The sequence below is a fragment of the Streptococcus halotolerans genome (assembly GCF_001598035.1).
GTDB classification, from domain to species: Bacteria; Bacillota; Bacilli; order Lactobacillales; family Streptococcaceae; genus Streptococcus; species Streptococcus halotolerans.
On the sequence record NZ_CP014835.1, the window covers coordinates 749,729 to 865,071 of the forward strand.

104 protein-coding genes, 3 pseudogenes and 2 other annotated features (2 of these 109 running past the window's edge) are annotated in these 115,343 nt (G+C 38.3%); of the genes and pseudogenes, 13 read left to right on the forward strand and 94 right to left on the reverse strand.

Annotated elements, in window-relative coordinates; translation table 11 throughout:
• On the reverse strand, positions 1 to 436 hold the start of the coding sequence (miaA, locus tag A2G56_RS03340) for a tRNA (adenosine(37)-N6)-dimethylallyltransferase MiaA (RefSeq protein WP_062709010.1). 452 nt of this gene lie to the left of the window's left edge; only the first 436 of its 888 coding nucleotides appear in the window; its start codon is at positions 434 to 436; its stop codon lies beyond the left edge, outside the window.
• A 109-nt stretch (positions 437 to 545) separates the two neighbouring features.
• Between miaA and A2G56_RS10140 the strand changes: the two genes are divergently transcribed.
• The gene (locus A2G56_RS10140; RefSeq protein WP_082785098.1) at positions 546 to 722 is read left to right on the forward strand and encodes a DUF3042 family protein; all 177 of its coding nucleotides are present in this window, start codon (positions 546 to 548) and stop codon (positions 720 to 722) included.
• A gap of 47 nt (positions 723 to 769) precedes the next feature.
• On the opposite strand, the gene A2G56_RS03345 is transcribed toward A2G56_RS10140, so the two are convergent.
• Entirely contained in the window at positions 770 to 1,684 is a 915-nt protein-coding gene (locus A2G56_RS03345) for a TDT family transporter (protein ID WP_062709014.1), read from the reverse strand.
• A gap of 466 nt (positions 1,685 to 2,150) precedes the next feature.
• On the opposite strand from A2G56_RS03345, the pseudogene A2G56_RS10910 reads away from it, so the two are divergent.
• Positions 2,151 to 2,261: pseudogene (locus A2G56_RS10910) on the forward strand (IS630 family transposase); the annotation flags it as partial.
• A gap of 112 nt (positions 2,262 to 2,373) precedes the next feature.
• Here A2G56_RS10910 and trhO read toward each other — a convergent pair.
• A complete protein-coding gene (gene trhO / locus A2G56_RS03350) occupies positions 2,374 to 3,360 on the reverse strand; it encodes an oxygen-dependent tRNA uridine(34) hydroxylase TrhO (protein ID WP_062709017.1) in 987 nt (328 codons plus the stop codon).
• A 149-nt stretch (positions 3,361 to 3,509) separates the two neighbouring features.
• On the opposite strand from trhO, the gene A2G56_RS03355 reads away from it, so the two are divergent.
• From A2G56_RS03355 to A2G56_RS10150, 3 genes and pseudogenes are all read left to right on the forward strand, one after another.
• Positions 3,510 to 3,815, forward strand: coding sequence for a hypothetical protein (locus A2G56_RS03355; RefSeq protein ID WP_062709020.1), 306 nt, complete (start codon positions 3,510 to 3,512; stop codon positions 3,813 to 3,815).
• Between the two features lie 222 nt (positions 3,816 to 4,037).
• Positions 4,038 to 4,181 (forward strand): hypothetical protein, encoded by a 144-nt coding sequence (locus A2G56_RS10610; protein WP_157761191.1) that lies wholly within the window; start codon positions 4,038 to 4,040, stop codon positions 4,179 to 4,181.
• A gap of 661 nt (positions 4,182 to 4,842) precedes the next feature.
• Positions 4,843 to 5,695 (forward strand): annotated as a pseudogene (locus tag A2G56_RS10150) (IS630 family transposase); the annotation flags it as partial.
• A 227-nt stretch (positions 5,696 to 5,922) separates the two neighbouring features.
• Here A2G56_RS10150 and A2G56_RS03370 read toward each other — a convergent pair.
• The 7 genes from A2G56_RS03370 to A2G56_RS03400 all read right to left on the reverse strand — a co-directional run bounded on the left by A2G56_RS03370 (position 5,923) and on the right by A2G56_RS03400 (position 12,497).
• Entirely contained in the window at positions 5,923 to 6,576 is a 654-nt protein-coding gene (locus tag A2G56_RS03370; RefSeq protein WP_062709026.1) for a TIGR01906 family membrane protein, read from the reverse strand.
• Between the two features lie 93 nt (positions 6,577 to 6,669).
• Positions 6,670 to 7,443, reverse strand: coding sequence for a TIGR01457 family HAD-type hydrolase (locus A2G56_RS03375; protein ID WP_062709029.1), 774 nt, complete (start codon positions 7,441 to 7,443; stop codon positions 6,670 to 6,672).
• 23 nt (positions 7,444 to 7,466) lie between these two features.
• Positions 7,467 to 8,084 carry an NUDIX hydrolase gene (locus A2G56_RS03380; protein WP_062709032.1) on the reverse strand — a complete coding sequence of 206 codons (618 nt, stop codon included), beginning with the start codon at positions 8,082 to 8,084 and terminating at the stop codon, positions 7,467 to 7,469.
• Between the two features lies 1 nt (position 8,085).
• The gene (locus A2G56_RS03385; RefSeq protein ID WP_062709035.1) at positions 8,086 to 8,826 is read right to left on the reverse strand and encodes an acyl-ACP thioesterase domain-containing protein; all 741 of its coding nucleotides are present in this window, start codon (positions 8,824 to 8,826) and stop codon (positions 8,086 to 8,088) included.
• 35 nt (positions 8,827 to 8,861) lie between these two features.
• Positions 8,862 to 10,013 carry a radical SAM family heme chaperone HemW gene (gene hemW / locus A2G56_RS03390; RefSeq protein WP_062709038.1) on the reverse strand — a complete coding sequence of 384 codons (1,152 nt, stop codon included), beginning with the start codon at positions 10,011 to 10,013 and terminating at the stop codon, positions 8,862 to 8,864.
• Positions 10,014 to 10,119: 106 nt separating this feature from the next.
• Positions 10,120 to 11,340: a tRNA uracil 4-sulfurtransferase ThiI gene (thiI, locus tag A2G56_RS03395; RefSeq protein ID WP_062709041.1), complete on the reverse strand. Its 1,221-nt coding sequence runs from the start codon at positions 11,338 to 11,340 to the stop codon at positions 10,120 to 10,122.
• Between the two features lie 14 nt (positions 11,341 to 11,354).
• Positions 11,355 to 12,497 carry a cysteine desulfurase family protein gene (locus A2G56_RS03400; protein WP_062709044.1) on the reverse strand — a complete coding sequence of 381 codons (1,143 nt, stop codon included), beginning with the start codon at positions 12,495 to 12,497 and terminating at the stop codon, positions 11,355 to 11,357.
• A 228-nt stretch (positions 12,498 to 12,725) separates the two neighbouring features.
• On the opposite strand from A2G56_RS03400, the gene A2G56_RS03405 reads away from it, so the two are divergent.
• Positions 12,726 to 13,175, forward strand: coding sequence for a DUF6556 family protein (locus A2G56_RS03405; RefSeq protein ID WP_062709047.1), 450 nt, complete (start codon positions 12,726 to 12,728; stop codon positions 13,173 to 13,175).
• A 58-nt stretch (positions 13,176 to 13,233) separates the two neighbouring features.
• Here A2G56_RS03405 and msrB read toward each other — a convergent pair whose 3' ends face one another.
• The 10 genes from msrB to A2G56_RS03455 all read right to left on the reverse strand — a co-directional run bounded on the left by msrB (position 13,234) and on the right by A2G56_RS03455 (position 25,286).
• Complete coding sequence (gene msrB, locus A2G56_RS03410; RefSeq protein WP_062712419.1) at positions 13,234 to 13,668, reverse strand: peptide-methionine (R)-S-oxide reductase MsrB; 435 nt, start codon at positions 13,666 to 13,668, stop codon at positions 13,234 to 13,236.
• 315 nt (positions 13,669 to 13,983) lie between these two features.
• Entirely contained in the window at positions 13,984 to 15,336 is a 1,353-nt protein-coding gene (gorA, locus tag A2G56_RS03415; protein ID WP_062709050.1) for a glutathione-disulfide reductase, read from the reverse strand.
• Positions 15,337 to 15,956: 620 nt separating this feature from the next.
• Positions 15,957 to 19,136, reverse strand: coding sequence for a carbamoyl-phosphate synthase large subunit (gene carB, locus A2G56_RS03420; RefSeq protein ID WP_062709053.1), 3,180 nt, complete (start codon positions 19,134 to 19,136; stop codon positions 15,957 to 15,959).
• A gap of 312 nt (positions 19,137 to 19,448) precedes the next feature.
• Positions 19,449 to 20,534, reverse strand: a complete 1,086-nt coding sequence (locus tag A2G56_RS03425; protein WP_062709056.1) for a carbamoyl phosphate synthase small subunit — start codon at positions 20,532 to 20,534, stop codon at positions 19,449 to 19,451.
• Positions 20,535 to 20,568: 34 nt separating this feature from the next.
• Complete coding sequence (locus tag A2G56_RS03430) at positions 20,569 to 21,486, reverse strand: aspartate carbamoyltransferase catalytic subunit (RefSeq protein WP_062709058.1); 918 nt, start codon at positions 21,484 to 21,486, stop codon at positions 20,569 to 20,571.
• Between the two features lie 169 nt (positions 21,487 to 21,655).
• On the reverse strand, positions 21,656 to 22,177 hold the full coding sequence (pyrR, locus tag A2G56_RS03435) for a bifunctional pyr operon transcriptional regulator/uracil phosphoribosyltransferase PyrR (protein WP_062709060.1): 522 nt from the start codon (positions 22,175 to 22,177) through the stop codon (positions 21,656 to 21,658).
• A 187-nt stretch (positions 22,178 to 22,364) separates the two neighbouring features.
• Positions 22,365 to 23,261: an RluA family pseudouridine synthase gene (locus tag A2G56_RS03440; protein ID WP_062709064.1), complete on the reverse strand. Its 897-nt coding sequence runs from the start codon at positions 23,259 to 23,261 to the stop codon at positions 22,365 to 22,367.
• Complete coding sequence (gene lspA, locus A2G56_RS03445; RefSeq protein ID WP_062709067.1) at positions 23,221 to 23,706, reverse strand: signal peptidase II; 486 nt, start codon at positions 23,704 to 23,706, stop codon at positions 23,221 to 23,223. Before lspA ends, A2G56_RS03440 begins: the two co-directional genes overlap by 41 nt.
• A gap of 11 nt (positions 23,707 to 23,717) precedes the next feature.
• Positions 23,718 to 24,623: a LysR family transcriptional regulator gene (locus A2G56_RS03450; protein WP_062709069.1), complete on the reverse strand. Its 906-nt coding sequence runs from the start codon at positions 24,621 to 24,623 to the stop codon at positions 23,718 to 23,720.
• Between the two features lie 78 nt (positions 24,624 to 24,701).
• Positions 24,702 to 25,286 carry an MptD family putative ECF transporter S component gene (locus A2G56_RS03455; RefSeq protein ID WP_062709073.1) on the reverse strand — a complete coding sequence of 195 codons (585 nt, stop codon included), beginning with the start codon at positions 25,284 to 25,286 and terminating at the stop codon, positions 24,702 to 24,704.
• Between the two features lie 561 nt (positions 25,287 to 25,847).
• On the opposite strand from A2G56_RS03455, the gene A2G56_RS10615 reads away from it, so the two are divergent.
• Positions 25,848 to 26,009: a hypothetical protein gene (locus A2G56_RS10615; protein WP_157761192.1), complete on the forward strand. Its 162-nt coding sequence runs from the start codon at positions 25,848 to 25,850 to the stop codon at positions 26,007 to 26,009.
• Positions 26,010 to 26,082: 73 nt separating this feature from the next.
• Here A2G56_RS10615 and tnpA (A2G56_RS03460) read toward each other — a convergent pair whose 3' ends face one another.
• From tnpA (A2G56_RS03460) to cps2T, 40 genes are all read right to left on the reverse strand, one after another.
• Positions 26,083 to 26,547, reverse strand: coding sequence for an IS200/IS605 family transposase (tnpA, locus tag A2G56_RS03460; RefSeq protein ID WP_062709076.1), 465 nt, complete (start codon positions 26,545 to 26,547; stop codon positions 26,083 to 26,085).
• Positions 26,548 to 26,769: 222 nt separating this feature from the next.
• The gene (rpmA, locus tag A2G56_RS03465) at positions 26,770 to 27,063 is read right to left on the reverse strand and encodes a 50S ribosomal protein L27 (protein WP_062709080.1); all 294 of its coding nucleotides are present in this window, start codon (positions 27,061 to 27,063) and stop codon (positions 26,770 to 26,772) included.
• 20 nt (positions 27,064 to 27,083) lie between these two features.
• Positions 27,084 to 27,419, reverse strand: a complete 336-nt coding sequence (locus tag A2G56_RS03470) for a ribosomal-processing cysteine protease Prp (protein WP_062709083.1) — start codon at positions 27,417 to 27,419, stop codon at positions 27,084 to 27,086.
• Between the two features lie 5 nt (positions 27,420 to 27,424).
• Positions 27,425 to 27,739, reverse strand: a complete 315-nt coding sequence (gene rplU, locus A2G56_RS03475) for a 50S ribosomal protein L21 (protein WP_062709086.1) — start codon at positions 27,737 to 27,739, stop codon at positions 27,425 to 27,427.
• A 35-nt stretch (positions 27,740 to 27,774) separates the two neighbouring features.
• Positions 27,775 to 27,848, reverse strand: a sequence feature (ribosomal protein L21 leader region).
• Positions 27,849 to 28,742: 894 nt separating this feature from the next.
• The gene (locus A2G56_RS03480; RefSeq protein WP_099091456.1) at positions 28,743 to 29,918 is read right to left on the reverse strand and encodes a CapA family protein; all 1,176 of its coding nucleotides are present in this window, start codon (positions 29,916 to 29,918) and stop codon (positions 28,743 to 28,745) included.
• A 394-nt stretch (positions 29,919 to 30,312) separates the two neighbouring features.
• On the reverse strand, positions 30,313 to 30,489 hold the full coding sequence (gene rpsU / locus A2G56_RS03485) for a 30S ribosomal protein S21 (RefSeq protein ID WP_002884573.1): 177 nt from the start codon (positions 30,487 to 30,489) through the stop codon (positions 30,313 to 30,315).
• Positions 30,490 to 30,572: 83 nt separating this feature from the next.
• Positions 30,573 to 31,145 (reverse strand): uracil-DNA glycosylase family protein, encoded by a 573-nt coding sequence (locus A2G56_RS03490; protein WP_062712422.1) that lies wholly within the window; start codon positions 31,143 to 31,145, stop codon positions 30,573 to 30,575.
• A gap of 218 nt (positions 31,146 to 31,363) precedes the next feature.
• Positions 31,364 to 32,095 (reverse strand): GDSL-type esterase/lipase family protein, encoded by a 732-nt coding sequence (locus A2G56_RS03495; RefSeq protein WP_062709092.1) that lies wholly within the window; start codon positions 32,093 to 32,095, stop codon positions 31,364 to 31,366.
• Positions 32,096 to 32,138: 43 nt separating this feature from the next.
• Complete coding sequence (locus tag A2G56_RS11060) at positions 32,139 to 32,267, reverse strand: hypothetical protein (RefSeq protein ID WP_257721920.1); 129 nt, start codon at positions 32,265 to 32,267, stop codon at positions 32,139 to 32,141.
• A gap of 303 nt (positions 32,268 to 32,570) precedes the next feature.
• Entirely contained in the window at positions 32,571 to 34,319 is a 1,749-nt protein-coding gene (locus A2G56_RS03500; RefSeq protein ID WP_062709095.1) for an ABC transporter ATP-binding protein, read from the reverse strand.
• Entirely contained in the window at positions 34,309 to 36,069 is a 1,761-nt protein-coding gene (locus tag A2G56_RS03505) for an ABC transporter ATP-binding protein (protein WP_062712424.1), read from the reverse strand. The genes A2G56_RS03500 and A2G56_RS03505 overlap by 11 nt, the downstream gene beginning before the upstream one ends.
• Positions 36,070 to 36,110: 41 nt before the next feature.
• A complete protein-coding gene (locus A2G56_RS03510; RefSeq protein ID WP_062709098.1) occupies positions 36,111 to 36,554 on the reverse strand; it encodes a MarR family winged helix-turn-helix transcriptional regulator in 444 nt (147 codons plus the stop codon).
• An 897-nt stretch (positions 36,555 to 37,451) separates the two neighbouring features.
• Positions 37,452 to 38,660: a DegT/DnrJ/EryC1/StrS family aminotransferase gene (locus tag A2G56_RS03515; protein ID WP_237334436.1), complete on the reverse strand. Its 1,209-nt coding sequence runs from the start codon at positions 38,658 to 38,660 to the stop codon at positions 37,452 to 37,454.
• A 1,531-nt stretch (positions 38,661 to 40,191) separates the two neighbouring features.
• A complete protein-coding gene (locus A2G56_RS03520; protein WP_062709103.1) occupies positions 40,192 to 40,908 on the reverse strand; it encodes an SDR family NAD(P)-dependent oxidoreductase in 717 nt (238 codons plus the stop codon).
• A gap of 11 nt (positions 40,909 to 40,919) precedes the next feature.
• Positions 40,920 to 41,312: a PaaI family thioesterase gene (locus tag A2G56_RS03525; protein ID WP_062709106.1), complete on the reverse strand. Its 393-nt coding sequence runs from the start codon at positions 41,310 to 41,312 to the stop codon at positions 40,920 to 40,922.
• A 453-nt stretch (positions 41,313 to 41,765) separates the two neighbouring features.
• Positions 41,766 to 42,428 carry an ABC transporter permease gene (locus tag A2G56_RS03530; RefSeq protein ID WP_062709109.1) on the reverse strand — a complete coding sequence of 221 codons (663 nt, stop codon included), beginning with the start codon at positions 42,426 to 42,428 and terminating at the stop codon, positions 41,766 to 41,768.
• 1 nt (position 42,429) lies between these two features.
• Entirely contained in the window at positions 42,430 to 43,344 is a 915-nt protein-coding gene (locus A2G56_RS03535; RefSeq protein ID WP_062712428.1) for an osmoprotectant ABC transporter substrate-binding protein, read from the reverse strand.
• A 6-nt stretch (positions 43,345 to 43,350) separates the two neighbouring features.
• Entirely contained in the window at positions 43,351 to 43,986 is a 636-nt protein-coding gene (locus A2G56_RS03540; RefSeq protein WP_099091496.1) for an ABC transporter permease, read from the reverse strand.
• Between the two features lies 1 nt (position 43,987).
• Positions 43,988 to 45,142 (reverse strand): betaine/proline/choline family ABC transporter ATP-binding protein, encoded by a 1,155-nt coding sequence (locus A2G56_RS03545; RefSeq protein ID WP_062709115.1) that lies wholly within the window; start codon positions 45,140 to 45,142, stop codon positions 43,988 to 43,990.
• A 738-nt stretch (positions 45,143 to 45,880) separates the two neighbouring features.
• Positions 45,881 to 46,162, reverse strand: a complete 282-nt coding sequence (locus A2G56_RS03550; RefSeq protein WP_062709118.1) for a GNAT family N-acetyltransferase — start codon at positions 46,160 to 46,162, stop codon at positions 45,881 to 45,883.
• A gap of 100 nt (positions 46,163 to 46,262) precedes the next feature.
• Positions 46,263 to 46,868: a TVP38/TMEM64 family protein gene (locus A2G56_RS03555; RefSeq protein ID WP_062709121.1), complete on the reverse strand. Its 606-nt coding sequence runs from the start codon at positions 46,866 to 46,868 to the stop codon at positions 46,263 to 46,265.
• A complete protein-coding gene (locus A2G56_RS03560; RefSeq protein ID WP_062709124.1) occupies positions 46,861 to 48,075 on the reverse strand; it encodes an ABC transporter permease in 1,215 nt (404 codons plus the stop codon). Before A2G56_RS03560 ends, A2G56_RS03555 begins: the two co-directional genes overlap by 8 nt.
• Positions 48,076 to 48,084: 9 nt before the next feature.
• Positions 48,085 to 48,792 carry an ABC transporter ATP-binding protein gene (locus A2G56_RS03565; RefSeq protein WP_062709126.1) on the reverse strand — a complete coding sequence of 236 codons (708 nt, stop codon included), beginning with the start codon at positions 48,790 to 48,792 and terminating at the stop codon, positions 48,085 to 48,087.
• 2 nt (positions 48,793 to 48,794) lie between these two features.
• A complete protein-coding gene (locus A2G56_RS03570) occupies positions 48,795 to 50,027 on the reverse strand; it encodes an efflux RND transporter periplasmic adaptor subunit (protein WP_062709129.1) in 1,233 nt (410 codons plus the stop codon).
• Between the two features lie 137 nt (positions 50,028 to 50,164).
• The gene (locus A2G56_RS03575; RefSeq protein ID WP_062709132.1) at positions 50,165 to 50,575 is read right to left on the reverse strand and encodes a serine hydrolase family protein; all 411 of its coding nucleotides are present in this window, start codon (positions 50,573 to 50,575) and stop codon (positions 50,165 to 50,167) included.
• Between the two features lie 307 nt (positions 50,576 to 50,882).
• Entirely contained in the window at positions 50,883 to 52,178 is a 1,296-nt protein-coding gene (locus A2G56_RS03580; RefSeq protein WP_062709135.1) for a glucosyltransferase domain-containing protein, read from the reverse strand.
• Between the two features lie 65 nt (positions 52,179 to 52,243).
• A complete protein-coding gene (locus A2G56_RS03585; protein ID WP_062709137.1) occupies positions 52,244 to 53,386 on the reverse strand; it encodes a glycosyltransferase family 4 protein in 1,143 nt (380 codons plus the stop codon).
• Entirely contained in the window at positions 53,373 to 54,209 is an 837-nt protein-coding gene (locus A2G56_RS03590; RefSeq protein WP_062709140.1) for a glycosyltransferase, read from the reverse strand. The genes A2G56_RS03585 and A2G56_RS03590 overlap by 14 nt, the downstream gene beginning before the upstream one ends.
• Positions 54,206 to 55,627, reverse strand: a complete 1,422-nt coding sequence (locus A2G56_RS03595; RefSeq protein ID WP_062709144.1) for an oligosaccharide flippase family protein — start codon at positions 55,625 to 55,627, stop codon at positions 54,206 to 54,208. The genes A2G56_RS03590 and A2G56_RS03595 overlap by 4 nt, the downstream gene beginning before the upstream one ends.
• A 2-nt stretch (positions 55,628 to 55,629) precedes the next feature.
• A complete protein-coding gene (locus tag A2G56_RS03600; protein WP_062709146.1) occupies positions 55,630 to 56,982 on the reverse strand; it encodes a DUF2142 domain-containing protein in 1,353 nt (450 codons plus the stop codon).
• Positions 56,983 to 56,997: 15 nt separating this feature from the next.
• A complete protein-coding gene (locus A2G56_RS03605; RefSeq protein WP_062709149.1) occupies positions 56,998 to 57,936 on the reverse strand; it encodes a glycosyltransferase in 939 nt (312 codons plus the stop codon).
• Between the two features lie 7 nt (positions 57,937 to 57,943).
• Entirely contained in the window at positions 57,944 to 58,888 is a 945-nt protein-coding gene (locus A2G56_RS03610; protein ID WP_062709152.1) for a glycosyltransferase, read from the reverse strand.
• A 3-nt stretch (positions 58,889 to 58,891) separates the two neighbouring features.
• Complete coding sequence (locus A2G56_RS03615) at positions 58,892 to 59,947, reverse strand: NAD-dependent epimerase/dehydratase family protein (RefSeq protein WP_062709155.1); 1,056 nt, start codon at positions 59,945 to 59,947, stop codon at positions 58,892 to 58,894.
• 2 nt (positions 59,948 to 59,949) lie between these two features.
• Positions 59,950 to 60,672 carry an IspD/TarI family cytidylyltransferase gene (locus A2G56_RS03620; protein WP_062709158.1) on the reverse strand — a complete coding sequence of 241 codons (723 nt, stop codon included), beginning with the start codon at positions 60,670 to 60,672 and terminating at the stop codon, positions 59,950 to 59,952.
• A 2-nt stretch (positions 60,673 to 60,674) separates the two neighbouring features.
• On the reverse strand, positions 60,675 to 61,499 hold the full coding sequence (locus A2G56_RS03625; protein WP_062709161.1) for a LicD family protein: 825 nt from the start codon (positions 61,497 to 61,499) through the stop codon (positions 60,675 to 60,677).
• Positions 61,500 to 61,515: 16 nt separating this feature from the next.
• Entirely contained in the window at positions 61,516 to 63,279 is a 1,764-nt protein-coding gene (locus A2G56_RS03630) for a hypothetical protein (RefSeq protein ID WP_062709164.1), read from the reverse strand.
• Positions 63,279 to 63,623 (reverse strand): DUF2304 domain-containing protein, encoded by a 345-nt coding sequence (locus A2G56_RS03635; RefSeq protein ID WP_062709166.1) that lies wholly within the window; start codon positions 63,621 to 63,623, stop codon positions 63,279 to 63,281. Before A2G56_RS03635 ends, A2G56_RS03630 begins: the two co-directional genes overlap by 1 nt.
• Positions 63,623 to 64,348 (reverse strand): glycosyltransferase family 2 protein, encoded by a 726-nt coding sequence (locus A2G56_RS03640; RefSeq protein WP_062709169.1) that lies wholly within the window; start codon positions 64,346 to 64,348, stop codon positions 63,623 to 63,625. Before A2G56_RS03640 ends, A2G56_RS03635 begins: the two co-directional genes overlap by 1 nt.
• Positions 64,314 to 65,288, reverse strand: coding sequence for a glycosyltransferase family 2 protein (locus tag A2G56_RS03645; RefSeq protein ID WP_062709172.1), 975 nt, complete (start codon positions 65,286 to 65,288; stop codon positions 64,314 to 64,316). Before A2G56_RS03645 ends, A2G56_RS03640 begins: the two co-directional genes overlap by 35 nt.
• Complete coding sequence (gene cps2T / locus A2G56_RS03650) at positions 65,278 to 66,429, reverse strand: beta 1-4 rhamnosyltransferase Cps2T (RefSeq protein WP_062709176.1); 1,152 nt, start codon at positions 66,427 to 66,429, stop codon at positions 65,278 to 65,280. The genes A2G56_RS03645 and cps2T overlap by 11 nt, the downstream gene beginning before the upstream one ends.
• A 172-nt stretch (positions 66,430 to 66,601) precedes the next feature.
• On the opposite strand from cps2T, the gene A2G56_RS03655 reads away from it, so the two are divergent.
• The 3 genes from A2G56_RS03655 (at position 66,602) to tnpB (ending at position 70,589) form a co-directional block, all read left to right on the forward strand.
• On the forward strand, positions 66,602 to 67,609 hold the full coding sequence (locus A2G56_RS03655) for an IS30 family transposase (protein WP_172793781.1): 1,008 nt from the start codon (positions 66,602 to 66,604) through the stop codon (positions 67,607 to 67,609).
• Positions 67,610 to 67,830: 221 nt separating this feature from the next.
• The gene (locus A2G56_RS03660; RefSeq protein ID WP_062709183.1) at positions 67,831 to 70,254 is read left to right on the forward strand and encodes an LTA synthase family protein; all 2,424 of its coding nucleotides are present in this window, start codon (positions 67,831 to 67,833) and stop codon (positions 70,252 to 70,254) included.
• Between the two features lie 230 nt (positions 70,255 to 70,484).
• Positions 70,485 to 70,589 (forward strand): IS66 family insertion sequence element accessory protein TnpB, encoded by a 105-nt coding sequence (gene tnpB / locus A2G56_RS11035; RefSeq protein WP_250636776.1) that lies wholly within the window; start codon positions 70,485 to 70,487, stop codon positions 70,587 to 70,589.
• 288 nt (positions 70,590 to 70,877) lie between these two features.
• Here tnpB and rfbD read toward each other — a convergent pair whose 3' ends face one another.
• The 5 genes from rfbD to dnaG all read right to left on the reverse strand — a co-directional run bounded on the left by rfbD (position 70,878) and on the right by dnaG (position 76,416).
• Entirely contained in the window at positions 70,878 to 71,729 is an 852-nt protein-coding gene (gene rfbD / locus A2G56_RS03665) for a dTDP-4-dehydrorhamnose reductase (protein ID WP_062709197.1), read from the reverse strand.
• Between the two features lie 56 nt (positions 71,730 to 71,785).
• On the reverse strand, positions 71,786 to 72,712 hold the full coding sequence (locus A2G56_RS03670) for a glycosyltransferase family 2 protein (protein ID WP_062709200.1): 927 nt from the start codon (positions 72,710 to 72,712) through the stop codon (positions 71,786 to 71,788).
• Positions 72,713 to 72,728: 16 nt separating this feature from the next.
• A complete protein-coding gene (locus tag A2G56_RS03675) occupies positions 72,729 to 73,067 on the reverse strand; it encodes a metal-sulfur cluster assembly factor (protein WP_062709203.1) in 339 nt (112 codons plus the stop codon).
• A gap of 452 nt (positions 73,068 to 73,519) precedes the next feature.
• The gene (rpoD, locus tag A2G56_RS03680; protein ID WP_062709204.1) at positions 73,520 to 74,632 is read right to left on the reverse strand and encodes an RNA polymerase sigma factor RpoD; all 1,113 of its coding nucleotides are present in this window, start codon (positions 74,630 to 74,632) and stop codon (positions 73,520 to 73,522) included.
• A gap of 8 nt (positions 74,633 to 74,640) precedes the next feature.
• Positions 74,641 to 76,416 (reverse strand): DNA primase, encoded by a 1,776-nt coding sequence (gene dnaG, locus A2G56_RS03685; protein WP_062709206.1) that lies wholly within the window; start codon positions 76,414 to 76,416, stop codon positions 74,641 to 74,643.
• A 143-nt stretch (positions 76,417 to 76,559) separates the two neighbouring features.
• Between dnaG and mscL the strand changes: the two genes are divergently transcribed.
• Positions 76,560 to 76,931, forward strand: a complete 372-nt coding sequence (mscL, locus tag A2G56_RS03690) for a large conductance mechanosensitive channel protein MscL (protein ID WP_062709208.1) — start codon at positions 76,560 to 76,562, stop codon at positions 76,929 to 76,931.
• A gap of 407 nt (positions 76,932 to 77,338) precedes the next feature.
• On the opposite strand, the gene tnpA (A2G56_RS03695) is transcribed toward mscL, so the two are convergent.
• The 7 genes from tnpA (A2G56_RS03695) to A2G56_RS03725 all read right to left on the reverse strand — a co-directional run bounded on the left by tnpA (A2G56_RS03695) (position 77,339) and on the right by A2G56_RS03725 (position 82,788).
• Positions 77,339 to 77,803 carry an IS200/IS605 family transposase gene (gene tnpA, locus A2G56_RS03695; protein ID WP_062709210.1) on the reverse strand — a complete coding sequence of 155 codons (465 nt, stop codon included), beginning with the start codon at positions 77,801 to 77,803 and terminating at the stop codon, positions 77,339 to 77,341.
• Positions 77,804 to 77,991: 188 nt separating this feature from the next.
• Positions 77,992 to 79,824 (reverse strand): translation elongation factor 4, encoded by a 1,833-nt coding sequence (lepA, locus tag A2G56_RS03700; protein ID WP_062709213.1) that lies wholly within the window; start codon positions 79,822 to 79,824, stop codon positions 77,992 to 77,994.
• Between the two features lie 288 nt (positions 79,825 to 80,112).
• Positions 80,113 to 80,472 carry a 50S ribosomal protein L20 gene (gene rplT / locus A2G56_RS03705; RefSeq protein WP_000124839.1) on the reverse strand — a complete coding sequence of 120 codons (360 nt, stop codon included), beginning with the start codon at positions 80,470 to 80,472 and terminating at the stop codon, positions 80,113 to 80,115.
• Between the two features lie 54 nt (positions 80,473 to 80,526).
• A complete protein-coding gene (gene rpmI / locus A2G56_RS03710) occupies positions 80,527 to 80,727 on the reverse strand; it encodes a 50S ribosomal protein L35 (RefSeq protein ID WP_018380793.1) in 201 nt (66 codons plus the stop codon).
• Between the two features lie 35 nt (positions 80,728 to 80,762).
• On the reverse strand, positions 80,763 to 81,293 hold the full coding sequence (infC, locus tag A2G56_RS03715) for a translation initiation factor IF-3 (protein ID WP_018380792.1): 531 nt from the start codon (positions 81,291 to 81,293) through the stop codon (positions 80,763 to 80,765).
• Positions 81,294 to 81,306: 13 nt separating this feature from the next.
• Positions 81,307 to 81,432: a sequence feature (ribosomal protein L20 leader region), on the reverse strand.
• A 23-nt stretch (positions 81,433 to 81,455) separates the two neighbouring features.
• Positions 81,456 to 82,136 carry a (d)CMP kinase gene (gene cmk, locus A2G56_RS03720; RefSeq protein WP_062709216.1) on the reverse strand — a complete coding sequence of 227 codons (681 nt, stop codon included), beginning with the start codon at positions 82,134 to 82,136 and terminating at the stop codon, positions 81,456 to 81,458.
• 19 nt (positions 82,137 to 82,155) lie between these two features.
• Positions 82,156 to 82,788, reverse strand: a complete 633-nt coding sequence (locus A2G56_RS03725) for an SAG1386/EF1546 family surface-associated protein (protein WP_062709217.1) — start codon at positions 82,786 to 82,788, stop codon at positions 82,156 to 82,158.
• A 45-nt stretch (positions 82,789 to 82,833) separates the two neighbouring features.
• Here A2G56_RS03725 and A2G56_RS10160 point away from each other — a divergent pair, with 45 nt between their 5' ends.
• Entirely contained in the window at positions 82,834 to 83,028 is a 195-nt protein-coding gene (locus A2G56_RS10160) for a ferredoxin (protein WP_082785100.1), read from the forward strand.
• Here the strand turns inward: A2G56_RS10160 and A2G56_RS03730 are convergent.
• The 11 genes from A2G56_RS03730 to A2G56_RS03780 form a co-directional block, all read right to left on the reverse strand.
• Complete coding sequence (locus A2G56_RS03730; protein WP_062709220.1) at positions 83,009 to 83,506, reverse strand: EbsA family protein; 498 nt, start codon at positions 83,504 to 83,506, stop codon at positions 83,009 to 83,011. The genes A2G56_RS10160 and A2G56_RS03730 overlap by 20 nt on opposite strands.
• Positions 83,507 to 83,559: 53 nt before the next feature.
• Positions 83,560 to 84,786 (reverse strand): peptidase T, encoded by a 1,227-nt coding sequence (pepT, locus tag A2G56_RS03735; RefSeq protein WP_062709222.1) that lies wholly within the window; start codon positions 84,784 to 84,786, stop codon positions 83,560 to 83,562.
• A 76-nt stretch (positions 84,787 to 84,862) separates the two neighbouring features.
• On the reverse strand, positions 84,863 to 86,869 hold the full coding sequence (locus A2G56_RS03740; protein WP_062709225.1) for an N-acetylmuramoyl-L-alanine amidase: 2,007 nt from the start codon (positions 86,867 to 86,869) through the stop codon (positions 84,863 to 84,865).
• 463 nt (positions 86,870 to 87,332) lie between these two features.
• On the reverse strand, positions 87,333 to 94,763 hold the full coding sequence (locus tag A2G56_RS11090) for a collagen-flanked surface repeat-containing protein (RefSeq protein ID WP_062709229.1): 7,431 nt from the start codon (positions 94,761 to 94,763) through the stop codon (positions 87,333 to 87,335).
• Between the two features lie 1,014 nt (positions 94,764 to 95,777).
• A complete protein-coding gene (locus tag A2G56_RS03750; protein WP_062709232.1) occupies positions 95,778 to 96,152 on the reverse strand; it encodes an iron chaperone in 375 nt (124 codons plus the stop codon).
• 137 nt (positions 96,153 to 96,289) lie between these two features.
• Complete coding sequence (gene rlmD, locus A2G56_RS03755; RefSeq protein WP_062709235.1) at positions 96,290 to 97,648, reverse strand: 23S rRNA (uracil(1939)-C(5))-methyltransferase RlmD; 1,359 nt, start codon at positions 97,646 to 97,648, stop codon at positions 96,290 to 96,292.
• An 82-nt stretch (positions 97,649 to 97,730) separates the two neighbouring features.
• On the reverse strand, positions 97,731 to 99,167 hold the full coding sequence (locus A2G56_RS03760; RefSeq protein WP_062709238.1) for an LCP family protein: 1,437 nt from the start codon (positions 99,165 to 99,167) through the stop codon (positions 97,731 to 97,733).
• Positions 99,168 to 99,354: 187 nt separating this feature from the next.
• On the reverse strand, positions 99,355 to 100,275 hold the full coding sequence (locus A2G56_RS03765; RefSeq protein ID WP_062709240.1) for an L-lactate dehydrogenase: 921 nt from the start codon (positions 100,273 to 100,275) through the stop codon (positions 99,355 to 99,357).
• Positions 100,276 to 100,312: 37 nt separating this feature from the next.
• A complete protein-coding gene (locus A2G56_RS03770) occupies positions 100,313 to 100,657 on the reverse strand; it encodes a YlbF/YmcA family competence regulator (protein WP_062709243.1) in 345 nt (114 codons plus the stop codon).
• 555 nt (positions 100,658 to 101,212) lie between these two features.
• On the reverse strand, positions 101,213 to 101,896 hold the full coding sequence (locus A2G56_RS03775; RefSeq protein ID WP_062709246.1) for a type I 3-dehydroquinate dehydratase: 684 nt from the start codon (positions 101,894 to 101,896) through the stop codon (positions 101,213 to 101,215).
• Complete coding sequence (locus tag A2G56_RS03780) at positions 101,896 to 103,056, reverse strand: class I SAM-dependent rRNA methyltransferase (RefSeq protein ID WP_062709249.1); 1,161 nt, start codon at positions 103,054 to 103,056, stop codon at positions 101,896 to 101,898. The genes A2G56_RS03775 and A2G56_RS03780 overlap by 1 nt, the downstream gene beginning before the upstream one ends.
• A 136-nt stretch (positions 103,057 to 103,192) precedes the next feature.
• On the opposite strand from A2G56_RS03780, the gene A2G56_RS03785 reads away from it, so the two are divergent.
• A complete protein-coding gene (locus tag A2G56_RS03785) occupies positions 103,193 to 105,370 on the forward strand; it encodes an LTA synthase family protein (RefSeq protein ID WP_062709252.1) in 2,178 nt (725 codons plus the stop codon).
• A 198-nt stretch (positions 105,371 to 105,568) separates the two neighbouring features.
• Here the strand turns inward: A2G56_RS03785 and A2G56_RS03790 are convergent, their stop codons facing one another.
• From A2G56_RS03790 to atpD, 11 genes and pseudogenes are all read right to left on the reverse strand, one after another.
• Positions 105,569 to 105,952 carry a peroxiredoxin gene (locus A2G56_RS03790; RefSeq protein ID WP_062709255.1) on the reverse strand — a complete coding sequence of 128 codons (384 nt, stop codon included), beginning with the start codon at positions 105,950 to 105,952 and terminating at the stop codon, positions 105,569 to 105,571.
• Position 105,953: 1 nt separating this feature from the next.
• The gene (locus tag A2G56_RS03795; RefSeq protein ID WP_062712431.1) at positions 105,954 to 106,400 is read right to left on the reverse strand and encodes a cytidine deaminase family protein; all 447 of its coding nucleotides are present in this window, start codon (positions 106,398 to 106,400) and stop codon (positions 105,954 to 105,956) included.
• A gap of 60 nt (positions 106,401 to 106,460) precedes the next feature.
• Positions 106,461 to 108,866: a phenylalanine--tRNA ligase subunit beta gene (pheT, locus tag A2G56_RS03800; protein WP_062709258.1), complete on the reverse strand. Its 2,406-nt coding sequence runs from the start codon at positions 108,864 to 108,866 to the stop codon at positions 106,461 to 106,463.
• 225 nt (positions 108,867 to 109,091) lie between these two features.
• Positions 109,092 to 109,379 (reverse strand): annotated as a pseudogene (locus A2G56_RS11150) (GNAT family N-acetyltransferase); the annotation flags it as partial.
• Between the two features lie 312 nt (positions 109,380 to 109,691).
• Entirely contained in the window at positions 109,692 to 110,738 is a 1,047-nt protein-coding gene (gene pheS / locus A2G56_RS03810) for a phenylalanine--tRNA ligase subunit alpha (RefSeq protein WP_062709261.1), read from the reverse strand.
• 526 nt (positions 110,739 to 111,264) lie between these two features.
• Positions 111,265 to 112,158, reverse strand: coding sequence for a DNA/RNA non-specific endonuclease (locus tag A2G56_RS03815; protein ID WP_062709264.1), 894 nt, complete (start codon positions 112,156 to 112,158; stop codon positions 111,265 to 111,267).
• Positions 112,159 to 112,191: 33 nt separating this feature from the next.
• Entirely contained in the window at positions 112,192 to 112,380 is a 189-nt protein-coding gene (locus tag A2G56_RS03820; RefSeq protein WP_062709268.1) for a DNA-directed RNA polymerase subunit beta, read from the reverse strand.
• Position 112,381: 1 nt separating this feature from the next.
• The gene (gene murA, locus A2G56_RS03825; RefSeq protein WP_062709271.1) at positions 112,382 to 113,650 is read right to left on the reverse strand and encodes a UDP-N-acetylglucosamine 1-carboxyvinyltransferase; all 1,269 of its coding nucleotides are present in this window, start codon (positions 113,648 to 113,650) and stop codon (positions 112,382 to 112,384) included.
• A gap of 42 nt (positions 113,651 to 113,692) precedes the next feature.
• Positions 113,693 to 113,929: a DUF1146 family protein gene (locus A2G56_RS03830; RefSeq protein ID WP_157761193.1), complete on the reverse strand. Its 237-nt coding sequence runs from the start codon at positions 113,927 to 113,929 to the stop codon at positions 113,693 to 113,695.
• 481 nt (positions 113,930 to 114,410) lie between these two features.
• Positions 114,411 to 114,830: a F0F1 ATP synthase subunit epsilon gene (locus tag A2G56_RS03835; protein WP_062709277.1), complete on the reverse strand. Its 420-nt coding sequence runs from the start codon at positions 114,828 to 114,830 to the stop codon at positions 114,411 to 114,413.
• A 12-nt stretch (positions 114,831 to 114,842) separates the two neighbouring features.
• On the reverse strand, positions 114,843 to 115,343 hold the final stretch of the coding sequence (gene atpD / locus A2G56_RS03840) for a F0F1 ATP synthase subunit beta (protein WP_062709279.1). 906 nt of this gene lie beyond the right edge of the window; 501 of the gene's 1,407 nt are visible here — the last part of the coding sequence; the start codon falls outside the window, past its right edge; it ends in the stop codon at positions 114,843 to 114,845.

Genomic DNA, 115,343 nt, shown 5'->3' on the forward strand with positions numbered 1-115,343 from the left:
CAAGCGCCTCAACTCTCTCAAAAAGCACCTGATTGTCCTCTTGTTCTAGTTCCTTGCGATAGGCCAGTAGCGCCTCCTGATCAAGATTCCCACCCAAATGATACCCTTCTAAAAGACTTTGCAGGTAGAGCCCTGTGCCGCCAACAACAATGGGTAATTTGCCTCGATGGATGATATCGTCAATGGCCTCATGAGCCTCTGTCACAAAGTCAAAAGCCGAGTAGGACTCTGTTACTTGACGCACATCAATCAAATGATGCACCGCCGCTGCCTGTTCTTCTGGGCTTGCTTTGGCTGTCCCAATATCTAATGCTTGATAAACCTGCTGGCTATCTCCTGAAATGATTTCGCCATTGAATCTCTGGGCTAGTTCAATGCCAAGAGCTGTTTTTCCAACTGCCGTTGGTCCTGCCACAACGATAATTTTTTTCTTCATAACGTTTTTTACTTGCTATTCTCTTCTATTTTTAAGATAATAATACTATTATATCATACTGAAAATCAAGGCTTTCTAGCTTTGTTTTCATAGAAATAGGAGAACTCTCATGTCAAAAAAATTCGCTTTTGCTAAAGGTTTAGCCACAGGTGTTATTGCGACTGCTGCTACAGTTGCAGGTGCTGTCTTCGCTGTTAAGAAGACGGTTATCGAACCAGAAGAAAAAAAAGAGGCTTTCATCGAAGAAAATCGTAAAAAAGCGGCTCGTCGTCGTGTATCACACTAAAAAGAGGCTGGGATTTAAGATCCCAGCTTCTTTTTATGGTGCTATTGTTATTGTTTTGTGAGAAAAAATGTAATGTAACCGATCAAAACGCCAATCACTATCACGCTAGCTAATAACATTTCGCCAACTAAAAGCCAATTCCAAACACCTGCAAGCCCTAAGACCGCCATGCCGTTTTTTAAGGCAGTTGCAGAGATAACTAAGGGAAAAGTAAAGGCTGAAAAGACTGGCGAGAAGGGTCTATTTAGTAACGCTGGCAATTGTAAAACAATATAAAAATAAAAGAGTTGAGCTAGAGTTAAGAGCATGCTCATCACCAAGGGATTAGGCTGGGGAAAAGCTAGGGCATAGGCAGCTGTTACCAAAGAAAACGGTGCACAAATGGTCGCTGTATTGGGCTTAACAACAGACGGTAAAGGCGATTGTTTTAGACGCTTAAAGATAACTGGTAAGACCAAACAAGTTGCCACAAAACCATACATGATGGTGATTTTTCCAATTCCAAACCATCCACTAACAGGAGACGTCAAACCGGCAATGGCAACGCCAATATAAAGGACGGTCCACGATGGAAAGACTGAATCTAGCGAAAAATCCCTTAAATACTTAGTCGAAAAGATCAGCATATGACAAACGATACCAATAAAACAAAAAATCCAAAGTGGTCCAATCAGCGAGTCAACAAAGCTAATCCCACCAAAGAATAGCTTTAAATAGGCTATCCCTAAAAATCCTGACATGAAAAATGTTGTAAAAACAGAGGATACTAAGGGATTCTGCATCTGCTCTTTGACACTCTTAGGGTCAATAATCATACTGTACAACAGATACAACCAAATCAAAAGCGCTAAAAGGCCACATGTACCAGTAAAAATCATGGATAAGTCCTTTAAAAGATTTCCCAAACCCAGCAATCCTAAAACAAGCCCTGCCGTTGCTAACGGCGCCTTTTGCAATGTCATACACAACCTCCGATTTGTTATATCATTCACTAATTATACCATGATCTCTGATCACAAGAAATAGCTAGCCACGAGACAGTGGAATCATCTAACCGCTTTTTCTGAGTTTGTGTTTAATTGTCTAAAACAACCAAATCTTCTCTGACATTTTGACATCGATAATTGAGACATTAATGAGTAAAGTTTTTTTACTTGCTTAATGCCATAAGCAGCCGACACTCTTTCTTCATCTGAGCTCCTTAAGAAATCTTTGAGGCATCTGCTTGCCTTATGAGAGTAGCTAACGACCTCATAACAATGATCTATCTCTCCTTGAGCACAAGCATGACCTTTAACGGAGAAGGCTGTCACTGAATTTAAGATATAGTCTTTTGAATTAAGGTCGAGACATTGTCGCTTTCGCCTTGCCCTACTCAAGTACTGCCTGCATCTCAGTTCTTTGTCTCAAAGTTAATTCATTTTACTATACAATCCCATCAAGAAAACATGGGTTGACATCAAAAAACACCTCAGAAAAGTATTGCCAAATAGCCATACTTTCATTGAGGTATTTTCATCCTATTCTTGTTTCAATTAACTATAATTCCTAAGTCTCAATTGGACAAAGAAAAAAGATTGACGCAAATGCCCCAAATGAACAGTTGCATCAACCTGTAGAGATAAGGAAATTACTTTCCTATTTGATCATCTTAAGCGTTAACGTATTCTGGTAAGCTTTCGCCAATTGCTTCCAAGCGTGCTTGCCATTCGTCACGACTCAAGCCATTTTCTTGAACGTAACGGTTACGCTCATGTGCACGACATTCTGCTGAACAACCACGAACGTACTTCGCTTCGTTTTCTTCTGAAGCGAAAATTTGTTTGTTACAGAAAGGATTGGCACAATTAACATAACGCTCACATGGTGTACCATCAAAATGATCTTTAGAAATCACTGTTGGATTAACGCGGTTGATAGGCACTGAAATACGCTCATCAAAGACGTACATTGCCCCTTCCCAGAGATCTCCTTGCACTTCTGGATCTTTACCATAAGTGGCAATACCGCCATGAAGTTGACCGACATCCTTGAATCCTTCACGGACCATCCAACCAGAGAATTTCTCACAACGAACCCCACCAGTACAGTATACAACAACACGTTTTTCCATGAATTTCTCTTTGTTGTCGCGTACCCACTGTGGTAGTTCACGGAAGTTACGGATGTCTGGACGAACGGCACCTTTGAAGTGACCAAGGTCGTACTCGTAATCATTACGTGTGTCCAAAACGATAGTATCTTCGTCAAGAAGTGCTTCTTTAAATTGTTTCGGATTGAGGTATTCTCCTGTCAACTCAAGCGGGTTGACGTCCTCATCTTTGTAGTCTGTTTCAAGACCAAGATGAACGATTTCTTTTTTGTAACGAACAAACATTTTACGGAAAGCTTGTTCTTCTTCTTCATCAATCTTGAACCATAGGTCAGCAAAACGTTCATCACTGTGTACCCAGTCCATGTATTTTTGAGTTGTTTCGTAGTCACCAGAAACAGTACCATTGATTCCTTCATCGGCAATCAAAATACGCCCTTTAAGACCGATTGATTTACAAAATTCCAAGTGTTTTTTAGCATATTCTTCTGCATTTTCAATTGGAACATATTTGTAGTACAACAAAACTCTGATTTTTTCTGACATAATAGTCTCCTTTAATCGCCTTTGCAATAGGCGTTGTTACTTACTATTCTAACGCTCTTTTAAAGGATTTTCAAAAGATATGCCTTCCAAAACACCAAGACTGACAAGGAAAACCTGATTTTGTTAAACTAGTAGAAAGGAGATTGCTAATGACATACGAATTTTGCTTAGAATATGGGACCTATCCTTTAAAGAATATCTGTACTGGGCTTGAAGGGGAAAATGAGGCACCTGATTTTATCAAGGACAATCAAGCCCTAATGGAAAAACTAGAACGTCTCAATGACCACTTCCACCAACTATTTCTCGTTATCGAATCCCAATTTTTCTTTGTTGGATATGACAAACCAGACATCCTGAACTTAGTCAAAAAAGAACACGAGCAAATCATCACTATCTTAACTAAAGACTACCCTGATGAGGATATTAGAATCGAAAAATGCTATTGGGAGTAATCGATGCCTTAGAGATAAGAACTGTTTTTCAGCTATTCCAAAATCGGCAAAAGAAGAACTGTTTTGTCCTTTCACTTCCTAAAATAGAGTAGAACATTAAGAACACCTCGAATCAGTAAAGTAAAAGCCACGCAATCACTACATCCTGTCACTTACTCATAACAAGCAGAAAATGGTTGGTGTGTCTAGCTTCAACTTGAGACAAGGACTCAAGAGATTGTAATGGGCAGAAATGGTCAAAACAACACTGAAGCCCTTGTTAAGATTGAAAAGGCAGCTTTTTTAGATGAGGTAATCTCTTTTATCTCATTCAACAGCACCAAGAATCAACTGTTGCATTTTTCAAGTGATGATATCTCACAATAGCCACAGTAATTTTTGATTTAAAAGAGACTCACATTTAAGCATCATCCTAAACTATAGTTATACTACGACTTCAGAACCGCACTGACATATTTTTCTTTTATAAGTGACTATTGGTGACCTACTCAATTTTTCTATCTAAAGTTATCTAACGCTTCTTAAATTTATCAGTCTATGCCAACTAGCAAAGACAGTTGGGACAACTGTAATCATGTATTTTTCTCGCGATAGGCCACTTAATATCCATGGCTCACTTGGTAACATTAAGCTATACTAATCTTCAATTCTAGCAAATGAAGATTAGATATTTCAAAAACACCTTGACTTTGCTATTAGCACAATAATGACAAGGTATCTTAGGATTGACAAAAAGCCAATCATCAAAAATGACGTTTGGCTAAAGACTGAAGTTGGGGCGCACGGTCCCAACTTTTTTATACTCAACAAAAATCAAAAAACAACTTATAATAGGACTATGAAACTATCGACAACACAAATTAATGAATTAAAAACTTACTTAAAAGATCAAGCGTTCTCACCATTCCATAGACGCCTTCAATTGGTGCTATTTAGGGCAAAAGGTCTCACTTATAAAGAAATCACCACTCTTATTGGCTTTTCAAAGTATGCTATTTGGAGCTTAACGCGTAAATACGAAGCAGAAGGTATCTCAGCTCTCCTTAAAGAAACACGTGGTGGTCGATATCACCAGTATCTGACTCATGAGGAAGAGGAAGCTTTTTTAAACGAGCAGCTAACAGCGTCATTAACTGGTGACTCCGTGACAATCAACTCTCTTTATCAAGCTTATCAAGAGCGTGTTGGGAAACAGACAACACGAGAGGGGTTCTATGCCCTATTGAAGCGCCATGGTTGGCGTAAAGTAACCCCAAGACCAGAACATCCTAAAAAAGCAGATGCTAAAACTATTTTAGCGTCTAAAAATAAAATCTTCATTCAAGAAGGCGAGAAAGCGCTTTAAAGACAGTCGTCGTTACAACAAAGTAAGACTAATGTATCAAGACGAAGCTGGTTTTGGTCGTATCAGTAAAATCGGGAAGGCATGGGCTCCGAAAGGGGCTCGCCCACATGTCCACAGCCACTATATTCGAGAATATCGCTATTGTTATGGTGCTGTCGATGCCCATACAGGAGACTCTTTCTTCATCATTGCTGGGGGCTGTAACACAAACTGGATGAACGGGTTCCTTAAGCAATTATCAGCAGCTTATCCTCATGATTATATTTTACTCGTCATGGATAACGCCTTTTGGCACAAATCAAGGACGTTAGAGAAACCTGCCAACATTGGCTTTGAGTTCATTCCCCCTTATACACCTGAGATGAATCCTATTGAGCAAGTCTGGGCTGAGATTCGCAAGAGAGGCTTTAAGAATAAAGCATTTAAAACACTTGATGACGTGGTGAACAGGCTACAAGAAGTGATTCAAGGATTAGAACAGTCAATTTTAAAAAATATCGTCAACAGACAATGGTTACAGAAAGTTAGTTTTTGATTTTGGTTGAGTATTATTTACCGTGGACGGAAAGTATTCAAAACAACTGTAAAATAGAAAACATTCCAGAGTCAGTCCAGACTTTGGAATGTTTTTCAATATACCTCGTTATTGGGCGCTTACGGACAAATGATTGTAAAATAAGTTCCTTAAACCATAAAAAAAATAGAACAAAGGTCGCTCCTATCGCGTTAGCAACCCTTGCTCCATTATTGGTACTATTTGATTTATGATGATAACGTTCTTAATTTCAGTGTTTTTCGGCTAATCACAACAAACAGTAACATCAGCAACTCGTACAAACCAAAAAAGACTATAAAACAGTGCCTAAAGAAAGACTCGGGCAGGACATTGATAATGGGATCTGTGTAGGGATTAAAAAGCCAACTACTATCGCCAGGAAAGAGCATTTGATGAAAGAGCGTAAAAAACTCATTAAATCCTACTGCTATGCCCAATAATCCAATAAAAATAGGGAAAATAGCTGCTATTAGATAGAGTTTCTGATAAATAAACAGTGATTTATGTCGCCACGATTTAATCAAAAAATAAACTGTCGGCAAACTTGTTATTAAGAAAACCAATTGAGCCAAATGAAATAAGCCTTTGACATCTGAAAAATGCTTGAGCCCGTCTTTTGATGATGGGAAATCCGGCATATCTAGAACGTGATGGAAAGGATTGGTCAAGTAGCTCAAGAGATGATTGTAATTATCCAATAGATCCTCTTTAGAAAGCTTGACCATGTCTAAAAGGTTAAGTCTGTCAATTTCTAAGGGATAAGCCAACCAAGCTAGATAAATTGTTAAAAGAATGGCTAAAGCAAGAAGCCAAATAATACTAAGCAACGCTAACAATCGCTGACTAAGAATAGTTTTCATGAATACCTCAACTAATGTCTGTTATTAAAACGAGATGAGATGGTACTTCTCTTCTACCATTTGATAGCTTATCACGACATTCTTAAGGTAAACTTATTTATCTTCAAAGGACCATTCTGCCAAAGAATCCAAAACATGTGTCGGTTGGATAGGCAAAGAAGTGACTTCTTCCTTTTTGGTAAAGCCCGTCAAAACCAAAAGCGTGTCGATGTCATTTTTAATACCTGCCGTGATATCGGTCAAGTAATTATCCCCAACCATAATAGCTTCTTCGCGTTTGACACCAAGGCGTTCCAAAGCCTTGTTCATGATAATAGCTTCAGGTTTTCCGATAATAACTGGAGTGATACGCGTCGCAGCTTCTAAGAGTGCTAGAAGTGATCCTGCTCCTGGCATCAGACCACGTTCGGTCGGAATATTTAAGTCAGGATTGGTTCCGATGAAAAAAGCACCTTTTTGAATAGCCAACGTTGCCACTGCTAGCTGCTCGTAGGTTACCTGAGAATCCAGACCAACTACAACGTAGGCTGGATTTTCCTCATCATGGATATATCCTGCTATCTCAATAGCTGTTTTCAAGCCTTTTTCACCAATGACATAAGCTGATTTACCACGATTCATGTCGTTCATATAATCGACAGTTGCTAATGTGGCTGTGTAGATTGTCTCAAGTGGCGTATTGACATTGAACTTGCTAGAAAGCATTTCTTGAACCATCTCAGGTGTTCTAGTCGTATTATTGGTTACCAACAAATACGGAATGTCACGCTTCTGCAAATCAATAATGAACTGCTCCCCTGCAGGAATGCGCTCGTTTCCTTTATAAATAGTACCGTCTAAATCTATTAAATAGCCTTTATAAGCCATAATGTCCTCTCATATTTATCGTATCAATCAAAAACCGTCTCCCAGTGCTTAGCTCGATAAGCCTCATAGCACAGACGAATTTGTTTAGCAGTTGTTTTATTTTGTGACAATTCAGGGAGTTGATCTAAGTCAAAATATTTGGCATCAAGTGTTTCTGAATTAGCTTGAAAAGATCCCCTGATATAGTGGCAAAGCACAAAATGCTTGATAACCCTGACTGCCGTATTAGATTGATTGTTTTTGCGCTTATCCTGTACTGCCACCAAACGTGTAGCCTCGACTTCAAAGCCAGTTTCTTCTTTAACTTCTTTGATGGTATTTGACAAGATAGATTCTTGAACATCACACCACCCTCCAGGAAGCGCCCATAGCCCATTAGCTTCTTGGACTAATAGAACCTTATCCTCCTCAAAAATAGCTGCTCTAGTGTCAATTTTAGGCGTCTGATAACCATCTTCGCTAGCAAATAGTTCTGTCACTGTTGAGTGGGGAATGCCTGAAACATCACTCAACATTTGGCTAGCTATGTCCCGGATCTCCTCATAACGCTCACGATCAAAAACCTCTGGATCATAAGCCAAACCATTTTGGGCCAGAGCTTGCAACCGCACTGCCCATTCTAACCAAGCCTCTTCTTTCATGCTAAACCTCCTCCGGGACAAGGCCCCACTCGAGGATCGCTTGGGCATTGACTTGTCCATCTGTTGTGATTTGGTGGCGACTAATGTTATCTTCTAAAAGCACTTCTGAAACGATATCACGCCCATAATGGATTTCTTTGATATACTTGAAGGCAATATGTTTAGGGTAATGGCTTCTAAGAAACGCAAGGGGCATGACATCATAAATCCAATCAAAATACTTACTATTATTGACATGACCATTCATATCCAAGTCAAAATAGCGAACATGGTAGTCCGTTTTGTCAGCATTTTCTAAGAGGGGATACTTGGGACCTCGTCTCACTTTTTTGACAAATTCAGAATCAAAAACCTTGATTAAGTCCACTGGAACAGGAGCGACTTTTCGTGTCTTAAAATCAATCAAGACAAAGCTTGCAGCGATGGTCATAATTTTCTGACCATCTTGTCCCAGGATATCAAAATCGCGATAACAAAAGAGTTTATTATACGATTTGGCTTCTGTTTCAATGGTAATGGTTTCCGAAAACTTGGGTAACCTTTCAATGTGAATGTCATAATCGGTGATAACCCAAACTAACCCATAAGTATCCAAAACATACTGATCAGACACACCTAAGGCTGCTGATTGCAGACCAGAGACCTGTAAGGCTGCTGACAATAAATATGGTAGTTTGGCACAGTGATTGACATCTGTTTCGTAAAATGGAATCTCGTAACTAGTACTATATCGCTTTCCCATGCTTGTCCTTCTTTCTATCATTATCCCAATAGGAACTAATCCTTATCATCAGACACATCAATGATGAATTTCTCAGCGACTGTGTCTCCTAGAAAGAGCCCCTTTTTGGTCATACGAATTGTGTCCTCTTCAAGAATCAACAGACCATCCTTGACCAAATCAGCTACGATTTGACCATAGCGCTCTTCAAACCCAACACCAAATTTTTCTTCAAAATGACTAATAGAAACACCAGATTTTTTGCGCAGTCCGAGAAAAAATTCCTCTTCCATCATTTCTTCTTTGCTAAGGATATCTTCGCCTAGGCGAGAATGCCCATGCTCTTTAATGGCTTTAAGATAATGTTGAATAGGACCACGGTTGCGGTAGCGTATGCCATCAAGATATCCAGAGGCCCCTGCGCCGACACCGTAATACTCCACATTATCCCAGTACATGAGATTGTGTCGGCTTTCAAAACCTGGCTTGGTGAAATTGGAAATTTCATAATGCTCAAAACCATTTTTTTCCAATTCATTGATGATATAAGTAAACATATCTGCTTCAATATCTTCATTTGGCAGGTGCAGACGTCCTCGGCGCTGCTTGTTCATAAAAACGGTGTGATTTTCTAAAATCAAACTATAAAGGCTAAGATGGGGAATATCCAAAGCTAAAGCCTTGCGAACATTCTCTTCTACTTGCTCCATTGTCTGATTTGGCAGTGCATAGATCAAGTCTATCGAAATATTGGTTAAGCCAGCAGCCTTGAGCGCATTGATACTTTCATAAATCTGAGCTTCATTATGACTACGACCAATCTGCTTGAGCTGCTTGTCAAAGAAAGTCTGAACTCCTAGAGAAACACGATTGACAGCTGATTTTTTTAAAACAGCAATCTTCTCTGGTGTCAAATCCCCTGGATTAGCTTCAATAGTGAATTCTTCAAGCATCTCTAGGTTAATATTTTTCTCTAAATGAGTTAGCAAATAATCCAACTGCTCAGCTGTGATAGCTGTTGGCGTTCCCCCGCCGATGTAAAGCGTCTTTAAGTCATGAATATCATAAAACTCGAATTCACGAATAAGAGCCTGAAGATACTCATCCACAGGTTGATTTTTAATAAATACTTTTGAAAAATCACAATAATAGCAAATTTGTGTGCAAAAAGGAATGTGTACGTAAGCTGAAGTTGGTTTATTAAACATATTAATATTTTAGCATTTTTATGAGGTCTTGGCACGACTGGAAAATAGAAAAAGAGGTATAACACTCTACCTCTCAAAATTATCGGCTAGCATTTCTAACCTTATCCTATAAAAGCTCATCAATGAGATCATCCACCGCATCAGCTGTTTCATTAGGTGTGATTTCAGTGACCATGATGCCTGCTACGGCACGCTCAACAAGTCCTTCAACGTCAAGGCGGGCTTCATATTGCTCAACATTTTTTATCTTAGGATTTGTCTTAGGACGGTCTGGAGCAAAAATCGTACAGCAATCTTCAAATGGTTGAATAGAGATGTTAAACGTATCAATCTGTTCAGCTAAAGCAATAATTTCCAATTTATCCATAGTCACCACTGGACGGATGACTGGTGTACTAGTGACTGCATTAATCGCCTGCATTGACTCTAGAGTCTGACTAGCGACCTGCCCAAGACTTTCACCATTGATAATCACGCGTCCATCACGTTTTTCACGAATGCGATCTGTGATACGCATCATAAAACGGCGTGTTAAGGTCATCAAGTAGGCTTCAGGAGCTTTTTCCTTAATTTCCTCTTGAATTTCAGTGAAAGGTACTTCGATAAATTGAATGTTCCCACCAAATTTTGTCAATTTACGGGTTAAATCTTGGGCTTTTTTTAGAGCACCTGGACTAGTATACGGAGGGCTGGCAAAGTGAACCGCTTCAATATCAACACCACGTTTAAGAGCCAAGTAGCCTGCAACTGGCGAATCAATTCCTCCAGATAACATAAGCATTCCTTTTCCAGCCGTACCTACTGGAAGCCCGCCAGCACCTCTAATCTCTTCGTGTGAAATATAAGCTGCTTCGTCACGAATTTCAACCTTAAGATTAACATCTGGCTTTTTCATTTGAGCTTTGATATTTGGAAGAACCTCAAATACCGCTCCTCCAAGGGTATGATTCAATTGTGTCGAATCCAACTCAAACTGATGGTCGCTACGTTTACTTGACACTTTAAACGTCAAACCTTCCTGATACAAGTCGGTCATAATGGTTTGAACGGCTTTCGTTAAAACAGTGACATCTTTTTCGACACGGTAAACAGGATTGAACGCTTGAATACCAAAGATTTGCTTTAGAGACTCGGCCACAGGTTCATAATCTGCACCATTTAAGAAAACATGACAACGATCACGGTCTGCTGTTACCTTTACTTCAGGATAGATTGACAAAACGTCCTGAATATTTCGGCGTAGCTTGTTGATGAAACGCATGCGATTCTTTCCTTTGGTTGACAGTTCACCGTAGCGAACCATGATTTCTGAATATTGTAGGTTCATTATTATACTTTCTATTATCTTACTTTTTGGGTTTTGGCATAAACTTGTTTAAAGATGGTCAAAAATTGCTCGACCTGCCCCATATCATTGTCATCATCCAAACTAACACGGACAGCAGTTTGAGCATCCTTGCTTGGAACACCCATAGAAATCAGGGTTCCCGCAGGTTTCCCAGCTTTTGAGGAACAAGCTGATGTGGTCGAGATGAAAATATCATGTTCTTCGAAAGCATGGACAATCACTTCGCCTCGAACGCCCTTGATACCAAAAGTAATTATATTTGGGGCAAATTCATCCCGTCCTGAAAAGATAAGAATATCCTCATATTTAGCCAATTCATCCAAGATGATGTCCTTCATTTTGGCCAGTTTAGGCAGTGCCACGTCCTCCTTATCTTTGACAAGACGGAGCGCCTTTGCCATAGAAGCAATACCAGCCACATTCTCAGTTGTTGAACGGAGATCTTTCTCTTGACCACCACCTGTTAAAAGAGGGCTTATTTTCTTGCCTATTTTTTTATAGAGAAATCCTACGCCACGAACAGCGTGGAACTTATGACCAGAGAAAGACGCCAAATCAACTCGATCTGTTAAATAAAGTTCCTTTGGAATTTTTCCAATAGCCTGAACCGCATCCACATGGAAGGTTAGGTTGGGACGCTCAGCCAACAGTTTTGAGATTTCTTGAATAGGCTGAATGGCCCCAACTTCGTTATTGACCGCCATAACTGATACTAAAATCGTGTCTGGGCGCAGCAAGCCTTTCAGAGCTTCTATGTCCACAAAACCACGACTATCTACTGGTGCATAAGAAACATCAAACCCCTGCTGACTCAACCATTTGGCAGATTCTTTGACTGCAGGATGTTCAATGGCCGAGACGATGATATGCTTACCAAAAGCCCGCTTTTCAAAGGCTATCCCCTTAATGGCCCAATTATCACTTTCCGTTCCACCTGAAGTAAAGAAAATTTCAGCTGGCTCTTTTCCTAATAGATCCGCAATTTGCTTGCGAGAAGCTTCCAAAATACGAGTTGACTGATTTCCCAAGCGGTGCAAACTGGATGGATTCCCCCAAATCTTAGTTGTTACCTCTTGGTAAGTTCTAAGGGCTTCAGGATAAGTTTGTGTAGTGCTTGCATTATCAAAAAAAATCACTAAAAATGACCAACTTTCTCTTACTATTGAACAAGATAAGGTCTGGAGGTAAGACTAACCTTGCATTTTCGACTATTTATTATAGCATAAATCCTTTTTAAATAGGTTTTCAATTCATTAGTAAAAGGCTTTCAAACTTTAGTGCTAAAAAGAATATACTTACCTGCTATTTTTGCATGATTTTTTTCGAATTAAATCATATAATATAGTCTATAAAAGGAGGACATCATGCCACAACAGTATTCTCGAAAATCTAAACAAGAAGGACAAAAAGACAAACGTCGTCCTACTGAACATATCAAATCCGGCTTGACAGCCTTTCAAAAAACCTTAGCCCTAATTGGTTCTATCTTGTCGATTATTGTCGCTTCTATTACGATTACTAATTTTATTCGTAATAATGGTGCAACCACTAATGATAAGACGCCTTCTTCAACAGTTGTGATTCAAAACAATGGCAGCCAAGGTGCTTCAAATACTAATTCCGATACTACCAACACCGAAACCTCATCAAGCAGTTCACCAGATTATCAGAGCGATGTTACTAGTCCAGACAGTCCTCAAGATATCACTAATGACGACACGTCCACTACCCCAACACCTGACGCTGATGCAACGACTGCTTCTTCGGCTCCCCAAACTGACGTAACAAGCGATCAAACCACAACAACCCCATAACATCAGAAAGAGTCTGAGAAATCGTTTATCTCAGGCTCTTTTTTTATCAATCATTTCATTAGTCAAATAAGGCTAAAAAGTCACCGTAACCGGCTGACTCCAGCTCTTCATAAGGAATAAATTTGAGGGCTGCGGAATTAATACAGTAGCGTAAACCTCCAGTTTCGGCAGGACCATCATTAAAAACATGTCCCAAATGTGACCCAGCTTCACGGCTTTTCACTTCGATACGTCTCATAAAATGAGAACGGTCATCGTGATTAGTCACCCGTCTATTATCCACAGGTTTTGTAAAAGCTGGCCATCCACAACCAGAATTATATTTATCAAGCGATGAAAAGAGTACCTCACCGCTAACCACATCCACATAGATCCCTTTTTCGAAGAATTCATCATATTTTCCTGTAAAGGCACGTTCTGTTGCAGCATTTTGCGTCACTTCATAAGCCAAGTCACCAATCCGTTGGCGTAGTTCTTCTTGTGATTCTGTCATACATCCTCCTATTCCCTTTTTTAAAATATTTTGAGTTGTTCCCACTTCCCCAAAACCTGAAAAAATGATCATTAAAATTACCTAATGAAAAAGCATTCTAGCAAAACGAACGTCGCATCCCTGATTAAATAACAAGACTAGATTTGCTTATCCCATGGCTACAAATTCTTATGCACCAGTCGGATGACTAGCCAAAGTAGTCAAAAATTGACTACTTAAGAGGATAAACAATGCCTTTCCAGTTATTAATAAAAGCTATACAATCAAGATAAAAATGATCGCGATTAAATGTGATACTGACCAAACAAAATCTTCTTATCGCATGGTCACAAATTCTTCCGCACCAGTTGGGTGAATAGCTACCGTAGCATCAAAATCTTCTTTTGTTGCTCCCATTTTTATGGCAACTGAGAAACCTTGAACCATTTCATCAACACCGTAGCCAATCCCATGGAGTCCGATGATTTTTTCATCTTCACCCAGAGTGACTAACTTCATCGTTGAGGCTTGACGGTTGTCTCCCAAAGCAGTGTACATTGGCGTGAAATTTGAACGGTACACTTTGATCTGTTCTTGACCGTACTTGGCAATGGCTGCTTCTTCTGACAAACCGATAGAGCCAATAGCAGGGTGTCCAAAGATAACTGTGGCGACGTTCTCGTAATCCATTTTGGCAGTCGCCTTACCGTTAAAGAGACGTTCAGATAGTTGACGTCCTGCTTTAATAGCGACTGGTGTCAATTCTAACTTCCCATTAACATCACCTAAAGCATATATCCCCTCGACAGATGTATTCTCAAATTCATCCGTTTGAATATACCCGTCTTCATTTAAAGCAACGCCTGTGTTTTCCAATCCAAAACCAGCTACATTTGGCTTGCGTCCAATGGCCCAAATCAAGCAATCAACTGTGTAGGATTCTCCATTTTCCAAAACAAGCGTCACAGAACTGTCATCATTTTGGATCACTTCTTTTGGTACCGAATGGGTATGCAAAGAGGGACCGTTCTTAGCCATTTCATCTGTCAATACAGAAATGATTTCTTCATCAAAATGACGCAAAGGACGTTCCTTACGAACAAATAAGTGCGTCTCCGAACCCAGAGCATTTAGCACTCCTGCTAATTCGACAGCAATATAACCAGCTCCAACCACTGCTGTCCGATTTGGTACTGCATCAAGCTCAAAGAAACCATCTGAAGTGATTCCATACTCAGCGCCTGGAATGTCAGGAACAACGGCGTGTCCACCAGTTGCAACCAGAATATGGGGAGCTGTGTACTGCTCACCTGCTACTTCAACCGTATGTGCGTCCACAAATGTCGCATAATCATAGAGTCGTTCAACGCCATTATTATCAAAGCCACGTTCGTAAGAGCCATGGATACGATCAATGTAGGCCTGACGATTAGCTTTCAAGATCGCAAAGTCAAAGGTTTTAACATCTACATCAAAGCCATATTCACCAGCATAGCGGTTAAGCGTCTCAGCCACTTGAGCGCCATACCACATGACTTTTTTAGGCACACAGCCCAAGTTAACACAAGTTCCACCAACTTCACTAGCTTCAATCAGGAGGGTCTTAGCTCCGTGCATGGCTGCGCGATTTGCTGAAGCAATGCCACCAGAACCGCCCCCAATAACAATATAATCATACGCTTTCATCATAGTATCCTCGTTTTCTTTTACTCTGTTCTTCTTCAAGATTATCACAAACTAAAAACGTCCTCAACTATCTGCTACGGTAGGAAAAAAAGCAGGCTATCCTGCCCTTTATTGATCATACCTTTAGCAACCTAATACTCATCCAAAATCAAAAACTAACTTTCTGTAACCATTGTCTGTTGACGGTGGTTTTTAATACTCTTCAAAATCAAAAGCAGACCTTATTGACATGATTTGATGAACTTTAGTCCTATCTGTATCGGTGTTGCCTAGTTTGTTTTTGATTTTCATTGAGTATAAGAATCAATCATATTAAATAGTCACTGTGGATTAACCTCAGGTTTTACGTGATGACAAACGATTGGGAACAAGACTTGGTGTATCAGCTAAATAGCATTTTTGGGTTTTATCTGATCTGTTATCCACTCAAGTTTCTCCTTTTTATCCCATTTGCCTGGATTACTTGAAAACACAAAATCACCTATTTCAGACTGAGCACAAAAAGAGCAGACTTAAAAAGCTCTGCTCACCATTGTAATATCTAGATTATTTTCTCCATGTGATGCCGACCCCAAACACAGGGTTAATGGTTTCATATTTTAGATACCACAGGTCCTAACGTTCTATATCGGCTCAGTTCTAAAACCGCGGCTTTCTAACACTTTTAGCATCGCATCTGCCGTGTCAAGTGCCGTAAATAGCGGAACCCCCTGCTCGATGGCTGAACGTCGAATCATCTGCCCGTCTTTGTCTGCTGTGCGTTTTGTTCCAACAGTATTGACAATCGCTTGCACCTTACCAGCACGAACTAAAGCTGGAATATCTTGGTTTTGATCTTCACCTATCTTATTGACTAAGCGAACGTCAAGACCATTGTTACGCAAATAATCTGCCGTTCCTTGAGTAGCAAAAAGGCTGTAACCAATGGCCGCAAAACGTTGCGCCAACCCAAGAGCCTCTTCTTTGCTGTCATCAGAGATGGTAAAGACCACATTTCCGTATTCTGCTAAGTGGAAAGACGAAGCTTCAAAAGCTTTATAAAGTGCCTTTTCAAGGGTGGTATCTGATCCCATAATTTCGCCAGTTGACTTCATCTCTGGTCCTAGCAGACTGTCAACTTTAGATAATTTACTAAAAGAGAAAACTGGCGCCTTAACATGAACTTGAGAAGATTCTGGATAGAGGCCATCTTTATAACCCAAGTCTGCTAAGTTTTCTCCTAATATCAACCGTGTTGCCACTTGTGCCATTGGAATATTGGTCACTTTGGAAAGGAAAGGAACGGTACGACTGGCACGTGGATTAACTTCAATGACATAGACAGTCTCATCCTCGATAACAAACTGAATGTTCATCATTCCGATACAATTCAAACCAATAGCCAGACGCTTGGTGTAATCAACAATCGTTTCCTGAACAGCCTTCGAGAGAGTCTGTGGCGGGTAAACGGCCATAGAGTCTCCCGAGTGAATCCCCGCTCTTTCGATATGCTCCATGATGCCTGGAATCAAGACAGTCGTTCCATCGGAAATGGCATCCACTTCGCACTCTTGTCCAATGATGTAAGAATCGACAAGAACAGGATGCTCTGGACTAGCTTTAACAGCCGTCTTCATGTAAGAACGCAGATCAGCTTCATTTTCCACAATTTCCATAGCGCGTCCACCTAAAACATAGGATGGACGGACTAGGACAGGAAAGCCGATCTGACGAGCAGCTTCAATAGCCTCTTCCTCATTGGTTGCCGTGTGTCCTGGTGGCTGTGGAATACCTAATTCTTTGAGGGCTTTTTCAAACAAATCTCTATCTTCAGCGCGATCCAAATCTTCCACCTGTGTTCCTAAAATGGTTACACCAGCCTCAGATAACCGTTCAGCAAGATTAATGGCTGTCTGTCCACCGAACTGCACAATTACCCCTTTAGGCGCTTCCAAATCAATGACATTCATAACATCTTCAAAAGTTAATGGCTCAAAGTACAGCTTGTCCGATACGGAGAAATCCGTCGAAACTGTCTCAGGATTAGAATTCATGATAATGGCTTCGTAGCCAGCTGCCTGAATGGCTTTCACAGAGTGGACAGTGGCATAGTCGAATTCAACACCTTGACCAATCCTAATAGGACCAGAACCAAGAACCAGAACTGACTCTTTTTCACTAGGCACAGATTCATTTTCAAAAGCATAGGTTGAATAGAAATAAGGAGTGCTGGACTCAAACTCTGCCGCACAGGTATCAACCATTTTGTAAACTGGTAACAGGTTATTAGCTATTCGAAGCTCACGAATCTCCTCTTCTCGCATGCCCCAAAGCTCAGCAATCTTGCGATCTGCAAAACCATAACGCTTAACTTCTTTTAAAAGAGTTAAGTCACCAACTTTAAGAGCTAATGCTTGTTCTAATTCATAAATATGGAGCAGCTTATCCAAAAAGAAAATATCAATTTTCGTTAGATCAGCCATTTCTTCAATAGAAATCCCTCGACGAATAGCTTCCGAAATATAAAAGAGACGGTCATCTTGCGCTTTAACGATTTTCTCAAAAAGCTGATCGTCGCTAGCCTCAAACAATTCTGGCATGTCATTGTGGCAAACGCCAATTTCTAAAGATCGACAAGCTTTAAGTAGCGCTTCCTCAATGTTACGACCGATCGCCATAACCTCACCGGTTGCCTTCATTTGGGTTCCTAGACGACGTTCACCATGCTCAAATTTATCAAATGGAAAACGAGGTATCTTTGCAACTACATAGTCCAAGGCTGGTTCAAACATAGCATAGGTTGAACCTGTTACGGGGTTAATCATCTCATCCAAAGTCAAGCCAACCGCAATTTTAGCCGCTAATTTGGCAATGGGATAACCTGTTGCTTTAGAAGCAAGAGCTGAGGAACGCGATACACGAGGATTCACCTCAATAACATAGTACTTAAAACTATGGGGGTCAAGAGCTAGTTGGACATTACAACCACCCTCAATTTTAAGAGCACGAATGATTTTCAAACTCGCATCGCGCAACATCTGATTTTCAATATCAGAAAGGGTCTGGGTTGGGGCAAAAACGATAGAATCACCTGTATGAATACCAACGGGATCAACATTTTCCATGTTGCAAACAACTAGGGCATTGTCAGCAGCATCTCGCATGACTTCGTACTCAATTTCTTTGAAACCAGAGATAGAACGCTCAATAAGGCACTGGGTTACGGGTGATAATTTAAGGCCATTTTTGGTAATATCCCGAAGCTCCTTTTCATTGGAACAAATCCCTCCACCTGTTCCACCAAGAGTAAAAGCAGGTCGAACGATAACAGGATAACCAATTGCATGAGCAAATTCAAGCGCTTCTTCTACTGTTTCAACAATTTCAGATTCTGGAATCGGTTGGTCCAACTCTTCCATCAATTGTTTAAACAAGTCACGATCTTCTGCTTGGTCAATGGCTGACAGTTTAGTCCCTAAAAGTTCAACACCAAACTCCTCCAGAACGCCAGCTTTCGATAGTTCCATAGCCATATTGAGGCCTGTTTGACCACCGAGGGTTGGCAAAAGAGCATCTGGTCGCTCTTTTCGTAAAATACGAGAGACAAACTCAAGTGTTAACGGTTCAATATAAACCTTATCCGCAATTTCTTTGTCTGTCATAATAGTCGCAGGGTTAGAGTTGACCAAGACAACACTATACCCCTCTTCCTTCAAAGCAAGACAGGCCTGCGTACCAGCATAATCAAACTCAGCAGCTTGACCGATAATGATGGGGCCAGACCCAATCACCATAATTTTTTTGATATCTTTTCTTTTAGGCATCTTATTATCCTTCAGTATTTTCTATCTCTCAGGATAGGATTAAATGGCAGTAAGTCAAAAATGAACCATCTCGTTGATCTCGCCTCGTCGGGAAAATCAGGTTCTTCATCAAGTCCCAGACATCTACGACGATTTCAGTTAGTTAATGAACGTTCCAAGGCTATTTTCATTGATACAATTTAGTTCCTGACTTGGTCCTTTTACGCTAAGAATGGGCTTTTGTCGAGGAAGCTTTAGAATCCCTCGAGATCAGACCGATTTCTCTAGTCCCTGACTTTGCATCATCGTAAATCACTTGCTTTTTTGACACAGTCAGTGATCTTGTTCAGCCTGATAGGCATCTATCATTTCTAGGAAGTCATCAAAAAGATAGTCAGCATCGTGCGGACCAGGTGCAGCATCAGGGTGAAATTGAACTGAAAAGGCAGGAAAATCTCTGTGACGAACCCCTTCAACCGACTGATCATTAATGTCTTCATGAGTAACCATCAGACAATCAGGCAAGGTTTCGCGTTTGACCGCATAGCCATGGTTTTGGCTGGTAAAATCAATACGTCCTGAAGCAATTTCGCGAACAGCATGATTAAAACCCCGATGACCAAAGGTCATTTTATAAGTCTCAGCGCCATTTGCCAAAGCAAATAGTTGGTGCCCCATACAAATACCAAAAATGGGGATTTTACCTTGTATGCCTCTAATCATTTTGATGGCATGCGGTACGTCTGTTGGATTACCAGGACCATTTGAAAGCATTACACCATCAGGGTTAAGCCCTAAAATCTGTTCAGCAGTTGTATCGTGAGGCACTACCGTCACATTGGCTTTGCGTTTTGATAATTCTCTTAAAATGGAATGTTTGAGCCCAAAATCAACCAAGACGATGCTCTTTCCGACCCCTGGTGCCGGGTAAGCCGTTTTTGTCGATACTTGTTCTATATTATTAGTCGGCAAAACCGTTGCTCGTAGCTGATCTTTCAAATGCTCGACACTGTCTCCATCATCTGCCATAGTAGCTTTCATCGTACCATGCTGGCGAATCATTTTGGTTAAAGCTCTCGTGTCAATACCAGAAATACCAGGAATATTCTTGGCTTTCAAAAACGCATCCAAAGACATTTGATGACGCCAATTACTTGCTCGACGAGCATACTCCGAAACGACGACTCCTTTGCAGGTTGGGCTAATGGATTCATAATCGTCACGATTAATCCCATAATTTCCCACTAAGGGATAGGTAAAGGTTAATAGTTGACCATTATAAGACTGGTCTGTGATAGATTCTTGATAACCAGTCATCCCAGTATTAAAGACAATTTCGCCTGTCACATCAATATCAGCACCAAAGGCCTGGCCTTCAAAAAGAGTACCATCTTCTAAAATTAAGAGACGTTTTCCCATATTTCTCCCTTCGTCAAATCCTCTCAGGGACTTATTAACGCTGTTTCTTGCGACCATTTAGAACAGCTTCCAGAATGGCCATTCGCACAAATACACCATTAGACATTTGTTTAACAATGCGCGATTTGTCTGCTTCTACGAGAGCATCAGCAATTTCGACATCACGATTAACAGGCGCCGGATGCATGACAATAGCTGATGATTTCAAGTTTTGATAGCGCTCTTGGGTCAATCCGAACAGTTGATGATAGGCTTCTTTTGAGAAAGACGTCTGACCATCATGGCGTTCATGTTGAACCCGTAAGAGCATCAACACATCAAGGTCTGGCACAATCTCATCAAGTCCTACATGTTGACCATAAGCATCAAACTCTTGAGAATACCACTCCTTAGGACCCGCAAAAGAAACCTCAGCGCCTAACCGTGTTAGCATTTGCATATTGGATTTAGCTACTCGAGAGTGCGTGATATCACCAGCTATGCAGACTTTCAAGCCATCAAAATGACCAAATTCTTCGTAAATGGTCATCAAATCCAGCAAACACTGACTAGGATGTTGTCCCGAACCATCACCACCATTAACAATAGAAACTGTCATGGTTGGGCTCTCAATAATCTCTTTATAGTACTCTACCGCAGGATGGCGAACAACACAGATATCAACGCCTAAAGCGTCCATGGTTAAAATGGTATCGTAAAGGGTCTCTCCCTTAGTAACGGAACTGCTGTCAGCATTGAAATCGATGACTTCCAAACCAAGCTTCTTCTCAGCCACTTCAAACGATTTGTGGGTTCGAGTGGAATTTTCAAAAAAGAGATTGGCAGCAAAGGTTTGACTATCCAATTCAAAATTGGCTTGACCTTTCTTAAACAACAATGCTCTATCCAAAAGTGCCATAACTTGTTCTGCTGACAAGTCTTCCATACTTACCAAATGTTGTAAACTCAGCATTTCCTCAACCTAATTTAATACCTTTTTATTCTAACAATGACAACACGTCATTGGTTTCCTTCAGACTCTACTATGTAGAAAATCAAAAGCAAGCAATGCTGATTGACACCATGACGGCACGAGTAATACCCAAAATCTAACAGAAGCCCCTTTTGATTTTCAATGATTGCTAGCTTGGATCTACAATGCTAACACTGTCACGTCCATCGACTTCTGTAACTTCAACGACAATTTCTTCCACGCTTGATGTTGGGATATTTTTACCAACATAATCCGCGCGAATTGGCAATTCACGGTGACCACGATCGATAAGGACAGCCAAACTGACACGCGCTGGGCGACCAATACTAACCAGATTGTCAATGGCTGCACGAATCGTACGACCTGTATAAAGAACGTCATCAACCAAGATAAGATCTTTATCAGTGATGTCGACAGGCATTTGTGTCGTATCTTCTTCGACTTTCATATCATCACGGAAAGGCTTGATATCTAGTTCTCCGAGAGGAATTTCCAACCCTTCCAATTGTTGCAAACGTTCTTGAATGCGGCGAGCCAAATGAACACCACGTGTTTTAATCCCTGCTAAAACAATATTATCAAGATTCTTATTGCGCTCAATAATTTCATAGGTAATACGGGTAACGGCGCGTTTCATGGTCACTTCATCAACAATTTCTTTGGTTTTCATGGTAAACAACCAGCCTTTCTAATCTACAAAAAAATCTCCCTGATAACTCAAGGAGATAGCAAATAAGGTACAGTTATCCTGTACTTTTTTTCTGGTCTCCTTGCCTGCCTCACGGGACAGGATTAAAGGATTATTTGGTTAATCTATTCTAGCAAAAAGCGACTCTTAAAGCAAGCTAAAATCAAAACTATTTGGTTTTTTGACGCAATTTTTGTAAAGTATCCTGAAAAATCTCTGGTAGTTCAGCTTCAAATGTTACTAATTCACCCGTTTTGGGATGTGTAAAACCGAGTGTTTTAGCATGAAGAAATTGACCTTTTCCAGCCAAGGTTTTACGAGGACCATAAGTAACGTCACCGGCAATCGGATGCCCAATATAGGCCATATGAACACGGATTTGATGGGTACGTCCTGTCTCTAGCTGTAAGGCAACCAGTGTATAATCACCAAATCGCTCTAACACATGGAAACGCGTTAAAGCTGGCTTTCCTTTTTCAGTGACAGCTTGTTTCTTGCGATCCTTGTCTGAACGTCCGATAGGTGCCTCAATGACGCCACGGTCATTGGGGAGATTGCCATGGACCAGAGCCACATACTGACGTAAGGATTTTTGGGCCTTGAGTTCCTCAGCCAAAGCCTGGTGAGTCTGGTCATTTTTGGCAATCATCAAAAGTCCTGACGTATCCTTATCAATACGGTGAACAATCCCTGGTCGAACGACTCCATTGATAGATGATAAATCTTTGATATGATACATAAGGGCATTAACCAAAGTACCAGACGAATGCCCCGCTGAAGGATGAACGACCATCCCTTGCGGTTTATTAACCACAGCAACATCTTCATCTTGATAGATAATGTCTAGGGGAATATCTTCAGCAGCATACTCTAAAACCTCTGCTTCAGGCATTTCATAGCTGATCACATCCCCTTCTTTGACAGCGTATTTCGCCTTGGCCGTCTGACCATTGACCAAAATAATGCCTGCTTTAATATCTTCATTAGCTTTTTGACGGGACAATTCAGTTAAGTCTGCTACTGCTTTATCTAGGCGAATTCCCGCCTCTTTTATAATTACTTCCATCTTCCTCTTTCCATAAGGCAATCATCAAAATGATAACCCCAACTGTTAAATAAGAATCCGCCACATTAAAAATAGCAAAATCCATAAAATCCAAATGCACCATATCCACGACATAACCAAGCCGAATCCGGTCAATAAAATTACCTATTCCACCAGCTATGATTAACAGTAATCCCACTAAAAACCAAGGAGATCCCTTGATCATTTTATTGGCATAATACATGGATACTCCAATAACAACAAAGGTAACAAGAGCGAAGAACCATTGTTGCTCTTGCAGAATAGAGAAGGCTGCCCCCCTATTTTGCAAATAAGTCAAACTAAAGATACCCGGTAAAAAGGGTCTAACTTCACCTAGTGGAATGTGATCAACAATCCAAAACTTACTTAATTGATCCAAAACTATCAATACCAGCACAAACCCGCTAAAAAGAATTTTCCGCATACAATCTCCTGTTATGGCTTATACTTGTCAAAATAAGCGATCATCACCTTGATAAAGGCAAGAGCTTGCGGACTTAAATTGGTGTCCTTGCGCTTGACGTAAACCATTTTGTTGACTAAATTATCTTCTAAAGGAACCACAGTAATACCATTGACGCTGCGGCTATCTAAAAAACCTGAGCCTGTTGCATAAGCATTCGTTCGCTCTAAAATACCGTTCAAAGTCGCCCGATCGGTCACATAATACATGACGGTGCTATCGGATGTATCAACAAGATTTTCAGAATAGTAAAGATATTCATCTTTTTCTTGCGCAAATTTCACCGTCGGCAAGCCTGCCAAATCATCCATCTGGAGCGTTTCTTTTTCAGCTAAGGGATGATTTTTTGACAAGTAGATATGGGTTCTAAATGAAATCAGATCGACTGATTCCAATCCCAATTTTTCCATACGACGGAACAGCCCACTCTCGTTTTGATGATTCATGTAAATAATTCCAATTTGACTAAGTCCTTTAGAAACCTCATCTAGGATTTGAATGGTCGTTGACTCAAAAATTCGAAAGTCTTTGAGCTCAGGATAAGTCTGCGAAAATTCCGTCATCAAGGGTGGGAGAAAATCATAGTGTTGACTTGCAATTGAAAACTGATTATCTTCTTCCTCAGGCTGGATAAAGTGTTTTTCAAAAGAATCAAAACTTTTGACAACTTCCAGAGACTTTTCATAAAAGGTCATCCCTTGAGCCGTCAAAACTGCTCCAGTCGTTGTTCTGATAAAAATTTGAAAACCTAATTCAGTCTCCAAATCTTTAATAGCCACCGACAAACTGGGCTGACTGACATAAAGTTTGCTGGCAGCTTCACGAAATGTTCCGCTATTAGCGATGGCAACAACATAACGTAATTGTTGGATGTTCATCAACAGAACCCCTTTCTTCGAATTCACTCTCTCTATTATACAAAAAAACCATACGAAAAACGTATGATTACCACTTTTTTAGTTTTTCTTTTTAAAATGGCTAACTTGAAGCGTTTTCCCAAGCCAAATCCCAAGTATTGCACCTAAAAGGGTCAATGTCCAGAAAAAGAGAATAGTTTGCCAATCTTGAGCCACCATGACACGATTCACATAAGTCATATCCTTCCCACGCTCTAAAAGCATGGTCTCATAAGCCTTAGGTGCTAACCACATGAACAGGATCGGACCTGTCGTTGTTAGGGAGAAGAAAACAAACGAGAAGTTATTCTTCCAATCACTTTGGTACTGACCTGACATAGCCATGCCATCTGCTAGCAAAGCAAAAAGCCAGTATGGTAAAATAGTCGCCCAAAAATGCCCTGAGGTCAGGAAAAAGAAGGAAACTAACCCAGAAGTTAGCGTAATAAGACCAAAGAATGGTTTTTTAAGCAAGTACTGGAAATATAAGATTCCTGAGAAAATCGCCGAAAAAGCAGGAGCATAGAACATATTGCCATTACGGTCGACAATAGCATTAAGCAAAACACCAAGACCTAGACACAAAAAATAGAGAATAGCACCGACTGCGATACGTTTAAGGTTAAAAGATAATGGTTTTGACATGACTTTTCCTTTCATTTTTTGTTATTTTAACATAAAAGTCTGAAAATGGATAGTTAACCTGAACGTAAAGCGCGTCACGTCCATAACACTTCTGTTATCGATTCGATTAACGAGATACCATGATGAAAAGATGACAACAATTGCTCTAATTCGAATAATCAAATGCATAAACTGACTCTTGAAAAGACAGTAACTCTACTTCTTTAGTGGTTCTATTACTTTTCCATCGCTCGCCTACTCATCTTTCTTTTCGATAAAATCCTGAAACAACAAGCTAACAGGCTGCATTTCTAGTCCTTTCACCAATCTTAACATCAGTCATTATGCTATGACTACAACCAGAATATGCTTAATCAGCAGAATACCTAACCAATCATTAGCTTTTGCAAATGTGGTTAGCCTTTGTTCAGTCAGTGACAAGTTTATTTCCTTATCTTAAAAACATTCCTGACAGTAGTTTGATAGTAGGACGATCTTTTCATCTGTTGCCATTGAAAGTTATCTATTGCCCCCTACTTTTTTAATCGAGGAAACTGAAGCTACGAAAATATCTAAACCACCATGGACATCTATACCCAGATCACTCAAAAGGTGAAAAATGGAGTCGCCGGCAAGGTCGCTTCCTACATTGTTTTTTTAAATATGGGTATCAAAATCATGACCACCCGTCTAACGGGTGGTTTGAACCGGGGCTATAAGCCCACATTACCAGCCAGCGCCTAAAGACGCTGGCTTTCACTTTGTTCAAGCCTCACTGCTCTTGACTCGTCGCTAGCCTCTCAAAGAGACAGTGGTACTACTTGCCACTATCCCTAAAGGGATCTTCATACTCTTTCACACTCAACTTATCTAGTGCTATATCATGCTTCTCTTGCTCTTGAATATATTTCTTTATCGTGGCTCCATTGAGACCAACCGTACTCACGTAATATCCCTCTGCCCAAAAATGGCGGTTCCCAAATTTATATTTTAAATTGGCGTGTTTATCAAACATCATTAAGGCACTTTTACCTTTTAAGTATCCCATGAAACTTGATACACTTATTCGTGGTGGGATGCTCACTAGCATATGAACATGGTCTGGCATCAGATGTCCTTCTATAAGTTCTACCCCCTTATAACTGCATAATCGGCGAAATATCTCGCCCAAACTGCTTCTATATTGATTATAAATGACTTTTCGTCTATACTTAGGGGTAAACACAATGTGATATTTACACATCCATTTTGTGTGTGATAAACTATGTGCCTTTTGTGCCATATCATTATCTCCTTTCGCTTTACAGTAGGCTTGAACACCTTTATTGTATCGCGTTTGGAGATTTTTTTGTATAACAGTCGATGCGCACCCGCATAGCGGGTGGTTTATTTGTCTCGCACCTATCGGAGCGAGACTGGGCTTAAAGCCACATAAACAAAAAAACAGGCCTTCCGAAATCTCGGAAAGCCTGTTGTGATGCTATTTCTAGACTTATTTTGAGACTTATTTTGCGATTGGGTAAACAGATACTTGTTTTCTATCGCGTCCTTTACGTTCAAAACGTACAACACCTTCAACTTTTGCAAAAAGTGTATCATCTCCACCACGACCTACGTTAATGCCTGGATAGATATGAGTTCCGCGTTGACGGTAAAGGATTGAACCACCTGAAACAGTTTGTCCATCAGCAGCTTTAGCACCTAGGCGTTTAGCTTCTGAATCGCGTCCGTTTGATGTAGAACCCCCACCTTTTTTGTGGGCGAAAAGTTGCAAGTTAGCAAGATTCATGTTTAACATAATGTTTGTCCTCTCTTTGTTTAATTGGTAATGACTTTTGTTGTAACAAACTCTTGAGAGTTTTCCGCTAAACTAGTCATACCTAGGAGAAATGATTCAAATAGTAATTGAACTTTCTCATCCTTAAGGTCAGTTAAATCAGATAAACTTATCTTCATATAACCGCCATCAATCTCATCGATTGTTACATCTGCTGCACAGTCAGTTAGAACTTCCATGGAATTAACAAGGTTAATCGATAGGGTTGAAACGGCTGCACAAACGATATCATAACCAAATTCACCACTCCCAGCATGTCCTGTTATTTCAACACTAACAAGATGCTGATTCGTACGAATAAAGGTCGCTTGAATCATAAAGATTAAGCGTTGATAGCGTCGATAACAACTTTAGTATAAGGTTGACGGTGACCTTGTTTACGGTGGCTACCTTTTTTAGGTTTGTATTTGTAAGAAACAACTTTCTTTTGTTTACCTTGTTTTTCGATAGTACCAACGACTGTAGCTCCTTCAACAACTGGAGTACCGACTTTAGTAGTTTCACCACCAACAAGAACAACTTCGTTAAAAGTCACTTCTGCGCCAGCTTCAGCGTCAATTTTTTCAACGTAGATAGCTTGACCTACTTCAACTTTAACTTGTTTACCACCAGTTTTGATGATTGCATATGTGCTCATGATGCACCTCCTATAAAAAATTTTTGCTGAGGTTTCCCTCTGTGAAGACTCGCCTAGATTGCGAGGCACGAAGCCTACTTAAACAATGTTCGCGCGGTTGCACAGGACGTGCATTTAGTCAACATTCATATGTTATCACAAGCGAGTTATGAAATCAAGGATTTTACTGTTTTTTATTTTTTAACATTTTTATCAGCCTCTAAAATGACTGATTTTCTCAAAATAGGGGTTCAATTGATTGTTTAACATCAACAGTCAATGGAGAATGTTTTTAAAGGTGCCTTTTTCTTTTGCTATCAGTATAGAATGATGGGTATTTTCTATCTGGTTTATTCTGCCTATTCAAGTGATTATCTAAGTTTAATAGATGGCTTTTCCTATTTAGCCTAATTTTACAAATAGCACAATCGTAAAACTATCGTAGGTGATTGGAACTAAGCCGTATACATTTGCCTTCATAACTCCTCTCATTCGAACGATTCCTTACTTCATAAAGCATTACAACCGTTACAACGATACATCAAAACGTCTACCCAAAATCGGTAACGTTAGCCGTACACTTTGTAGCATCTTGTCAAAAATTCTCAAAATAATACTCATCCAAAATCAAAAACTAACTTTCTGTAACCATTGTCTGTTGACGGTGGTTTTTAATACTCTTCAAAATCAAAAGCAGACCTTATTGACATGATTTGATGAACTTTAGTCCTATCTGTATCGGTGTTGCCTAGTTTGTTTTTGATTTTCATTGAGTATAAAAGCGATTTTCGTATGCCCTTTTGAAACTAATATCAGCTAAAAAATAAGACAATAGCCGATCATTGACTATTGTCTAAAACATATTGGCTGTCAAAAAAACATTGACATGTTTAAGAATCGATAGAAAAGAGCCATGTGAGGCATTTCCCTTGATTAACCAGACACCTAATACCGCTCTTTCCTAACAATTATTTTCATGATAACAGGACTGAGATCGCTAGACTTTGTGACAGAGCAGGACTGCCTACCATTTTAAATTCACATGTTGATTGATTTCTTGGTAGGCTGTATCAACTTTATCTTGTAAGTCGCTATTGATTTTCTGACGATATTTCCCACCTTTTATAAAATCTTCTAACACCATCACACGATAATCATATAAGCCATAACCTTCTGGTGCAAATCTTCCAGTTGGTTTTGCGTCAACCAAGGTAGGGTGAGCTTTCACTTTTTTGATGATCGTTTTTGAACCAGTTTTTTCAAAAGTCACATCCATGAGCAAGCCTCTCTCTGGCCACTTGTCTTCCATAATTTCTGCTTGTTGGTTTGAAATAAAGTTTCCCATAGAATAGATGATGAATTTCTTCTGCCCATCTTTTTTAATCGTTTCTGCTGGTTCGACCACGTGCGGATGGCCTCCAAAAATCACATCGGCTCCCCATTCCACCATCTGACGATAGAGTTTTTTCTGTTCTGCGGTAGGTGCCAATCGATATTCTTCCCCCATTTGCGGCATAACGATAGTAACGTCTGCCTTTTTTTCGGCTTCTTTCAATTCTGACTTGATTTTATCGCGATCAAGATCTGACATATGACGATTATATTCGTCTGCTGTCAGATTGGCATCCATACCATTATAACCATAAGAATAAGCTAAAATGGCAATCTTAATCCCATTCACATTCTTAATGAGTACTTCCTCTTTTGATCGATTTTTCTCATATACCCCCACTGCATCTATCCCTAGCTTATTGAACGTTTTCTTAGTGTTAAGGGCGCCCTCTAAACCGGAGTCAAGGATATGGTTATGGGCCAAATCCACCACATCATACCCTGTGTTCTTTAAGGTTTGAGCAATGCTCTCAGGGGCATTAAATAAGGGATAGCCTGACAAAGGATAATCCGGAGAAATAGTCCCCTCAAAATCCCCAATAGCCAAGTCCGCACTGGAAATTCTGTCCTTAACATAAGTAAAGTAATCATCGAAATCGTAAGACCCATCGCTTTTTAAGGCACTAGCATAGAGGACATTATGAATGAGAATGTCACCATTGGCAAGAACACGCGCTCTTTTGACCTTCTCGTCTTTCTTTGGGTCTGGCTTTGCCAAGGCATGATAGCCATCAAAAAGTCCTGCCAAAAGCAAGGACAGAGCAATAAAAGCCAGACAGGTTTTCTTAATCACCGTTAAATGTTTCATCAAATTATCCTCCTATGGATAGTATACCATAAGAAGCCAATGAATAGATAGCGGTTCCATTATATCCTCTTTGAGGGTCATATTATACTTAACAAAAATTATAAATAGCGGAATCGTCATGTTGTGACAACATAAATCATTCCTTTCCATCTAAAATCGATTGGACACAGAAACTAGACCTCCGCTATTTTGATTTTGAATTAGTATAGTTTTTTGAATTAAGGTTGGTACATCGTCGTTTTCGTCTTACCTTACTCAAGTACTGACCGTATCTCAGTTCTTTGTCTCAAAGTTAATTCATTCAACTATATTAGCTTGAGTAAAACTGAAAAGCAACACTTTTTTCTGAGCACGCAAAAACCACTCCGAAAAGAGTGGCTAAATCTAACATCAATTAGAATTTTTTACGTTTGCGAGCTGCTTCTGATTTACGTTTACGTTTTACAGATGGTTTTTCATAGTGTTCACGTTTACGTGCCTCTTGAAGAGTACCAGCTTTAGTCACAGAACGTTTGAAACGACGAAGGGCATCATCGAGTGATTCATTTTTACGTACGACTGTTTTTGACATTGATTTCACCTCCTCAAGATAAGATACCATTTACACGGTCTTAATTATTATACTTTAAAGTGATTATCTTGGCAAGATTTTTATCAATTTTTTCCAAAAATTCTTGACAAACGTTTTTGCAAGTCTGGCAAGAGGTCTTCTGTAAACCAAGGGTTTTTGCTTAACCAGATATTATTTCGAGGTGACGGATGAGGCAAAGGAAGATAGTCAGGTAAATAATCTTGGTAAGCCGCCACACGGTCTGTTAAAGTCTTTTTATCGTCTAAATAATAGTCCTGCGCTGCTTTACCTACCAGTAGGGTTAATTGGATATCAGGCATTTCTTTCAATAATTTGGGGTGCCACTTGTCTGCCTGCCCTTTACGAGGTGGCAAGTCGCCCGATTTTCCCTTACCAGGAAAGTAGAAATCCATGGGTAAAATCGCTATCTGATCTGACTGATAAAAGAACGCCTCATCAACACCCAACCATTCTCTCAATCGGTCACCGCTCGGATCTTGAAAAAGCATTTGCTTATTTTGAGCCTTAATTCCCGGCGCCTGCCCAATAATCAGAACCTTGGCCTTTGAACTCACTTGGTAAAGCGGTTCAATTCCAGAATCAGTGTAAGATTGGTTATCCTTGTCCGCTTTAATGGCATTATAAATACTAGTCATTAACATATCTTACTCCTCTACTTTTATGGACAGAAGGGACAATTCAGCAATTAGTTCCCCTTTAACAAGGCATCAAAAGAATAATCACCCACATCAGACTTGTTTTGAAACATTTTTATTTCTCCTACCAATCAAGTTGCTAGTCCTAGCTTACCGTAATGCTTCATAAACGACTAAAGGTTATTCTAAAGATTCCTCAACATCTCTAAAAACGATAACTAACTCGTTTTCTTCCTATTATCAATGGCTTTCAATGGTGTTTGCTTGAGAATGGCGTCTACCATCTCCAAATTACCAGCTAGGTTGGGGTGTAGCTGGTCTGGGAAATATTCAGGATGTTTTTCAGTTCCCTGATATTGATCAATAACCGATACTCCAGCCTCCTTGGCTATTTCAGGAATGAGCTTTCTCAATTGACCATCTACCACTTTATTATTTGGAAAAGTGGGTTGGGGATGTTCGAAGAAAACACGAGGTGGAATCATAAGGTAAATTTTGGGGTGACTCTCTAAAGCTTGGTAACGTTTAATAGCTGCTAGGTATTCTTTTTTGAAACGCCGGGGTTGCCAGTAAACATCTCTGGAGTCATTCGTTCCCAACATAATAATGACAATATCAGGATTCACTTGAAACGATTTTTTCGCTAGAGGCTCTTTAAAGTAAGGCTTAGCGGTATTGGATAACATCGTTCTGCCACTTAGACCAAAATTGATGACGTGATACTTTTTACCCAAGGCTTGCTGAAGAAGAGCAGGGTAAGATTCCGTCTCGCGTGTTGAGGCAACGCCTGCTCCATAAGTAATACTGTCTCCAACCGCAGCTATGGTAATTTTATGCACCTTGGTCGAGGTATCTCTGGACGCCATCAACTGTGAAAAACTATAAATACCCATGAGAATCACGATAAAATAGAGTAATCTATCAAACCATTTTTTATGTTGTTTGGTCATTTGATACCTCCTTATATTTCGTGCAGTTAGCTACTGCCAAAGCTCAAGCCATACACTTGGAATAAGTCACCGTGGATTGGTTGACTTCCGCAAATCGCTTGATCATTTCTGAAAAGGCTCTGACTGCAGCTTTTTGTTTCAATTGGTGATGCGTTTGATAATGCACAGACATGTTATCTCATGTAAGGTAATCAGGCAAAAAAATTATGGATAACCAACTAAAATACTTGAGCAATCTTCTGAAAAATGGGCACTATTCAAGGGCTTTTTGGCGTACGCCAAAATCATACAGATTGACACAAAAAATAGTTCACACGCAACTATTACCTTTTCTGATAGCTTGTCTTTCAGACTCTTCCTCCATTATCTGATATTTTAAATGAAATTTCAAAGAAAATCATTATCAACTCTTGGAAATAAAGAAAAGCTGGTCTCTCAATCCCAGCTTTTCTCTTTATAAGCTTCGAAACAGTTCTTAAGCTTTTTCAAATTGAGAGTTATAGAGGTCAGCATAGAAACCATTTTCAGCCATCAAGGCATCATGATTGCCCTGTTCAATGATGCTTCCATCTTTCATGACTAAGATTAAGTCGGCGTTACGGATGGTTGATAGACGATGGGCAATGATAAAAGAGGTTCTCCCTTCCATGAGTTTGTCCATAGCTTTTTGAATCAGCTCTTCCGTGCGAGTATCAACAGATGATGTGGCTTCATCTAAAATCAAAAGCGGTGCATTTTTCAAAAGAGCACGCGCAATGGTCAAAAGCTGTTTCTGACCGACAGATAAGCTCAGACTATCGTCCAAGACACTATCGTACCCTTTAGGAAGGGTCATGATAAAGTGATGAATGCCAACAGCTTTAGCTGCCTCAACCACTTGCTCGTTTGTTATATGCTCCTGATTGTAAATCAGATTTTCCTTAATAGTCCCTTCAAATAACCAAGTATCCTGCAAGACCATTGAAAAGGCATCGTGAACTTCTTCTCGTTTCATATCCTTGACATTAACGTGGTCAATTCGAATACTACCGCTATTGGTTTCGTAAAAACGCATCAGCAAGTTAACAATCGTTGTCTTACCGGCACCTGTTGGACCAACAATAGCAACCTTTTGACCTGGTTTGGCTTGCGCTGAAAAAGCATTAATAACAGTCTTGTCTTTGGTATAACCAAACGTCACCTGATCAAAGTCAACATAACCCTTGACCTGTGATAATTGCTGACTTTTATCAGTTTCGTCTTCCATTTCTAGAGCATTAAGAAATTCGAAGATTCGCCCCATTGTTGCGGAGACAGTTTGCATTTGTGTAGCTCCTTGAGCTATTTGGCCAAGAGGCTGTGAGAAGATACGAACATAGGTCATAAAGGCTACGATTGTTCCCATAGTGATATCGCCATCAATCACTAATCGGGCACCAACTAAACAGACCATAACATAACCAAAGTTACCGATAAACTGCATCATGGGCATCATAATTCCAGAGAAGAATTGCGATTGCCACATACTGTTATAAAGGTTTTGATTGAGTTGGTTAAAGGCTGACTTAGCTTGCTCCCTAGCATTGTAAGAGATGACAAGATTGTGACCTGTGTAGATTTCTTCAACGTAACCATTAACCGCAGCTAGATTATCTTGCTGACGTCTAAAGAGAGGCTGACTTTTCATCATGATGACCACGCTAAGTAAAAAGCCTGCTAGAACCGATCCGATAGCTGTCCCAGCCATGATGACATTGGTTTTAAACATCATGATAATAGACCCAGTCAAAAGGACGCTAGCTGAAACTAGTGTGGTCAAACTCTGGTTAAGCGCTTGGGTCATATTGTCCACATCATTCGTCACACGAGATAAGGTATCTCCTTGTGAATGACCATCAAAGTAAGACAGGGGCACACAGTTGATTTTATCAGCAATGGCTGTGCGCATGCGCTTTGAGAAATGCTGGATTATAGTTGCAATGATAAAACTAGCTGAATAAGACAAAATGGCGCCACCACCATATAGTAATGCTAGCTGGAAACCAATACCTTTGATTTTAGCTATATCAACTTTACCAGTAATTCCTGTCGTAATCACATCGGTGATTTCTTTTAACTTATCAGGTCCGATAACAGTAATGACACTTGAACATATCGTAAACATAATAGCCAGTCCAAACATCAAGCGGAACCCTTTCAAAAAAGGAAGGGACTGGTTGATTAACGTTTTTTTCTTAATTTTCACCTTTCAATTCCTCCTTTGATAATTGTGAATAAGCAATTTCTTGATAAACGACATTGTTTGCCAAAAGATCCTGGTGACTGCCTTGACCAACGACTTTACCTTGGTCTAGAACCAAAATCTGATCAGCATCCATAATGGTCGAAACCCTTTGCGCCACAATGAGTTTGGTTACCTGACTAGTCTTTTCACTCAAAGCTTTCCGAAGAGTGCGATCCGTCTTATAGTCAAGTGCTGAGAAAGAATCGTCAAAAATCAAGATTTCTGGCTTACGAGCAAGCGCACGCGCAATAGCTAAACGTTGGCGCTGTCCTCCAGAAAAATTGGTCCCCCCTTGGGCTACTTCTGTTTCAAGCCCCTCTTCCTTGCTTTGAACAAACGCTTTAGCTTGTGCCAATTCAAGCGCATCCCATATAGCAGCATCATCAAGTTGAGCTTGACTGCTCTCGCCAAAGGTCATGTTAGAACGGATAGTACCACTAAAAAGAACTGCTTTCTGAGGAATATATCCTACCTTATTATTCAGCTCTTCGTGACTATAATCCTTAATATCAATCCCGTCGATTAAAATCTGACCTGCTGTCACATCGTAAAAACGTGGCAGAAGGTTAACTAAAGTTGTTTTACCAGAACCTGTTGAACCAATAAAAGCAATGGTTTGACCAGCACTAGCTTTGAACGAAACGTTTTCAATAACAGCATCTGAATCTTCGGTGTATTTAAAACTGACGTTTCGGTATTCAACCTCACCTTTTGTGTCTGTCTTAACAGTTGTTTTTTTGTTAAAACTAACGCTTGGCTCTAGGGATAGAACCTCTTCAATACGACCTGCTGAAACCAAGGCACGCGGCAAGATAATAAAGATAGCAACCATCATCATGAAGCCCATAACGACTTGCATAGCATAGGAAGAAAAAACAACCATATCACTAAAAACAGTGATACGATCTTGAACACTCGCGATAGCCGCAGCCCGTGAAGTCATCGTGATGACAATACCATCGATCATTTGCGCTCCAATCCAATAGATAGCCAAAGTCAAACCACTTGAAACCACAGTCATGACTGGATTCATAAGAGCAAACAATCGGCTTACAAAAAGATTCAAGCGCGTTAAGGCCACATTTTGGGCTGAAAATTTAGCATCTTGATAGTCCTCAGCGTTGTAGGCACGAAGGACACGAATCCCCGATAGAATTTCCCGCATGGTAGCATTTAGCCCATCAGTGTATCGTTGTACTTTTTGGAGACGCGGAAACGCAAAAATCAAGAGCGTTGCTAATAACAGCATAACCACAGCAACTGCAATGACAACAGACCATGTCCACTCGCTGCTTTTACCCCAAATTTTCGTTAAAGCCCAGACAGCCATAATTGGGCCACGTGTCACCACTTGCATACCCATTGTGATTAGGATTTGCAGCTGTGTTAAGTCATTAGTTGTCCGTGTTAACAGACTGGGTACGGAGAATTGTTTGATTTCTGCATCCGAATAATTCATGACCTGATTAAAAATATCAGAGCGTAGGCGCGTCGTAAAACTGGCTGCCGTACGAGCAGCTAGAAAGCCAACACAGACTGCCATAACAAAACTCCCCAATGACAAAGCAAGCATTTTCCAGCCTGGCTCCATAATATCGGAAGTGGTCGTCCCTTTTTCTTGAAGTAATTTGGTAATGTCTGACATGTAAGACGGCGTTGCAATATCCATCCAGACCGCCAAACAAATAAAAACGGTAGATAAGGCAATCATCGCCCATTCTTTGCCGTTTAAACGTTTAAATAATATTGGCACTAGTCTTTCTCCTTAAACTGTTTCAGATTCTGCGTCAATTGACCTAACACTTTTTCAACAACTTTCCAATCATCTGGCTCGATGTCAATAAATAACTCACTCATTAACTCTCTATGAAAATGCTCTAGAGGCTCAATTTTTGAAACTCCTTCTTGCGTCAAGACCAAGCGCTTATAACGTTTATCTTCCGTCGATGTTTCCAAATGCAAGTAACCATTTTTTTCCATGCGCTTAACAAGGTTACTAGCAACAGACTTAGAGATATGCAGACATTGCTCAATATCTTTTACAAAAACGTCTCTCTCTTGATGCTTAAATAGATAGTACAAAGCCCTCCCTTGGGGGCCTTTTAAATGCTCAATATCATGTTTTTGAGCAATATCTCCAGCAGCTTGTTCCAAATCAGAAATAATTTCTTTTAATGCATGTAATGGGTTTTTCATAAACTTTCCTTTCTGCTTTAGAATTCCTGATAAGCTATTATAGTTCCCTTGAGAACTATAGTCAAGGATAAAACACCTTTTTCTGACAATTAAAAAAAACTCAGTGCTTTTTTTGGTAACTTCACTGTACAAGAAAAAGATAAACAGAAAAAGATATTCATCTTAGTCTCAAATAAACACCGCATCTGTCTTAAAATCCCGAACATCAATGACCTCTACTTGTCACACCGTAATCAAACATGTGATGAAAGGATTTAGGCATCAAGAGCACCGTGTATACAAACAAAGAAGAAAATGCATGTAGCCACTTTCCAGCTACACGCATTTTGAAACTATTTTCGATGACATTTACATAACAGCATGTCTCACCCCCCTTATTTCTAAGGATACGACAACACATGTTCTACCTAAAAGCTAGCAGCTTCAACGAAAAAAATCGTTTTTAAAAAACGACATTTTCTTCATGCCTTGACCGTGTGTCAAGAAGGTTTAAATATATTAAGCATTTCTCTTAAGTCTCATTCAACCTTAAAAGGATGAGCATGATAAGAATCGCTTTGAATCCCTCACCTCTATACAATAATATTCCAGAATAACATTTCGAAAGCAAGCTTTAATATAGCCAGTAATGTCAGGACGAAACCTTGATTCTTTTGGTTTTTGTTAATATGCTGGTCTGGCAAATAGATGTCGCAATAAATCTTAACGTTGAATCAGCCTCAGGATTCTAGTCAGAACCATCTGCATTCTTAAGACCGAATGCACACAATCAAGAGGTAACGTTAATTATTTCAAACAGTGCACATCTTTTACTAGCCACTTATAGTCGCTACAAGCAGGACAACCGGTCAATCATTGATATAAGACTGTGACATAATAATAGCTTTTAGCCACAGCTTAATGATTGGCAACTTCTCTCACAATGTTTAAAAATTCTGCTGCGACATAGTCTACCTGAACATCTGTCAGCTTTGTATGAAGAGGTAACGTAATCGTATTGGAATAGTAAGCTGCTGCATTAGGGAAATCAGCCATATCAAATCCCTTATGACTATAAGCCGAAAATAAAGGCAAGGGTTTGTAATGCACATTGCAGGCGATGCCTTTTTCAGCCATTTTTTGGATAATAAGATCTCTCTGATTTTGATCAATCCCTTGGATATGCGTGATGTAAAGGTGCTTTGAAGATTCATAATCGTTATTAAAGTGATCCAAAACCCGAATGCGTGAGCCTTCAAAGGCAGCATTATAGCGAGATACAATCTCAGAACGCCGCCTTTGCAACTTTTCATAACGTCGTAACTGTACCAAGCCAATAGAAGCCATAATATCAGTCATATTAAACTTATAACCCGGTAAAACTATATCGTATTCCCATGGACTAGGCTGGCTTTTGGTTGGCAACTCTCTTGTTTGCCCATTTAAAGAATAAATTTGAAACTGTTTATAGATAGACTCACTAACCACACCATTTGTTGCTTTCCAGGTAACAACACCACCTTCTGCAGTTGTTAAATTCTTAACAGCTTGAAATGAAAACACTGTAAAATCAGCAACATTACTAATATCGACTCCTTTATACTTAGCCCCAAAAGCATGAGCGCCATCAGATAAAATCAAGGGTCTATGGTAGATTTCTTGTAAAAAAGTTTTAGCTCTAAATAATTTCGCTTTACGATTAACAATAGCCTTAATACGGTCATAATCACAAGGAATTCCTGCCAATTCGACTGGAATGATAACTTTTGTTTTCTCAGTAATGGCTTGCTCTAAGGCATCATAATCCATTTCAAAATGATCAGTCTGAACATCAATCATCACAGGCTTTGCACCAACATGCTCAATCACACTGCAGGAAGCAGTATAAGTAACGGCAGGAATAATAACCTCATCACCTGGTCCAATTCCAAAGATCCTTAAGACCAACTCCAACCCAGCAGTTGCAGAATTTAAACAAACCGCACCAGCTGCTCCCGTGTAGTGTTTGATTTCCTGTTCTAGACGTTTTGTCTTAGGTCCTGTTGTAATCCACCCCGAACGCAGGGTATCAACTACTTCAGCAATTTCCTCCTCTGTAATATCAGGAGACGAAAAAGGTACCATCATTTGCATGTTTCATAACTCTCTCTTTCTCTCATTTTTTATCAAACTAATTCCTTACTAATCTTGTCATATTTGTCTAAGCCAAAAACCATCGCTAAAGCATTTTGGTCTTATTCACCTAAACATTTAACTAATCTCCTACTCCTTTTGTTACCCCTTTTTTAAATCTTCGATTACTGCCCCCAAAACTGATCAATACCAGCATAAACTTACATAAAGATAGATGACTCAATCTTACAAATAAAACTGTTATCCTAGACTCGACCATTAATGCTTTCTTACTCATAAAGTCATTCGTTGTGTCATTTCTAACCTCTCACGTCCAAAAAAAGGAAACAATGACCCTTGGAATATCATCACTATCAAGTTTCTCATCCCATCCAAGGTAGGTCTTCAAGTTCCCCAATCACTTTGTTACCAAACAAGGACAAGTCTCTTTGTGACATCTCAAAATCAACAGCGACGACCAACAAAGCTCTCTTATTTTCTCAAGTCTCGTATCCTTCTCTCCATAACCTTCAGTCACTTCGCTTATTAAAAAACTTTCTAACAAACATTGTACGAGATATCCGTCTTATTCTCACTTTTTAAAACAAAAGTTAGCAGTAGTGCATGGGCCCAATCATAGACTGAAACCTGTCACACTCTGATAACCGATTATCACTTTCGTTTTTCCCTCTACTGAATTACTATTATGAGAAACCAAGAACATCATAACAACCATCCTCTAAACATGAACCTATGGTATTGAAACATACTGGAATATGATAACCATTGTCTTATAGCTATTTCATTGTAAATTACCACCACCTTTCTTAACTTCTCTAACATTTTACCCTTATTATCACAATAATCAGAACTATTGAAGTATGATTTCATAATAGGTTAATTCCCTTTAGGTTATATAAGGTTAATTTTTTATAAAAATACCATGACCCAAAGCGTTGTTTTATGTCATTTACGGTAAATATATTAGAGATTTCATTTTTCGTTTCATATATTATCATACCTTTTCAAGTTTGTCACCTAAAAAAATAATGAAAAAAAACACTCAAAAAACCTTTTATTAAAGCATTGATTAGTTGACTCAATGAAAAATTGAATCTTTTTCTGAAACATTATATTTTCAGATTTTCATTCAGCAATTAGTCTTTCAGTTTTGTATTTTTTCTAATTTTATAGTTTGCATTCGCCCAAAATAATGTATAAAAATCTTTTTCACGAATAGTCAGTTTATTTAATCTTATATCTGTTCTTAGAACATGTGAAATAACGTATTTTCGCTACTCTTTTTTCTCTTTACTTAAGTAACAGTATGATTTTTATCATTGATTGTATTTTCTTTATTTTCTGATTATTCTGTCTATTTTTCAACTTGTCTATTTAGCGACACATTATCTAACATTTCTTGTTAGATAATGTTATCAAAATTAGCCCTAAGCCCTATATAAGTATTTTGAATGATACTAAAAAAACGTTTAGAAACATCATTTCAAAACGTTTTTTTACATACAAATATTAGTAAGAATCAATTCTAGAAACCGAAATGCCACCCTTCATCCTCATGATAGATCATTTTCTTACTCATACCACCATCAATTGTAATGGTTTGTCCTGTGATAAAAGCAGCTTTTTCTGAAGCTAAATAAAGAATCATATTAGCAATATCTTCTGGAACACCGACGCGACCAACAGGATGTTGATGCCTATCTGCATCAGAATGTCTCTCACCATTCGTCTCAATCCAACCAGGTGCGACAGCATTAACACGTACCCTACCAGCAAAGGACATGGCCAGAGCATGTGTCAGAGCCGTAAGACCTCCCTTAGCTGCCGAATAACTTTCAGTCTGCGCTTGACTTTGAGCATAACGTGACGAGGATACATTGATAATACTAGCACCTTGTGTAAAATGCTTATTAAATAGCTGACTTAAATAAAATGGTGCTGTTACCCCTACTGTTAGGGCATTTTGGAAATCCTCAAAACTCGCTTGGTCCAATCCAACCATCATCGGAAGTGCATTATTGACTAAGATATCAACATGACCATGTTTTTTGATGACATAATCCGCAAAAGTTTCCAAGGTTTCTTTTTGACTGATATCACCAACAAAATAATCTCCTTGAACGATATCAATAATCTCCACTTTAGCACCAGCTTTTTCGAAGGCCTTAGCAGTCGCTTGACCAATGCCATGAGCACCACCAGTAATGACAACAACTTTATTTTTAAATGTTACATCAGACATATCCTAATAACCTACTTTTCATCAACCACGCGCTTACCAGTCACAAACATGGTGAAGGATGCCTGTGCTACTGCTTCTCCCGCCTGGTTGGAAATGATGACCTCAATAACTTTGGTTTTTCGACCATTATGAAGACAAGTCCCATCAATCTTTAGAGAATCGCCCAAGCGTCCTCCTCTCATGTAATGGATATTCGACTGCATGGTAACAGCTTCACTTCCCAATGATAAACAGGTCAACCCCGCCACTTGATCACACAAGGTAAAAAGGTAACCACCATGAGCATTGCCATAATAATTAAGCGATTTTTCGACGATCTCCGTTGAAACAACAACATGACCTTCTTCTTCCATCAACAAATCATAATTCTCAAAAACACGAATTTCATGTAATTTATCTAACATCTTACCTCTTCATCCTTCATCAAAAATTGAAAATATACCAATATTATAGCACTTTTCTAACAATTACACTGCTAGCTCAGCTTAATATAGGCAGTTGTTCCTCACTTCCAGCACCGCAATGTGTTTAAGAGCACAACAACGGCCTTGCTCTCTTGAGATGAGGAACAAGGCCGTTGCTTGATCTTTTATAGTCTTCTTTTGAATTAAGGTTGAGACATCGTCACTTTCGCCTTGCCCTACTCAAGTCCTGCCCACATCTCAGTTCTTTGTCTCAAAGTTAATTCATTTGACTATATTATGTCATTATTCACTTGACAGGAAGCAGTTAAGACAATCAGTCTCTTTTGATAGTTAACCTAAACAGATAAGGGGTTAGTCAGTAGCAGAAAAACAAGCCCCTAGCCAATTCAAATAACTTTTTAAGTTGATAACTACCAATCTGCTCTTATACTATTATGTTCGACTGGCTCCTTTAGGTTCTAATAACCTTTGAACAAATCCTAAGCCTATATCAGACAATATGGCCATCAGTGCTGTTGGCAATGACCCAGCTAAGATAATGGCACCACCATTGGTAGCATTAGTTCCTCGGACGATAATATCTCCTAGACCACCGCCACCTACAAAAGCACCAATCGCCGTGATCCCAACGGCAACGACCAAAGCATTTCTAATTCCTGCCATAATAACAGATAAGGAAAGAGGTAATTCTACCATAAAGAGACGTTGCTTTTTAGTCATCCCCATACCTTTTGCTGCATCTACCAAGTCATCATTAACATTAGCAATGCCAGCGTAGGTATTACTGATAATTGGTAAAAGCGAGTAGAGGAAAACCGTCGCAATAACCGTTTTGGTTCCCAGTCCGAGAGCCAACATGATAATAGAAATCATAGCCAGCGATGGAATCGTTTGTAAGACATTAGCAATCCCCATGACAAAGCCGCGAAGTTTTCGCTTGCGAGCAATCATGATACCTAGAGGGATACCTACTAGGGCAGCCAGAAGAACACCATAAACAGAAATCAAAAAGTGTCTTAAAAATTGAGAAAGAATGTATGAGCCATTCTGACTAAAATAATAGAAAAATTGTTCAACCGTAGACATCTCACTCATCTTAGTCATTCTCCTCTCTAAAATAATTTTGCTTTTCTAAGAACTGCTTAGCCACTACAGAAGGTTCTAATAATTTATCATCCACTTGATAATTAAGTTTTTGCATCGTTTCTAGGTCAATTTTACCATCAAGCCGATGGAGCAATGCCTTCAATTTCGGATTCTTGCGTAAGAGCTCGTTGTTAACAACCATAGACGTTTCATATGGTGGGAAAAATTGCTTGTCATCCTTTAGAATGGTTAAATGATAACTTGGAATACGACCATCTGTCGAATAACCCAAAACAGACTGCATCTTACCACTTTCAACAGCATTATAGACCAGGCCAATTTGCATTGGGTAAATGTTCTTGAATGAGAAGCCATAGGTTTCTGTGAATTCCTTGTAGCCATCACCTTCGCGGGTCATCCAGGTACTATCAACTCCAGCCTTAGCCGTATCCGCTACTCTGCTTAAATCTGAAATAGTTTCCAGATTGTTTTCCTTTGCGTAATCATCTGTGACCATAAAAGCATAAGTATCAGCAAAACCATAGGTTGGAAACCAGGTCTGATCGAAACGTTTTTTGAATTCGCGTTTCACTATTTTCGAAGCTTTTTTAGGATCTTTGATGGCCTTCATGCCAAGAGCCCCTGTGATATCTGTTCCAGTATATCTCGTCGCGGAAATGTCAGCATCACCTCGTAATAAGGCTTCGTGGGTGACGCTAGAAGAGCCAAGGTTGGAAACTAAAGTTGCCTTACTGTCAGTTTCATGCTCAATTAATTCAGCAATCATATTAGCGATAATACTTGATTCTGTCGTATTCTGCGCAGCAATTTTGACTGTTTTTCCTTCACTTCCCTTTACAAGTCCACAAGCAGTGAGGGCAAGAAGTGATATGAAAGCGACACTTGCTACTATCAGTTTTTTCATTCTCATTTATGCCACCTCCCTCTTCTGTCTTGGCGTTAGAGCAACTTCTAGTTTCCCAAGAAGAAAATCAGCGACTAAGGATAATAAGATAACAGGAATAGTACCACCAATAATAAGTGGCGGTTGAAAGAGACTCAATCCACTAAAAATCAAATCTCCCAAACCACCTGCACCAACGTAAGATGCTAGCGTTGCCCAAGCAATAACATAGATGGCTGACAGACGAATCCCTGTCATAATGACTGGCATAGCCAAAGGGAGTTCTACCTGTAAAATAGACTGACTTGGTTTCATTCCCATTCCTTTAGCACTGTCTTTTAAAACAGGACTCACATTTTCAAGACCGATATAAGTATTTCTTAAAATGGGTAATAAAGAATAAATAAACAGAGCAAAGATAGCTGGTAATTTACCAACCCCAAATAAGGGAATCATCATGGCTAGCAAGGCTAAACTAGGAATCGTTTGTAACATACTAGCTAAGCCAATAATCACTTTGGCTAGTTTTTGATAGCGCGTTAAAACAACACCTATCGGAACTGCCACAAGGATACCTAAGGCTAAGGCAATAGCAGAAATATAGATTTGCTCCCAAGTTTTGTGGAGAAGCTGACCACCATATTGAGCTAGAAAAGCATTAATATCACTCATTTTGACCTCCCTCCTGCTCTTGAGAACCCCAAATAACATCATACATCATATCAACAAGAGCTGACCTGGTTACAATCCCAGTAAGATGCCCTTGATCGTTGACAACAGGCACGTACTTCAAGCCACGTTTGAGAATTTTTTGAGAAGCATCTCGTAAAAGGGCATCTTCTTTAATTTTAAAAACATCTCTTTGAAGAATATCTGATACCAAAAGATTTTTACGATACTGATTACTGATAGATTCTAAATCAATCAAACCGATTAACCTTTGATCTTCTGTTACAAGTAAAGTATCAACACGACGTTCCCTCATTAGAGTAATAGCATCTGAAATAGTCTGATCAGCTGTTATGGAAACAGGATTTTTAAGCATAATAGATTTAACTGGTGTAATATCCATTTGAGCTTGCATCAATCGTTCGTCACCAATTATTTTTTCAACAAATTCTGTGGCTGGATGATGCAGGATTTCATCCGGCGTAGCTACTTGCACCATTTGCCCATTATCCATCACAACAATACGACTAGCCAATTTCAAAGCTTCATCCATATCATGTGTCACCAAAACAATGGTTTTGCCCATTTTTTCTTGCAAGGTTTTAACGAGGTCCTGAATCCCCTCACGTGTGATGGGATCAAGGGCACCAAACGGTTCGTCCATCAAGATAACATCTTGATCGGCAGCTAAGGCACGAATAACACCAATCCTTTGCTGTTGACCACCTGATAATTCAGACGGGTAACGATCTAAAAATTCTTCAGGCAATTCCACCAGTTTGATCAATTCTTTGGCTTTAGCTTTTTTCTTATCTTCAGGCCATTTCAGAAGCTTAGGAACCAAGGTGATATTTTCATAAATAGTCATATGTGGCATAAGACCGATATTTTGAATCACATAACCAATTTTTCGGCGCAAATGAATAGGATTGATAGTCGAAATGTCTTTTCCCTCAAAATAAATATGACCTTCTGAGGGTTTCAACATGCGGTTAATCATCCGCATCAGGGTTGTTTTTCCTGATCCACTAGTACCAATAAAACAAATAAATTCCCCCGCATTTACTGATAGATTTGCTGTATCAACAGCGGTATTATTACCGTATATTTTTTTGATATTTTTAAATTCAATAATAGGTTGATTGGTCATCCTTTTCTCCTTAAGATTAGTCGAATTTTTTTAAAATTAGCGCAAAAAAACAAATATAAAACGCTGTTATTGACCACACTCTGCAAATATCAGAATGGTCAGATGTAAATATAGTATAACAGAATCAATCTATTTTTACTATAATTAATTGAAAATAAAAAGTCTATTAAGAGCTTTTTACTGAAAATAGCACCTAAAACGCCACTTCTCTGTAATAAATCACTCAAAATAAGGTTGGTTTTCAAAACTTACCGCCGAAGAAGAGGGGCTCTAAAATTAGAGATCCCCTATCAATGATTATCGAACAACAGCCAAACGTGTGTATTGATTTTCTTGAAAATCCCCCTTAGCAAAGGGAACCATAAACTTCCTAACAATCACTGACGATTAACGGAAACCAAACTTCTTCAGCTTCTCCAAATTGCAATGACCGAGACATACTGCTAACTCTTATCTTCTCAGCCTTATCTGCCAAATACAAAATGTCTCATCACTGCTACCTAGCCATTTAGTAGCAACAATTATCTCTTTGACACTGACTTCACTAATCTTATCAGATAACCTTCTAACCATAGAAGAAACTGGGTATCCATTGTTTTTACTACCGCAATTCTCTCTAAAAATAACTATATAGTAATATATGCCGTCCGTAAACCCTATCTCATAGAATTAGCGGAATCGCTCTAAACTCTTGTAGAGATAGGGGCCTTCTGTTATACACTTCTAGTTCAAGGTTTCTTAATCATCGACAAGGACATCATCATAGTCGTTTGTCTTGTTAAAGAGATTGATAGCATAGGAACAGCTAGCTGAAACATTAACTTTTGCTTCACGCGCTTGCCAAATGATTTTTTCCACAAGTTTTTTGGCAATTCCTTGACCGCCATACTCTGAATCAACAAAAGTATGATTGATAATCCAAACATCATCTATTACCTGATAGGTACACTCTCCTATTTCCTTACTGCCATCATGAGCAACAGCACGTTGCTCTTTTGCATTAAATGAAATCTCAACCATTTGAAATCCTCCTTCACCTTAAATTATAAACCACAGTATTCATTTATCGAACAGAGCAAAACTATTAAAGGAAAAAACCTGATAATATTTGCTTCATCTTTCAAAAATGCAAGAACTGATCCAACCAATGACCGCCATAGATCCAAAAATAGCTATAAGAAATGATTGATAGTGGACGACAGATGGCTAAAATTATCATCAATCTTTTCTCTGTCATCTTACTCAAACCAGCCAACATAACCGTAATATCCGCTGGGCCGATTGGAGCTAGCATAACAAGGGCTACTAATTTTTGAAAATAATGCCCAAAAAATCGGTTCTCATAAGCTGATAACTTCTCTTCTGAAAGCATGAGATGAATAACTGATCGTCCGAATTTCCTGACCAAACGAAACAAAAGCCAGCTGCCTAAAAGAATCCCTAAATAATCTAATAAAAATCCTAAAACAGGTCCAAATGCTAAAATGCCTACAACCGTAATAACTCCGCCAGGAATTGGTGCAATCAAAACCTGAATAACCTGTAATCCGAAAAACAATAGCGAGCCTATGACCAAATCTTTTTTAATCAATTCCTGTAAAGCATCCGGATTGTGAACAATATCTAAATTGACCACCAAAAAATACACAAAAACCAAAGATAAAAGAAGTATTATCGTTGACAGTACTCTAATGAAAGAACGAGTTGTTTTTTTAGGGTTATTCATAACGCAAAGCCTCAATTGGGTTTAATTGACTCGCTTTATTGGCAGGAAGCAGTCCAAACATAATACCAATACAAGCTGAAAAAGTAATGGCAACAAAGGCGACCTGTAATGAGACAGTTGCTCCTGGCAAACTCATCGCAGCGCCTAAACTACTAACAGCAACAAAGGCAAGTAAAAGACCTAGACACCCACCTAACACAGTTAAGACCACAGCTTCAATCAAGAATTGTGTCAAGATATTACGACGGGTAGCCCCCAAAGCTTTCCTAAGACCAATTTCTCTGGTTCGCTCAGTCACTGAAACCAGCATGATATTCATAACACCAATGCCACCCACCAAGAGCGAGATACCGGCAATAGCACCGATAACCGTTGTCATAATACCAAACTCTCGATTAATGTCCTTCAAGATAGCACTATTATCTGCCACCATGTATTTACCATTTCGCTCCTGTGATAACTCAGTCAACTCCTTAGCAGCCAGTTTACCTAAGGTCTGACTATTAGACACCTCATTGACATGAACAAAAATTTGACTAACCTCATCTGTTTGAAATTCTTGAGCTACTTGAGTGTTTGTCATAACAGCTGCACCATTGATACCTGCCGAGTCATTGGAAGCCTTAAAAACACCTGTGACCAAATAGTCCTTATCCCCAACTGTCAAAATCTTATTCAGCGCTTTTTTATAGTGCTTTTTACCGAATAGCCGATCTGACATAATGGTATCGATCATAATAATTCTGGAAAAGTGACTATAATCTCCTTTTTGGAACTGGCGTCCTTCGACAATGTCATAATTTTTGACTTCAAAATACTGTTGACTCACACCAGTAATCATGGCATTATCCAGTTCCTTTTTACGATAAGATATTTTACCATTAGCTGAATTAGTCACAAAATAGGAATCAATCCCTGGGATGACGGCAACTATTTGATCTAACCAAGCCATTTGGACCGGTTTTTCAGAACCACCTTCACCAAAAAAGGCAGCGTAGGGGTCATCATCTGCACCTTTTCCCTTATAGTATAACCTAACTTGCTTCTGGTCTCCAGTAAAACTATCAGAAACACTTTTTTTCATTGCATCACCTAGTCCCATAATGATAACAACTGCGGCTACCCCAATAATAATCCCCAGCATGGTCAAGAAGGAACGCATTTTATGGCTAAGTATTGAACTAAAGGCAAATCTCCAATTTTCCACACTGTCCTCCTAATCTATTCGAACACTCTCCGTCGTATCTAATGTCATTTCACCATCTCGGATAACAATCTTGCGTTTAGCATAATCGGCAATCTCTGGTTCATGAGTAACCATAATGATGGTTTTTCCTTCATTATTTAACGATTGAAGCAATTCCATAATCTGCTTGCCTGTTTTGGTATCCAGTGCCCCTGTCGGTTCATCAGCCAAAATAATAGCAGGATTGTTTACCAGGGCACGAGCAAGGGCGACTCTTTGTTTCTGGCCACCTGATAATTCTGATGGTAAATGTTTTATCCGATCACCAAGCTCAACTTTTTCTAAAAATTGTTTGGCCAATTGTTTTCTTCGACTAACACTGACCCCACCATAAATCAAAGGAAGTTCAACATTCTGTAAAGCATTCATTTTGGAGAGTAAAAAAAACTGTTGAAAAACGAATCCGATTTCCTGATTACGCACTTTAGCTAGTGACTTACTCGATAAGCTAGAAACAGACTGCCCATCTAGATCATAACTCCCTGAGCTAGGTCTGTCTAAAAGACCTATAATATTCATCAATGTTGATTTCCCTGATCCGGATGGTCCCATTATGGCTAAAAAATCACCTTCATAAACGGTTAAATCAATCCCTTTTAACACCTGAAGTTCTTGTTCACCGTTTCGATAAGACTTCGTAATGCCTTTTAATTGCATTAACACCTTGTTATTGTCCATGACTATTTCTCCTTGCTATTAGTTTTAGGAGTTTTGTCACCCATTATCTTATCATCGCTTATTTTTTGACTCTCTTTTAAAGCCTTATTAGGATTAGCAATAATTCGGTCATCCTTTGCCAAACCGCTTAAAACCTCTTGAGCTTTAGCATCTGCTCTACCAACTTCAACTTTCTGCCTGCTGACCTTCTTCGTTAATTTGTCATAGCGCCAAACGTAGTCTTTTCCTTTTGAATGAACAATAGCCGATGTAGGAACTAGCAGAGATTCTTTATTGTTCACCACTTCAACAGATACTGTAAACCCTTGTTTCAATGCTTCTAAATCACTGGTGATATCAGCTTTATATTCGTATTTGGCACCACTTGATCCAGCGTTAGAGGCATCACCCGTACCAGTGGCTTGTTCTGGATAATCCGAAATACTGCTGATTTTACCTTTCCATTTTTTATCTGGATAAACTTTGGATTTGATAATAACCTCATCACCTTTTTTCAGATTTGCCAAGTCGTATTCTGTCAGTTTTCCTTTTACTTGTAATTCTCCTTGTGTTGCAACATGAACAAGTGTCTGACTTTCTTTAGCAGATGGGTCAATGGAATCATTCACTTCAACAACTGTCCCATCTACGTCACTCAAGACAACTGTCTGATTTAAGGCTTCTTGAGCTTTGGCTACTTCAGATTCAGCATCAGCATAGGCATCATACAAATCTTGCAATTGCTGATTATAGGTTTGCCCAGCAGTCGGACTTGTTGTCGTCGTTTGATTGGTCGCTGAATCCGAACTTCCTATACCTTGCTCATTTCCTGTCTCTGCGGGAACAGCAGCTTGTGTGCCATAAGTTTGCAACGTATTTATTTGTCGACCTACCTTATTTAGATGTCGCACAGCTGTATCATAGCTTGCTTGAGCGCTAGTGGCATCATATTGAACCAATTGCTGACCTTTGCCAATTTGTTGACCAACTTCGACAGTCACGGTAGCTGAACTGCCTTTGGAATTATCATAATAAACATACTGTTCGGATAAGGCTGACACTTTTCCAGATAATAGAGTGGATGAGGCAATTTTGCCACTTGTGACCGTGCTAGTCTTGTATCTCGTTTCCTTTTTAGTGTTATGTCGGGAGGTTGCCATCTGATAAACACTAAAACCACCTATCAACAGAACCAACCCACCAAATCCTATCCATAATTTTTTCTTTAAACCCGAACTTTTGACATGTCTTACCATAATAACCTCCTTGACAATTTGTATTATTATAGGATTTTTTCACAATCAATGCAAGCGATTACTTAAAAATGAATAATTTCGCAAAATATCATATTTCAGACACAAAAAAGAAGATCGGATAATCTTCTTTTTTGACATTATATCGTTTTGTAAATGTTATTCAAGGTTGTTACCAAGCTATTTAACAGACTTAACTTCCCATCTGCATCACTTGTGATAGCTAAGACATATCGCCCCTTAGGTGTTGTAACTACTCCTGCATCGTTGGCAGCGTGGTAGCCTGGCAAACCAATCCAACCTGCTTTTGATTTAGTATTGTACTGTGCAGATAAATTGGCGTGTATTGGTGATAAGTTAGGAGATTCAAACCATGTTGACATTGTTTTTCCAACTGAGGTAGTTTGAAAAAAGCGATCATTTCGTTCCCATAATTTCGCCAGCTCATTTGCTGTGATATAAGGATATCCTGGTACTGAAAGAGCAGCATTGACTCCCGCTTCTCTCATCCATTTTGCCATATAGGCACCACCAAATGTACGTCTTAACAAATTATAACCTTCGTTGCTAGAGTAATGGAGGATATTCTTGATAACTGTTTGATAACTCTTGAAAGCAGTTGGATTATTTGCGGCTAAACTAGCTTAGAAATTTGATGACTTTTCTTAACCAAAAAAACTCTATCAGTGTCACTTTCTGATAAGAGGCTCATTGAAAACATTGTTTCCTAAAGTTAAGAAGCGCTAGCGCATCTTTAATATTAATTACTGAATAGTAAACGTTTCTGAAAAAACTTACTTAACTCTCTTTTCAATGTATCTTTGATATTGAATAGTACTATAACTTCTACAAACTTCTTTATTTAAATTTAACGACAACTACTTTTTCATTATCATCTATGTATACTTTCCTATTATGATTAAAATAATCTACTTCTTTGTATTTTTCGACTGCATCTGTATTCTGTTCCATTGTAGAAGTTACAAAATTTGCATTCATCAACTTTAGCATATTATCACTTCTACCCTGGTCAGGACTCTTTTCATAACCAAAAAAACTAGTTCCCGCAGGTTCAACCCTCATTTTATCAGGTAATGTGTTTCCTTCTGAGTATTTCCCGATAAATTGTACGCGATATTCTTTACTAGGAATTTGATTTATAATCGCTTGAGCGAGTTCTCGATCAATCTTGAAGCGTCTTATTTCAGCCACTTGATAAATTACATTAATAATTAAAAAAAATGAAGCAACACAGACAACCACAATCCTTAAAGGTAACTTTTTTTTACTATATAGGTAACCACCCGATACGGCTATCACCATGGGTAAAGCTGGGAATAGGGCCCTATATTTCAAAGCACCTATGATGCTTAACGTTAAAAATGGGCTAGCTAAGAAGAAATAAAGCGTTAATGATTGGTGTAAATTGATTTTTCCTATTAGCCATAAAGCCAGAATAATTACCAAAAGCAAGAGTAATATGCTAAAAGCAAAAATAGAATGCCTACTAAAAGTATTAATAGATAAGTAAGAGCTTTTTGGAGAAGTGTTTATGACATTATTAAGAAACCAATAAACAATTAAACTACCTATTAATCCTATCATTAACTTTAAATAATCCTTTAATTGTGCCGAACCTTTTAGTAATAAAAGCAAGGCTGAAATGCCAATATAAAAATCAACAATCGATTGGTAAACACCTATGCAAAATCCAACTCCAACTATTGTTAAAATAACAAAAATGGAAGATGAATGTACTGTGGCATAAACTAGTAGCAACGTAATAATTGATGCTAGAATAACTTCAAACGATTGCATTTGAAAATACATTTGAAAATAAGTAATAGGGCAAGCTATCACTAATAAAGACACTATCCATCCATCAAATTTTGTCACTCTTATAATGAGGAGAGCAAAAACAGCTAATGCAAAGATCGCTAAAATATTATTTTGAGTCTGAAGATAAGTTGGAAAAAAAGTATCCTTTAATAAAGCTAGCCCTTCTCGGTCTATTCTTCGCCATGAATTCACCAAAAAAGAATAATCCAGTACTGCTCCCTCGGTATCGATACCAATCGTCGGTGACATAATTAATGAAACATATGTTAAAAATGATAGGCTTAGAGACAATAGAGTATTCTTGATTTCTTTCATTAATTTATTTCTTTCCACTATTTGACAAAAATTCTATTATTACAACTAAATCAAAGACTGAATTACTAGTATCGGTTAAGATTTAAAATACTAATAAGTTGTTTTACAGTCTCTGACCATACAAAATGTTTGCGAACACGAACAAATAGCCTTTCTTGCATAGTCGTTCGAAGCGTTTCGTCCGAAATCAATTTCACTAATGCTTTATGCAGTGATTCTTTGTTCTCTTCAATAATGATTCCTAAACTCGGATCACTAATAACTTCTCTTGTACCACCTCGATCTGTTGCAATAACAGCGGATTTCAAACTACCAGCTTCTAAAATAGATGTTGGTAGGCCTTCTGGAAACATCGAAGGATATACAAAAATATCTGTCTGGTTCATTAATGACATCGTTTGTTCAAAGTCTAATTTCCCTAGAAAATGTATGTCAGACCGTTGGTAAGTCTCTTTTAGTTCTTCTAAAATTGGACCATCACCCGCAACCATTAATATTTTATCAGGAGACTCAGGAATCTCTGAATAAGCTTGAAGTAAGATCTCAATACCTTTTTCTCGAATAATTCTACCTGCATAGGTAATGACTAGTTTATTATCTAAATCTGAAGAAAAACTTTTGGTTGAGAATATTTCAAATAAATCAGAATCAACTGAATTGTAGATAACACCCTTACCTTCAATCCCAAAATGATTTAACCACTCACGACTACGTTCAGAAACAGCATAAAAATCATTACAAAAATGCTTTAAATAAGAAGTTAGAAGATGTTCATATATTGCACCAAAAAAATCTAAAAATCTATTTCCCACTGTAAAGTGGCTACTACCGTGATCAATAATAAGAGGTGAAATACCTTTTTTATTTGCAAAACGCACTCCTAGAGTTGTCGTTAATTGAAAACGTGTATTACAAATAACATGATCAACTGATTCATTTTCCAATTCCACCATAAGCTTTTTAAACTCTGAATTATGATTTAAAATCGGATATCGCATTTTAAATAGAGAATAACTTGGTAAACGATAAATTTTAATCGCATCATTCTCTTCAATACTAGCCAGTTTATCATCATGTTTCGAAACGACAACAATAATTTGATATCCTGATTTCACAAGATATTTCGTTAACTTTTCTGTAAAACGTTCTACTCCACCTAAAAATGGTAAGTAAAAGCCAGAGAAAATAACAATTTTATTTGCTTTCATTTTTAGTTACCTCAGCCAAAATACCATCTTTTAACCCTTTAATCATTGCAGATAACTTTTTAACTTTATTTTTTTCGAATAGAAATATCTTAACAAATTCATCTCTACACTGGATTAAAAAATTTACCGTTTCTGAATTCTTCCCATATTTTTTATATAAATAAATAGAATTCCTCACCCTATAATATTTCCTAATTGCAGAATGGTTCGAAGTATAAATAATTCTGCCCATAAAATTAAATGTTGATGATTCACCAACTTCATGAATAAAACCAATCTGATTAATACGATAAATTTTATAACCTAATCGTTGAAATTCAAAATTAATATCAAAATCAACCATGTCAATAAACATCCATTCATCAAATTTATTTGAATGTTTAAAAGCTTCTGTTTTCATAAAAGAGGCTGATGTAATAACATACTTCATTTCTTGATAATCGGCTTCAGTAAATTTTGGTTTCTCTTGATTCAAGTCATGGTATAGACATGATAATGTCCCAACGTTTGGTAAATTTATATAGGATTTATAAATAGAAATCAAATTACTTTCAACAACCGTATCCTGATCCAAGGTTAAAAACCAGTCGTACTGATAATCAATAGCATAATTTCCTATGACATTTAAAGCAGCTGCAATTCCTTTGTTGCTATACAATGGAATAACTTCCGCTTGGGAACATCTCTCTTGAATATTAACTAAATTTGAAGATCCATTATCAACAATAATCACTTTATCAACCTGCGGTAAAATAGCCTCAAAGTTTTCTTGAAGTCGATTTATATCTGGATTAAAAGTGACAATTCCTGCTAGTAGTTTCATCGTGATTTCTTTCTAAACTCTCTAATCAATTCAAAAATAGGGGCTTTAAGTAATAGTATTATAATAATATAAATTCCACTGCCTACCAATCCTTTTATGATGAATCCTATTAAATTTATTGGTAAAACACTACGTAATGAATGTAGGGTGGCAGCTACAATTATAGCCCCAGCAGCATATTTCCAAAGACCTTTTGTCAATTCTTTAAAAGTAAATGTGTCTCTTAAAGATATTGCCTGATATAAGGATACAATAAATTCAGTAATAACTGTAGAAACGGTTGCTCCCATAGCACCCCATACAGGAATTAAAATAATGTTTAAGATTATATTTGTAATTAAACCAGCAACTGCTGAAAGAGTGTAGGGTTTAGTTCTTTTAGAAGCCAACAAGTACTGTGTTCCCAGCGCATTACCGTATGAGATAAATAAAATCATAATTGATTGTACTGCCATTAAAGGACCTACAGGAGCATAGTCTTTACCAAAGAAATAAATAGCAAAGGTCGACGATACCCCAATGATGCCCCCTATCATAAGTAATGAAATAGCGTTACTTAAATCGATTAATTTCAACAATAATCTTTTAGCTTCAATTTTTTTGCCCTCAGAAAATAAACTTGACAGTCTTGGTAAAAAGACACCGCCTAGTGCAGAAACAATTGTAAACAATATTCTTACTATTTTGTCGGACTGATCAAAAAAACCAGCACTAATAACTGAATCCATAGATCCGAGCATACTTTTATTTAAAGAAAGATATATCTGCATTGTAATCTGTGGTAGAAAAAGCTGAATTGTAGGTAATAAATGTTTTGTTACTTCAAGCTCACTTAAAGCAATTTTTTGTATTTCATTTTTTAAAAATGGCCAAACAGTTAGATTCCCAAGAAGCATTGAAAAGGTTATCAAGAAAATGTAAATGCCTAAATCATTTTTATCATTGATTAATATAAAAGTTAAAGCTACTGTTGTAAACTTAACTATTGTATTTCTAATGACAATTTTTTTAAAATCCTCTACACCTTGGAAATACCATGAAATATCAAACATCACTGCCAAAAGATTCAATCCTTGAAGAAGAAAATAAGAATGCCATTTATTAATACTTGAAATAAAAATTAAAAAACAAAGGGAGGCCAATCCTGTTGATAAAAACTTTAATAAGACAAGTTCCCAAAAAACTTTACTTCTTTGATATCTATCTTTCTGAACGAAAGCAATTTCTCTATTACCATATAAAGCAATTCCAAGCGCTCCTGCCAAACTAAAGTAGGTTACTATTGAATTAGTGTACGCATTAATCCCTATTCCTTCTGGTGACAAAACCCTTGAAACATATGGAACTGTTAACAATGGTAATATTAGTGCCAATATTTGATAGCTGGCATTATAAAACATATTTTTTACAAGCTTCATGTTTACCTCATAATTAAACCTACGGTAGTATCAAAAATCAGTAATAAATTTGTTACTATAATTAAGACAAATAATAAAACAGGAACAATTTGTCGGCCGTACCTATTTAAACGAGGCTTCATGCTAGATGCTGTTATTTGGAGAAGTAATAAGGTTGGAGTAAAATATCTGCCTTGCACACCCTCAATATAACTAGTTCTAGCGTCATTGTAACTTAACATCGTATAGTAAACACCTAAGACACCAACAATAAAGAAAAGAAAAGATAACAAACCAATGACTTTACGTTTAACAAATTTCTGTTCCATAAAAATGACTAAGAAAAAAAACAAGTACCAAACCGCAGTAATCCAAACTGGCATATAGTTTTGACTAGGATACGGCGCAACTAACCATGATGAAATATCGTTTGATAATAATTCTGATCCAGAATAATTATAACCAAATGTCATTAAATATCTCTGCAAAACCCGGAAAATACCCCCGTGATTTCTGGTTAGTATTATTAATACCAAGGAAGTAAGAAGAAAACCCAGTACCAAAGCTAGAATTTTATTTTTTTTAGACCATGAATTTACATTCGCTTTATCGTAAACTTTTAACCTTATATTTTTGAAATAATCGGTATAGGTAAATTCAAGAACTGGCCAAAATAATATGAATAACCAGTAATTCCATTTTGCGCCGAATAAAATGAGCAAGGTCGACAATAAAAACTGGACTCTCTTATTGGAATTAATACACCCATCAACAACCGTATTTATGACTAACATTAAGAATAACCCTACCGCTACAAATCCGGTAGAATCGTACGATAAGCTTGCGAAAGAATTAATTACTACTGGACTCAAAAAAACTAAACAAAAAAGAAGTTTCCCTTTTTTTACCTTTTTGATCACAAAATAAATAATCGTACTATTAACAATAGTTGATAAAAATCGAGCAGTTGTTATCATAACTCCCATAGATGGATATATATGTTTCCCAAGAAAAAGTCCAATTCCTGGTACAAGATGCCCCCAAAATGTAAAGTCAAAGTATGACAATCTAATATTTCGTGGAACTTTGTCTTTTTCCACAAAACTGCCTCTATTAAAATAATAAGTTTCTAAGCGTGTTCCATTTTTATAGAATTCAGATTGTCTAAACATTCCTGAATCAACTTTGTACTCATTATACTGTGAAGCATCTATAATCGAATCTGTAACCATCCCTGATACGGCTAAATGATATTGACCATCTGGCTCATTAAAAAATGGCATGAAGAGACTAAAAATCGTCCCTAAAGTGATAGCTAAAGTTATATAAACCTTATGTAATTTTTTGTCTTTAAAGATATTAAATATCTTTTTCATATAAACTCCTACATACTATTTTTTAAAAAGAAATACTATATCTCTCATCCGATTGGAAAAATTATCATAATATTTTTTTTGAGTCATCACTTGTTTGATTGTCCGTATCCAGTTTCTTTTTTCAGCGTTTTCTAATCTTTCCAGTGCAAAATTTAGATAAGCCTTTGCTAAATCACAATTTTTATGATTTTTTTTTTCCAGAATTGCTAATAATATTTGATAGTAACTAGAGACATGAGTAAGGTCTTGCAAATGATGATTTCTAGAACTCTTAATATTCAACAGATTACCGCTAGCATTTCCACCATGTCTTTTATGCAAACCAACAGGTTTATTGAGATTATAGCCACTTCCCAAAACCCCCGAAATTCCAGTCATTAAATTATCATGAGATAAAACATGATTATCTAGATAGTTGTCTATTACGAGATCTGCAAAATTTTTACGAATACAAAAAGTCCATCCCTGACGATAATTATGATAAGTCATATCTTCTGGGTATTTCGAAATGACATTTTGAGCATCGTCAAACTGGAAATTTTGAGGAATTGTAGCATCCGAACCTATAGTTTCAACTTCAATATCACCACTGAGAACCGTGATATTCTTATTTTTATCCATAGTATCGACTTGAGTTTTATTCTTATCTAAGTACCAAGTGTCATCTTGATCACTAAAAAAAAGATAATCAACATCCAAATGTCGTGAATCCCTGAGAAGTTCTCGGAAATTTAATCGCCAGTTTAGATTAGAGTTATTTTTATTGATAGTCCATCCATTTAAGTTATATTTAGAGATATAATCGTTTACAACCTTAATCGTATCATCGGTTGAACAGTCGTCACGTATCAAAACGTAATCAGGCTTTAAGGTTTGTTGCCTAATAGAATCAAGTTGTTCTGTAATAAACGACTGCCCATTATAAGTTGCCATTAGTACTGCTGTTTTTACCATTTTTTCCTTACTTTTTAAATGAGAAAATAAAATCTCTGAGTAACGCACTTAAGTTATTGTACCGATAGAAATTTTTAAATATGAAGACTAAATTTTTTAATGTATTGTTTGCTTTAGCCACTTCATATCTGTTCTTATAAAATGAAACGGTCTTCTTCAAATTTTGATCCATTTTGTTATTATAATCACCATATATATTATTAACCGTTTCATAAAATCTATAAAACACATACAACCCCTCAATATGCTTTTCCTTAGTTGATTTTATATTAAAAATATACTTTGCATTTCCACTAGCATTATTTTCGTAACGTCTGTGAATTCCTACGCTAGTATTCAAATTGGCTGCTTTACCTAATATTGCTGCTGCAATTGAAAAAAGGTTATCATGGGAAATATTATCACCCGATTGCCAATGTTTAAGGGCTGTATCAGAAAATGATTTTTTAAAACATAATGTCCATCCTGGCCTATATGTTTTATAAGAAAGTATTTTTGGATATATTGAAATTACCTTCGTTTTTTCAAATTGAAATTGTTTAGGAACACTAGCATTAGTTGAAATAACATTAATATCAATATCACCACTCAATACGCTAATATCAGGATTTGCTATCATTTCAGAAATTTGTTTCTCATTCTTATCCAAATACCATACGTCATCCTGGTCGCTAAAGAAAAGATAATCCACATCTAAATTTTTAGCATCCTCAAGTAGCTGTCTAAAATTGAGTCTCCACCCTAAATTTTTTTCATTTCTAATAATTTTCCAATTATGAAGTTGATGCTTCTTAATATAATTTTCAATCGTTTCGAGCGTATTATCGGTTGATCCGTCATCTCGTATCAATACATAATCAGGTGCTAATGTCTGCTGACGAATTGAATCTAATTGGTCTGTAATAAAGGATTGTCCATTAAAAGTAGCCATTAACACTGCCGTTTTTACCATGATTTATGCCTCAAAACTTTCAATTGTTTTTTTTATTCCCACTTCTAGTGAAACGTCTTTTTTCCATCCTAATAACTCTAACTTGCTAGTATCAAGTTTTGTACGTCCCATTTTACTGTACCCCTTGCCTATTTCCTTTGGAATATCGAAAACGAGATTTAGATGGCGTTCTGGAAAATAGCTTAATAATAATTGTGCCAGATCACGTATCATTATTGGAGATTCTTCGTTTGCAATATTATAAGCTTGTCCATTGTCACCATTCAAAAGAACTGTGAATAATCCTGTAATGGCATCTGATAGATAGCAAAAAGCTCTTTCTGCACTTCCGTCGCTTTTCAATACTATGTCTTCACGTCTTACAACATTATTTAATAAGTCGCTCATAATACGGCCGTCGTTAACCAGTTCCATTCCTGGTCCGTAAGAATGAGCCAATCTGGCAATTGTAAATGGAATGCCAAATTGATCATAATATGACTGCATCATTGTTTCAGCCATACGCTTGCTTTCAGGATAACAAGCTCTGCTTTCCAAAATGTCAAAGGCCCCGTATGCTTGCTCATCAATATTGTCTTCTATGGATTTTCCATAAATTTCCCTTGTTGATAAAAATAAGAAATTTGTTACATTCTTATCCTTGGCAAACTCTAACAAGTTCATCGTTCCAATAGTATTCGCTTTAATGATACCAACTGGGTCATTAAGGATAAATCTAGGACTGGCATTGCTGGCAGCATGAACAATATAATCGACAGGACCATCGTAAGCAAAAGGATTGTTAACATCATATTCTATGAGTTCAAAATGGTAATGACCTTCAAGTCCCAAAAAGCGTTCTTTAGCTTTTTTTAAATTACGTGCAGTTGCTAAAATAGTAATATCTGCATCATAGTATTCGTTTAAATAGGCAAGTACATAGACCATATATGTAGCCAACATCCCATTAACACCAGTTATTAAAACTGTTTTACCATAAAGTTTTTGCCACTCAATATAGGTAGCTGCTGTTATTTGCTGCATGTCACTTTGAACAATCTTATTACTATAATTAATCATATCTAAATTCCAAATATTTGAGCATTTTCTCGAGCATCAAAGAGAGCTTTAAAGGTATAAAAGTCGTCTGGGGTCGTAATTTTAATATTTTCATAAGGACCTTCTACAATCGTCAAAGGCTTTTGGTACATCCCCATTAATGTACTAGAATCAATTGCATCTACAATTCCCTTAGAAATAGCATCACGTTCTACTTCTAAAATATCTTTCAAATAAAAACTCTGAGGCGCTTTAGCAATATAAGATCTTGTCCGATCGACAACTTCATCGATAAATCGATCTTCATTAATTAAAACAACCGTTTCTTTGGCAGCAACCGATGTAATAGCTGAGCCAGTCTCCTTAACGGTTTGAACGTTTAATTCCAGTGTTTCAACATTAATTAACGGACGAACGCCATCATGTATCAACACAATATCTTCATCACTCGTCGCTATTTTTTCCGCCGCTTCTAAGCCATTGAAAATAGATAGTTGCCCAGTTTTCCCCCCTGGAACAATTGCTCTAACTTTTTTTAAATTAAACTTAGGGATTAGGGTCTCCATATAATCCAGCCAGTCACTGACACAAACCACTATTGTGGCATCGATTGCGGAGCACTGCTCAAATATTTCCAAGGTATGAACAATAATAGGCTTCCCATGTACCTCTAAAAATTGCTTAGGTTTGCCTTTTGAGCGCATACGGGTACCAACACCTCCAGCAAAAATAACACCAATATTCATCGTTAGTCCTCCTTCCAATACCATGTGTAATAATCATGACTTCGACGTTTACTCTCAGGTGGAAGTTCCATATACGAACTTCCGTAGAGATGATTTAAATAAGCATGATGATTTTTTATTTTACGAGTTATCAGATGTTCAAATTCAACATCTTCAAATTCATCGAATATTTCCTTAGGAAAATACTCTTTCAAACGGTATCTGGAATCTATGAAACCAACATAAGGGGCATCCGAACCATTATATTTCTGCATAACCTTATCCGTCTTTATAGCTACTTCTTTTGTTTTCCCACGATATTTTAAAAATCGTGGAAAACGTAAAAACAGTCGAGCAAAAGCAAATAATGCATTTGAACCACTGGCATATTCTGGAAAAGAAGTACTAATTAAATTTTCTGTTGAAGAGTGAACTTCTTTAAAAAATTTTGCTCGTTCTTCTGGTGATTCCGGCGTTTGATCCATTGGAAAAATATCTATGAATAATCCCGTCCATGGATGCATCTTATCTGTTTTACTTTGCATTATCGTTTTGGTGCTATAAAATTTTGCAAAAGGCAATAAAGCTTTTTCTGTTGAATAATGTAACAGTTTATAGTCAGGATTATCATCATTTATCAGAGCAGAAATCAATTTCTCATACTGACTTCTTTCGAGCATAATATCAATATCATCATCCCAAGGAATAAAGCCCTTATGACGAATTGCTCCAAGGAGACTCCCTCCCCCCAATGAATACTCAATATTATTTTTTCTAGCGAAATCATCTAAGTAGTCCATCATATCTAGCTGAACTTTCCTGATTTCCTCATTTGTCATTTTTTTCATTCTATACCCTAACTATTTATTTTATTTTCAATAAAAGTGTTAATATTGTTGATGCAATTAAAACAATTATTGAAATGCCAAGAACAGTCATCACATATGGATTTGGTATTCTGTTTACCTTTTTATTTTTAGGATTCAAAGAAAGTGCATTATACTCATTTTCATTGTATTCCATACCCAAAATATCTCCATTTATTTGATAATTCGAAAATTGAGCTTTTTTTTCGCTTTCTTCACTTACTTTAAAAATGATTGGTTGAATTTTTAATTTATAATTGTCAGGGACTCCTACTTGATATAAAACATACTTATAATAACTCGATAAACCATTTATGGAAAATAATGACTTAAACATTTTCTTTTGCTTCTTTGCATTGAAATCCCAAACTGATGTATCAAGTTCAAAAGATTGTTTCTGACCATCAATATAGTAATTATTATTCCCCTTAATCACCATACTCTCTTTCTTAGAAGTAATTAATCTTTCATTGAATTTGACACTTTGTTTTATCCATTTTGGTTTTCCGTTATTAGCCCCACTATATACGTAAAAATTGTTATGTTTATCGATTTTACCTAAAACATATTTTCCACCAGTGGTCAAAGTATTGTTATGCGAGTCGTACATGGCAAAATTAATGTTATAACTAGATAATTGAGGAGTTTCGTAAAATTTTTTGCCATCGTTTACAAAAATTCCTTGTTGTAATTTGGAATTGAACACATCATAAGTTTCGCTGAAAACTTCAGTTCTAGTATCATTTGATATCTGAGTTTTTATTTGATATTGAGCTTTTGCAGTAACATGCCCTTTTATTTCTAGGTAATCATGACTTCTACCGGTCAAATCAACTTTTAATCTATAAATTGACTGAAGTTTTGACAATTTTTTAGCAATTTCAACCAATCGGTCGCTTTTCCTATCTTCCTCGTCGATTTTGTAATCAAGAATATTGTCAACAACATTTAATGATGTCCCACCAGTTAATTTTCCTCTTTCTCCTTTTTGAACTGGATTAATCTGGTAACTTTGTTCATAAGGATAGTTAATTGACTCAATTACAAAGTTAGGTGAAACATCTATATACATTGTATCTAAATGTTTTATAGGAATTTTATAGGTCACTGTTTGACCGTAGTCAACAGATAGGCCATCAACAGTGGTCGAACTCTTATGATCAGAAGTAAGTGTAATACCTGAGAGTTTCTGCGTATTGCCCATGTATACATCTTGATTCTTATTAATGTCTTTTATGATGATATCTTTAGGATCAACCGATGATACGAATACTGTCACCCCCTCTTGAATCTTACCTATTGATAAACCTTTTTTATTGGTAAATTTATACTTCTTATTCTCGGGATTTCTTAAGATTACCTGAGGTCCAAATTCATTGATGTAGTCTAGAAAATCTAGATTATTTTTATAAAGTTCTGCGATAACAAAAAAAGCTTCTTCCTTTGTTAAAGATATATTTTTTCCGAAGGCTATTTTGTCATTAATAATAACTTTATGCCCCTTAACTGTATAATTTGCTTTTAACTTTGAAATCGAAAAATGCTCAAAGTCAGATTTGGTGAACTTTCCAGTAGTTAATTTTTTTTGAACCAAATCATAGTTTTTAGCAACTACTTGAACGCTATAAATAGGATTATTATTATAAAGATAATGAACTTTTACATCGTAATTTGTATTTTCGTCTGCGAAAACATTTTCCGAACTACCAACGACTACTAAAAAAAATAAAAATGATAGACAAATAAAGAAGTATCTTTTCATTATTCTTTATCCTCAATTTCTTTCTTCATCAATGATATTTCCTGTATCAATTCTTTAATTTGATTATCTTTCTTGGTATTACTTGACGTATTTACTAGTTCTAAGAAAAAAACAAATAAAATTGAACCAAAGAGTAAGAAGTTCATCGTTAATTCAAAACCAGCTTTATGCGCCACAAACGAAACTACTTGAGGAAATAAACTGATAAAAATAATTGTCAGACCAACAAAGATCCATGGAGCCGCCCGTCTTATTGAAAAAGCATTTTTATTGACCATTCTAATGATGAAATAAAAAATCATTAAGGCCAATATAAACATTTCTACTTGTAAAAATAATGACATTAATCTCTCTCCTTCATAAGACCTGCAATGAAGATTGACAACAAGACATCTAGCATGTAAGTTACAATTTTAAATGCCTTGATACTTGATGTTCCCTCTAAACGTTCAAACATATTAGCATGCGTCTCTTTGACACGAAACCCTTTTTTAATAATACGGGCCAAAGACTCAGGCTCTGGGTAGGCTACTGGATAATGTTTAGACAAGTAAGCTATTACTGGTGCAGAAGCTGCCCGGTACCCGCTCGTTGTATCATAAATCTTTTTCCCTGTCATCAACTTAATAGCTTTTGAAATTAGTTTTATCCCCATGCGTCTTGCAGCCGTCGTTTGAAAATTATCTATTGATTTATCAACAAAGCGTGAACCAATGGTAAAATCAGCATCACCCTTTAAAACAGGCCCAACAACATTTTCAATACTAGTTATATCATGCTGACCATCTCCATCAAACTGAACAGCAACATCATAATTGTTTCTCACAGCATAAATATAGCCTGTTTGAACGCAACCACCTATTCCTAAATTTTGAACTAAATCAACATGATTAAACTGCAACTGATCAAGAATTTTAGGAGTTGAATCCTTTGAACCATCATTTACAACCAAATAATCTAGTTGAAAAGGTAATTTTTTTGATTCACGATAATCAATAATACTTTTAACTGTTTTTTCAATATTCCCCTCCTCATTATAAGCAGGGATAATCATCAATACTTTTTTCATTTTTTTTATTATACCAATTCGTTACTATTAAAATTTTAAATACTATTTTATGTTTCAGTTGGTTCTTACTATAACCATGGATAGCTAATCTTTTGCATCTTTCGAAAATCGATTGCTGGTCAATATCATAGAAATGTTCAATTAACAATCGATCTCTCAGAGCTAAATCCTTTCCGAACAAGTCTAAAATTGTCATAGCCTGCTTTTGTGAATCATGAATTAATTGCCAGTACTTTGTAAATATAGCCTTTGGACCTAAACGAAGAAGCTTAAACTTCTTATCTTCCGTCCTCGCCCCCAGCACATTAGCTTCATGCTGGCGATAGAGTTGTGTGGCTTGATCTATATAAACAAGCTTTCCCAGAGATGCGGCCAATAGAGCCAGATACCAATCATGCATAAGCAGATTTTCGTAAACCTGCCATTTATCAGCTAAGGCTTTATTAATCATCATGGTGCCACCGGTTACTGTATTTTCGGTTAATTCCTGCACTAATTCGGTATTGGCATGGTGGGATTGAGCTTTAATCATACTTTCCTGAAGAATCTGTAAATCTTCATTGACTACTCGTAAATCCGTATAAACTAACAACGGTCGTTCTAGAACTTCTTGTTGTGCTCTCTTTAAGGTAATCTCCAGTTTTTCAGGTAACCAAACATCATCCTGGTCGCTAAAGAAATAATAATCCGCGGATTCATATTTAACCAAATGATAAAAACTCTTAATAACGCCGTAGTTCTCATTTTGACCATCATTTATAAAACGGATTCTGTCATCTTTCTCAGCTATTTCCCTAATGATAGAGGTTGTGTTATCTTTAGAACCATCATCACGGATTAAGAGATTCCAATCTTTAAAGGTCTGCGCCTGAATACTTTTTATTTGATCAGCTAAATATTTTTCCCCATTGTAGGTGGACATGACAATATTAACTTTCATTTAGAAATAATTCCTCGTATTCTCCCACAATTTTTTTCCACGTATAGTTGGATTTGACATGATGCTTTGCCTGATTTCCTAGATACCTAAAGTCCTCAACCTCTACAGAATTAATGAGTTTTCTCAAGCTTCCTTTTTCTTTTGTCCAATAAAGGGCTGTTTGTTGAGCTACTTTTTGATTAAAACTAATGCCTAAAACTAAGTTAATATCAGTATGAGCTAAAGCTTCAAGTAGACCTGGATTGGTACCACCAACCTCATGTCCGTGAAGATAAGCATAGGCTGATTCGCGAATATAGGTCAACAATGCCTTATCATAAACAGTGCCAACAAAATGAATCCTAGGATCTGACTGAAAATCGGTTTTTTTAGCTAATTCATCAAAGTAAGAATTGCCCTCATGGTTACAAATAATAATGAGTTTTCTTTTTGTTTGACTTGCCATAAATTCTGTCAGCATAGCTTCATAATTGTTCTCAGGAACAAAACGGCCAACAATGAGATAATAGTCATCCTCTTTAGTATGCCACTTGTCATAAAAAGATCTAACAAGCGCATCATCACTAGTTAGGGAAGAAGGCGCGGTCTCTGTTCCATAGGCAATAAATCGTGTCTTACTCCATGGATAGACATCTTTAATATAACTTTCAATACCTTCATTATCAGCAATGATAAGATCTGCAACTTGTGTCATTACTTTTTCTGACAGCTTTAAATATAGCTGAACAGGCTTTGACCATTTAGTCCGTCGCCATTCCAAACCATCTGGATTGACAAATAACCTTCCATTAACTGCTTTGATTTTTTTAGCAAAAGGCTTCATAAACCGACCAATAGTGTTTCCTAGAATGTAAAAAATAGGTTGTTCGATTTGATGCTTCCTGATGTAAGAAAGGGCATCATTAATAGCCATCATATCGTAAGCAATAACACGGGCAGGACCAAGTTTAGGTGGGTTAACAGTATAGCAATCTGCACCCTTATACTCAAAATGTTGTCCTGTCTTTTCATCACTCAAACAAGCAACATGATATTTTATTTGATCACTCGTCTGATGTGTCACTAATTCCTCAACAAAGGTTTCAAAGCCACCATATTTAGCAGGCAAACCTCTGCTTCCTATAATAAAAATATGGCGCATAAAAACTCCATTCCTTTTGATACAATCATATTTTATTATATCATAATAATAATGCTATTTCAGAAATTGCCCACATCTAAAATATCCTCGATAGTAAAATGAAGTGCAACAGAAAAGACATGTTCCTCTGATATACTAAAGTCGCCAAACAAAGTATAAAGGAAATATGATCATGTCCACTAATCATTCTACCACAAAACAAACCTATCACCATCTTTCTGAAACAGAACGTGGGAAAATGGAAGCCTATCTTTCAGAAGGATTGAAACCAGCTGAAATTGCGAAACGTTTGAGGCGAAATCGCTCTACCATCTACCGTGAACTCAAGCGTGGAACTGTCAGGCAAGTTAAACAGATCAACGGAAAGAAAGTTTACTACGAACAATATGTCGCAGAAACTGCTCAGATTCGTTATTCTGAGGGTAGAAAAGGAAGTTACTATCTGAAACTTGAGAAAGTATCAGAAGCTTTCTTGTTAGCTTACACAGAAGCTATGCAAGCTAAACCCAGAATTCATAGTGTAGATTCTTATAAGTTTGAGCATCCTGAGGAAGTTGTTCCCAGCACCAAGACACTTTACAATTACATCTACCAAGGTTTAGTAGACATCAAACCAATTGACCTGCCTAAAGTTGTCCGCATTCGTAAAAAGACTAAGAGCCGGCCATCAACTAAGAAATACCTTGGAACTTCTATTGAGAAGAGACCAGGTGATATCAACGATCGTTCAACTTTTGGGCATTGGGAGATTGATTCTGTTCTTGGTTTAAAGACTGCTGGAGAGCCTTCTATTATGACTCTAGTTGAGAGGCAGACTCGTTTTGCACTCACCATTAAACTTCCTAAAAAGAGAGCTGAGTACGTTAATCAGGCTGTTTTAGACTACATGGAAAGCTATCCAATAAAATCAATAACAGCTGATAATGGAAGTGAATTTGCTTTACTAAGTGACCTAGAGGGGGTTGATATCTACTTTGCACATGCTTATTCATCTCACGAACGTGGGACAAATGAGAACTTCAATGGTTTACTTAGAGAGTTTATACCAAAAGGAGTCTCACTTAAAGGACTTACTCTAGATGACTTAGAGATGTATACCCAAGCTATTAATGATAAACCAAGAAGAATACACAACTATCAGTCTTCTAAAAAACTGTTTGAGCTAGCTCAAACAGTATAAGAATCATTGACTTAGTCTGATGAACACTGTATTGCACTTAACTTGACAACTGGGGAATGAAATTTTGGAAAGCAATTCTTTTAAAATACTTTCTGAATCCTTCAGAAAAAAGAGATTTCTCTTATGTTAGTTACAATTCTTATTTTTAAAATATTTAAAAAAAGCGATAAATGTAATATAATAGCTAAACAAATCAATTTCAACAATATGGAGTCATAATCATGTTTTTAACGTCAAATAATAGTCTAAAAAAAACATTGTATATAGTCATCAGTTTCCTATTAAGCTACTTACTATCTGCTATTATTTTATACGATCAATTTGTATCATTACATACTGACAGGTTTAACTTTGTTTCTAGCCATTGGCCCTTATTATTATCAGTTTGTCTCGGTATTTTGTATTCAGTCAGAATAAATGCTAAATTTTTAATAAAAGTCGTTATTCTTTATCTTTTCTTTATTGTCTCTGCTTATTTCATTGAAATGACCTTACAGCTAAATAATCCAGATTTTCATTGGAAGACATCGGATGATTTTCTGCAAAGTAATGGTCTCATCTATTTGAGCATTATTTTGATTATCGCTGTAGCAGCTAAAATTATTTTTCAAAAATTTTCATTCACTAAACGTTTTTTTGTAAGCAAATATAAGGATACATACGTACTAGCTCAACTTTTAACAAGCTTTTATACCACTTCGAATCAAATGCTTAGCAGAGTTCAAGAAAATACATTACTACCTACTAACTCTGAATCATTTTTTCAAATAAGAAATAACATTTTTACTTATATTCTTGGCTTTTATATCTTATTTTTTGGGGTTAGCCTATTGCTATTAAAATCGACAAGAGATTTAAAAAAGAAAAAAGTAAGTATCATACTTGCAGTTACTACAAGTATTGCACTCGCCGTAATATTTAATTACACTATTCAATCTGCCATAAAAGAAACTGGAAGCCATTATAATCTGTTCATTACTCCAGGTGCTACTATTTTTCAAATTATTATTTTTTCCGTAATTTTTGGTTTGTTATATATCATAATAAATCGTTATATGATCGCAACAATGTTCATCATTATAATGGGTTCCACCATTTCAGTTGCTAATACTTTAAAATACAGAGCTAGATTAGAACCGCTTTTACCTTATGATTTAGCTTGGCTAAAAGACATTACATTTTTTAAAGATTACATTTCATCTTCAACTTTGATCCTAGCTTTTATTCTTCTTGTTATCATTATCACAATTATTTGGATGACCCAAAAATATTTCTTCACCGAAAAAATAATAAAAACTTTTAGAATCCAAGTAATGTTGACTTCAGTCTTGCTTGTTTGTTTTATTTCACCTATTTACTATTTAAAAAACTTAGATAATCAACCATTCCCTAAAAAAATTCCAATAGCATCATCAGTTTTTAATGTTTTTGATATAAACTGGTTGGGTATCAACGCCAATGCTCGTTTTCAATCCTTATCTTATGTTTGGTTAAAAAATCTAACTGTCCAAAAAATGCCAAAACCCGAAAAATACACCCAAGCGAGCATCGAAAATATTTATTTAAAATATAATATCTATGCTAAAGAATTAAATAAAGAAAGACCTAATAAAATAGATGACCAAACCACAATTTTTGTACTTAGCGAAAGCTTATCTGATCCGACTCGTTTAAAAGGTATTCAGGCTACTCAATCTCCGATTCTATATATAAACTCCGTTATGCAAGGACACACCGGTGGACAGATGATTTCAGATGGTTATGGTGGCGGAACTGCCAATATGGAATTCCAATCTTTAACAGGCCTCCCATTTACTAATTTTGACAATAATGTCTCCGTTGCCTATTCTGAAATTGTACCTAGAATGAAAAAAATACCTTCAGTCAGTGATTTTTATGACCCTAAAAATAGAACTGTTATTCATCTCAATGGTGCGCAAAATTACAATAGAGCAACCGTTTATAAGAAATTACAATTCAATAAGTTTGTTGCGCTCTCTGGCGGTGATACTCAAACCTTAACCAATGAAAATTATGGCCCCTATCCAAGTGATCAAGCGACTTATGCCAATATTTTAAATGAACTAAGTCATAATCAATCTCAGTTCATTTACGGTTTGACAATGCAAAATCATGGCCCTTATCATAAACCACAGAAAGATTTTGATATTTCAGGGGATAATTTTTCAGAAGTAGAGAATGCGGCCTTGAAAGATTATTCTGATAGATTATCTGAAACTGATCAAGCCACTAGAGATTTTTTGCAAAAACTTCAATTTCAAAAAAAAGATATTACAGTTGTATTTTATGGTGACCATCTTCCGGGGCTATACCCTACAAATTTTTTTGATAAGCAGCCAGACAACAAGCAAAAAACTGACTACTTCATTTGGTCAAATCATAACAAAAACAATAATATTCTTAACTATTCGGAAGTTCGTTCGAATGATTTTCCTGCATTACTGTTTAAAGTAACAAAATCAAAAGTTTCACCTTATTATGCTCTTCTAACCAAAGCACTACCAAATAAAGAAAATAAAGTAAATAAAATTTCTCAAGAGGATTTGAAACTAATACAATATGATTTAACAGTAGGAAATAACTATTTAAAAAATTATCCCGATTTTTTTGAAATCTTAGAGTAAATTATGGTTTGCAATCATTAAAGAGAGATTACTAATAAGGTATCTAGTCATCCTCTCAATCAAGAAATGTTGGAGCTAATCTTAGATAGAGTATTGCTCTATGACGATTCATCTCGATGATTTAGGAGAGCTCTTTCTTGTCTAGGGTAAAACAACAGATATAAGGCTGGGAATCGACTCTCTCGCTTTTCTTGTTAAAAGTCAGTTTGAGTTAGATCCCTTCTCAGGTTATGCCTTTCTCTTCTGCGGGGGTCGAAAAGGATTGCTACAAGTCACTTTACTGGGATGGTCAGGGATTTTGGTTGCTCTATAAGCGTTTTGAAAATGGTCAATGAACTTGGCCAAGTACTGAAAAAGAGATCAAAACCGTGACGGGGCTGGGCAAAAACTATAGTTGAATGAATTAACTTTGAGACAAAGAACTGAGATACGGGCAGCACTTGAGTAGAGCAAGACGAAAGCGATGATGTACCAACCTTAATTCAAAATACTATATCTTCTGTCCCCCCCAAAAAAAAACGGGCATTTCCACAGTTGGAGATGCCCGTTTTTTATTCGAAAGCTAGTTTTTGCCCAGCCCCATTTTTTAATATCCCTTGTACTTGAACGCTTAATTTTTAATATTATTTTTTCCCTTGTTTATAAAACTCTTGTAAAGCATCTTGCCATGTTGGAATGATGAATCCAGTTGCCTTCGTTTTTTCTAGACTCATTGTTGAGTTTAAAGGACGCTTGGCTTTAGCTGGAAAGGCGGATGAATCAACTGGCGCCACTTCAACGTCTGCATCTTTCAAAATTTCCACTGCAAAATCATACCATGTTGTATCTTGGTTAGCATCATTTGATAGATGATAATAACCAAACTCTTTACGATTTTCAGCCAAGTAAGTCATAAATTCGGCCAAGGTACGAGTCCAGGTTGGACGACCATGCTGATCATTTACCACTGTCAAGCGGGGATGCTTCTTCGCTAATTCTTGCATGGTAAAGACAAAGTTCTTACCATAATTACCGAATACCCATGCCGTACGAATGATGTAGAAGTTCTTAGCATATTTTTCGACAGCTTCTTCTCCTAAACGTTTAGTCCGTCCATACTCAGTCTTTGGATCTGGCGTGTCTGTTTCAAGCCATTCTTGTCCGACTGGTTTTTCACCATCGAAAACATAGTCTGTTGAAATATAGACTAAGGTAGCATCATGTTTAGCAGCAACTTTAGCAACATTTTCTGTACCAGTTACATTAATAGCGTAATTGAGTTCTTTTCCTTCATCTTCCGCAGCATCAACCGCAGTATAGGCAGCGCAATGATAGACCAAAGTGGGGTTGACTTGCTTGAACACTTCTTCAACTTTTGCTTCATCAGTAATGTCCATTTCAGCGACATCAACTGCCACGTATTCCTCATTACGTTCATCTAATAAGTAACGAAGTTCCGTTCCCAACTGTCCATTGGCACCAGTAATTAAAATCATTGTCATTCTCCTTGGTTCTATTCTGTAACAAAGTATATCAAAAAAAGGGTTTTATTTCACCCTTTTTCTTTGACAATATAAATAGGACGTTTCTTAGTTTCTAGAAAAATCTTAGCAATGTATTTTCCAATAACACCAAGGGATAATAATTGCACACCACCTATAAAAAGTATAATGGTAACTAGACTTGCCCAGCCTGCCACGGGATCGCCAAAGACTAAACGTCTAATAATGATAAAAAACATAGCTAAAATAGATAATATAAAGGAACCTGAGCCAGTCCAGACAGCTAAGGATAAAGGAGCCTCCGAAAAGTTTATAAAACCATCTATCGAATACTTCAATAAACTCCAAAAAGACCAAGATGTTTCCCCTGCAACGCGTTCACGATTTTCAAAGGAAATATATGTTACATCATAACCAACCCATGAGAACAATCCTTTAGAAAAACGATTCACTTCTCCGAGTTCTAAGATACTATCAACCACTTGACGAGTCATCAAGCGAAAATCTCTAGCGCCATCAACCATCTCAGTACTAGAAATACGGTTAATCAACCAATAAAAAGTTCTCGCAAAAAATGATCTTAAAGCCGGCTCCCCTTTGCGGTCAACTCTTCGATTCCCAACAACATCATAACCTTCTCTAATTTTAACGTACATCTCTACAAGTAGTTCAGGAGGATCCTGCAAATCAACATCCATTACTGTGACAAAGTCACCTTTAACCTCTTCTAGTCCTGCTAATAAGGCAGCCTCTTTCCCAAAATTTCTGGAAAGGGACAAATAATGGACATTAATATACTTTTGGGATATTTCCCTTAATATATCAAGTGTAGCATCTGCAGACCCATCGTTAATAAAACAATAGTCAAAGATCAACTCATTCCCTAGCGACTTTTCCACCTTTTGCATTGCTGTTAAAAAAGGAAGAATTGTCACTTCCTCATTATAGCACGGCACTACTATACTAAGTGTTTTCACAATTCTTCCTCCTTTTTTATCGAATCCCTAATGCTATTCTCGCATAGCGGCTCAAACGATCTACTGACCAGGCTGGTGTCCATACTAAACGAACTTTTGGATCTCTCACTTCTGGAACTGATGTTAAGACATCATAGATTTGATCTGTAATAAGATCAGCCAAAGGACATCCCATCGTCGTTAAAGTCATGTCAATTTGCGTTTTACCATCTTGTTCAAAATGAATCTCATAAATCAAACCAAGATTAATAATATCAATACCAAGCTCAGGATCAATGACTTCTTCAAGTGATTCGAAGATACGCTCTTTAATGTTAGCAATTTCTTCTTCTGTATAGTTGATAACTTCTGACATTTTTTTCCTTTCACTATGACTATGATGCATTAGCAAAAATAACTCGTTTCAAACTAGCAATCACATTCCATCCAAGACTTGAAAAACGCAACCCTACTCTAGCGAATAATTCAAAGACAATTCAATCTCTAACAAATACTAGAAAGCAGGCCGAATTACTCTGGTTACCTACGACAGTTTGTTCATTGACTTGTCTCATTTCGTAAGCCTAGTCGGGCTTTGATTAGCCCTACTGGTAAGTTGTTAGCCTAGTCCTCATTTTTAGGTGAAACACTGGTACTCCCTATACATGAACGAGCACTCACTGCATATTAATTGTAATAGAGATGGCTAAAATATCTAGTAAAGGCGCTCTTTCACCTATTTTAAAACAGATAAAACTAGGTAATCCTCAAGAGAATTGCTCTGGTCTTAGGCTTTTGCAGTGTATTAAAACACCACACTATGGTATTTTAGTCCTCCATAAAGTCTTTAAGTTGTTTGCTGCGGCTTGGATGACGAAGTTTGCGTAGAGCTTTAGCTTCAATTTGACGGATACGTTCACGAGTAACGTTAAAAACTTTACCAACATCTTCAAGTGTGCGCATTTTCCCATCGTCCAAACCAAAACGAAGGCGAAGAACATTTTCCTCACGATCTGTTAATGTATCAAGAACGTCATCCAACTGCTCGCGTAGCACCACACGCGTTGTGTAATCAACTGGGTTTTCAATAACTTCATCCTCAATAAAATCACCTAGATGACTATCATCTTCCTCACCAATAGGGGTTTCAAGAGAGACTGGTTCTTGAGCAATTTTAAGAATTTCACGAACTTTATCAGGAGTCATATCCATGCGTTCCGCAATTTGTTCTGGGGTTGGATCTTGTCCTAATTCTTGTAAGAGATTGCGTTGTTCACGCACAAGCTTGTTGATAGTTTCAACCATGTGTACTGGAATACGAATGGTACGAGCTTGGTCTGCGATAGCACGTGTAATAGCTTGACGAATCCACCAAGTGGCATAAGTTGAAAACTTAAAACCTTTTGAATAGTCAAATTTATCAACTGCTTTCATCAACCCCATGTTACCTTCTTGAATCAAATCCAAGAATTGCATGCCACGTCCAACATAACGTTTAGCAATCGAAACCACCAGACGTAGGTTAGCTTCAGCAAGGCGTTGTTTGGCTTGAAGGTCACCATTTTCAACAGCAATAGCCAGTGCTTTTTCTTCCTCATTCGTCAAAAGAGGCACAACACCAATCTCTTTTAAATACATACGCACTGGGTCATTTACTTTTGCTGAATTACTACCAAGAAGTTCCTCATCGGTTAATTCTTCCGGTTTTGGTGCTTCAACAACGTACTTAGTAGATGGATTGCCATCCTTATCTGTAATAGCAATTCCACCATCTGTCAAACGCTCCAAAAGATCATCTATTTGATCAGCGTCTAAACTAAAGGGAATAACTAATTTTTCAGTAACTTCTGTATCGACGGCAGTCCCCGCTTGCTTATGATTGCGAATAAAATCAGCAACTTGAACGTTAAAAGTTGTTATTTCTTTGGTTTTTTCTGCCATAATTCCCTCTATTCTATGCTTCTTTTCTGTGCAATAAGTGCTTCTAAGGCGGCAAGTGCACTTTCTTGATCACCTTGATTACTAGTATCTTTAATCAATTGACTTTGTTTGCGCATATCATTTTGCGCTAACAAACGATCACGATGTCTCTCCAAATCAGAAATTTCATTGTCCCCAAGCTCTTCTGGTAACTGCTCCTCTAGAACTTGATAATAAGCCTGTTGTACCGTTTCTGATTCCCCAGACAATTCATAAGATGTAATCTCTCCATTAGTTACTAGCAGTTGATACAATTCAGCTAGTTCTGGGGTATTAAATTGAAAATCTTGTCTCAACTTAAAGTCATTTAAAATCACTGGATGAAAAAGCATCCGATGAAAGAGATGATTTTCAGTCTTTCTAAGGGCAGTCACCTGTTTGACAATCGGCATATCAATATAGACTGGTTCAACTACTTGTGATGGAACCATATCTTGCCGCAAGGAGAGGCGACGATTATTAACCGACTGTTCAACCTGATGATAATCAAAATCTGGAAGAAGGTCCGCCACTTTATTGATGTAGGTGTTTTGAGCCGTTATTGACGGCTCTTTGGCAATGACATCAGCAATCTTTTCGACATAAGCAATTTGGCTTTGAAGGTTGTCAATATTCTCAGGCAATAGGTAATGCATCCAAAACTCTACCTGACTAATGCGAGATTTGTCTAGTAGGCTAGCTAACTCATCTGCTGAGGTAGATTTCAAATACTCATCTGGGTCCATTCCCTGAGGCATTTTGACAATATCTACGGAAAATTGAGAAAGGATTTCTAACGATTTGGCGATAGCGTTTTGCCCTGCAGCATCACCATCATATGTTAATACAATCTTTTTGGTAAATTGACTCAAGTGACTCACATGTTCCTGCGTCAAAGCTGTTCCCATAGACGCAACCGCATTTACCACACCTGCTCGATAAGCTGCAATCACATCCATGAACCCTTCCATAAGATAGACTTCGCGTTTTTTAGCAATCACTGGTTTAGCCTGATCCAGATGGTAAAATTCGTAAGATTTATTAAATATTGGAGTTGAACGCGTGTTTTTATATTTTGCTTGATGCCTTTCTTTAGCTTGCTCTGACCAAATGCGACCAGAAAAGCCAATCACTTTTCCTTGGTCATTCGTAAGAGCAAACATAATCCTATTTTGAAATGCATCGTAGATACGATTTGATTCTTCAGATAAGTTAAAGAGACCTGAAGCTAAAATAGTCTCCTCATCATATTTATTCGATAAAGATTTGAATAAATAATCAGGTTCTTCAGGAGATAGTCCAATTTGAAAATGTTTAATTAGATCATCCGTTAGTCCTCTATCGTATAAATACTGTCGCGCCGCCTCTCCTTGCTTGGTAGTCATTAAGACTGCTTGGAAGAATTTATTAGCATCAGCATTTATTTGAAAGAGTGGTTCATGAGGATGTCTATTTTGATGATAGTTGGTTTGAGTCACTTGAATTGACATTCCCAAACGTTCAGCCAAAACAGAGGCAGCTTCTTTAAAAGGAATTTGTCTATACTCTTCCAGAAATTTAAAAACGTCACCGGATTTTCCACAACCGAAGCAATGGTAGAATTGCTTATCTTCGATAACGTTAAATGATGGCGTTTTTTCCTTATGAAAGGGACAGAGTCCCAGGTGGTTATGTCCTGCTTTTGAAAGAGCTACAACCTCTCCGATAATATCTACAATATTGGTTTCCTGCTTGATTTTAGCAATGGTTTCTTTATCCAAAATCACAACATCACCTCCACAAAAATCCAATTTTGCCTTACGTTACATTATAACATTATCAATATCACGTGTAAAATAAAAAATTCAAATTCCTTGCTCCTAATCTTTCTTTATTGTATAATAAAGTCTAATAGAGAAAGGAATTGAATATGCTTAAAGAATTAAAAGCTTTTTTGTTTAAAGGAAATGTCCTTGACTTGGCTGTTGCTGTTATCTTTGGTGCTGCATTTGGTGCCATCATCACTTCATTGGTAGAAGATATCATCACTCCTCTTTTATTGAACCCTGTTTTAAAAGCAGTCGGTGCAGAACGTATCGCTGAATTGACATGGAATGGTATTGCTTACGGTAGCTTCTTGAGTGCTGTACTTAACTTCTTAATTGTTGGTACTATTCTCTTCTTTATTGTTAAAGCTGCAAGTAAATTCATGCCAAAACAAGAAGAAGTTGTCGAAGAAGTTGCACCTTCAAATGAAGAGCTTCTTCTTACAGAAATCCGCGACCTTTTAGCTCGTAAATAAGAGAGACTTCTCTCAAAAAAGCAGGTGTTAGGCACTGCTTTTTTTTGATTCGTTGAAACTTTTGTTTTTAAACACTTACAAAACTAAGTATTCAAGATTAGGACCATGAAACAGCTCATACCAATATTATATCGTTGTTATACTTTTTCATTTTGTTGAGCGATATCTGCTTTGTCATAACAATCTTAGACAATCTTTTTCACTATAAATTCAAATCCTTATCTATCAACCATTGCTTTCTGGCTCTAAAGAAAAAGATACGATAATCATGACCACCCGTCTAACAGGTGGTTTGAACCGAGGCTATAAGCCCATATTACCAGCCAGCTCCTAAAGGCGCTGGCTTTCACTTTGTTCAAACTTCACTGCTCTTGACCCGTCACTAGCCTCTCAAAGAGGCAGCGGTACTACTTGCCACTATCCCTAAAGGGAGCTTCATACTCTTTTACACTCAACTTATCTAGTGCTATATCATGCTTCTCTTGATCTTGAATATATTTCTTTATCGTGGCTTCATTGAGACCAACCGTACTCACGTAATATCCCTCTGCCCAAAAATGGCGGTTCCCAAATTTATAGTTTAAATTGGCGTGTTTATCAAACATCATTAAGGTACTTTTACCTTTTAAGTATCCCATGAAACTTGATACACTTATTCGTAGTGGGATGCTCACTAGCATATGAATAGGGTCTGGCATCAGGTGTCGTTCTATAATTTCCACCCCCTTATAAGTGCATAGTCGACGAAATATCTCACCCAAACTGCTTCTATATTGATTATAAGTGACTTTTCGTCTATACTTAGGGGTAAACACAATGTGATATTTACACATCCATTTTGTGTGTGATAAACTATGTGCCTTTTGTGCCATATCATTATCTCCTTTCGCTTTACAGTAGGTTTGAACACCTTTATTGTATCGCGTTTGGAGATTTTTTTGTATAACAGTCGACGCGCACCCGCATAGCGGGTGGTTTATTTGTCTCGCACCTATCGGAGCGAGACTGGGCTTAAAGCCACATAAATAAAAAATGAATCCTGATTTTCAGGACTCATTTTTTATTTCTTCTCCTCATCATCCATTGAAAGCACGCTCAAGAAGGCTTCTTGAGGTACTTCAACCGATCCGATGGATTTCATGCGTTTTTTACCAGCTTTTTGCTTTTCAAGGAGTTTACGCTTACGGGAAACGTCACCACCGTAACATTTAGCCAAAACATTTTTACGAAGTGCTTTGATATCTGTTCGTGCCACAATTTTCTGACCAATTGCTGCTTGGATAGGTACTTCAAATTGTTGCCGAGGAATGATTTTTTTCAACTTGTCCACAATTACTTTCCCACGCTCATAGGCAAATTCTTTATGAACAATAAAGCTGAGGGCATCAACTTTATCACCATTAAGTAAGATATCCATTTTAACCAATTGCGAGCGACGATATTCAGAAATATCGTAATCAAAACTAGCATAGCCACGAGTTGACGATTTTAATTTATCAAAGAAATCAAAGACAATCTCAGCCAGTGGAATCTGATAGATAACATTGACACGATTATCATCAATGTATTCCATAGTTTCAAAGTCACCACGTTTACGCTGGGCCAACTCCATCACAGCACCAACATACTCCTGTGGCACCATAATTTGTGCTTTGACATACGGCTCTTCGATAGAATCGATACGCGTAGGTTCAGGAAAATCAGAAGGATTTGATACTTCTAAAATTTCCCCATCTGTCGTATTAATATTATAAACAACCGATGGAGCTGTCATAATTAAATCGATATTAAACTCGCGTTCTAAACGCTCCTGAATCACATCCATATGAAGTAAGCCTAGGAATCCACAACGAAAACCAAATCCTAATGCCTGAGATGTTTCAGGTTCAAATTGCAGACTAGCATCATTCAATTGAAGCTTCTCCAGCGCTTCACGCAAATCATTATATTTATTGGATTCAATCGGATAGAGACCTGCAAATACCATTGAATTCATTTGTTTGTAACCAGATAAAGGCTCACTTGCTGGATTATCAGCCAAGGTGATAGTATCACCAACACGAGTGTCGGCCACTGTTTTTATTGATGCTGCAATGTAGCCAACATCTCCGGTTGCTAAATAATCACGACCAACAGCTTTAGGTGTAAATATCCCCACTTCGGTTACATCAAATGTTTTACCATTTGACATGAGTTGAATCTTGTCGCCTGGCTTAACCATACCGTTAGTCACACGCACTTGAAGGATGACTCCGCGATAAGCATCATAAACAGAGTCAAAAATAAGCGCTTGAAGAGGTGCTTCGATATCCCCAGCTGGTGCAGGAACCTTTTCCACGATCTGTTCAAGAATCTCATCAATACCAATCCCAGCTTTAGCAGATGCCAAAACAGCATCCGATGCATCAAGACCAATAACATCTTCCACTTCTGTTCGCACACGTTCAGGATCTGCCGCTGGAAGGTCAATCTTATTGATAACAGGCATGATTTCCAAGTCGTTATCTAAAGCCAAATAGACATTAGCAAGTGTCTGAGCCTCGATACCTTGAGCCGCATCAACAACCAAAATAGCTCCCTCGCAAGCTGCTAAGGAACGTGATACCTCATAGGTAAAGTCAACGTGTCCAGGTGTGTCAATCAAGTGAAAAATATAAGTTTCACCATCTTTTGCCGTGTAGTTGAGCTCAATAGCATTCAGTTTGATAGTGATACCACGTTCACGTTCCAAGTCCATGCTATCAAGTAATTGCGCCTGCATTTCACGACTAGAAACAGTCTCAGTTTTTTCCAATATACGGTCTGCTAGCGTCGATTTCCCATGATCGATATGGGCAATAATGGAAAAGTTACGAATCTTCTCCTGACGTTTTTTTAATTCTTCGATATTCATCTTTTTATCCTATGTTATTTAATGGTTACCCCTTATTATAGCAAAAAGTAAGACTAAGAAAAAGAACAAGTTCATTTATCTCGCTCTATTCGTAAAAAACTAGTTTAAATTATCCAATAGTTTTCATGGCTACAGGACAACATGCTCTCTTAAGACGTTTTAAATGATTAAACCTCATAATTCGCCTTCTTCTCGCTTTTTTATTTGAAATCTCACGGGATAGAACGACAAAATAAAACGACGCCTTATCATTTTAGGGCGCCGGATTAATCAATTTATTAAAGCTGATTATTTACCAAGTTTTGCTTTAGCAGCATCTGCAAGAGCTGTGAAGGCTGCTGCATCATTAACAGCTAAATCAGCAAGCATTTTACGGTTAACTTCAATTTCAGCCAATTTCAAACCATGCATCAATTGTGAGTATGACAAACCGTTCATACGAGCAGCCGCATTGATACGTGTGATCCAAAGTTTACGGAAATCACGTTTTTTCTGACGACGGTCACGATATGCATAGTAATAAGAATTCATTACTTGCTCTTTTGCAGTACGGAACAAGATGTGTTTTGCTCCATAGTAACCTTTAGCTAATTTTAAAACACGTTTACGACGTTTGCGTGATACAACGCCACCTTTAACACGAGCCATTTATATTTTCCTCCGAATAATTCTGAATAATACTATTAATGTTTACAGACCTAATTATTTAAGGCGAGTAAGCATTGCTTTGATACGTTTGAAATCTCCAGCGTTAACCATTGACGCTTTACGAAGATGGCGACGTTGCTTTTTGGTTTTCCCATGGAAGCGGTGAGATGTGAAAGCACGGAAGCGTTTCAATCCGCCTGAACCTGTACGTTTAAAACGTTTAGCTGATGCGCGGTGTGTTTTTTGTTTTGGCATTTTTCTTCTCCTATGGATAAATATAATCTGACAAGTTATTTCTTGTCTGGAATCGGTGCAAGTTGCATGAACATTTGACGACCATCCATTTTTGCTCTTTGCTCAATGATCGCAATATCTTGAGTTGCTTCAGCAAACTCAGCCAACACTTTTGCTCCAATCTCTTTATGAGTAATCATACGTCCTTTAAAACGAATAGAGACCTTAACCTTATTTCCTTTTTCAAGAAACTTACGGCCGTTACGAAGTTTTGTTTCAAAGTCACCTTTATCAATAACAGGACTAAGACGAACTTCTTTTACCGTTATAACGCTTTGTTTTTTACGTTGTTCTTTTTGCTTCTTCTGATACTCAAATTTGAACTTACCATAGTCCATAATTTTAGCAACAGGCGGAGTGGCTTGTGGTTGGATGAGCACTAAATCAACATTAGCTTGATCTGCAATTGATTGAGCTTCTGATAATGGTTTGATACCTAATTGTTCACCTTCAAGACCAACTAAACGAACTTCGCGAACACGAATTTCGTCGTTGATGAATAGATCTTTTTTAGCTATGATCTTCACCTCTTTATTTTTTTAGAGAAAAACAAAACGGACTTGATAAACCAAGCCCGCACACATTATGTTCCTATAAAGAAACTTGACATGTAGGGCCAGACAACGTTAGTCGCAAGGCGAGAAGTTCTCACTTCTGCTTTTCTCATTGTTACTATCATAACAATTTGATTATCCTTTGTCAATGATTTTCTTCGCTTTTTTTTGAATAAAATCAACAACATCCTCTATTGATATACCAGTTGTGTCGAAGATAATGGCATCATCTGCTGCTTTTAAAGGTGATACTTTACGATGACTGTCTTTATAATCACGGGCAGCAATCTCATCTTTTAAGGTTTCAAAATCTGTCATAATGCCTTTTTCTTGATTTTCTTTAAACCTACGTTCTGCACGCTCTTCAACAGATGCTATTAAAAAGATTTTTAATTCCGCATCTGGTAACACCACTGTCCCAATATCACGTCCATCCATGATAATACCACCTTGTGCAGCAATCCGTTGTTGCTGAGCGACAAGCTCTTTGCGGACCTCTGGCAAAGCAGACACCCAGGAAACGTTATTAGTCACATCGGGTTGGCGAATGGCATCCGTCACATCGATGGTACCTAATAAGACGGTTTGTTGTCCGTTCTCATCTTTACCAAAAGAAATTGGATATTCCGCTAACTTTTCAAGAATATCTGATACTTTGGAATCATCTAATCGATGTTTTAAGGCAAGATAAGTCGCAGAACGGTACATAGCTCCTGTATCAAGATAAGTATAGCCAAGATTACGAGCAATAATCTTGGCTACTGTACTTTTACCACTTGAAGCAGGGCCATCAATAGCAATTTTAATAGCTTTCATGATGTCCTCTTTTTCTATTCTAGTTGATGTTAACCTGATCACCTGGATTAGCATACCAGTAACCCATAGTCATATTTTGTGGATTTAAGGCTTGTAATTGTTCGATCGAAATACCTGCTCGAGCTGCAATGGAAGCAGCACCTTCTCCAGCTTGGACAACAATTGTTTGGCCGCCTGTAGAAGGTTCCGTTGACGGTGTCGTTTCTTCTGTCACAGTTGTTGATGAACTCATGGCAGTTTCTGATGATGACGTTGCAGAACTAGACGCTTTGGCTGAAGAATTTTTAGATTTTTCCTTTTTAGAAGCTTTGGAAGCTGCTTTCTTTTTAGACTTCTTCGCATCTGCTTTGGATGATTTAGCTTTTTTATCAGACTCAGATTTGGCTTTAGAAGTCTTTGCTTCTTTTTCTTCTTTTGCTTTAGATTGTGACGAGCGGTAGAAACCAGACGTTGCTTTTGCTTCATCACTGCCACCATTAGAAGTATAGAAAACAACAATCAAAATACCTACAACAATTAAGAAAAAGACACTAAGAAGGCCTGTCAATAGGGGAGTGCTTAACAAACCACTATTTTTTTCCTTCCGAGACGTTTGCCTGCCACTGTCCTTTTTATTTTCGAAAATCTTCGATTCCCATGGTTTCTTAGCCATGATTTCCCCCTTGTTAAATAAATTAAATCATATTACAATAATACTATGAAAGTATCACTTATTCCAGAAAAATGTATCGCCTGCGGCCTTTGTCAGACCTATTCTAATGCTTTTGATTACCACGACGATGGCATCGTTAAATTTACAGATAGCGATGAGTTAGTAGCTGTGTTCCCAGATAATGATCTTGCTACATTAGAAGCTGTAAAACATTGTCCAACTAAGGCTCTAATACTTTAGGAGTTTTTTCATTTTTGTATGCTTCAAAATAATCTAACTCAATAAAATTATCCATTAATTCAACTTCTCCTTTAAAGTAAGGATGAACAGCCAAAGCATCTAAAAAATATTTTTTAGGCCATTTACGCATATAAAATATGCGTTTTTTTGCGTCACCATAAAATATCAAGGTAATGCTTAATTTAGTTACTTCAATCTTTTTTATATTAGAAATCTTAACATTTTGTGGTTTGAAAACATCCATAGATACAATTTTCAATTGATCTTCTTCTCCGATAACGAAGAAACGGTGCAACCCAAATCCCAATAGTACCAAAAATAAGGCAAAGGATAAAAAGAAAGTCACAGGTATTTTCGTCCGCTCAAACAGCAAGGATAGCCCTATAAAAATTGGCGCAATCGTCAATGACCAGTAAATTAAAAGCCACGAGAGCTCAGGTTGCCAATGGTATCTTATTTTACCAAAAATTTTAATCATAAATGGTAACCCCCAAGCTTATTCTACCATACTTCCAGCAATCTTTCAAAAAGCTAGTTGACATAGCTCGATATTCCGATAATAACATCAACAGCTTTCTCCATAGTTTGAAGACTGACAAATTCAAAACGCCCATGCATGTTTTCTCCGCCAGCAAAAATATTAGGAGTTGGGATTCCCATGAAGGAAATCTTAGAGCCATCTGTTCCACCACGAATAGGTTCAATAATTGGTTTAATATCAAGATTTTCCATCACTTCTTTAGCAAGATTAATGGGGGTCATATCTTTTTCGATTACCTGACGCATATTATAGTACTGATCTTTCAAACTAACAAGAACACGCTCTTCCCCAAAATCTTCATTCATTTTTGAAGCAATATCTATCATTAATTGCTTCCGCGCTTCAAAGGATTCAGTCTCAAAATCACGGATAATATAGGAACTATGAGCTTCTTCAACTGTACCATCAAATCCGTGAAGGTGATAGAAGCCTTGGTAACCTTCGGTTAATTCTGGACGATCTGATTCTGGAAGAGCATTGTGAAAATCAATCGCCAGTTGAAAAGCATTCACCATCTGATTCTTAGCAGTCCCTGGATGGACATTTCGTCCTTTAAACGTAATATCAGCTGCAGCTGCACTAAATGTCTCAAATTGTAACTCTCCAAGTGGTCCACCATCAACCGTGTAGGCAAAGTCTACATCAAAATCATCAATATCGAACTTATCAGCACCAACACCAATTTCCTCGTCTGGCCCGAAGCCAACGCGTATTTCACCGTGTTCGATTTCTGGATGGCTTGTAAAATACTCGATAGCAGTCATGATTTCAGCTATCCCAGATTTATCATCAGCTCCTAAAAGGGTCGTTCCATCTGTTGTGATTAACGTTTGACCATGGTAATTCTTTAAATTAGGAAAATCAATTGGCGACAACTGAAATCCTGAATCTCCTAATGGAATGTCAGAACCATCATAATTCTCAATAATTTGAGGCTTAATCCCTTCTGCATTAAAATCAGCTGTGTCAATATGTGAAATATAACCAATTTTATAGTTGAACTTATCAGAATTAGCTGGCAGAGTTCCTACAATATAACCATTTGATTCTAAATAATGAACATTTTGTAAACCAATTTTTTCCATCTCAGGCTTTAAAACGGTTAACGCAAAATCAACTTGACTCTGCGTACTTGGTGTTGAATGACTAGATTCATCACTACGTGTATTAATCTTTACGTATGTTAAAAAGCGTTCTAAAAGATTTGGATAAGACATAAACGTACCTCTTCTCTATTATCTTCACTGATTATACCAAAAAATCCACTCCAGCGAGTAGATTTTTTAATTTTTATTAAATAGAATAAGTCTTATAATAACTTAAAATGCCACTAACAACGGCATTAGCCAATTTTTCTTGATAATCACCTTTAGTGATACGATTTCTCTCTGCGTAGTTAGACATATAGCCCAATTCTAACAGTACTGCTGGCGCAGTCGTTTCCCTTAACACAGCAAAGGTATTTCTTAAGACACCATTATCTTTAGCTCCTGTAGCTCTGATGGCAGCCGATTGAATAGCAGTTGCAAGGCTGGCACTTCTTTTTAAGCGCTCCGCATTATCATGGTAAGTTTTATTAATGGCTGGCTGATATTCAGGATAATACTGATAATAATAAGTTTCAATACCGTTTGCAGAAGGACTTGTTGAAGCATTAAAATGAATACTTACAAACAAATCCGCTAAACTTTGGTTAGCTTTGTTGGAACGAGGCAACAAGTCCAAATAAGAATCAGTATCCCGTGTAGTAATGACTCTATAACCTAATCGTTCTAGTTTCGCACGAACAAGAGATTGCATTCTTAAATTTAGAGATTTTTCAGTAATGCCTGCATAAGTGGCACCAGGATCCGCACCTCCATGACCAGCATCTAAATAGACAATTTTATTAACTTTTGAATAATTACCTTGTGAGGCAGATGGTGTTAGGACTACTGAAGGAGTCTTGACTACGGTCATTTTCTTCTCAAAAGGCTTAACTGTTGTTCCTGGAGCAGAACCACCTTTTTTAACTAGGGTAACCTCAATGCCTTCAACACCCAAAGAAAAACCCTCTGTCCCAGCACTAGATCCGTTCTTTGCCCAATCTAACCATCCTTTATTCTGACTATGAACACGATAATAAACATCATAGTGTTGACTGATCTCACCTACTAAGGCAATTCTCACTGCTTCGATTTGGCGATTGGAGCTCTCCTGACCACTTGCTTGGCCTTCTCTAACAGCTGGCGTCCAGCCGACATTTTGAATGTGGGTTTGATAGGATAGATGGCCTAGATAATCCGAATGAAGACGAAGTTTCAAAGACTCTATTTGTTGATTATGACCTGTACTACCACTCAAGTGACCATTAGAAACGGAGCCCTGCCAACCTTTTTTCTCAATATAGGTTTGATAACTAAGCGAAGCTGATTGAGCGTCTTTTGCTATAAAAGACCGGCTCATGGATCCTGTGAAACGAGCACCTTTAGGAAGAATCTGCATTTCAAGGGCTTCAAGACGTTTCGAGAGGCCTTCCGTTCCAGCATTAGCCCCATTCTTTGCCCAGCCTAACCATCCATAATCTTGAACATGAACACGGTAGTAAAGATCAAAATGAGCTGCCAATTCTTGCGTTAATCGAACATTAACTGCCTCAAGACGTTTACTTTGACCAACCGTACCACTAAGTTCTCCATTTTTGACTGGTCGCTGCCAACCTATATTTTGAATATGACTTTGGTAAACAATTTCTCCCAAGGCCGACATATCTTTTCCCAAACTAAGTTCGATAGCTTCTAAACGCTTGCTTTGACCAATTGTACCGATCAACTGTGTTGCATTACTCGGTTTTTGCCAACCTATATTTTCTACGTGCGATCGAATGTTAACATCACTATTATCGACTTTCGATAAATTTGATACTGTCTCCTTAGCAGATCGACTCTCTGTTGTTGGAGATGACGCTACTTGGTCATTACTGCTCACCATTGAGGATGCCATCACTGGTGTTGGCGTTTTAGCCACCTTCAATAGGTTGGACGTCTCAGCAGGATTAACATTCTCTGCAGCTGATGATTCATCTCTCAAATCACGACCAGGTTCTTCCAATGAGGAATCAGCCGTCACAGATGTGGTTTTTATACCATTAGTTGGCTGCGGTGTGACGTTCTCAGAACCACTCGTCATGTCGCCAACAACTACGCCGTTAGCAGCTGGTGCAACCTCCTCTGCCAAAACACCAGGGGCAACCAAAAGACTAGCAGTGGTAACACCGGCAACAACCCACTGCTTTTTAGCCTTATACATCTTCTTTTTCATGATTTAATCTCCTAAACTAAAACATTTTGAAAGTTAGTATAGCAAACGTTTTTTTAATTTGTCAAGTTATTCTAAGAAACGTTTCACGCCATTATCATCCGAAAGTGATAATGGCTTGCTTAGGTCGAAAGTCAAAATGCCCTATTCTGTTAAACTAGAAAGATGAGGAAAATAGAATTAACCATGGCAGAGTCAATTCAGACTTTGGAATGTTTTTCAATATACCTCATTATTGGACGCTTACTATTGGACGCTCGTAATATAGCGCTTACTAACAGGCTATTCCCCCAATATCAAAAAGCAACGGCATAGAAACCGTTGCTTTTCGCTTGAGTCCCAAGGACTTTATTCCAAACTCTTCGTTTTAGCTATCAGCCTCCCAAAAGAAAACTTTCCATTCTCTTTTGAACGTCTAATTGTGTGTTCGCAATATCATAAGCCAATGATATCAGTGCTTTAACGATTAATTTTCTTCTTTTTTCTTCTTAGCTGTTGCTAATACTGCTGCTGATAAGCCTAAGCTCATCAATCCAACGTAGGCAACATTATGATCTGATGCACCAGTATTTGGTAATTTGCTTGCTTCAGCCACATTAGAATGAGAAGTATTAAATCCTTGTTTCTCTGAAGAAACTAAGTTAATTGAGCGACCTAGTTCTTTAGGAAGATTTGGTTGACCTGGTTCATTTGGTTGGCCTGGTTCATTTGGTTGACCTGGTTCACTTGGTTGACCTGGCTCACTTGGCTTACCTGGCTCATTTGGCTTACCTGGTTCGCTTGGTTGACCTGGCTCACTTGGTTGACCTGGTTCGCTTGGTTGACCTGGCTCACTTGGTTGACCTGGTTCATTTGGCTTACCGGGTTCATTTGGCTTACCGGGTTCATTTGGTTGGCCTGGTTCGCTTGGTTCACTTGGTTGGCCTGGCTCGTTTGGCTTACCGGGTTCACTTGGTTGACCTGGTTCACTTGGTTGACCGGGCTCGCTTGGTTGGCCGGGCTCGCTTGGTTCATTTGGTTGGCCTGGCTCGCTTGGTTCATTTGGTTGACTGGGCTCGCTTGGCTTACCTGGCTCATTTGGATTGTTAGGATTCGTATCCTTATCAATAATGATCACATTCGTATTGCCATTAATATTAATCGTCAAATTGATTCCTAGCAATTGTAATTGACTCATTAATTTTTTGAAATCTTCAAGCGAAATCGAGCCATCACAAGGTGCTTCTTTCGCATTGATAATAATTTGTTGATTAACAATAGTAATGTTTGGTCGAATACCTAGCAATGTTAATTTAGATAGTAAGTCTTCTAATTCTTTAAGATTTAGACTTTGGTTAACATTAACATTCACATTGTTATTGATGTTAGTGATTCCTGAACCGTTATTACCGTTTTGGCCATCGCGACCGTCTTTGCCATTTTGACCGTCACGTCCATCTCTACCAGCATCACCTTTGTCTCCCTTATCACCTTTTTCACCGTTCTTGATGATAGTTTCAGTTTTGGTTCCATCTGAATTGGTGATGGTGATTGTGTGGCTGCCATCGGCGTTTTGTTTAACGTCAATCGTTGAGGATTTGCCGTCCTTACCATCTTTGCCATTTTTAACAGTAGTTTCGGTTTTGCTACCATCTGAATCGATGATGGTGATAGTATGACTGCCATCATCATTTGGTTTGACGTTTACAGTTGGTGATTTACCATCTTTGCCATCTTTACCGTCTTTACCATTTTGTACAATGGTTTCCGTTTTACTACCGTCTGAATGGTTGACAGTAATGGTGTGACTACCATCTGCATTTTGTTTAACGTCAATTGTTGAGGATTTGCCATCCTTACCATCTTTGCCATTCTTAACAATCGTTTCAGTCTTGCTACCGTCGGCATTAGTAATGGTAATGGTGTGACTACCATCCGCATTTTGCTTGATATCTACGGTTGGTGATTTACCATCTTTACCGTCTCTACCATCGCGTCCGTCTTTGCCATTCTTACCGTTCTCAACAATAGTGGTTGTTTTAGAACCGTCCGGATTGATGATAGTGATGGTATGACTGCCGTCCTTATTGTCAGTGACTTCCGCTTTTGGTGATTCACCATCTTTACCATCTTTGATGGTTGTTTCAGTTATGGTTTTAGTGATATCTCCTGTTTCGCTGTCCCTTGTTGGATTAGTAATCTTAACGGTGTGTGTACCATTTTTATTATCCACGACTTCAACAGTTGGCGTTAAACCATCTTTGCCGTCCTTGCCATCTCGACCTGGATCACCCTTATCGCCTTTTTTACCGTTCTCAACGATCGTCTTGGTTTCAGTGCCGTCACCATTAGTGATGGTAATTGTGTGGGTGCCGTCGCCATTGTCTTCAACTCTAGCAGTTGGTGATTTACCATCTTTGCCATCTTTGATGGTTGTTTCAGTTACGGTTTTAGTGATATCTCCTGTTTCACTGTCTCTTGTTGGATTAGTAATCTTAACGGTATGTGTTCCGTTTTTATTATCCACAACTTCAACAGTTGGCGTTAAACCATCTTTGCCGTCTTTGCCATCTTGACCTGGATCACCCTTGTCGCCTTTTTCACCATTCTTAACGGTTGTAGTGGTTACTTTTCCATCTGAATTAGTGACTGTAATCGTGTGACTACCATCATCATTCGGTTTAACCTCCACTTCCGGCGATTTACCGTCTTCTCCGTCGAAGATAAACTCACGATCAAGTTCATTATTAGTTTCACGGTCACGAATGACTACCCAAGTTCCTGGTTTACCATCATGAACACCACGCTCAGTAGTTGCGGTAAATGAACGGCCATCTTTTCCTGGGTCACCTTTTTCACCTTTAACCCCTGGAGTACCATCTTTTCCTGGTTGACCATTCTTAACAATTGTGGTTGTTGTGGAGCCGTCTGGGTTGGTAACTTTGATGGTATGGCTGCCATCTTTATTGTCAATTACTTCTGCTTTTGGCGATTCACCATCTTGGCCATCTTTGATGGTTGTTTCAGTTACGGTTTTAGTGATAACTCCTGTTTCACTGTCTCTTGTTGGATTAGTAATCTTAACAGTATGTGTTCCGTTTTTATTATCCACCACTTCGACAGTAGGTGTTAGACCATCTTTGCCGTCCTTGCCATCTTGACCAGGCTCACCCTTGTCGCCTTTTTCACCATTTTTAACAGTTGTAGTGGTTACTTTTCCATCTGAATCCGTAATTTTGATTGTATGACTGCCATCCTCATTCTCAATCACTTCTGCTTTTGGCGATTTACCGTCTTGGCCATCTTTTCCTTTTTCACCATCTCTAACAGTTGTTTTGGTACTAGTACCGTCTGGATTAGTTACGGTAATTGTGTGACTACCATCTTTATTATCAGTTACTTCAACTTTTGGAGTCAAGCCGTCTTGGCCATCTCGACCTGGTGCTCCTTCATCACCTTTATCGCCTTTGGCTCCTGGCGCTCCATCTTTAACGGTTGTTTCGGTTACATTTCCGTTTGAATCTTTAATAGTAATAGTATGCGTACCATTGCCATTGTCTTTTACTGTTGCTTCTGGTGACTTGCCATCTTTAATAACTGTTTCAGTTACCGTATTCGTGATTTCTCCGTCGCTGTCTCTTGTTGGTGTCGTAACTTTCACAGTATGTGTGCCATCATGATTATTAGTCACTTCAACTTTTGGAGTCAAACCATCTTTTCCGTCTTTTCCGTCGCGACCTGGTTTTCCATCTTTTCCATCACGTATTATTTGTCGTCCTGTTACAATCTCTTCGCCATCTGATGTAATTCTATAGGTAATAATTGTATAACCACCATCTGAATTTTCTACAACTTCAACACGACTTGATGTTCCGTTAGTACCATTATTTCCGTCCTTACCTGGTTCGCCCTGTTCTCCTTTCTCTCCGTTTCTAACAGTTATTTTCTCAGTGGATCCATCTGGATTTTTAACTGTAACAGTATAACTACCATCTTGGTTTTCTTGTATGTCGATTGATGGGGATTTCCCATCCTTACCGTCTAAACCATCTCGGCCTGGTACCCCTGGTGAACCATTTATGCCATCTTCACCTTTCGGACCCTGTTCTCCTTGGTCTCCTTTTGGTCCTGCTGGCCCCGCTGGACCTTGTTCACCTGGTGCTCCTGTTTCGCCTGGATCGCCTTTCGGTCCTTGTGGGCCTTGCTCACCACGCTCGCCGGTATCACCTTTGGCTCCTTGAGGGCCTTGTGGACCAACTTCGCCTTGGTCACCCTTGTCTCCTTTTGGTCCAGGCGCTCCTGTTTCTCCTTGCGGTCCTTGAGGACCTGTTTCACCTTGGTCTCCCTTATTACCTTTGGCTCCGGTGTCGCCCTTCTCACCTTTAGGACCGGCTGGACCTTGTTCCCCTCGCTCACCTTGGGCTCCGGTTTCACCTTTATCTCCTCGAGGGCCTTGGGGACCGGCTACTCCAGGTTCACCTTTGTCTCCTTTTGGTCCGACTGGACCGGCTGGGCCTGGTTTGCCATCTTGACCTGGTGTTCCTGGATCACCTTGTGGGCCTTGGGGACCGGTTTCACCTCGGTCGCCTTTTTCTCCTGGTGCTCCTGTTTCGCCTGGATCGCCTTTCGGTCCTTGTGGCCCTTGCTCACCGCGCTCGCCTGTCTCACCTTTGGCTCCGGGGTCACCCTTCTCACCTTGAGGACCGGCTGGGCCTGTTTCACCTTGGTCTCCCTTATCACCTTTGGCTCCGGTTTCACCTTTATCTCCTCGAGGGCCTTGGGGACCGGCTACTCCAGGTTCACCTTTGGCTCCTTTTGGTCCGACTGGACCTTGGGGACCCATTGGCCCAGCTTCACCATCTTTTCCTGGTTCACCTTTCGGGCCTTGCTCTCCTGGATCACCTTTGGCTCCATCTTTTCCGTCTAATCCGTTTCGACCTGGTATCCCCGGTGCTCCTTGTGGACCTTCTTCGCCTCGGTCACCTTTAACTCCTGGATCACCTTGTGGACCCGCCGGACCGCGTTCGCCATCTTTTCCTGGGTCACCTTTTGGTCCTGCCGGACCCGCGGGGCCTTCAACACCACGTTCGCCACGTTCGCCTTGTTTTCCTTCTGGACCGGCTGGACCTTGTATACCATCTTTCCCTGCAGGGCCTTGTGGGCCTACTGGACCTTGTTCTCCAGGATCACCTTTGGCTCCATCTTTTCCTGGGTCACCTTTCGGACCTACTGGTCCTATTGGGCCAACTGCTCCGTCTTTTCCTGGGTCACCTTTCGGACCCTGTGGACCTTGTTCACCCTTCTCACCTGGAGCTCCAGCCGGACCTTGTGGGCCACGTGGTCCTACTGGACCTACAACTCCATCTTCACCCTTTTTTCCATCCTTTCCATCTGGAATAAAAGTTCGTTTTGTTTCGATATAACTGCCCGTCTCTGGGTTATATGTTTTAACAATAACCCAATTACCTTTTCTTCCCTCATTTTCACTTGGTTCAATATCCACCAAAGGTGGTTCCGGTGCTTTGGGTGCTTTGGGTGCTGGAATAATTGTTTGAGTATTATCATTATATGAAATTTCTACGCTACCATCTGGTTTAACTACCGTTTTTACAATAGATTTCATATTATACTCAAACACTTCATCTTGTGCAGGTTGGATAACCTCTCTAGAAACTTCTTTCCAATATTGTCCTCTAAAGAACTTAAAGTCCTTTTCATCAAAATTCGGTATTTCATCAGGGTTAACGTGTTTATATAAGACTTGCGTACGTTTATCTTGACCATCTTGAACTTTTACTATTGTTCCGGCTGGCACTTGAGGATTATACTTAAATTGAGTTTTGAAGCTTTCATCTTCAACTGTCATTTCGTATAAATCTTTAGACGTTTCTGGTGTCACCGGTGGTGCTGGTGGTTCCGGTGCTGGTTTATCTGGTTCTGGATCTGGTTTTGGCTTAACAGAATCAGTTGGATTTATTGGCAATGCTCCTGCTCCATCTGAAGCATTCTCATGTGCACTAATATTTATTGCTTGCTTAGTCCCTATTGTCGTATTTCTATAACTCTGTAATTCTGTCACAACTCTACCAGGGACATCATAATTTTTTACAGGGGCCACCGCTACTACCACATAACGATCATTCGGAATCTGGCTATCCGTTCTTCCGTTCGAAAGTGTTAGTCGTGTGTATTGTTTCCCATCAGCCTTATATATATTGCTAGTTTGAACACCTTGAACTTCTGTTACTCCTTGTTGATGTGGATTAAATTGAAAGTTGTCTTTCAATTGGACATCATTACTTAGTCGATAAACTTTGTACTCTATTCTCGACATATCGTAGCGGTCAGCGTGTTGAACATCGAAATATTTTGGTTTTGTATCTCTTGGCTGGTTCAAATAATAAACTAATGTATCCTTACCAGAATTTTTATCTATTTTAGTAAGAGCACCTTCAATATGCTTATCATTATGGTCTCCATAATCAAAAATTACTTTTTCTGTTTGTTTTTCACCAAAGAAAGTAAATTCATTAGATACCGGCGTTTTATTCCCTGGATAATTATCTCGACGATCACTTGCTACTTGTTGAATAAACCCTTTTATATCAATATATTCTTCAACTTTTTCATTGAACGTATAGGTTACCGTATTCGTCTCTGAATTATATTTACCTGTAGCAATCTCAACATATTTTCCACCGACTGAAATTCGCATCGGAACAATCGGTATCGGCTCCGTAAGGCCTCCAGGTTGAACATATTGTCCATAATCAACTGTTGTCGTATCACCGGCTTTAACACCATTTTCAATTGAAAAATCTGCCCTTACTCTTAAATGATCCGTTTCTGTTAAATGAACCGCACCATTCGGCCGATTTGGATTTGATGAAGTAGCAGTCAGACTCGTAAGTTTTACTTTACCATCTACCACTGCAAATATATGCGGTCTAGCATTTTCTTTGGCATATGCTAATCCCGCTTCAACGATGTTACGGTATAAGGCTTTTGCATCACTAGCTAATGAAAAGTCAACACGCTCTAAAATACCATCAACGTCTTTTGATCCATATACTTCTGACAATAGTTGGCGTACAGGTTGTTTGGGATCTTGTGCACTAGAAATAATATGAGAAAAATCTGAAAAATTAGGTGATAACACAAAATTTTCTGATAATTGTGTTTCCTTTTTAGCAACTTCTTGCTTAGCTTTATTAGCTTCTGCTTCACGAATGGCTTTTAAAGCACGATCAATTTGTTCCACATGGGCATTATTAATGGCTGACAAGCCGTAGTTGTTTGCTAAGCTGAGATAGGCATCTTGAGTTGAAAAATCAATAGATGAATGATTCTTAGCTAGGAAATCATACAATTCATTTGGAATGTCTTCTGATGCACTCACCGATTTACCTGCACCGTCTGATTTTGTTTCTGAAAGAGGCTGTGATGTCGACGGTGCTTCTGACCTAGTAACTTCTGAAGTGACTACTCCATCGGTAGCAGGCGCTTGTGCACTAGATTTTGTATCAGCAGCGCTTGGTTGCACTTCTGTTGGTTCTTCAGATGTAGCAGGTACAGTCTCAATATCAGCCTTTTCTGAAGTTGTTGTTTCAGTAGAAGTTTGTTCTACCGTTGATTCTACGGGCTTAACCATAGCTTCTGAAGTGACTGTCTCTTCACTAGCAGTCACTGCTGGGTGATCAGAAACAGATGTCTCAGACTCAAGCGCCAGCTCTGGTGCGCTAGTATCTGTTTTTGCTGATACGGCAGTGACAGCTGGGTTCGAAAGCTCATCCTTAGTTACCGTATTTGCGGACGCCTCTGGTCCTCCCATCCCTAAAAGGACGGTCCCTAAAAGGACAGATGCTGCTCCAAACGAATACTTCCGAATAGAGAAGCGTTGCTGTTGTTTAAAAAACATATTTACCTCCTATATGTCTCACTAAAAATTAAATGACTGTAAAAAAGTCAAAAAGATATGTCTATATTACAATATTTTTATATAAAACTCAAGGTATTTCATAATTTTTAAATAAAATTATCATTTATGACAAGCTTGAGTGCAGTATTTGTCCAATAGAAATCAAATAAACAAGCGTTTTAGCATCATTTGTTCTAAAATAAAAATTTAAGAAAATAACCTTCAGAAACTTAGTTCCAAAGGCTGTATTTTTCTATTTAACAGCTAGCTATTCGCTAGGTTTTACGATTTATTGATTCTCACCAAATGTTCTGCTTCTACTTCTTTCCAATCAAATGCTCTTGTCAGCTTAAACTCTTCGTTTTTTGATGGGATATACCTTAGCTGTTTCCGAGCTTGGACTGGATTGAGGGGGAATGTGGCTATTAACAGGTAGCGTGTATAAGGGTGTTGCGGATTAGCAAAGAGCTTCTTAGCCGATGCTAGTCTACTAATTTTCCTTTTATAAAAATCATCGCTCCCCTACACAATAGCCTTTATTCCGAAACAAATCCACGTATTGAGCTATGTGCAAGTGAGTGCATTTTTTCTGTTAGACATTTCCTTGTGTCAACGCTTGGCTATGGATATGTTTCCGCTTAATCTCTTTTTATCACAAAAAATAAGGCTTACTCTAAGCTACCGATACTTTTGACGATAGCCTCTGAATAAGCTTTTATTTTGTGATTTTTATTTAGCTGCTGGCGGCAACTCTTAACATCAAAACGACCGTCTCCACATGTGCCGATAGCAGAGTTCTATACTATAAAACGCAATAGCATTGGTTAAACTTTGAATCAAACTGTGGAACGAATAGAATTTTCTCTTCATTAGTTCTTTAAGCTCTTTTACATATTTACCAGACATAGTCAGTCAGAATCCCCATCATGCAAGCTATTCCTCTACATCTAGTATTGCCTTGGAAATTGCTGTACTTTTTATTCATTATCCCACTATCACTTCTGTATATTGATACTATCTCCAAAAATTAGTAAATCCTGCTTTTTCTTCCATTTGAAAGACAATCATCTTTCTTATAAGATCATAATCTATAGCTTCTTTCCATTTTATACGGACAATATTGTCTGTGTGAGAATAACCATTTTTTTCAATATCATCTTTAAACTGTTTAATAGTTGCTACTTCAGGGCTAATTGCTATGTGTTGTTTACTAACACTTAGCCCAAAGATGTATGTCCCATCATGTGTTACCATCGGCTGATTCCATTTAATGACCGGTTCTAATTCAGAAAATTCATCCAGTATCCAATGCAATAACTCTGATACCTTATCTTGATGCGTATGATTATCAATCCCTTTTAAATATTCTTCAAATACATGTTGTTTCATCGCGTCATTTCTTCCATTACAATTTGTTGTTTTTTCGGCATTAAACCACTGCTTCAGCTTGATTCCGCTGCGGGAGTAACATCATCCAGTGAAGGGTATTAGCCTTTTGCCTAGAAATACGAAAACACCAGAGACTATCAATCAGCGATGCGTTCTAAAAGACTCACAACTTCGCAATGATGCGTCTGTGGAAACAAATCCATCGGCTGCACTTTCTTCAGTTTGTAACCAAGTTCTTCATAATGTTTGATGTCACGCGCCATGGTTGCTGGATTACATGAAATATAGATGACTTTTTCTGGTGACATGTCAACACTTGCTCGTATGAAGCTTTCCGTCAATCCTTTGCGTGGCGGGTCAACCAGAATGACATTGGGCTGAACGCCGTCTTTAGCCCATTGGGTCATGGCATTCTCAGCAGAATTGACCACATAATGAGCATTTGTAATCCCATTTCTTTCAGCGTTCTTCTTGGCATCTTCCACAGCTGCTTCAACAACTTCGACCCCATAAACTGCCTTGACTTGTTTAGCAAATGATAAGCCAATCGTTCCTATCCCTGAGTAGGCATCAATCACCACGTCGTCAGCCTTTAATTCTGAATAATCAATAGCTATCTGATAAAGTTTTTCAGCCATTTCAGTATTGACCTGATAGAAAGATTGGGCAGAAATATCATAGTCGTTTTCCAGCATCTTATCTGTAATAGCCTCTTTACCATACAGCGTTCGGAATGTTGAACCTAGGATAGCATTGGTATTTTGATCGTTGATGTTTTGTAAAATTGATACGACACTTGGAAAAGCCTGGGTAATCTTTTCAACCATTTGCTCAATGCGAAAAATCTTGGGACGTGTGGTCACCAAAACCAACATGATCTCACCAGTATAATGCCCTCGACGAACAAGCAAATTTCGAATTAAACCCGTTTGTTCTTTTTCATCATAAGGTTTAATGTCAAAACGTCGTAACAAATCACGAACAAAGACAATCAACTCATCGATAACCTTATCTTGAATATAAAAATCCTCGATAGGCATAAGATCATGAGAATTCTTCCGAAAAAATCCTGTTTCTAACTGTCCATTAACGCGGCGAACAGGAACTGTTGCCTTATTACGATAAGCTAAAGGATTTTCCATACCGATGGTTTTAGCAACAGTGACATCAGAAATACCAGCTGTTTTATAGAGGTTATTGACCACTTGTTGGCGTTTGAACTTGAGTTGCTCCTCATAGACTATGTGACCAAAATCAGCGATACCTGAACGCAAATAAGCTGCGTCAATATCGTGATTACGCTTGTCAGAATAGTTGAGGTATTCTTCAACTTTGCCAAAACCAATTTTCTTTTTTAATTTGAGAATGCGCATCTTGATGACTTCACCTGGAAGAGCATTATCAACAAAAAAGACGAAACCATCTACCTTGGCTACCCCTTGTCCTTCGTGAGTTAAATCAAGGATTTCAACGTCTAAAATATCATTTTTTTGCATTTGTTTGACCCATTTCTAGTTTTACAATCCTACTATTTTCCAAAAGAAAAAGAGAGACTTTCGTCCCTCCATTATATCATAATTATCTAAAGCCTAGGTCTGCCAATTCTTTTTGATACTTGTCAAAATCAATAGCCAACCCCTGACCACCGTATACATCATAATCATCTACCCAATCACCTTGTTTTGGAATAGTCGTTTGAGCCATCGATAGTTCACCATCTGTCATACTAGACAATCCTGTTTTTAAAAGATAAGGGTAAGACACGTTGGTAGAGGTTAAAGCATATATTTTTCCCAATGCTTCTGACCCCGTAAAGAGTTTCGTTGGATTCTTAATCTGACGTAATAGTTCTCGCATCACCTGCTGTTGGCGCTTGGTCCGTCCAAAATCACCATCATCATCTTTACGAAAACGGGCATAATTCAGCAAAGTTCGACCGTCCATACGCTGTTTGCCTACTTTAATCGTTTGTTCAGGAACCCTCCCCTGATCATCCATCCGTAGGTCATCAGGCACCTCTACTGAATGAACAGCCTCACCATCGATGGTACCAAATTTAGCATCGATAGCGACACCACTTGGAAATAAAGCATCAATCGCTTCGGCAAAGGTTTCAAAATCAACCATCATATAGTATTTAATATCAAGGTCATAATTAGATTTAAGTGTTTCACGCATTAATTCAGCCCCTCGGTGGTTATTTTGCTCACCTACATTAAAGGCTGTGTTTAATTTTTGATCATTAAGGTAGTCTGTTTCACTGACATCAGGAATATTCACCAAGGTATCTCGCATGAAACTCACCATCTTAATATCCTTATCTTTGTTACCGATATTGACAACCATGATAGTATCCGTTCGAGCATCCTCGGACCCCTGGGCAATACGCTTATCACTTCCTAGTATGAGAATATTAGTGCCGTCTCTTGTATCCTGACCATTAAAGTATTCTTCTACTGCTGGCTGATAGTTTTTGCCACTAGGATTTGAAATGCCAGTAACACCTTTGAAAAACATGACCAAAAGTATGGCGAAAATAAGCAGCAACACTAAGGCTAGAGTGACAAGAAATCGTTTAAGACATCCTCTCCTGGGTTTGGTCTCATCTTTAGGTTGCTTAGCAACTTTTTTCTGTTTTACCGCAGTTCGCTTCTTCGCTTGATGTGACTTTTTTGACCGACGCGACATTGACCTGTCATCGGGAAATACTGGTAAGCCTTGTTCGGTCAGACTTTCTTGATAGTTAGTATCCTCATACTCATCATAATCATCCAAATAAGGAAATGATGCTCCACCGAAATCCCTCTCATCATAATCAAAGTCCTCAGGAAATGAGACGTCATCTTGAGCAGTCTGTTTAGCACTCAACTGACTATTTTGTTGATTGATCAATTTCTGATAAAGGTAGTTAAATTCAGCTTTTTCTCGCTCACTCAAATAATGAATATTTTTAAAAAGGTAAGCATACCTTAAGTGCTCGTGATGCGATAAGCCACGCGCATTTTTTTTTGCCATAATTAATGTCTCATACTATTCTATCTATCCATACAAACTAAAGATTATTTCTTATTCAAAAGAAGGTTTCTCTAAAATCTTATAACTTCTATCAATACTTGTCAAGAATTCATCTAATCCTCAAAGAAAATCCAAACTTGACTAATCACAAAAAACCAATCACAATGGACTGGTTTCATGTTGATAATCATTTCTTAAGAGCAGCGTCAACCCGCTCTTTGATCAGGTTAGCAGAAACTTGTAGTTGAGTAATTTCACTATCAGTCAAACTCAGCTGAACGTGACCAACCTTTCCGCCACGGCCAATCAGAGCTGGGTAACCTACATAGGTGCCAAACTCCTCTTGGTAACTTGAAACAACTAACTCCTCTTGGGCATCAGATAAGATAGCCTTAATGATACGAATAGCTGTTGTGGCAATACCATAAGATGTGTAGCCTTTGCCATAAAAGACAGTATGGCCGCCTTTCATCGAAGCAACAGACATTTCTTCCAATTCCTCTTTCGAAAAGAAATTAGCGATAGACTGGCCTTTGACAGTCACTTGACTCCAGGCTGTAAACTGGGAGTTGCCATGTTCTCCAAGATTATACCCTGACACACTCTTAGGATTGACCCCAAGGCGATCACTAACGACACGTTTCATCCGAGCAGTATCAAGGAGAGTACCTGTTCCGATCACACGCTCCTTAGGAAAACCCGTCAAAGCCTGATAGAGAGCTGATACGGCATCAACTGGATTTGAAATAACGACAAGGACGCCGGAAAACCCTGAACCCTTGAGAGAAGTTGCCACTTGAGGTACTTGCTCTTGCATGAGATCAAACTCTGCAAAACGATCTTCCCCAGCATTATGTTGCAAGCTGATATTTCCAAGGGCTGACACCACGACATCAGCATCGGCTAGGGCCGCGTAATCATTGATCGTTATTTTAGCAAAACCAGAATGATTAACCATGGCATCTTGAAAATCAATCTGATCCGCACGTACTTTTTCTTCTTTGGGATCAATCAAAACATAATGATCCGCAAGATTTTCCGAAATCAAGCCATGAGCCAAAGCTGACCCAACATTTCCCATCCCGATAATACCTATTTTACGTGTCATAAGGAGCCCTCCTTTAAAATAAGTGTCTGCTATCGATTTATTTTTCTGTCAATTCTTGTAAGGGCTTGAACACAATACGCTCAATGTCTGAGATGTAAACTGAAAGAGCCTGTTGAGCATTGAAGTAGTCTCTAACAACAGTATCTGCTTCCATTTTTTCAGTCATCGACTGAATAGCCTTTTGGTCGTCCTCAGTTGGCATTTGACCCGATTGCATTTTTTGATACAAATCCTCTTGAAAAGCAACAAACTCGTCAAAAAGAGCCTTAGCTTCTGGGTTAGCATCAATCTTAGCCTTAGCATCAGCTACCACCTGGTATTCAGGTAAAGCACGGATGCTGCGTTCCAATTCATTGGCTAAATCATAAATATTAGTAGACATAATCAAATCCTCCCATTAAATAAGTGTTGACCATATTTTAACATAATTTTCCAAACAAGAAACTCCAAAAGGTAAGGATATTTCAGATAACTAACCAATGAACAGCATTTTAAAGTCATCCTTACTAGAAAACAGACACCACTAACGGTAACAATTGCCCTTGTGGAATCTTTCTTAATGCCGATGCCTTTGAAGATTTGATAACAGATAAACCTGATGTGAAGAGGATAAACAGGATCGATTATTGAAATAAGAAGCAAACATCAGTACCTAAAAAACATCGCAATTAGATAATACCTTCCGAACTCGTTTATTAAACTGTAACAAATAGGCACCACTAATAGAAAATCATGATGCTACTGTTTTTGTTTCTTTTGGCTAACCATAAAAAAATGCTATTACTTAACAGTTTTGAGAGTTTATAACTTTTCATAGCAAATAAAAACAGATTGGAGAAACGATCTACTTTGGAACAGTTTCTCCAATCAGTTGGTTCCACTTATAGGAACAGTATTTTTAGTATTTCAAGCATAGACCAAGAAGTCAACTGATGTTTTAATCTTCTTCAAGAATCGTCTTGATTCTCTTCATATCATGTAGTTTGAGCTGACCTGGTCCGTTGGTGTTTTCACTATCCAGACTAGAGAAGCTCCACGCTGAGCCTGTCACATCACCTGAAATTCGTGACAGTTTTCCGAGTTTCCCCATAGAAACGGTAGCGTAAGTTTGTTCTGGATTTAAGGTTTTAAAACCACGCGTGTAGTTCATCAGATCTAGAACTTCTTGCTCATTGTGAGGCATTACTGAAATCTTCACAACACGAGGGGCTAAGGTCGTTAATTCTGAAAAAATCTCCATCAAATTTTCCGGTGTCTCACGGAAGTTATGATAACTTAAAGCTAAGTTCGGAAAACTTAACAACTGGTCAAAATGTGACTTGTAAGTAAAATATTCAAAATCAATATAATCAGGATGGTATAAAGCATCAACATCCTTCAACAGAGAAATGTAATCCTCTGCGTTAAGGTCGGCGTAGCCACCTTCATTTACTGTTCGAATGGTAAAGAGAATTTCATAACCAGAAAACTTCTCAAAAATAGCTGGCGCCACTCTTAAAATATCATCTTTTGCTAAATAATCTGCACGCCACTCAATAATATCAGCGCCTTCATATTTTGAACTGTCAATATCTTTAACCTCATCGAGGTTCTTAGGAATAATTGGTACAACTATTTTCATTATTCAACCTTAATGGTAAATACTTTTAAGTAGTTACTTCTTTCATCATTCTTATTTATTTTGAAATCACCAGGAAGTCGGTCTAAGGACAACACTTGATAGGCTCGTTCGCCGAAACCTTTGTTGATCTGTCTCTGGAATTGCTCAACACTCAGATTGGAAGCGTTAGTAGACAAGATTAACAGACCATTTGGATTTAAAATATCAAGTGCTTGATTAACTAAACGATGGTAATCTTTTGAAACAGAAAACGTTTGTTTCTTATTGCGGGCAAAACTTGGTGGATCAATCACAATCACATCATAAGTCAGTCCATGTCTCTTCGCATAGCGATAATAATCAAAAACATCCATAACCATCAGTTTATGATTGGTCATATCAAGACCATTCGCTTTAAAATGGGCCTCTGACAGCTCTACAGATCGCTTAGCCAAATCAACAGAAGTTGTTTGAGCTGCTCCTCCCATCGCGGCAGCGATAGAAAATGCTGCTGTATAGGAAAAGAGATTCAAAACTGACTTTCCTGCTGCTAACCCGTCTATCAAGCGTCCTCTAACGTCATGCTGATCCAGAAAAATCCCCGTCATCAAACCATCATTTAAAAAAATTTGGTACTTGATGTTATTTTCCAGTATGTCAAAGCCTTCAGGAGCTTCTTCCCCGTAGAGATGTGCTGACTGAATGTCCGTCCCTTTAAATCGGTATTTTTCATAAGCTCCAATCAACTCAGGGAAAACCGTCTTAAAAGCTTCAACAACCATATCTTTGATACGGTAAACAAAAGCATTATACCACGAAAAGACGACAAAGTCATCGTATCTATCGATGGTAAAGCCACCAAACCCATCTCCTTCTTGATTGAAGAGTCGATAGGCTGTCGTGTTTGGGTCATTGATGTAAGAAAGACGTGACTCCTTTGCCTTAATGAACAAGTTTTCAAAAAAAGCTTGAGTCAGTTCCACATCACCTTTCGAGATGACCCAACCTAATCCCTTATTTTGTTCTGACAAATAGGCCGTTGCTATCAATTGCCCAGATTTAGAAACCAACTGCACCAACTTATCTTTCGTTTTGGCAGTTGATAAATCATCTTTCTCTAATAGCACAATTCCTTTGTTAAGTTTTTTCTCACCTTGTGCACTTAGTCGAAGTTTTTCCATAAAAACTATTATACCAAAATATCGTTTTTATGAATAGTCTAAGATAACAGCTTCTATTTGTGACCTCTTTTTAATTTATGTTATAATGGGACTTGAGATTCTTTATTTAGGAAAATAACCAAGGAACGAAATTGTTGTGAAAAAAATTATCAATACAATACTAAAAGTGATGAGTACCCGCTTGGGATTTGTCCTTACCCTATTGTTTTTTTATTGGTTGAAAACCCTCTGGGCTTACAATATCGACTTTGTGCTTAACATTGAAAATTTTTATCAAACCTTTCTAACAATTATCAATCCGATTCCCGTTGGATTGCTTCTTATTGGGTTAGCACTTTACATTAAAAAAACAAGATTCTTTTACGCGATGACCTGGATTATCTATATATTATTGACCATCCTAGTCATCGCAAACGCCTTCTACTTCCGTGAATTTTCAGACTTTATTACAGTTTCTACGATGCTTGGAAGTAGTAAAGCAGCAGCTGGTTTAGGAGATTCTGCCCTTAATCTGGTTCGCATTACAGATCTTTTTTATGTGATTGACTTTATCTTATTGGGCTACCTCTTTTTCAAAAAGCTAGTTACAAGAGACGATCGTCCTTTTAATAAGAGAGCTAGTTTTGCCGTAACTGCCTTATCTGGTTTATTCTTCTCAGCTAATTTATTCTTAGCTGAGATTGACCGGCCAGAGCTTTTATCTCGTGGCTTCTCTAACTTCTATTTAGTCAGAGCACTCGGACTTCCTGCTTTTTCTGCTTATAGTGGTAATCAAGCTTACCAGGCAGAGAAAGAGCGTAGTGGGGCTACCGCCGAAGAATTAACAGCTGTCAAAGAGTATGTCAAAGAACAATATACAGCTCCTAATCCTGATTATTATGGTATTGCCAAAGGGCGTAACGTCTTTGTCATTCACCTAGAGAGTTTCCAACAGTTCTTGATTGACTACAAGCTAAATGTCGATGGTCAAGAACACGAGGTCACACCTTTTATCAATTCACTTTACCATTCAAAAGAAACCTTTTCTTTTTCTAATTTTTTCCATCAAGTTAAGGCTGGTAAAACATCTGATGCTGAAACCCTCATGGAAAACTCCCTATTTGGATTAAATAGTGGGTCATTTATGGTTAATTACGGTGGTGACAATACACAGTACGCTGCTCCAAATATTTTGAAGCAAAATGGCAACTATGACAGCGCCGTTTTCCATGGTAATGTAGGTACCTTCTGGAATCGTAACAATGCCTATAAACAATGGGGATATGATTACTTCTTTGATGAATCTTATTTCCAAAAATTGACCAAAACCAATTCTTTCCAATATGGTTTAAATGATAAGCACATGTTCTCTGATTCCATTAGATATCTTGAGCACATGCAACAGCCTTTCTACACTAAATTCATTACTGTAACCAATCACTACCCATACACCAGCTTAGCTGGCGAAGATGAGGAACAAGGATTTCCACTAGCCCAAACAGATGATGAAACCATCAATGGTTACTTCTCCACTGCTAACTACTTGGACGCTTCCTTGAAAGCTTTCTTTGAGTACTTGAAAGCTATTGGTGTTTACGATAATTCTGTTTTCATTCTGTATGGAGATCACTACGGTATTTCTAATTCTCGGAACACAAGCCTTGCACCGTTGCTCGGTAAGGACCCTCAAACTTGGTCAGAGTATGACAATGCTATGTTACAACGTGTCCCTTACATGATTCATATCCCTGGTATGGATAAAGGATTTATCAGTGATACCTATGGTGGTGAAGTCGACAACCTACCAACCCTTCTTCCACTACTCGGTATTGACAATTCCAAGTATGTTCAGTTGGGACAAAATCTGCTCTCACCGGAGAATAAACAAATTGTTGCCTTCAGAACATCTGGTACCTATGTGACACCTGAGTACACTAGCTACGATGGTAAGTTATATAATACTCAAACCGGTGAACTCATCACAAATCCAGATGAATCAACTAAGGAGATAAATCAACAAATCCGTGAAGAAGTTGCCAAACAGCTTAAGATGAGCGATGCGGTCCAAACTGGCGATTTGTTACGCTTTGATGAGGACAATAATCTTAAAAAAGTTGACTCTAGCAAGATTTCCTATATTGACTCGCTGAAAACCATGAAGTCTCTTGAGAAAAAGCTTGGTGATAAGTCGACAAGTATCTATAGCAAACATGGTAACAAATCAACACAAGATTTCTTTAAAGCACCGAGTTATATGCAGCTAAATCCAGAAGAGACAGCTACTGCAGATTCCTCTTCAACGAGCTCTAGCTCAGAAGAAGCCGAAAAAGAATAAAAAGAACTTCACTTGAAGTTCTTTTTATTCTTTTTTTAAGGGATAGCTGAATGCAATCCATTGTAGTATCTTCAAATGGATTAGCTTTATAAAGACCGACTAGTATCTTAAACAAAATGTTTTAAATCATAAACATATTACTATGATGACACTTTTACCTAATAGTTTTGATAAGTCCATCCTTTTGGATAATCTCATTTAAAGGTCGCGATTTTCTACTAAACGGATATTATAAATCAAGTCGTCTCGAAGAATGCTTTTAACGCGGCATTGGTCATCGATGTAAGCCAAAATATCCCCAATCATCTTATCATCTAAATTATGATTAATACTTATAAGCACGTTAAAGTGACCGTCGTCATAAGATGAATCAACCAGGCTGGCTACTACCGTCTCTTGATGAAAACGAGCAAAATATCCTTGGACACACATGGTCACACATGAAGCTAGTGCAATATTAACTAAGCTCATCGGAGTCTCACCATCTTTAGGGAAACCAAAGAGCTCAATAGGTGCACCGTAGCCTTCTGATACTGAATGATAGAGCTTATCGCCTTTTACTTTAGTTTGGTAACTTGCCATGCTAATGATCCTCTTGATTTTCTTCCCATTGCACTTGTCTTTCAGTTCCCCACCACAAGGGCATTAGTTCCTCTAAAGTCACTATCGCTCTTGTCTCAAAATCAACCATGATTTCGGTGTTACTATTTTCTAAAGAACACTGCATTAAAAATTCTCTACATGCGCCACATGGCATCCCACTTGAGCCACCATAGGGCGGCTTGTCACGAAAAGCCAAAATACGTTTGACGATGACCTGTCCTGATTCTTGGTACATGTTAAACATCGCTGCTCGTTCAGCACATAAATGAAAAACTCCTGAAGTTGCTTCCAAACAAAAGCCAGTATAGATTTTGCCATCTGCTCCTTCTATCGCCGCAACCACATGATTGGCATAGACAAAGTCAGATAATTCTCTTGGTTTGTATAAGTCCTTGGCAGATTTATATAGTTCATCCCAAATGTCCATATCCATCAACCCCTTTCTATTAGTTATATAGAAGTCATCATTATCCTATGATTGTAGCTACTATCGAATTTCTGCCCCAAGGTTTTCAGTTAGAGCTTTTGTAATTTTCTCCATGTACTTAGCCACTTCTTCATCGGTTAAGTTATCATTAGGATTTTGGAAAGTAAGGCTGTAAGCCATGGATTTCTTACCTGTTTCAATATTGTTACCGGAATAAACGTCAAAAAGTTTGATAGCTACTAAACGTTTAATACCAGCCTTTTCAATAGCATCAACAATTTCTTGATGGCTTGTTTCTTGATTCAATAACAAGGCCATATCACGAGAAACAGCAGGGTATTTTGTAATATCCTTAAAGACTAAATCATTTGTCAATGCTGCTTCGATAGCGGTCAAATTGAGCTCTGCCACATAAGTTTCTGGAATATCAAGATCTTCAGCCCTTTGTGGGTGCACTTGTCCGACAAAGCCAATTGGTTCACCAGACAATACGATAGCTGCTGTACGACCTGGGTGCATATTAGGCATATTTTTTTCTGGGACATAAGTCACATCCAAATCAAGATGATCAAAAATAGTCTCAATAATGCCTTTGACATAGAAGAAATCCACCGGAGTCGCTGCTGTTTGGAAATCTTTTTCCACAACTAAACCAGACAAGGTCATGGCAAAGGTGTTAATTTCATTTGGAAGGTCTTCTTTTGGATTTCCAGTTTGTTCAAAGACTTTACCAATTTCATAAAGGGCAATATTTTTGTTCTTGCGAGCCACATTGTAAGCAACAATATCTAACATACCTGACGTCATATTTTGACGAAGGGTAGAGCGATCGACTGTCATTGGCCACATCAACTCTGTCAAATGGCTAGGTTTAGCCGTAAAGGCTGTTGCTTTTTCAGGCGTTGTCAAGGCATAGGAAATCACTTCTGTTAAACCAGCCCCTTCAGCTAATGTTTTCACTTGACGACGCAATTTCTGAGTAGCTGTCAAAGCGCCTGCCGTACCAGACGTTTCTGGAAGCGTTGTTGGCAATTTATCATAACCATAAATACGGGCAATTTCTTCAACCAAGTCAGCTTGAATACTGATATCCCAACGACGGCGAGGAATAGAAACAGTAAATGTTTCTGCAGATCCCGATAATTCAAAACCAAGTTTAGCAAAGACCTGTTCAATATCTGAATAGGTCAAAGCGGTTCCCAAACGAACATTGACATAGTCCAAGCTTGTGGAAACATCAACTGAATCCGTTGGTAAATCCCCTGCCTGAACACGCCCTGCTAAGACTGTTCCACTAGCTAATTCTTCAAGCATGGCTGCTGCAAAATCAAGCGCTTCTGTCACTGTATCATAGTTAATCCCTTTTTCAAAACGAGATGAGCTCTCAGAGCGGAGGTTTAGACGACCTGACGTTTTACGGATGGATTTACCGTCGAAAACAGCTGCTTCAAGAACGACAGTCTTAGAAGAGTGATCAATCTCAGTATCTTTACCACCCATAATACCAGCAAGAGCAACTGGTTGATCAGCTACTGTAATAACGATATCATTAGCTGTCAAGTCACGTTCTTCACCATCAAGCGTCACTAATTTCTCACCATCACGGGCATCACGAGCAAGGATTTGATTACCTTGAAACTTATCCAAATCAAAGGCATGCATGGGTTGTCCAAAATAGAGCAGAATGTAGTTCGTCACATCAACAACATTGTTGATGGGGCGAATTCCAGCATTCATGAGGAGGTTTTGCAGCCACTGAGGACTTGGTGCCACTGTCACATTTTCAACCACACGGCTAGCATAAGTCATGACCTTATCAGATGCGATAGCCACATCAATAACGTCTTTCGCTGCTTTGGAAGATTCTGTCACTGACTTCTCTGGGAAATGCACACCTTTGCCGTAAATAGCAGCCACTTCATGGGCAACACCACGCATTGAAAGGGCGTCAGCACGATTTGGAGTGATGGAAAGCTCGATGATTTCATCATCCAGATCAAGATAGGGGAAAATGCTGTCGCCTGGAACAGCATCTTCCGGAAGAATTTGAATACCTTCTGAAAATGCTTTAGGAATAACAGCTTCTGGTAATCCCAATTCTTGAAGCGAGCAAATCATTCCAAGAGATGCCATCCCACGAATGTTACCTTTTGTAATCTTATTGTTATTGGCAATACGTGCGCCCGGTAAAGCAACGATAACGTTAATCCCTGATGTAACATTTGGTGCACCACAAACAATTTGACGAGGTTCACCGTCCCCAGTATCTACTTGACATAGGTGCAAGTGCGTTTCTGGAACATCCTCACACGAGATAACGTGTCCCACCACTAATTTAGACAAGCCTTCAGCAGGTGATTCTACACCTTCAACTTCAATACCTGTCGTTGACATTTTTTCAGCTAATTCGGAAGATGGCACATCAATGTCCACTAACTCCTTAAGCCATTTATAAGAAACTAACATATTTAAACTATTTTTGAGACCCTCTTATTTCAGAAATCCTTTGACCACTTCGTCTACTTGACTTCTTAACAGCAAGTAATGCGTCCAGTTCAAAAGATAGGGTTCTTTACTCGGTTCAATCTAACCAAGCATTCCTTTCGTTTTTGATTTTAACAGTGAAGACTTTTGGAAAGTCTGTCGTATTTGATTTCAGTATTGTCTGCTATTGCTGCCTTAACCGGCGGCTTATTTCAATCGATTTCTTAATAACCAATCCATATCCACTTTGCATTCTGAGACAAGGAAAGCATGCTCTGCGAACTTTTCAAAACCATATTTAGCATAGAATTTTTGAGCCTTGAAATTATGCTCCCAAACACCTAACCAGGCCCAGTCAAAATCACCTGATTTAGCTATTTCCAGAGCCAGTTCAACTAATCTTTTACCTAAACCATACCCCTGAAAGTCTTTGAGAATGTAAATCCGTTGGATTTCAAAAGCATTATCCAACTCTTGCTCCGTCTGCTGTAACCCCTAGTTAACCTTTAGCTCGCCATCCACATAAACAAAGTGATGTTCCGATTCGTCAGGCAACAATCCTGCTTTAGAACATCTGGATGATCATCAGTGCTGAAAAAAGCTTGTGGTTATTCTTCCCTTGTATCGTGAGCCAAAGCTTTCTCTATAGGTAGTCATGGCCAGTTGGCGAAGCTTATCTACTTGATGCTATAAAATGAATTCTATTTTAATGTTAGGCATTGTCCTTTCTTGGCTAACCTAGAAAGTCACTAGACAACCAAGTAGGTTTTCTCTTGTAGCAGTTATTTCAACAAGAAATCAATACACCTAGTTTTTGAATTGTTCAGAAAAACGGGTATCTCCTTGGTAGAATCCACGAATATCATTGATACCATAGCGAAGCATGGCTACACGCTCTTGACCTAAACCAAAGGCAAAACCAGAGTATTTCTCCGAATCAACGCCAGACATTTCAAGAACACTTGGATGAACCATACCTGCACCCAAAATTTCAATCCAGCCTGTCCGCTTACAAACATTACAGCCCTCGCCTCCACACTTGAAGCAGGAAACATCAACCTCAACAGACGGTTCTGTAAATGGGAAATAAGATGGGCGAAGACGAATCTTGCGGTCAGCACCAAACATCTTTTGACTGATTAATTCAAGTGTACCTTTGAGGTCAGCCATTGAAATATTCTCCCCAACAACCAAACCCTCAATTTGGTGGAACTGGTGTGAGTGAGTGGCATCATCCGTATCGCGACGGAAAACACGTCCTGGAGAAATCATTTTAAGTGGTCCTTGACTGAAGTCATGCGCATCCATCGTACGTGCTTGAACGGGACTAGTATGGGTACGCAATAAGATTTCTTCGGTAATATAGAACGTATCTTGCATATCACGAGCGGGATGATCTTTTGGCAAGTTCATACGTTCAAAATTGTAGTAATCTTTCTCAACTTCATAACCATCCACAACTTGATAGCCCATACCGATGAAAATATCTTCAATTTCCTCACTGGTTTGTGTCAAGACGTGACGGTTACCCAAGGTCATTTGACGGCCTGGCAAGGTAACATCAAGCGTTTCTGACTCTAGCTGTGCCTTGATTTTAGCTGCTTGAACAATTTCAGCTTGTTCTTCAAAAGCTTTTGTCAAGACATCACGAACTTCGTTAACTTGTTTCCCTACAACAGGTTTCAAGTCATTTGATAAATCCTTTAACCCTTTGAGTAATTCTGTCAAAGAACCTTTTTTCCCAAGAACTTGTACACGCAAGTCCTGTAATTCTTTGGAGTGATCTCCGTTCAATTCTTTCAATCTAGCCTGCGTTGAGTTTTTCAACTCTTCTAATTTAGCTTGTAAATCCATAAGTACAAATACTTTGAGCCATAAATAGCAGGAGAGAAACGCGTCTATTAGACCGCCCCAGATTAACTATTTGGGCTCTTGTTCAATTGCAGTCAAACGATGACTGTAACCAAACCTTCCTTTCATCAGTAATTCAAATACTATTCGACAATCAAACCAGACCTTGTTGACTTGAAGTGATGAACCCCAGTTCTATCGACACCAGCATTGCTCAGTCTGTTTTAATTGTCATTGCGTATCAGTGGTAAAAATGAATCCTTAAGGTAGTCTTCAAATACAAAAAAACGTGCCAAAACTCCCTAAACGGAGCGTTGACACGCGGTACCATCCGACTTTTATCTACTTGAGTAGACCTTAATTCATAGTCTTTAACGTGAGTGAATTCATCCTATTCCCCTTTAGAAGAGTTCCAGTCACGCTCTTCATTCCCTGGCAAGTTTCCTAAGATTACTAGTCTCACAGACCCATATTCAATTACTAACAGTGTATCAAAAAACTGACACTTAAACAAGTACCAGTTCTCTAATCAATCACTAAATGAGTTATTAACGGTCACTTGTCCATTTCGATAGTTCAATGTAATACCTGATTGAACATTAGGGACAAAAACATTAAATTCTAAACTACCATCACTGGATTTTGCCTCAAGATGTGACCCTGATGCCAAAATATTATCACCATCGTAAACCAGAGTAACACGGTAACGAACCCGCTTGTTATTATCCAATGCGCGGCGAATTTGTGTCTCAAAATAATTTTGACCGGTCGACGCATGGCTTCTCGCTTGATTTGACCAAGCCGTTTGAACGGCAATATTTTTAGGATTACTTGCTGAAGGGTCAAAGCCTTTGATATTACCAGCAAGCGCATAGCCAATCAAATGACCTCTGTCAATGGCGTGATCGTATCCGCCAGGCAAACCATGTACCTGATGCCAACCAGCTGGTTTCCAGGAAGTCGAACCATTTCCTGTTGCTTCGCGATCGCGGTACTGACGACTTTGTTTGGAAAGCATAGCATTAGCCACAGTCGGAACAACTTCTCCTTGAACTTGCTTTGTTTTATTATCAACATAAGGCACACTCGACACATTGGCATCCAAGTTGGTTTTATTATCGTTTATGATAAAAGCTCCCGCTCCATTCCATTTTATATTGGAACCCAATAGCTTTTTGACAGAAGGGGTTAAAACGGACTGTGCCAGTTCTTGACTCGGTGTTAACTCATTGGCACTTGACCCATTAGAACGCGCCTTCTCCTGATTTGACGCATTCGTGACAACTTGTGCCAACTGCTTTAAAGGATTATCGTCCGGAAGTTTATCATTTCCAGCAACAAGCCCTAAAACTAAGGTGAGGATTACCGCCAAAAGCGAAATAGCTGATTTAGATGACTTTTTTGAATAATAAGGTTTTGCCATAAGACTCCATTTCATGAAAAAAGTAGGACAAGCCTACTTTATCTTAAATTTAGCAATCAACTCTTGCCATTTATCCAGTGATAGAATTGAGAAAGCATCTTTACCGTCACCAATGACACCGTAACCAATAACCAAGCCTAACGCTAAGAATAGTAAACATAAGGCTCCAATGACAATGATAAATAAATACTGTCTTAACACATATAAAATACGTTGTTTCATCTTAATCCTCTGAAATGCGACGAATGTTAGCGCCTAACTTAGCTAATTTAGCATGGAACTGATAATAACCACGGTCTAAATGAGTTAGTTTTCCAACGGTTGTCGTTCCCTTAGCAACCATCCCTGTCAAAATGAGGGCTGCACTAGCACGAAGATCTGTTGACATAACAGGTGCCCCTTGAAGACCTTGTCCACCATGAATCAGAGCTGTGTCTCGAAGGATTTCAGAATGAAGCCCCATACGACGCATCTCTTCTAAGTGTTGAAAACGGTTCTCAAAAACGGTCTCAATCATTGTAGACTCACCCTTAACGGTAGCCATAAGAGCAGTGAACTGAGCCTGCATATCGGTCGGAAAACCTGGATGTGGCAATGTTTTCACTGTTACTGGTGTTAATTTAGAAACATCTGATTTAACACGAATACCAGCGGCTTCTTCGGTTACATCAACACCCATTTCCATCAATTTTGCCAAAAGGGGACGATTATGTTCCCAGACAGCATCCTTAACTAAAACATCACCGGAGGTCATGGCAGCAGCAACCATAAAAGTACCAGCTTCAATACGATCTTGAACCACCTGATGCTCTGCCCCATGCAGTTTCTCAACCCCAGTGATGGTTAAGACCTCAGTACCTGCTCCCCTAATGTTAGCTCCCATTTTATCCAGTAAAAGGGCTAAATCAACAATTTCAGGTTCACGGGCAGCATTTTCAATGACCGTCGTCCCTTCAGCTAAGGTAGCGGCCATCATCAAGTTTTGAGTGGCCCCAACTGAAGGAAAGTCCATGTAAATACGAGCGCCATGAAGTTTACCAGTTGCTGTAATATCGCCTGCTGTTTGAGTGATTTTAGCTCCCATCGCTTCAAGGCCTTTCAGGTGAAGGTCAATTGGACGACTACCAATCGTACAACCGCCAGGCATAGACACTTTAGCATGCCCACTACGAGCAAGAATCGGTCCTAAAACAACGATTGAAGCGCGCATTTGACTAACATATTCATAAGGTGCTTCGTCCAAAATATCACCTTGAGCATCAACGACGACAGTGTTCTTTTCTTCATCAAAATCCACTGCAATATTCAAACCTCTAACAACATTGTTCATCGTGAACACGTCTGACAGAATAGGAACATTCGTTAATGTAGTTACCCCTTCTGTCGGTAAGATTGTTGCAGCCAAAAGTGGAAGGACAGCATTTTTGGCTCCCTCAATTGTCACTTCACCTTGAAGACGGGTTTGACCACCTTCGATAATAATTTTATCCATAGTTACTCCAAAGTATTGTTCATAATCATTCAATACCAAAATTTAATTTAAAATAGTTGCAAAGGCTTGACTTAATGTAATTATTTCAAGCACAAATCGGCTGGCTACATAACCAAAAACAAGACTCAATAAGACGACTAGAAGTCTAACTTGACCTATATTATCTTGATTCATTTTGAGTATTTTTGACCAGTCAACCAAATGTGTTAAAAGATGAAAGAAAATACCTATAAAAACCATATGGCTCAACAAAGCCAAAGACTCCATTACAACTTGCATAAGATTATTATACCAGTTTTTTACAAATTACCAAAAAAGAAAATCACTACCCAAATACTTAAAAGCGGATCCTTATTGCTGCCTGCAAAATAATCATAATCCCACATCTGTCATGCGACACTCAAAAATGATAGGAAAGAGTCTTGGTCTCTGTAAGACATAAGACTAAGCTCTCATCTTTTTAGAGAAAAAAGCAGACATCCCATTTTACATTGAGTTTTTGAATAACTGATAACACCTTTTTTGTTTTCGAACAGCAACTTAAAAAGACCTAATGAATCTTAGCATGTAAACACCCCTCTTCTAAACAATAGCTAGGTTAACCATGTAAGCTTTGATTATCAATGTCAAAAGGTATTAACAATGTTGATTCGCTAATCCTTTTTTTGAGGTTTTTGCTTGTCTAACGAAAATGAAAAAAGATTGAAGAAAATTGTCCCAAATAGACTTTTTCTTCAACCTAAAGGTTCAATGGACCTTTTTATTTATTTCCAACATTGATACGGTTAATAGCCCGTTCTAGAGCAACTTGTGCCCGACGGACTTGGTCAGCACTTTTATGTTGTTCTTGTGCTTGTTCTAATTCACGTTCGGCACGAACTTTAGCGCGCTCAGCACGATCTAAATCAATATCGCGTTTTCGCTCTGCTGAATTAGCTATAATCGTAATCTGGTTGTTTTTCACTTCGATAATGCCGCCATTAACAGCTACCCAGTTAATGGTTTGATCCTGATCGACACGATAAACTTTCATCTCATGAACAGTTAAGGGAGAGATGATATTAACGTGATCAGGTAAAATCCCCATCTCACCATCTGGTGTCCCAACAACGACCATACTAGCTCGATGAGCGTATTTAATACCATCAGGTGTGACTACTTGGACTGTCATTTCTGTCATGTGATCACCTCATTAGTAACCCATCTTTTTAGCTTTTTCAATGACATCTTCAATTGGACCTACTGAACGGAAAGCATCTTCTGGAAGATTATCATATTTTCCTTCAAGAATTTCTTTAAAACCACGAACAGTTTCAGCAACTGGAACATATGAACCTGGAAGACCCGTAAATTGCTCAGCAACGTTAAAGTTTTGAGAAAGGAAGAATTGAATACGACGTGCGCGACCAACAAGGGTCTTTTCATCGTCTGACAATTCATCCATACCAAGGATAGCAATAATATCTTGCAACTCGCGGTAGCGTTGAAGAACACGTTGCACTTCAGTAGCCACAGCATAATGTTCGTCACCAACAATCTCTGGAGAAAGAGCACGCGAACTTGATGCAAGAGGGTCTACGGCTGGGTAGATACCCATTTGTGTCAACTTACGTTCCAAGTTAGTGGTTGAATCCAAGTGAGCAAAAGCTGTCGCTGGGGCAGGGTCAGTGTAGTCATCAGCTGGCACATAAAT

Bases quoted from the DNA above. Each gene is read 5' to 3' on its own strand.
- A2G56_RS03645 (WP_062709172.1), bottom strand. From the start codon at position 65,288: ATGAAAGTTAATATTGTCATGTCCACCTACAATGGGGAAAAATATTTA.
- pheT (WP_062709258.1), bottom strand. From the start codon at position 108,866: ATGTTAGTTTCTTATAAATGGCTTAAGGAGTTAGTGGACATTGATGTG.
- rlmD (WP_062709235.1), bottom strand. From the start codon at position 97,648: ATGCAAAAAAATGATATTTTAGACGTTGAAATCCTTGATTTAACTCAC.
- A2G56_RS03510 (WP_062709098.1), bottom strand. From the start codon at position 36,554: ATGAAAAACCCATTACATGCATTAAAAGAAATTATTTCTGATTTGGAA.
- tnpA (WP_062709210.1), bottom strand. From the start codon at position 77,803: ATGGCACAAAAGGCACATAGTTTATCACACACAAAATGGATGTGTAAA.
- msrB (WP_062712419.1), bottom strand. From the start codon at position 13,668: ATGACAGAATCACAAGAAGAACTACGCCAACGGATTGGTGACTTGGCT.
- A2G56_RS03760 (WP_062709238.1), bottom strand. From the start codon at position 99,167: ATGGCAAAAAAAAATGCGCGTGGCTTATCGCATCACGAGCACTTAAGG.
- A2G56_RS03655 (WP_172793781.1), top strand. From the start codon at position 66,602: ATGTCCACTAATCATTCTACCACAAAACAAACCTATCACCATCTTTCT.
- rpmI (WP_018380793.1), bottom strand. From the start codon at position 80,727: ATGCCAAAACAAAAAACACACCGCGCATCAGCTAAACGTTTTAAACGT.
- thiI (WP_062709041.1), bottom strand. From the start codon at position 11,340: ATGAACCTACAATATTCAGAAATCATGGTTCGCTACGGTGAACTGTCA.
- A2G56_RS03570 (WP_062709129.1), bottom strand. From the start codon at position 50,027: ATGGTAAGACATGTCAAAAGTTCGGGTTTAAAGAAAAAATTATGGATA.
- A2G56_RS03345 (WP_062709014.1), bottom strand. From the start codon at position 1,684: ATGACATTGCAAAAGGCGCCGTTAGCAACGGCAGGGCTTGTTTTAGGA.
- A2G56_RS03595 (WP_062709144.1), bottom strand. From the start codon at position 55,627: ATGAAGCTTGTAAAAAATATGTTTTATAATGCCAGCTATCAAATATTG.
- A2G56_RS03525 (WP_062709106.1), bottom strand. From the start codon at position 41,312: ATGTTAGATAAATTACATGAAATTCGTGTTTTTGAGAATTATGATTTG.
- A2G56_RS03620 (WP_062709158.1), bottom strand. From the start codon at position 60,672: ATGAATATTGGTGTTATTTTTGCTGGAGGTGTTGGTACCCGTATGCGC.
- A2G56_RS03615 (WP_062709155.1), bottom strand. From the start codon at position 59,947: ATGATTAATTATAGTAATAAGATTGTTCAAAGTGACATGCAGCAAATA.
- A2G56_RS03515 (WP_237334436.1), bottom strand. From the start codon at position 38,660: ATGATGGTACCTTTTTCGTCTCCTGATATTACAGAGGAGGAAATTGCT.
- trhO (WP_062709017.1), bottom strand. From the start codon at position 3,360: ATGTCAGAAAAAATCAGAGTTTTGTTGTACTACAAATATGTTCCAATT.
- A2G56_RS03375 (WP_062709029.1), bottom strand. From the start codon at position 7,443: ATGGCTTATAAAGGCTATTTAATAGATTTAGACGGTACTATTTATAAA.
- A2G56_RS03625 (WP_062709161.1), bottom strand. From the start codon at position 61,499: ATGAAAAAAATGACAAATGAGGAAATCAGGAAAGTTCAGCTAGATATG.
- A2G56_RS03555 (WP_062709121.1), bottom strand. From the start codon at position 46,868: ATGAATAACCCTAAAAAAACAACTCGTTCTTTCATTAGAGTACTGTCA.
- A2G56_RS03565 (WP_062709126.1), bottom strand. From the start codon at position 48,792: ATGGACAATAACAAGGTGTTAATGCAATTAAAAGGCATTACGAAGTCT.
- A2G56_RS03580 (WP_062709135.1), bottom strand. From the start codon at position 52,178: ATGAAAGAAATCAAGAATACTCTATTGTCTCTAAGCCTATCATTTTTA.
- A2G56_RS03440 (WP_062709064.1), bottom strand. From the start codon at position 23,261: ATGGAAGTAATTATAAAAGAGGCGGGAATTCGCCTAGATAAAGCAGTA.
- murA (WP_062709271.1), bottom strand. From the start codon at position 113,650: ATGGATAAAATTATTATCGAAGGTGGTCAAACCCGTCTTCAAGGTGAA.
- A2G56_RS03675 (WP_062709203.1), bottom strand. From the start codon at position 73,067: ATGTCAGAAGTTATCAACTATACAGAAGAAGAAATTGCTAACATTAAA.
- pyrR (WP_062709060.1), bottom strand. From the start codon at position 22,177: ATGAAAACCAAAGAAATTGTTGATGAAGTGACCATGAAACGCGCCGTT.
- A2G56_RS03635 (WP_062709166.1), bottom strand. From the start codon at position 63,623: ATGTCATTATTTTTACAAGTAGAAATGTTTATATTGGCCTTAATGATT.
- A2G56_RS03535 (WP_062712428.1), bottom strand. From the start codon at position 43,344: ATGAAAAAACTGATAGTAGCAAGTGTCGCTTTCATATCACTTCTTGCC.
- A2G56_RS03835 (WP_062709277.1), bottom strand. From the start codon at position 114,830: ATGACAGAAATGACAGTCCAAGTAGTCACACCTGATGGTATTAAATAC.
- A2G56_RS03740 (WP_062709225.1), bottom strand. From the start codon at position 86,869: ATGAAAAAGAAGATGTATAAGGCTAAAAAGCAGTGGGTTGTTGCCGGT.
- lepA (WP_062709213.1), bottom strand. From the start codon at position 79,824: ATGAATATCGAAGAATTAAAAAAACGTCAGGAGAAGATTCGTAACTTT.
- A2G56_RS03585 (WP_062709137.1), bottom strand. From the start codon at position 53,386: ATGAAAGCAAATAAAATTGTTATTTTCTCTGGCTTTTACTTACCATTT.
- A2G56_RS11060 (WP_257721920.1), bottom strand. From the start codon at position 32,267: ATGTCTGTGCATTATCAAACGCATCACCAATTGAAACAAAAAGCTGCA.
- A2G56_RS03530 (WP_062709109.1), bottom strand. From the start codon at position 42,428: ATGAGTGAGATGTCTACGGTTGAACAATTTTTCTATTATTTTAGTCAG.
- A2G56_RS03750 (WP_062709232.1), bottom strand. From the start codon at position 96,152: ATGAAACAACATGTATTTGAAGAATATTTAAAAGGGATTGATAATCAT.
- mscL (WP_062709208.1), top strand. From the start codon at position 76,560: ATGCTTAAAGAATTAAAAGCTTTTTTGTTTAAAGGAAATGTCCTTGAC.
- A2G56_RS11090 (WP_062709229.1), bottom strand. From the start codon at position 94,763: ATGTTTTTTAAACAACAGCAACGCTTCTCTATTCGGAAGTATTCGTTT.
- carB (WP_062709053.1), bottom strand. From the start codon at position 19,136: ATGCCTAAAAGAAAAGATATCAAAAAAATTATGGTGATTGGGTCTGGC.
- A2G56_RS03470 (WP_062709083.1), bottom strand. From the start codon at position 27,419: ATGATTCAAGCGACCTTTATTCGTACGAATCAGCATCTTGTTAGTGTT.
- A2G56_RS03730 (WP_062709220.1), bottom strand. From the start codon at position 83,506: ATGATTAAAATTTTTGGTAAAATAAGATACCATTGGCAACCTGAGCTC.
- lspA (WP_062709067.1), bottom strand. From the start codon at position 23,706: ATGCGGAAAATTCTTTTTAGCGGGTTTGTGCTGGTATTGATAGTTTTG.
- rpoD (WP_062709204.1), bottom strand. From the start codon at position 74,632: ATGGCAGAAAAAACCAAAGAAATAACAACTTTTAACGTTCAAGTTGCT.
- A2G56_RS03385 (WP_062709035.1), bottom strand. From the start codon at position 8,826: ATGGGAAAGCGATATAGTACTAGTTACGAGATTCCATTTTACGAAACA.
- A2G56_RS10610 (WP_157761191.1), top strand. From the start codon at position 4,038: ATGGGCAGAAATGGTCAAAACAACACTGAAGCCCTTGTTAAGATTGAA.
- A2G56_RS03505 (WP_062712424.1), bottom strand. From the start codon at position 36,069: ATGATTGCCTTATCTACCGTTTTTATTTGTTTGGCGGTCTGGATGGAT.
- A2G56_RS03425 (WP_062709056.1), bottom strand. From the start codon at position 20,534: ATGGGAAAACGTCTCTTAATTTTAGAAGATGGTACTCTTTTTGAAGGC.
- pepT (WP_062709222.1), bottom strand. From the start codon at position 84,786: ATGTCTTATCCAAATCTTTTAGAACGCTTTTTAACATACGTAAAGATT.
- A2G56_RS03450 (WP_062709069.1), bottom strand. From the start codon at position 24,623: ATGAACATCCAACAATTACGTTATGTTGTTGCCATCGCTAATAGCGGA.
- A2G56_RS03780 (WP_062709249.1), bottom strand. From the start codon at position 103,056: ATGGAAAAACTTCGACTAAGTGCACAAGGTGAGAAAAAACTTAACAAA.
- A2G56_RS03405 (WP_062709047.1), top strand. From the start codon at position 12,726: ATGCCACAACAGTATTCTCGAAAATCTAAACAAGAAGGACAAAAAGAC.
- A2G56_RS03775 (WP_062709246.1), bottom strand. From the start codon at position 101,896: ATGAAAATAGTTGTACCAATTATTCCTAAGAACCTCGATGAGGTTAAA.
- rfbD (WP_062709197.1), bottom strand. From the start codon at position 71,729: ATGATTTTAATTACTGGTGCCAATGGACAGTTGGGAACGGAACTTCGT.
- A2G56_RS03605 (WP_062709149.1), bottom strand. From the start codon at position 57,936: ATGGTAAAAACAGCAGTACTAATGGCAACTTATAATGGGCAGTCGTTT.
- A2G56_RS03725 (WP_062709217.1), bottom strand. From the start codon at position 82,788: ATGGCTAAGAAACCATGGGAATCGAAGATTTTCGAAAATAAAAAGGAC.
- A2G56_RS03815 (WP_062709264.1), bottom strand. From the start codon at position 112,158: ATGGCAAAACCTTATTATTCAAAAAAGTCATCTAAATCAGCTATTTCG.
- rplU (WP_062709086.1), bottom strand. From the start codon at position 27,739: ATGAGCACATATGCAATCATCAAAACTGGTGGTAAACAAGTTAAAGTT.
- A2G56_RS03490 (WP_062712422.1), bottom strand. From the start codon at position 31,145: ATGACTAGTATTTATAATGCCATTAAAGCGGACAAGGATAACCAATCT.
- A2G56_RS03630 (WP_062709164.1), bottom strand. From the start codon at position 63,279: ATGAAAAGATACTTCTTTATTTGTCTATCATTTTTATTTTTTTTAGTA.
- A2G56_RS03660 (WP_062709183.1), top strand. From the start codon at position 67,831: ATGTTTTTAACGTCAAATAATAGTCTAAAAAAAACATTGTATATAGTC.
- A2G56_RS10615 (WP_157761192.1), top strand. From the start codon at position 25,848: ATGGACATCTATACCCAGATCACTCAAAAGGTGAAAAATGGAGTCGCC.
- A2G56_RS03820 (WP_062709268.1), bottom strand. From the start codon at position 112,380: ATGAAACAACGTATTTTATATGTGTTAAGACAGTATTTATTTATCATT.
- A2G56_RS10160 (WP_082785100.1), top strand. From the start codon at position 82,834: ATGAAAGTATCACTTATTCCAGAAAAATGTATCGCCTGCGGCCTTTGT.
- A2G56_RS03795 (WP_062712431.1), bottom strand. From the start codon at position 106,400: ATGGACATTTGGGATGAACTATATAAATCTGCCAAGGACTTATACAAA.
- A2G56_RS03765 (WP_062709240.1), bottom strand. From the start codon at position 100,275: ATGACACGTAAAATAGGTATTATCGGGATGGGAAATGTTGGGTCAGCT.
- tnpB (WP_250636776.1), top strand. From the start codon at position 70,485: ATGCCTTTCTCTTCTGCGGGGGTCGAAAAGGATTGCTACAAGTCACTT.
- pheS (WP_062709261.1), bottom strand. From the start codon at position 110,738: ATGGATTTACAAGCTAAATTAGAAGAGTTGAAAAACTCAACGCAGGCT.
- A2G56_RS03455 (WP_062709073.1), bottom strand. From the start codon at position 25,286: ATGTCAAAACCATTATCTTTTAACCTTAAACGTATCGCAGTCGGTGCT.
- hemW (WP_062709038.1), bottom strand. From the start codon at position 10,013: ATGTTTAATAAACCAACTTCAGCTTACGTACACATTCCTTTTTGCACA.
- A2G56_RS03610 (WP_062709152.1), bottom strand. From the start codon at position 58,888: ATGGTAAAAACGGCAGTGTTAATGGCTACTTTTAATGGACAATCCTTT.
- rpmA (WP_062709080.1), bottom strand. From the start codon at position 27,063: ATGTTAAACATGAATCTTGCTAACTTGCAACTTTTCGCCCACAAAAAA.
- A2G56_RS03355 (WP_062709020.1), top strand. From the start codon at position 3,510: ATGACATACGAATTTTGCTTAGAATATGGGACCTATCCTTTAAAGAAT.
- A2G56_RS03480 (WP_099091456.1), bottom strand. From the start codon at position 29,918: ATGAAACATTTAACGGTGATTAAGAAAACCTGTCTGGCTTTTATTGCT.
- A2G56_RS03495 (WP_062709092.1), bottom strand. From the start codon at position 32,095: ATGACCAAACAACATAAAAAATGGTTTGATAGATTACTCTATTTTATC.
- A2G56_RS03640 (WP_062709169.1), bottom strand. From the start codon at position 64,348: ATGAAAAAAGTATTGATGATTATCCCTGCTTATAATGAGGAGGGGAAT.
- A2G56_RS03380 (WP_062709032.1), bottom strand. From the start codon at position 8,084: ATGAAAGAAGAGGCTTGGTTAGAATGGGCAGTGCGGTTGCAAGCTCTG.
- A2G56_RS03790 (WP_062709255.1), bottom strand. From the start codon at position 105,952: ATGGCAAGTTACCAAACTAAAGTAAAAGGCGATAAGCTCTATCATTCA.
- A2G56_RS03430 (WP_062709058.1), bottom strand. From the start codon at position 21,486: ATGCTGAGTTTACAACATTTGGTAAGTATGGAAGACTTGTCAGCAGAA.
- A2G56_RS03545 (WP_062709115.1), bottom strand. From the start codon at position 45,142: ATGACCAATCAACCTATTATTGAATTTAAAAATATCAAAAAAATATAC.
- rpsU (WP_002884573.1), bottom strand. From the start codon at position 30,489: ATGTCAAAAACAGTCGTACGTAAAAATGAATCACTCGATGATGCCCTT.
- A2G56_RS03770 (WP_062709243.1), bottom strand. From the start codon at position 100,657: ATGTCTACTAATATTTATGATTTAGCCAATGAATTGGAACGCAGCATC.
- rplT (WP_000124839.1), bottom strand. From the start codon at position 80,472: ATGGCTCGTGTTAAAGGTGGCGTTGTATCACGCAAACGTCGTAAACGT.
- cps2T (WP_062709176.1), bottom strand. From the start codon at position 66,429: ATGCGCCATATTTTTATTATAGGAAGCAGAGGTTTGCCTGCTAAATAT.
- A2G56_RS03830 (WP_157761193.1), bottom strand. From the start codon at position 113,929: ATGCAAGTTGTAATGGAGTCTTTGGCTTTGTTGAGCCATATGGTTTTT.
- A2G56_RS03520 (WP_062709103.1), bottom strand. From the start codon at position 40,908: ATGTCTGATGTAACATTTAAAAATAAAGTTGTTGTCATTACTGGTGGT.
- tnpA (WP_062709076.1), bottom strand. From the start codon at position 26,547: ATGGCACAAAAGGCACATAGTTTATCACACACAAAATGGATGTGTAAA.
- A2G56_RS03550 (WP_062709118.1), bottom strand. From the start codon at position 46,162: ATGGTTGAGATTTCATTTAATGCAAAAGAGCAACGTGCTGTTGCTCAT.
- cmk (WP_062709216.1), bottom strand. From the start codon at position 82,136: ATGAAAGCTATTAAAATTGCTATTGATGGCCCTGCTTCAAGTGGTAAA.
- A2G56_RS03370 (WP_062709026.1), bottom strand. From the start codon at position 6,576: ATGAAAACTATTCTTAGTCAGCGATTGTTAGCGTTGCTTAGTATTATT.
- A2G56_RS03600 (WP_062709146.1), bottom strand. From the start codon at position 56,982: ATGAAAAAGATATTTAATATCTTTAAAGACAAAAAATTACATAAGGTT.
- gorA (WP_062709050.1), bottom strand. From the start codon at position 15,336: ATGATGAAAGCGTATGATTATATTGTTATTGGGGGCGGTTCTGGTGGC.
- A2G56_RS03590 (WP_062709140.1), bottom strand. From the start codon at position 54,209: ATGAAACTACTAGCAGGAATTGTCACTTTTAATCCAGATATAAATCGA.
- A2G56_RS10140 (WP_082785098.1), top strand. From the start codon at position 546: ATGTCAAAAAAATTCGCTTTTGCTAAAGGTTTAGCCACAGGTGTTATT.